Source organism: Catellatospora sp. NPDC049111 (assembly GCF_040648615.1).
GTDB lineage: Bacteria > Actinomycetota > Actinomycetes > Mycobacteriales > Micromonosporaceae > Catellatospora > Catellatospora aurea.
Window position 1 is genome coordinate 168,721 of the sequence record NZ_JBEZEB010000007.1, and the last position, 110,553, is coordinate 279,273.

Genomic DNA, 110,553 nt, shown 5'->3' on the forward strand with positions numbered 1-110,553 from the left:
GACGATCGACACCGTGCTGGCCCACGCCCGCGACGACCGGTTCTTCGGCGACGGGCGCGGCACCGCCTGCGACGTGCTCGATGTGATCCACCCGTTGTGGCTGTGCGGGCGGCAGACCCGCCACCGGCGGACCGAGGTGCAGGCCTGGGCGCGCGACCGGCTCGCCGCGACGCTCACGCGCTGGCACCCCGGCGCGGGATTCGCCTTCAGCCCCGCGCCGACCACCGGCACGGAACACCTGCCGGGCCTGCAGGGCACGGAGATGTGGCTGGCGATCATCTGGCTGCTCGCGGACGTGTTGGGGGAGAGCGGTGCGCTGGGCTACCGCCCGCGCGGGGTCCACCGGCCCGAACCCGCGCCTGAGTCCGGGAGCGATGTCGGTGCCGTGGCCTAGGCTCTGCGGGTGCGGATCCACGAGCTCACCCGCGCCCAGGCGCGCACCATCGCGGTACGCGCCCAGCTGCTCGACCGGCCCCGGCCGCTGTCACTGCTCGACGTCGTACGCCAGCTGACCCTGCTACAGGCCGACCAGACCGCGGCTGTCGCGCCGAACGCGGACCTGGTGCTGTGGTCCCGCCTCGGCTCGGCGTACCGGCCCGCCGACCTGGAGGCCGCGGTCGGCAACCAGTCCCTGCTGGAGGTGCAGGGCATGATCCGGCCCGCGGAAGACCTGGCGCTGTACCGCGCGGACATGGCGGACTGGCCCGGCCGCGGCGAGCTGCTCGACTGGCAGGAGTACCGGCGCGACTGGGTCGAGGCCAACCGCGGCTGCCGGCTGGACATCCTGCGGCGGCTGCGCTCGGACGGCCCGCTGCCGGCGCGCGAGCTGCCGGACACGTGCGAGCTGCGGTGGCCGTCGAGCGGTTGGAGCAACGACCGCAACGTGCTCAAGATGCTGGAGCTGATGGAGGCGCGCGGCGAGGTCTCGGTGGCGGGACGCGACGGCCGCGAGCGCCTGTGGGACCTGGCCGAGCGCATCTTCCCCGACGACCGTGTGGTCCCGGCCGGTGAGGCCGCGCTGATCCGCTCGCAGCGGCGGCTGCGTTCGCTGGGGGTCGCCCGTGCCCGCGGGGCGCAGCAGCCCGCCGAGCCGGTCGACGTGGCCGAGACCGGTGAACCCGCCGTGGTCGAAGGGCTCCGGGGCCGGTGGCGGGTGGATCCGGCACAGCTGGAGGGCTTGGAGCGGCCGTTCGCCGGCCGGGCGGTGCTGCTGTCGCCGCTGGACCGGCTGGTCTTCGACCGCAAGCGCATGGCGGAGCTGTTCGAGTTCGAGTACCAGCTGGAGATGTACAAACCCGCCGCCAAGCGCCGGTGGGGCTACTGGGCCATGCCGATCCTGTACGGAGACCGGCTGGTCGGCAAGCTCGACGCCACCGCCGACCGGCGGGCCGGGGTGCTGCGGGTGGACGCGGTGCACCGGGACGTGCCGTTCACGAAGGCGATGACGGCGGCGGTCGACCGGGAGATCGCGGAGCTGGCGGCCTGGCTGGGGCTGAACCTGGATCTGCCCGGCGACTGACGGGCAGACAGCGGCCGGCGGTCGCTCACCCCCGTTAGCGACCGCCGGCCTTTCACTGTCCGGGTGAACGCCGTCCCCCAACGGCATCTGTCCACCCATCCCCCTGTGCACTTCGCTCGGCGCCACCAACCGGAAACGGATTCCCGGCCGGGCCGGCCCGCTGGGACCCTGGGGCCTTCATCGAGCGTCGCGCCACTGGTGCAAACGTTATGCCGCCTGACCTGCGGTCGTCCAGGGTGCCGCCAAGATTTTTTCACGCAATGTAGTCACATCTCTACGGTGAGTGGCCTGATGGGGTCGGCGAGCGCCCCGGCCGGCGGCACAGGAGTGACCGGTGGGCCCATTGATGCCCGCGTTACCCCCGTGCACCGGATCACGGTGAGGTGAACCCCCGCACAGACCCGGGGGTCGGCCGCATGGTTCGGCGTCACCGGTTCCACGAGGCTCGTGGCGTGGAAAATTCCAGGAGCATCCTCACCTCAGCCGTCGGCGCGATGCGCGGCTGGCACCGCCCGCTGACGGCCAACGCCGCGGCCATGTTCGCCCTGGCCCTGGCGAGTGCCGTGGGTCTGTTCGCCGACGACCGCCTGCTGCTGGGCGAGTCGGTCTGGCTGAAACCCCTGAAGTTCGGCTTCGCCATGGGGGTGTACGGCCTCACGCTGGCCTGGCTGCTCAGCAGGCTGCGCAAGGGCAGGCGCCTCGGCTGGTGGCTGGGCACCGTCTTCGCGGTCGCCGGGCTGCTCGATGTCGGCACGGTCGTCTACGCCGCCGCACACGGCACCGTCAGCCACTTCAACGCCAACGCCGACCCGGTCGCCCGGACCGTGCGGACGGCGTTCAACGTCGGCGTCCTGCCGCTCCTGCTGACCACGCTGGTCATCGCGGTCCTGGTGCTGATCCAGCGCACCGGCGACCGCGCGCTGACCGTCGCGCTGCGGGCCGGGCTAGGACTCGCCGTTGCCGGCATGGTCGTCGCCGTCTGGCTCAGCAACGGGGCCGGGCCCCGTACGGTGGCCGACGCCGACGGCCACCCGGTGTCGATGACCGGCGGCCACGGCATCGGCGACCCCGACGGCAACGGCATGGCCCTCACCCACTGGAGCACGACCGGCGGCGACCTGCGCGTGCCGCACTTCGTCGGCCTGCACGGCATCCAGGTCCTGCTGCTCGTCGCGGCCGTGCTGGGCCTGCTCGCCGCCCGCCGCGGCCGGTTGCGCGACGAACGGATCCGCGCCCGGCTCACGGGCGTCGCCGCCCTCGGTTACACGGGTGTGTTCGCGCTGCTCACCTGGCAGGCCGCGCGGGGCCAGTCGGTGGTCCACCCCGACGGGCAGACGGTGCTGGCTTTCGCGGTGCTGGCGTCGCTCATCGTGGTGGCTGTGCAGGTGGCCGTAAGCCCTCGGTGGTCTGGGGCAGGTCCAGCGGCGGGTCGTCGGCGGACGTCCACGCCGCCACCGGCTCGTCCAGTTCAAGAGCTTCCCCGGTCAGCAGTTCCAGGACGCCGGTGACCGCCAGCACCCGCTGGACCAGGCCGGTGACTCCGACGACGCGGAAGCCGACGCCCGAACTCCGTGCCCGCTCCCGGGCGGTCAGCAGGACGTGCAGCCCGGTCGAGTCCATGAACGTGACCCGGGAGAGGTCGACGACGACCTTCGTGACGCCGGGCTCGTGGATCGTCGCGGACAGCGTGTCCTGCAGTTCGTCGCGGACCGTCAGATCGATCTCGCCGGCAACGGCCACGAGCGCCTCGCCCGGTTCGTGGTCGTGCACGTTGACGTCGGCGGCGCCCACGTCAACTCTCCTCCGTCTCTGAGGGCACCGGCTCCAGCCCGGTCGCCGCCGCGACCTTGGCGACGTCCTGGGGCCCGTAGGCCGTGCGCACGCCCGAAACCGACATGCCGGCCGCCGATGCCAGTTCGCCCAGCGTGTACGGGTGCGGATACACGAACTGGCGACCGTACGCCAGCAGCAGGCGGATCTCCTCGTCGGCGCGCATCCGCCGGGCGTGCGCGTCGGCCAGCGCAGACAGCACCGCGTCGCTGCCGGAGGCCACGAGCGGGTCCGGGACCGCTGCCAGCACGGTCTTCACATCGGCGGTCACCCTGCGGGTACTCACGTGACGACGTTCGCACGATCCTACGATCGCCGCAAGGCTCGACGGTCATCGGAAACCCGGGCGCACTTCGGCGAACCGGTTGAGGAGCAACGACTTGTGAGTGAACCAAGACCGGCTCCGCACCCCGTCCCCGGGCGGCGGTGCGGAGCCGGCGTTGTTCCAGTCAATCCGCCGACCGCTCGATCAGGCCGACTGGGCGGTCACCCGGTAGTTGATCTCGACCTGGTCGTGGGAGTAGATCGGCGTCCGGAACGTCAGCCGCAGCCAGCGGTGCTCGCCGCCGCGCGGGTCGTCGGCGACCTCGATGCGCTCGTCGCACGCTCCGACGTGCACCGCGCCGATGTTGCCGGTGCTGCGGAACCGGCGCACGCTCAGCTCCACCGACAGCGCCGACGGCGGCTGCGGGTACGGCAGGCTGTCCGGCAGGAACACCGAGAACTCCTGGAGGTCCTCCAGGCGCACCGCGCCGCGGAAACCCGCGCGCCTGGCCAGGCATAGGTGTCCGCTGTAGACGGTCGAGCGCACAGGTCGGCTGGTGGTGGGGTCGACGCCGTCGAAGAACAGTCGCGGGCCGGGCACGACGGCGCGCAGCTCCAGGAAGTCCACGCCGGAAGACTATCGGGCGATGCCCAGCGACGCGATGAGGTCCTCGTGCAGCTCGAACCAGACGCGGTGGCACGAGTCGACCTCCATGCCGGTGATCCAGGCCGGATCGTCGGCGGCCCGCGCGAGCGCCTCGGCGAAGCGCTGGTGGTATCCGCGGAACCGGGTCAGGCGCTCGGTAAGCCGTCCTTCGAGCGGGCGCAGCCGCTGCGCGAGTTCGGCGAGCTGCCCGAGCAGGTCGCCGGGCACCGCCTGCTGAGGGCCGTCCATGGATCCGAGCTGCCAGGCCGTGAACGTCCGGGTGGCCTGCGAGTTGAGCGGCAGGAAGTCGTCGTGTATCGCGGCGACGGCGTCGCGGGCGTCGTGGGCGTCGAGCTCGTCGCGCAGTTGGGCCTCATTGTGGCGGCGGCCGGCCTCGGTGAGCGACCAGCCGGTCAGCCCGGCGAACGAGGCGCGGGTGACCCGGCCGTACGCCTCGGCGTCGAGCAGGTCCTCGTGGGTCTGCGCGGCGTCGAGACCGAAGCGGGCGGCTACGGCCTCGGTCCCGGCGAACCCTTTGAGCCGTACGGCATGCAGCACCAGCAGTTCGGCGGGCGACGGGTGGGCCGTCAACGCGCCACCCCGGTGACCGTGCCGAGGGCGCCGTCGACGAGGACCTGCGCTCCGTCCGGCAGCAGCGTCATCGCGTCGGCGGCTCCGACGACGGCGGGGATGCGGCACTCGCGGGCGACGATCGCGGCGTGGCTGAGCAGCCCACCGGTCTCGGTGACGATCGCGGCGGCGAGGTGGAACAGAGGGGTCCAGGCCGGGTCCGTGGTCCGGCAGACGAGCACGTCGCCGGGCCGCAGGCGGCCGAAGTCGTCGACGGAACGCACCAGCCTCGCCGTTCCCAGCGCCCGGCCGGGGCTTGCGGGCACGCCGGTGACCGCGCCGGTCACGAGCCGTCCCCGCCGAGCCGGGCCGCTTCGGCGATCTGCGCCCAGGTCAGTCTCGATGATCGACTCATGTGGCCAGCATCGCCTGGGGCAGAGTGGCTGTCAACAATCCAGGGGAGCACGCGATGCGTCCGCGGCTCGTATCCTCCTGGCATGCATGAGGTCGCCGCGTACCTTCGAGACCTGCCGATGTGGGCGGCGGCGCTGCTGTTCCTGGCAGAGAACGTGCTGATTCTGCTGGTCGGCGTCGGCCTGGGCACGGCCGTGCTGCGGCTGTCGCGTGCGGTGCGGCTGATGCCGGACACGGGGCGCGCCGAGCCGCTGCAGCTGTGGCTGGCCGCCGGCGCGGTCGTGCTCAACACCGGGGTCACCCTGGCCGGGTGGAAGCTGTGGACCCTCGACGTGATCCGGCTCGACCTCGACACGACCTGGTGGATCGCCGTCGACCTGCTGGTGCTGCTGCTCATCATGGACTTCGCGTCGTATGTGGGCCACGCCCTGGCCCACCTGCCGCCGCTCTACCCGCTGGGGCACCGGCTGCACCACCGGTTCGTCGACGCCCGGCCGATCACCCTGTTCGCGCTGCACCCGGGTGAGGTGATCGCCTTCGGGGCGCTGTGGCTGCTGGTGCTCGCCGTGGTGCCGTTCAGCGTGTGGGCGCTGGTGGGCTACACCGTGGTGAACCTGGTCTTCGGCGTCTTCGGCCACCTCGGCGTGGAACCGTTGCCGCTGCGCTGGCGCCGTTCCCGGTTCTTCACGATCGTGGCCACACCGACCATGCACACCATGCACCACTTCAACCCGGCCCGTAACCTCGGCTTCTACACAACGCTGTGGGACCGGCTGTTCCGGACCCTGGACGACGATTACGACCGCCGCCGGACGGGCCTGCCCGCCCGCCCCGCCCGGTGTCCGTGACCTCCCGCCTGTCGTAGGTGATCGGCGCCGTCGTCTTCAGGCCTTCTGCTGCATGCTCGTCCGAGCCGGATTAGCCTGCTTGGCGGCCTTCGGATCCCGTTCACCCTGCTTGGCCCGCACGCCGCTCTCGACGCGGTCGCCGAGATCCTTGTCGACGTTGTGCCAGTACTGGAACGCCCGCTCCAGCACCGGCTCGCTGACTCCGTTGAGCAGGTGCCCGACGATGTTGTCGACCAGCCGGTGCCGGGCGTCGTCGTCGAGCACCTCGCGAACCATCGTCCCGGCCTGGCCCCAGTCGTCGTCGTCCGGGCGCAGGGTGTACGCCGCGCGAACCATCTCGCCGTCGCTGTACCAGAGCCCGCCGTCGTCGGTCAACTCCGGCCGCGCCTGCGGCCCGCCGTAGGAGTTCGGCGCGTACACCGGGTCGCTGACATTGACGACCCGCATCGCGCCATCCTTGGAGTAGCTGTGCACCGGGACCTTGGGCGCGTTGACCGGAATCTGCTTGTAGTTCACGCCCAGCCGGGCCCGGTGCGCGTCGGCGTAGCTGAACCCGCGGGCGAGCAGCATCTTGTCCGGCGACAGCCCCGTCCCGGCGACCAGGTTGTTGGGTTCGAACGCGGCCTGCTCGATCTCGGTGTGATAGTCGGTGACGTTGCGGTTCAGGGTCATCCGGCCGACCTCGTGCAGCGGGTAGTCGCCGTGCGGCCATACCTTGGTCAGGTCGAACGGGTTGAACCGGTAGGTCTTGGCGTCCTCGAACGGCATGATCTGCACGTGCAGGGTCCAGCTCGGGAACTGCCCGGCCGCGATGTGCTCGTACAGATCCCGCTGGTGGTAGTCGGTGTCCGCGGACGCCATCTGGTCGCCCTCGTCCTGGGTGAAGAACTCGATGCCCTGGTCGGTCTTGAAGTGGTACTTGACCCAGAACCGCTCGCCCTGCGCGTTGATCCACATGTAGGTGTGGCTGCCGTAGCCGTTCATGTGCCGCCAGCTGCGCGGGATGCCGCGGTCGCCCATCAGCCAGGTGACCTGGTGCGCCGACTCCGGTGACAGTGTCCAGAAGTCCCACTGCATGTCGTGGTCGCGCAGGTTGTTGTCCGCCCGCCGCTTCTGGGACCGGATGAAATGCTGGAACTTGAGCGGGTCCCGGATGAAGAAGACCGGCGTGTTGTTGCCGACGATGTCCAGGTTGCCCTCGCCGGTGTAGAACTTGACCGCGAACCCCCGCGGGTCGCGCCAAGTGTCAGGGCTGCCGCGCTCGCCCGCGACGGTGGAGAACCGGATGAGCACGTCGGTCTTCGCGCCCGGCTGGAACACCGCCGCCCGGGTGTGGGCGCTGTGGTCCTGGGTCACCTCGAACGTGCCGAACGCCCCACCGCCCTTGGCGTGCGGCTGGCGCTCCGGAATGCGCTCGCGGTTGAAGTTGGCCATCTGCTCCAGCAGGTAGTGATCCTGCAGCAGCAGGGGACCGTTCGGACCCACGGTCAACGAGTGCTCGTCGCTGGCGACCGGGATGCCGGCATCGGTGGTCGTGGGACGCGGGTCTGGTGACGTCATCGGCGCGTTCCTCTCCTCATGGGCCGCCCCCGCCACGCGGTGCGCGAACCTCGTGGCCGGCCCCGTCGAGCCGTCTAGGCGCACGACTGTTCCGGCGATCTTCCTGGCTCTCGCTTACCCATTTTGCCCTGGATGATGCACACTCGCGGCCGCACGACGAATCACCGCCCCGGCCCGCGGTTCATCCGGCGAGCAGGCCGATCGCGATGACGGTCATCGTCACCGCGATAGCCGCGTCGAGCACCCGCCATGTCGCCGACCTGGTAAGCACCGGGGCCAAGCGGCGCGCGCCCGCGCCGAGCGCGGCGAACCAGACGACGCTGGCCGCCGCCGCCCCGGCGGCGAAGAGCCACCGGCTCGGGTCGCGCACGGCGAGGCCGCCGAGCAGCAGCACCGTGTCGAGGTACACGTGGGGGTTGAGGAACGTGAACGCCAGGCAGGTCAGCAGCGTGGCCCGCAGGGGCGCGGCCGCCCCGTCGCGCGGGTCGAGACGGCCGGGCCGCAGCGCGCGCCGGGCCGCCAGCACGGCATATCCGAGCAGGAACGCGGCCCCGCCCCAGCGGATCGCCGCGAGCAGGCCGGGACGATCGGCGACCAGCGAGCCGAGCCCGCCGACCCCGGCCGCGATCAGCAGCGCGTCGGCGGCCGCGCAGGTCACCACGACGGGCAGCACGTGCTCGCGGCGCAGGCCCTGGCGCAGCACGAAGGCGTTCTGGCTGCCGATCGCGACGATCAGCGCCAGCGCGGACGTGAACCCGGCGAGCAGAGAGGTGATCATGTGTCCGACGGTAAGGCCGCCGCCGTCCTCACTCCAGCTAATGTTTCTTACCTAGCATTAGCATCACTGATGTGAGTCTGGACTCGGCACAGCTGGAGACGTTCGCCGCCGTCGTACGCGAGGGCAGCTTCGACGCCGCCGCGCGGGTGCTCAGCGTGACCCCGTCCGCGGTCAGCCAGCGGATCAAGGCGCTGGAGCTGGCCGCCGGGCAGGTCCTGGTCCGCCGGTCCAAGCCGTGCCAGGCCACTGTGGCGGGGGAGCCGCTGTTGCGACTGGCCGGGCAGGTCGCGCTGCTCGAACGCGAGGCGCTCGCCACCGCGCGGGGCGGCCGTGGCGGCGACTGGACCAGGGCCGCGATCGTCGTCAACGCCGACTCGCTGGCGACCTGGTTCATGCCCGCGCTCGCCGCGGTGCCGAACGGGCTCCGGCTGCTGTTCGACATGTACACCGACGACCAGGAGCACACCGCCGAGCTGCTGCGCAGCGGCACCGTGATGGCCGCGGTCACCGCGCAGAACGTGCCCGTGCAGGGGTGCCGGTCGCGGCGGCTGGGCGCGATGCGATACCGGGCCGTCGCCGCGCCGGCCGTGTTCGGCACGTGGTTCGGCGACGGGGTCACCCCCGTGGCGCTGGCGGACGCGCCGATGGTCGTGCTCAACCGCAAGGACCGGCTGCAGCACCGGTTCCTGCGTACGCTCACCCGCCGCGACCTGGACCCGCCGATTCACTACGTGCCGTCGGTGACCGCGTTCGACGAGGCCATCCGGCTCGGGCTGGGCTGGGGCATGGTGCCGGAGCCGGTCGCCGACTCGGACCACTACCGCGAACTGGTGCCCGGCCGCAGGCTCGACGTCCCGCTGTACTGGCAGCACTGGCGGCTGGAGTCGGATGCCCTCGCCGCCCTCACCTCGGCGGTCCAGGCGGCCGCCGCCACCGCCCTGCGCTGACGGGGACGGCCGCGATCGCCGGGCGGCCTTATGCTGATGCGTCCTCGCAGCCATGTCCCGTCAGGAGCGCCATGTCGCCCAAGCAGATGATCGCGCAGCCGTGGGGCATCAGCGTCTCCGGTGCGGCGAGCGTGAAGCGGGCACCGGACCTGGTGCGCGTCAAGCTGCGGGTCTCCCGGGTGGAGCCGGAGCCGCAGGCCTCGTTCGAAGCCGTCGACAAGAAGGTCCGCGCGGTCCGGGAGGTGCTGCGTGGACACGGCGTGCCGGATTCCGCCGTGGACGGCTCACGCCTCGACCTGAAGAGTGCGTGGGAGTGGGGCGACGGCGAGCAGCGCTTCCTGGGCTACCGGTGCAGCGCCTCGTTCTCGGTCTCGACCACGAACCTCGACTCGGTGCAGATGCTGCTCGTCGACCTGGTGCGCGCCGGCGCCTCCGAGATCGACTCGGTGGAGTTCGACGTCAGCGCGAAGAAGCAGCTGCGCGACGAGGCCAGGGCACAGGCGGTCGAGGCGGCACGGGCGAAGGCGGCAGCGTACGCGGCCTCCGCGGGTGTCCAGGTCGGCCCGCTCCTGCACCTGGAAGACGTGGACCTGGACGCGCCCGAGCTGGAGCGCGGCGGCAGCGTGGGTTTCGACGCTGCTGAAGGATCGCTCGCGCCCGGCCACGTGGTCGTGTCGGCTGCGGTGATCATGGGCTTCGCCATAGCGTGATCACGCCCGCGAGCGGTCAGCGGTCCCCGGCTGACGCGGCGTCGAACCAGGCGGCGAGAGTGAGGAATTCGTCGCCCCAGCCGCTGGACAGGGCCACCTCCTGAATGGGGCCGGTCGGGGCGAACAGCACCGACAGCGCGAACGGCACCCGGCCCTCGGCCTGGACTCGGGCGATCAGGTCGTCGATCTCGGCCAGCGCGGCATCGGCGTCCACGAAGGACGACCACGAGAAGTCGTTGTCCGGCTGCGCCAACCAGGCCCGCACCTCACCCAGCACGATCACCAGCGCTGCGACGTCGACTCCCATCCGCCGAGTGTGCCCGCCCCGTCAAGGTCGTTCGACTTGCCCGGCACATGTGGGTATGGCGGGTCAAGATACGCCCATGTGCCGGGCAACTCCGTCGATCATGGTGCGGCGTCGGCCGGGGTGGTGTCGGACCGCGACTTTAAGATGGTCGGCGAGGAGGCCGTCATGATCCGCGAGATCGCCGAGCAGGTCGGCGGGGACATCGCGGTCGGCGGGGCGGCGCTCGGAGCGGTGTTCCTCGAACTCGACCTGGTCGACGGGCTGAGGCTCTACGTGCACCCGGTCGTCCTGGGCCGCGGCCGCCCGCTGTTCCAGCCGTCGGACCGGCGGCACGACCTGCGCCTCCAGCGCACCCGCTCCTTCGGCAACGGCGTCGTCCTGCTGCACTACGAGCGCCGCGACGGGTGACGGGCGGCGCCCCGACGAGGCGCCGCCCGCCGCGGTCAGCAGTACAGGTTGGCACCGGCGGTGGTGCCGAGGATCTGGACGAACTGCTGGTACTTGGTTACCCGGCTCTGGACCTGGGCCGGGTTGCCGCCGTTGCACTCGATGGACCCGTTGATGCTGCGGATCGTCTGACCGAAGCCCGCGCCGTTGACCATGGCGTTGTGCGCGGTCATCGTGCCGGGGCCGTTCTGGGTCATCCAGTACCACAGCCCGGTGCGCCAGGCGACCGACGCGTCCTGCTGCACCAGCCACGGGTTGGTCAGCAGCGGCAGGCCGAGCGCGTCACCGGCGGCCTTGTAGTTGAAGTTCCAGCTCAGCTGGATCGGGCCACGGCCGTAGTAGGCGGCCTGCCCGGCCGGGCAGCCGTAGGGCTGGCCGGCGTCGCAGTAGTGCGGGTAGTTGGCCGTGTTCTGCTCGACGATGTGGACCAGCCCGCCGGTCTCGTGGCTGACGTTGGCCAGGAACGCGGCGGCCTCCTGGCGGCGGACGGTGTCGCTGCCGGTGGTGGCGAAGGACGGGAAGGCGCTCAGCGCGGCGATCAGGCCCTGATAGGTGTAGAAGGAGTTGCGGCCCGGGAACATCTGGTTGAAGGCCGCCTCGGAGACGACGAAGCCGCCCGGGTTGGTCGGCGGGGTCGACGGAGGCGTGCCGCTGCAGGTGTACGGGTCCCAGTACCAGGTGCTGATCGTCGGGTCGTAGCCCGGGTTGTCGTGCTCAGCGATGTAGTACAGCCCGTTGGTGTAGCGCACGATGCTGCCGGTGGTGTACCAGGTGCCCGCTGCCCAGTTGGGGTGGTTGCAGGTGCCGCCGGGCGGGGGTGTGGTGCCGCCGGTGCAGGTGCCCTGGTCGGACCAGACCTCGGCGACGCCGGGCGTCTCGTTCTGGGTCCACCAGCGGGCCAGCCAGTTGCGGCCGTTGTGGGAGGCGGTCATGCCTCCGGTGTAGACGGCCGACGACTGCCACGCGGCCACGCAGTTCGCGGCGGACGCGGACGACGAGGGCAGGATGACGGCGAGCGCGGCGACGACCGCCAGCACTCCGGCCAGCGCCAGGGAACGTTGTCGTGACATGGGGACTCCTCTCCGCGGCGCAGCGCCGGCGGCTCGTGAGGGACCTGGGGGCGAGCGCTCGCGACGAAGAGTATCAATAAAGAAAGCTTCCTAACAGTCATATGCCGTGCCGTTCTGTCCTGGTCGAAACGGGTCCGGCCGGGCGCGATCCGCGAAACCGCCCAAAAACGGCGAAATCGCAGCTACCGTCCATACGGAATGCCGGATCGGGCGGACAGGGAGCACCAGGATGACGCAGATCCCCGGATACACCTACGGCACCGCCGAGGCGGCCCGGTCGCCGGTGACCCTCGACGAGCTGACGCGGCTCAAGGAGAGCGTGCTGTTCGGACCCACCGACGAGGCCGCCCTGCGCCAGGCGGGCGAGGTGCTCGCCGACCAGGTCGAAGACGTGCTCGACGTCTGGTACGGCTTCGTGCTGGCGCACCCGTTCCTGGTGGCCTACTTCTCCACCCCGGACGGGCAGCTCATCGACGACTACCAGCGGCGGGTGCGGGCTCGGTTCGGGCAGTGGATCCTCGACACCTGCAACCGGCCGTACGACCAGGCGTGGCTGGACTACGCCGAGGAGATCGGGCTGCGGCACACCGCCGCGAAGAAGAACACCACCGACGACGCGACGTCCGTGCCACTGATCAACATGCGTTACCTGATCGCCTTCATCGTGCCGATCACCGCGACCATGCGGCCGTTCCTGGCCCGCAAGGGCCACACTCCGGACGAGGTCGAGGCGATGCACCAGGCCTGGTTCAAGGCGGTCACCTTGCAGGCGGCGCTGTGGTGCCGGCCGTACATCGCGGGCGAGGGCTGGTGATAAACGGAGTGCTGCGAACAGGCCCGTGCGGGAGGGTGGTGGTGTGCTGCCGGTTCTCGCTGCTCTCGCCGTCGATCCCGCGCCGCTGACACGTCGGTTGACCGTCGCGGGCACCCGGTTCACCTTCCGGGCACTGCACGCGCAGGACACGGTGGGCCGAACCGGCCGTCGACATGCTCCTCGACCTACCCTGACGCGACCCCTGCGGGACCTGCCCACGTCGGCTGAGGCGGACGGTCGTCGCCGCGGTGCGGCTCAGGCCGGTCGTGGCGTGCTCAGGGCGCGGACCTGCTCGGCCGCGGTGGCGCCCAGGTCGTCACGGATCGCCGCGGCCTGCTCGAAGGCCCGCTCGGCCGCGTCGAGGTCGCCCGCGGTCCGGTGCGCCTGGCCCAGATGGATGAGGATCACCGCCTCCAGCCCCCGGTTGCCCACCGTCCGGTAGATCGCCAGGGCGCGCTGGAAGCCGTCGATCGCCTCGGCGACCAGTCCGCTGTGGTGCAGCGCATGGCCGAGCGAGTCCCAGGCGTCGGCCTCGCTGTTCACGTCGCCCAGCGACTGGCAGACGGCGATCGCCTCCCGGCACGGCTCGATCGCCAGCCGGTGCTCGCCCAGTTGCGTGTACGCCCAGCCGATGTTGTTCAGGGCTCGTGCCTGCCCGAGCTCGTACCCGGCCCGGCGGTACAGGTCGAGCGCCAGCCGGCTGTGGTCGAGCGCCGCCTCGTGCTCGCGCTGCCGGTCGTGCAGCGCGCCGATGTTCAGGTGGATCGCGCCCTGCCCGACCACGTCGCCCAGCTCCCGGTAGATCCGCAGGGCATCGTGGTAGTGCGCCATCGCCTCGTCCGCGCGGCCGGCGGCGTTCAGGCCGCGCCCGACGCCGCGGTGGGTGCGAGCCTGCACGACCCGGTCACCCAGCCGGTACGCCGCGGCCAGGGCGAAATCCTGCGCCTCGCGCCAGTCGTAGTGGTGGCCCTGCCAGTTCAGGTAGGACACCAGGCTCCACGACAGCTGCCAGGTGTGGGTGTCGAAGCCCTCGGCGTGGGCCAGCCGCACCGCGGCCAGTACCGCGTGGTGCTCGGCGTGCAGCCAGGCGACCGCCGTGTCGCGCTCGGTGAACGTGCGCGCGGTGACGCCGTCGGCGGGCCGGTCCAGCGCGACCGCCTCCCGGGCGGGATCGACCAGGACCGCCGCGGCGACGGCGCTGTGCAGGTAGAAGTCGAGCAGCCGCCGCAGTGTCGGCGTGCGCTCGGGCCCGTCGTGGTGCTCGGCCAGCTCGACGGCGAACGCGCGGAGCAGATCGTGCAGGGTGTACCGGCCGGGGTGCGGCACGGCGACGAGGCTGGCCCGGTCGAGCTCGCGCAGCAGTGGACGGACCTGTTCCACCGGGGCTCCGACCAGGGCGGCGGCCGCGTCGTCGCCGATGTCGGGACCGGGGTGCAGGCCGAGCCGCCGCAGCAGCCGCGCCGCCGGGTCGCTGAGGGCACGATAGGACCACGACAGCACCGAGCGGATGTCGGACGCCGCGTCCTCACCGGTGAACGGGGCCAGGCCGTCGCCGCTGGCACGCAGCTGCGCCGCGACCGTGCCGAGCGGCGTACGCGGGTCCTCGGCGGCCCGCGCCGCGGCGATGGACAGCGCCAGCGGCAGGTGGGCGCACCGCGCGACGATGTCGTCGGCCGCACCGGGGGCGTCGGCGATCCGGGCCGGTCCGATGCGGTTGGCGAGCAGCTGCCTGGCCTCGTCGGCGTCGAGCAGGCCGAGGGCGAGGGTTGCCGCGCCGTCGGTGACCGCGAGCCCGGACAGCCGGTTGCGGCTGGTGATCAGGGCCAGCGAACCGGCGGAGGCGGGCAGCAGCGGGCGGACCTGTTCGGCGTCGGCGGCGTTGTCGAGCACCACCAGCATGCGCCGCCCCGCCATCAGGCTGCGGTACAGGCCGACCTGCGCGTCGTGGCTGTTGGGAAGTTCCCGGGCGGGCACCGACAGGCCCTGCAGCAGCTCGCGTACGGCCACCTCGGCGGGCAGTGCCGGCTGCCGCGGGTCGAAGCCGCGCAGGTTGAGGAACAGCTGGCCGTCGGGGAAGCGCCCGGTGACCCCGTGCGCCCAGTGCACGGCCAGTGCGGTCTTGCCGACCCCGGCGGTGCCGGACACGACCACGCTGCGCGGCCCGGACGCGTCGAGCAGGTGGTCGAGGTGTGCCAGGTCGAGCGCGCGTCCGGCGAACCCCGGCACCGGTGCGGGAAGCTGCGCCGGCACGACGTGCCCGGCCGGCGTGGCCGCGGCGGCGACCGCGGACGGCGGCGACGGGTCCAGCGCCGAGTCGCGGCGCAGGATGGCAGCCTCCAGGTCGGTGACCTCACGACCGGGGTCGAGGCCGTGCTCGTCGCGCAGCAGCCGGCGCAGGTCGCGGGCCGTGCCGAGCGCGTCGGCCTGCCGCCCGGCCCGGTACAGGGCGAGCATGAGGCGGCTGACCAGCCGCTCCCGGATGGGGTGGGCGGCGGTCCAGGTGAGCAGCTCGGGGACGAGGTCGGTGTGCCGGCCCAGGGCCAGCTCGACATCGGCGAGCAGCTCGTACGCCAGCGCCTGCTGCTCGTCGAGGTGGGCGCGGGCCGGTTCGGCGTACGCTGCGGTGATGTCGGCCAGCGCGGGTCCGCGCCACAGCTTCAGCGCCTCGCGGGCGTGCCGGGCCGCGCCGGGGAGGTCCGCGCTGTCGGCGGCCGTGCGAGCGGCGGCGACGCCCGCGCTGAACAGGTCGCGGTCGAGCTGCCCCGGGGCCAGTTCGATCAGGTAGCCGGGGGCGCGGCTGATCAGGCAGGTGTCCAGCCCGGCCGGGCGCAGGCCGGCGCGCAGCGCGGAGATCGCCGCGTACACCTGCGCGGGCGCGGTGGACGGCACGGCTCCGCCCCACAGCGCGTCCACGATCTGCTCGGTGGACTGCAGCCGCCCGGCGTGCAGCAGCAGGTAGCCGAGCACGGCCCGGTTGCGCGGCCGGGCGATCGGCACGGTCCCGGACGGCGCGGTGACCGACACCGGCCCGAGGATGCCGAACACCGCCACGTCGTGCCCCGCCCTTCGCGCATAGGAAACGGATAGGTCCTGTAGCAGAGACTGTTCCGTGGCAAGACGATCTCACGACGCGCTGGTCGCGTCGTGGGGCAGGTGCCCGAACGGGACGCCCGGGAAGGTAACGGGGGTGGTCGTCGCGCGGTCCGGGGGCGGACCGTCGTCGATGACCATACGGGCGTCTGACGTGGAGGTCTGTCGCTGACGGTGTGGGCGGGTCCGCGGATCCGCCCGCACCGCGCGGCCGCCACGCCCCGGGGCCTGGTCCTGATGAGCCTGCCGCCGTCAGCGCCCGGCCCGCGCCATCACGCCGAGCGGGTTGGCCAGCAGCTCGGTGAAAGCCAGTTCGGCCGCGCCGAGCAGGGTGGTGTCGTCGCCGAGCCCAGCGGTGGCCAGTCGCACCCGCTCGCGTGACACGGGCAGCACGTGGCGCTCGATCCGGCTGCGGATCTGCGGCTCGGCGCCGAGGTACACGTCGCGCATGATGCCCCCGAAGATCACCATGCCCGGGTTGAACAGGTTGATCAGGTTCGCGACGCCGATGCCGAGCCAGTCGCCGACGTGCCGCACCGCCGCCTGAGCCGCCGGGTCGCCGCGCTCGGCGTCCGCCACCACCGCGCGCACCGCCTCGCGTCCGATCAGGTCGGCCGGCCGTCCGGCCTCGTCGAGCAGGGCCCGCTCGCCGACCTCGGCCTCCAGACAGCCACGCGCGCCGCACGAGCACGGCCGCCCGTCATGCGGATTGACCAGCATGTGGCCGACTTCGCACCCGTACCCGGCTTCGCCGTCGAGGACCTCGCCGCCGACGATGATGCCGCCGCCGACCCCGACGTCACCGTGCAGGTAGACCAGGTTCTGCACGCCGACCCCGGCGCCGCGCTCGTGCTCGGCAAGTGCGCCCAGGTGAGCCTCGTTGCCGACGGCCACGGGCAGGCCCAGGCCCAGCTGCTCGCCGAGTTCGGTGCCGAAGGCCTGGTCGACCCAGCCCAGGTAGGGGCCGTAGCGGACCATGCCGTCGCCGGGGCGGATCATCCCGCAGTACGACGCGCCGACGCCGACGCAGACCGCCCCCGGCGGTGCGGCCTCGTGCAGCTCCCGGCCGAACCTGGCCAGCACGCTCACCACGGCATCGAGGTCGGGGCCGGAGCGCGAGCGGGGTGCGACCCGGCGTTGCTGGACTGTTCCGCCCAGCGACACCCGCGCCGCGACCAGCCGGTCCACCGCGACATCGAAGGCCAGCACGTACACCTGCTGCGCGGCGGGGGTGACGACCAGCGACGGGCGGCCCGAGCGGCCCTCGCCCGCGGGGCGGCGCTCGTGCACCAAGCCGGCGGCGGCCAGCTTCGTGGTCAGCCCCATGATCGTGCTGCGGTTGAGGTTCATCCGCTCGGCCAGCACCGCGCGTGACAGCGGCCCGTCGCGGTGCACGTGCCGCAGGAGCGCGCCGAGGTTCGGCTGCGAAGCCTCCTCGGGAGCGAGGTCGGCCCGCAGCGTCGCAGGACTGGTCGGCATCGGTGAGCACCTTGCGGCTGGTGACGTTGAAGGATCAACGATACGGGACGGAACCTGCCGCAGCCCAGCCTCCGCCACCGGACCATTGACATTCCCATCGATAGCCGTAAAACTCACGCATTGACGAGATTGTTTGCGTGGACGGCGTCACGCGAGCCCCTACCTGATCGAAGGGACCGCTCATGCGCCGTTTCCTGCGCAGGCTGCCGGCGTTCGCCGCCGTGCTCGCCGCCTGCTGCGGTCTGACCCTGCTCACGTCCGCCCCGGCCTACGCCGAGACCAACGGCGGCGTACGCGTCATGCCGCTGGGCGACTCCATCACCGACGGGTTCAACGTGCCCGGCGGCTACCGCATCAACCTCTGGCAGCGCATGGCGGCCGCCGGGCAGACCGTCGACCTGGTCGGCTCCGGCTTCAACGGCCCCGCCGCCCTCGGCGACCACGACCACGAGGGCCACTCCGGCTGGCGCATCGACCAGCTCGACGCCAACATCGTCAACTGGATGCGCGCGTACGCGCCGCGCACCGTCCTGCTGCACATCGGCACCAACGACATCGGCCAGAACTACGACGTCGCCAACGCCCCGGCCCGGCTGTCGGCCCTCATCGACAGGATCCGGCTGCTCGGGCCGCAGACCGAGATCTTCGTCGCACAGGTCATCCCGCGTAGCAACGCCACCGAGGAGGCGCGCTCGCTGACGTTCAACGCCGCGATCCCCGGCATCGTCGCGCAGAAGGGTCCGCGTACCCACCTGGTGGACATGCACGCCGCGCTCACCCTGGCCGACCTGGCCGACGGGCTGCACCCCAACCAGACCGGCTACGACAAGATGGCCGCGAAGTGGCACGCCGCGCTGCAGTCCGTGCCCGGCAGCCTCGCCCCCGTCGCCGTGCCGCCGGTCGGCTCGGCCGCGCTGCTGTCCAACCCGCTGTCCAACCGCTGCCTCGACGACTCCGGCACCGGCACCGCCGGCCCCGGCTCGCAGGTGCACCTGTGGGATTGCCACGGCGCCGCCAACCAGCTCTGGACCCGCACCGCGGCGGGTGAGCTGCGCGTCTACGGCGACCGGTGCCTGGACGTGAACGGCAACGGCACCGCCGACGGCACGAAGATCCAGGTCTGGCCCTGCAACGGCACCGCCGCACAGCGCTTCACGTTCAACGCGAACGGCACCATCGTCGGCGCGGGTTCGGGCAAGTGCGTCGACGCCCGCTCCAGCGGCACCGCCAACGGCACCATCGTGCACCTGTGGACCTGTAACGGCACCGGCGCGCAGCGCTGGTTCACCCGGTGACCCGGGGCGAGGGTGGGCGCGAGCCCACCCTCGCCCTCAGACCGCCGCCTTCAGCCCGGCCAGCACGAAGTCCGCCAGTTCGCGGGCGATCACCTCGGGCGGCTTGGGGCCGTCCGGGCGGAACCAGGTGTGCAGCGAGTTCGTCACCCCGAAGATCGACCAGGAGACCACCTCCGGGGACGCCGCCGGGCTGAACACCCCGTCCTGCTGCGCCTGCCGGATCAGGCCCCGCACCGCCTCCTGGTAGCGCCGCCAGTCGGCCTGCAGCCGCTGGGTCCGCCCGCTGTCCATGGTGGCCAGCTCGCGTGAGACCGCCGCCGACTCCCGCCGCATCGCGGCCGTGCCCACCACGATGTCGTCGATGATCGCCCGCAGCGTCCACTCCGGATCACGGCCCTGCGCCAGGATCGTGTCCAGTGCCGCGAGCCGCTCGCTGAACACCGCCCGGTACATCTCGACGAGCAGGTCCTCCTTGGCGCCGAAGTAGTGGTACAGGCCGCCCTTGGTGACTCCGGCGCGGTCGACGACCTGCTGCACCGAGGTCGCGTCGTAGCCCTGCTCGGCGAACAGGTCGCAGGCCGCGGCCAGGATGCGCGTGCGCACCCCGGCCCCGCCGTCGGCTTTAGAACGCCCCATCCGGGATCTCCATCAGCGCGTTGTCGGTCGCCTCCAGCACCCGCCGGCGCGCGGACAGCTCCGGCAGCACGGTACGCGCGAAGAACCGCGCCACCGCGAGCTTGCCCTGGTAGAAGCCCACGTCGTCGCCGGTCGCGCCGTCCAGGGCGGCCAGCGCGACCGCGGCCTGCCGGACCAGCAGCCAGCCGATCACCAGGTCGCCGACGCTCATCAGCAGTCGCGTGGTGTTCTGGCCGACCTTGTAGACCTCGGTGACGTCGTCGCCGGCGGCCTGCTGCCAGCCGAACATGGTCGCCACCATGCCGCGCACGTCGGCGATCGCCTCGCGCAGCGACTCGCATTCGAGCTTCAGCTCGTCGGTGGACTCGTTGGCGTCGAGGAACTGCTCCATCTCGCCGACGAGCAGGTCGAGCGCGACGGAACGGTCCCGCACGATCTTGCGGAAGAAGAAGTCCTGGCCCTGGATCGCGGTGGTGCCCTCGTACAGGGTGTCGATCTTCGTGTCCCGGATGTACTGCTCCATCGGGTAGTCCTGCAGGTAACCCGAGCCGCCGAGGGTCTGCAGCGACAGCGCCAGCATCTCGTAGGAGCGCTCCGAGCCGACGCCCTTCACGATCGGCAGCAGCAGGTCGTTGACGTTCGCGCCCTGCGCGTGGTCGCGGTCCAGCCAGCCGGCGGTGTACAGGTAGGTGGCGCGTAGGCCCTCGGCGTACGCCTTCTGCAGCATCAGGATGCGCCGCACGTCGGGGTGCCGGTCGATGGTGACCCGCGGTGCGGTCTTGTCCGCCGCGCGGGTCAGGTCCGGGCCCTGCACCCGCTGGCGGGCGTAGTCGAGGGCGTTGAGGTAGCCGGTCGACAGGGTCGCGATCGCCTTCACGCCGACCTGCATCCGCGCCGATTCGATCACCTTGAACATCTGCGCGATGCCGTCGTGCACCTCGCCGACCAGCCAGCCCTGCGCGGGAGTCCCGTGCTGGCCGAAGGTCAGCTCGCAGGTGCTGGAGACCTTCAGGCCCATCTTCTTCTCGACGTTGGTGGCGTACACGCCGTTGCGCTCGCCCAGCTCGCCGGAGGAGTGGTCGAAGTGGAACTTCGGCACCAGGAACATCGACAGGCCCTTGGTGCCCGGCCCGCCCGCGCCGGGCGTGTCCACCGGCCGGGCCAGCACGAAGTGCATGATGTTCTCGCTCAGGTCGTGCTCGCCCGAGGTGATGAACCGCTTGACGCCTTCGAGATGCCAGGAGCCGTCGGCCTGCGGCACGGCCCGGGTGCGGCCCGCACCGACGTCGGAGCCCGCGTCGGGCTCGGTCAGCACCATGGTCGCGCCCCACTGGCGCTCGATCATGATCTCGGCGATGCGCTGCTGCTCGGGCGTGCCCATGCGGTGCAGCAGGCCGCCGAAGCCGGGGCCGCCGCCGTACATGTACACCGGCGCCTGCGCGCCCTGGACCAGCTCGATCAGCGCCCACCACAGGGCGCGCGGCGCGACGACGCCACCGGCCTCGGCGGGCATGTCCAGCCGCCACCACTCGGCGTCCATCCACGCCCGGTACGAGCGGCGGAAGCCGTCCGGCATCGTCACCGAGTGGGTCTGCGGGTCGTAGACGGGCGGGTGACGGTCCACGTCGGCGTACGACGCCGCGATCGGCCCGACCGACAGCCGCTCCACCTCGGCGAGCATGTGCTCGACGGTGTCGGCGTCCAGCTCGGCGAAGCGTCCCGTGCCCAGCTTCTCGCCGAGGGCGAACACCTCGAACAGGTTGAACCGCAGGTCACGAAGGTTGCTCCGGTAGTGGCTCATGCCCACCCTCTCGCCGTGGCGGACCAGCCGCCGTCCAGGCTGCCCATCCAAACGCGCCCGGCTCGCCCCGTCAATACCGACCGGTTGGTATGTAGCTTCTCACCAACCCTACCGACCGGTCGGTCGGATCGCTATGGTGTGCGCACATCGACTGCAACATCACGGACTGACAAGGGGCGAAGCTGTGCGCACAGGTCTGGAAGGTCGTACCGCGCTGGTCACCGGCGCCTCCCGCGGCATCGGCAAGGCCACCGCGGCCGCCCTGGCCGCCGAGGGCTGCAACGTCGTGCTGACTTCCCGGCGGCAGGACGCGCTGGACGCGGTCGCCGAGGAGTTCCGCGCGGCGTACCCGAAGGTCGGCTTCCTGGCCAAGGCCGCGCACGTGGGGGAGAAGGACCAGGCCGACGCCTGCGTCGCCGCCGCCGTCGCCGAGTTCGGCTCCGTCGACGTGCTCGTCAACAACGCCGGCACCAACCCGTACTTCGGCCCCATGGTCGATCTCGACGTCTCCCGCGCCGAGAAGACCGTGCAGGTCAACCAGCTGTCCATCGTGCTGTGGACGCAGGCCGTCTGGCACGCCTCGATGGCCGCCGACGGCGGCGCGATCGTCAACATCGCCTCCGTCGGCGGCCTGGCCACCGAGCTGGGCATCGGCTACTACAACGCGACCAAGGCCGCCGTCATCCACCTGACCCGGCAGTTCGCCGCCGAGCTGGCCCCGAAGGTCCGGGTCAACGGCATCGCGCCCGGCATCGTGCGCACCAAGCTCGCCCAGGCCCTGTGGGAGAACAACGAGGAGCTGATCAACCAGCACACCCCGCTCGGCCGCATCGGCGAACCCGAGGACATCGCCAGCGCCGTGGTCTTCCTGGCCGGCCAGACCTCCTCCTGGATGACCGGCCAGACTCTCGTCGTCGACGGCGGCTCCCTGATCCGCCACTCCTTCACCGCCTGACCGCCCACCGGCAGCCGCCGCGTCCACTTTCCAGGAAACTGCAGCAATCGGACTTCCAGTTCCTGCAGTTTCCTGGAAAGTGCAGCCGAGCGGGGCGGCCGGGCCGGGCTCCCGGTAGCGTGAGGGCATGGCGGCGCAGTGGTGGGTGCTGAACGCGGGTTACGTCGGTGATCGGGTGGCCAGCACGGTCGCATTGCTGCGGGACGGGGACACCATCGTGGTGGTCGACCCGGGCATGGTCGCGGACCGGCAGCGGATCCTCGGGCCGCTGGCCGAGCTGGGCGTCGACCCGGAGTCCGTCACCGATGTGATCTTCAGCCACCACCACCCGGACCACACGATCAACGCGGCCCTGTTCCGCAATGCCCGCTACCACGACCACTGGGCCTACTACGTGGACGATCAGTGGGTCAGCCGGGACGCCGAGGGCTACGCGCTGTCCGACGCCATCCGGCTCATCCGCACCCCCGGGCACACCGCCGAGGACATCACCACACTGGTCGACACCGCCGATGGGCTCGTCGCGTTCACCCACGTGTGGTGGCACGCCGACGGGCCGCCGGAAGACCCGGTCGCCGCCGACGGGGTCGCACTGGCCGCATCCCGCGCCCGGGTGCTCGCCCTGAACCCGGTCCTGATCGTGCCCGGACACGGCCCCGCGTTCACGCCGGACCCGACGACTCCGCGCTGACGCCGTACGGCCCGCCGGTCAAGATCCGTCGACTTGCCTGGCACCTGGGCGTATGCGCGTTCAAGATACGCACAGGTGCCAGGCAAGTCCGATGATCAGGCGGCGGGGTTGCGGTCCTGGTGGCGGTCGTGGTTGCGGGCCAGGCGCAGGCGGATCTGGGCGATGCTGCGGCCGTCGATCTCGGTGACCTCGGCGGTGAAGCCGGGAGCCCTGACCGTCTCACCGGTCTTGGTGGGGATGTGGCCGAGCTTGTCCAGCACCAGGCCAGCGACCGTGGTGTAGTCCATCTCGCCCAGCCGGTTCAGGTCGATGCCCAGGTCCGGCAGGTCGTGCAGCGGGAAGGAACCCGGTACCAGGAACACGTCGTCTGCCTCGCGCACCACCGAGACGATGTCGCGGTCGGTCTCGTCGTAGATCTCGCCGACGACCTCCTCGACGAGGTCCTCCATCGTGATGATGCCGTCGATCGAGCCGTGCTCGTCCACCACCAGGGCGAACTGCTCGCGCTGGTTGCGCAGTTGGCGCATGGCGTCCGACACCGACAGCGTCTCCGGCAGGAAGACCGCGGTGCGGGCGCGCTCGCCGACCGGGCCGCCGCCGCCGAGCAGGTCGCGCAGGTGCACCACGCCGACGACCGAGTCCAGGTCGCCGTCGCCGACCACCGGGGCGCGGCTGTGGCCAGTCTCGGCCAGCACGGCCAGGCCCTCCTCGGCGGACAGGTCCGCGGGCAGGGTGACGACTTCGCGGCGCGGGATCAGGATGTCGCGGATGTCACGCTCGCTGATCTCGAACGCCCCGGAGATGATCTCGCGCTGCTCGGCGGTGAAGCTGCGCTGCGCGACGACCAGGTCGCGGATCTCCTCGGCGGAGATCTCCTCCCGGCCGGCCCGCGGATCGACCCCGGCGATGCGCACGATCATGTCGGTGGCCTTGCCGAGCAGCCACACGAACGGCCGCGACGCGCTGGCCATCCAGTCCAGCGGCCGCGCGGCGACCAGCGCCCAGCCCTCGGCGCGCTGCATGGCGATGCGCTTGGGGGCCAGCTCGCCGAGCACCAGGGTGAGGAAGGTCAGGATCAGGGTGACGATGATGATGGCGACGGGCTCGGCCGCCGAACCCAGGAAGGCGAGCGCCGGCACCAGTGGCTTGGCCAGTGACGTCGCCGCGAAGGCCGAGGCCAGGAAGCCGGCCAGGGTGATGCCGATCTGGATGGTGGCGAGGAACCGGTTGGGGTCCCGGGACAGGCGCGCCAGCACCCTGCCGCCGGAGGAGGAGCGCTCAAGCCGCTGGATCTGCGACTCGCGCAGCGAGATGAGAGCCATCTCGCTGCCGGAAAGCGCTCCGTTGATCAACATCAGGACAAGCACCAGCAGAACCTGGGTGCCGTAGCCGCCCACGGGCGTTCACTCCTCGACATGTTCAAGACAGAACCCACACCGTAGCGGGTCTTCCTGAAGGTTCTGCACAGGGCGGCACGGACAAAGCTCCGTTCATGCTGCACAACGGCATGAACGGAGCCTTGTTCGTGAAATGCGTCAGTCCTGCTTGACCTCGGACTTGTCGCCCGACCACAGCGTGTGGAAGGTGCCCTCGGCGTCCACGCGCTTGTAGGTGTGCGCGCCGAACAGGTCCCGCAGGCCCTGGGTCAGCGCGGCGGGCAGCCGCTCGCGGCGCAGGCCGTCGTAGTAGGCCAGGGACGAGGAGAACACCGGGGCGGGGATGCCCAGCTGCGCGGCGGTGGCCACCACGCGGCGCCAGGCCGGCACGGCCGCCCCGATCGCCTCGGTGAACTCCGGCGCGAACAGCAGGTTCGCGGGCGGGTTCTCGCTGCGGTACGCCTCGGTGATGGTGCGCAGCAGCGCCGCCCGGATGATGCAGCCGCCCCGCCACAGCGACGCGATCGCCGCCAGGTCCAGCTCCCAGCCGTACTCCTTGGCCGCAGACACCAGCATGTCCAGGCCCTGGGCGTAGCTGACCAGCTTGGACGCGTACAGCGCCTGGCGCACGTCCTCGACGAACGTGTCCGGCAGGTCCACCTTGACCTCGTGCCCGGCCAGCAGCTTCTGCGCCGTCGGGCGCTGGGCCGACTGCGACGACAGCGCGCGGGCGAACACCGACTCGCCGATGCCGGTGACCGGCGAGCCCAGCTCCAGGGCCGCCATGACGGTCCAGCCGCCGGTGCCCTTCATGCCCGCGGCGTCGACGACGACGTCGATGAACGGCTTGCCGGTCTTGGCGTCGACGTGGCCGAGCACCTCGGCGGTGATCTCGATGAGGAAGGAGGACAGGTCGCCCTTGTTCCACTCGGCGAAGATCTTCGCCTGCTCGGCCGGCTCCAGGCCCGCGCCGGAGCGCAGCAGGTCGTACGCCTCGCCGATGACCTGCATGTCGGCGTACTCGATGCCGTTGTGGACCATCTTGACGAAGTGGCCGGCGCCGTCGGTGCCGATCCATGAGCAGCACGGTTCGCCGTCCACGTGCGCGGAGATCTTCTCCAGCATGGGCCCGAGCGACTCGTACGACTTCTTCGACCCGCCCGGCATGATCGACGGGCCCTTGAGTGCGCCCTCCTCGCCGCCGGACACGCCGACGCCGACGAAGTGCAGACCCTTCTCGGCCAGCGCGGCCTCGCGGCGGCGGGTGTCGGTGTAGTGGGAGTTGCCCGCGTCGATGATGATGTCGTCCTTGTCGAGCAGCGGCACCAGCTCGGCGATCACGTCGTCGACCGGCTTGCCGGCCTTGACCATGATCAGTACGCGGCGCGGCTTCTCCAGTGCGCCGACCAGCTCGGCCATCGTCTCGGTGGGGACGAAGTCGCCCTCGTCGCCGTGCTCGGCGATCAGCGCGTCGGTGCGGGCGCGGCTGCGGTTGTGCACCGCCACGGTGTAGCCGTTGCGGGCCAGGTTGCGGGCGAGGTTGGCGCCCATCACCGCCAGCCCGGTGACACCGATCTGTGCTGCCATGGTGTGACTCCTGGTCGTGAAAGCTCGATGTTTGCGGCCGCCCCGGTGCGTCCCTTCCACCTCATACCCCATCACGCCGGGCAGGGGTTCGCACGCCCGGGGCGGCGGTGTCCTAGTGATCGAGAAGCCGTGCCGCGGACTCCATCCTCTCCCGAAGACCCGGCCCGGCGAGCGGGTATGGCGCTCTCAGAGTCGGATGCGAGCGGCCACCGGCAGGTGGTCGCTGCCGGTGCGGGGCAGTGACCAGACCCGGGTGACCGTCGAGCCGCGGGCCAGCACGTGGTCGATGCGGGCCAGCGGCGCGGGCGCGGGCCAGCTGAACGCGAAGTCGGACCGGTCCGACGCCAGCTGCGAGGTGACCGGGTCGAGCCCGCGGTCGTCCAGGGTGCCGTTGAGGTCGCCCAGCAGCAGTACGTTCTCCTGCGGCTCGGCGGCCAGCGCCGCGCCGAGCTTTTCGGCGCTGCCGTCGCGCCGGGTCGAGCCGAAGCCGTGCTCCCAGCCCAGGCGCAGCGAGGGCAGGTGGGCGACGTACACCGCGACGTCGCCCTGCGGCAGCCGCACCGTGGCGCGCATGCCGCGGCTCCAGACGTCCACGATCGCGCGCGGCCGGATCTCGACCACCCGCACGTCGGACAGCGGGAACTTCGACCACAGCCCGACCGTGCCCTGCACCGCGGCGTGCGGGTAGGCGGGGGCCAGCGCGGCGGTGTAGGAGGCCATGGCCTGCTCGGTGACCTCCTCCAGGGCGATCAGGTCGGGCGACACCTGCAGCAGGCCCCGGACCGTGCCGGCGGGGTCGGGGTTCTCGTCGCTGACGTTGTGCTGCACCACGGTGAGGTCGTACGGCTCGTCGGCAGCCGGGGCGAGCACCCCGGCGAACAGGCCGAGCCAGGCGGCAACCGGCAGCGGCAGGGTGATCAGGGCGAGCGCCGAGCGGCGCAGCAGCGCGACGCCGAGCAGCGGTGGGACGGCCAGGCCCAGCCAGGGCAGGAACGACTCCAGCAGGCTGCCCAGGTGCCCGAGGGTGTTCGGCACGGCGGAGTGCAGCACCAGCAGGCCGGCGACGAGCACGGACAGCGCCGCCGTCACCAGGCCGGGAAAGCGATGCGCGCGCACCCGGGAGCCCTCCCGGGGGAAGGGCAGCCGTCGGTATGTCGTGACGCCCGTAGCCGGCGCCGTCATGGTGTCCACCAGGGTCAGTCTCGCAGGTGGGCGATGTGGCGCATCTTGTTGGTCGCGTCCAGCGCGGCCACCTTGTACGACTCGGCCAGCGTCGGGTAGTTGAACACCGCCTCGACCAGGTAGTCCACGGTGCCGCCGCAGCCCATCACGGACTGCCCGATGTGGAGCAGCTCGGTCGCGCCGCTGCCGAACACGTGCACGCCGAGCAGCTTGCGGTCCTCGGACGACACCAGGATCTTCAGCATGCCGTGCGAGTCGCCGATGATCTGGCCGCGCGCCAGCTCGCGGTAGCGGGACACGCCCACCTCGAACGGCACCCGCTGGTCGGTCAGCTCGTCCTCGGTGCGGCCCACGTAGCTGATCTCGGGGATGGTGTAGATGCCGATCGGCTGCAACTCCGACATCGGGCCCAGCGGCTGCCCGCAGGCGTGGTGCGCGGCCAGCCGGCCCTGCTCCATCGAGGTCGCGGCCAGCGCGGGGAAGCCGATGATGTCGCCGACGGCGTAGATGTGCGGCACCGCGGTGCGGAAGTGCTCGTCGACGGTGATGCGGCCGCGCTCGTCGGCGGACAGCCCGGCGGCCTCCAGCCCGAGCGAGTCGCCCATGCCCTGCCGCCCGGCCGAGTACATGACGGTGTCGGCGGCGATGGTCTTGCCGCTCTCCAACACCGCGATGGCGCCCTTGGGGTGCTTCTCGACGGCGGCGACGGCCTCGCTGAACCGGAACGTGACGGCCAGGTCCCGCAGGTGGTACTTCAGCGCCTCGACGACCTCCAGGTCGCAGAAGTCGAGCATGCGGCTGCGCCGCTCGACGACGGTGACCTTCGTGCCCAGCGCGGCGAACATCGAGGCGTACTCGATGCCGATGACTCCCGCGCCGACCACGACCATGGAGCGCGGCACGCGGTCGAGTTTGAGGATGCCGTCGGAGTCGATGATGGTCAGGTCGTCGAACTCGACGGTGGCGGGGCGGGCCGGGCGGCTGCCCGCGGCGATGACGATGTGGTCCGCGGTGATCGAGAAGTCGCGGCCGCGTTCGCCGGTGACGTGCACGGTGTGCGGGTCGGTGAACCGGGCCGTGCCGGCGTGCAGCCGTACGCCGTTGCGGGCGAGCTGGCCGCGCACCACGTCGACCTCGCGGCTGATGACGTGTTCGGTGCGGGCGGTCAGGTCCGAGACGGTGATGTCCTCCTTGAGCCGGTAGCTCTGGCCGTAGAGTTCGCGCTGGCTCAGGCCGGTGAGGTAGACCACGGCCTCACGCAGGGTCTTCGACGGGATGGTGCCGGTGTTGACGCTCACCCCGCCGATCATGTCTCCGCGTTCCACCATGGCGACCCGCCGGCCCAGCTTGGCGGCCGCGATGGCGGCCTTCTGCCCGCCGGGCCCGGATCCGATGACGAGGACGTCCACATCACGCATGCCGCATACCTTGGCACGTTCACGTTAACGGCGGGCACCCGCCGAACGGCGATCGTCGCGCCCGCGCCAGGGATCACCCGCCGACCAGGACATTGGTATGGTCGCCGCGTGCGCAGGAGTGTGTCGACGGTCGTGCTCGACCAGTTCCACCATCCGACGCAGGTGATCGTCGGGGGGTTCGCGGCCGCCGCGCTGGCCGGCACGGGCCTGCTGTCGCTGCCCATCGCCACGGAGTCCGGCAAGTCGGCCGACTTCCTGGATGCGCTGTTCACCGCGACCTCGGCGGTGTGCTTGACCGGCCTGGTCCTGGTGGACAGCGAGACGCACTGGTCGGTGGCCGGCGAGCTGATCATCATGGCGCTGATGCAGGCCGGCGGCCTGGGCATCATGACCATGGCGACGCTGTTCGCGGTCGCTCTGTCGGGCCGGATGGGGCTGCGGGCCCGGATGCTGGTGCAGGCGGAGACGAAGACGCTGCAGATGACCGACCTGCGTCGAGTCGTCCGCAACGTGGTGCTGCTCAGCATCGCCGCCGAGATGGTGCTGGCGGTGATCCTGACCGGCCGGTTCATGCTGGGGTACGGCGAGTCGTTCGTGCGCTCGGTCTACCTGGGCGTGTTCCACGCGATCTCGGCCTTCAACAACGCCGGGTTCGCGCTGTGGCCCGACAGCGTGGTCAGGTTCAACACCGATCCGTGGATCTGTGTGACCCTGGCGGTCGGTGTGATCGTCGGCGGGCTGGGCTTCCCGGTGCTGTTCGAGCTGCGCCACTCGTGGCGGCGGCCGAGCCGCTGGTCGGTGCTGACCCGGATGACGCTCATCCTGAGCGCGGTGCTGCTGGTCGGCGGCACCGTCCTGCTGCTGGCCACCGAGGGCCGCAACCCGCGCACGCTGGGCGACATGTCCGGCGCGGACCAGCTGCTCAACGCGTTCTTCGCCGCGGTGATGCCGCGCAGCGGCGGGTTCAACTCCATCGACATCGCGGCGATGTACCCGTCGAGCTGGCTGGCGTACGACGCGCTGATGTTCATCGGCGGCGGCAGCGCGGGCACCGCCGGCGGCATCAAGGTCACCACGTTCGGCCTGCTGGCGTACGTGATCTGGGCGGAGTTGCGCGGCGAGCCGTCGGTCAACGTGGGCCGGCGCCGCATCCCGGAGCAGCTGCACCGGCAGGCGCTCACCATCGCGCTGGTCGGCGTGGGCATCGTGGCGGGTTCGACGTACCTGCTGCTGGTGCTCAACCCGCACCCGCTGGACCAGGTGCTGTTCGAGGTCATCTCGGCGTTCGCGACCGTCGGGGTGTCCACGGGCATCACCGCCGAACTCAACGTGGCCAGCCACGCGCTGCTCGCGGTCCTGATGTTCGTGGGCCGTGTCGGCCCGCTGACCCTGGGCACGGCACTGGCGCTGCGCGCCAAGACCCGCCACTACGAGCTACCCGAGGAGCGTCCCCTTGTCGGCTGAGAACGGCAACGACCCGGTCGTCGTCATCGGACTGGGCAGGTTCGGCAGCTCGCTGGCTCTGGAGCTGATGCGCCGCGGAACCGAGGTGCTCGCCATCGACCATCGGCCCAAGGTCGTGCAGAGTCTCGCGGGCGAGCTGACCCACGTCGTGACCGCCGACGCCACCGACCTGGAGGCGCTGCGCCAGCTCGGCGTGGCCGAGTTCGGCCGGGCGGTGGTCGCCATCGGCTCCGACCTGGAGGCCAGCATCCTGGCGACGTCGCTGCTGGTGGAGCTGGAGGTGGCCGACATCTGGGCGAAGGCCGTCAGCCGCCAGCACGGCCGCATCCTGGAGCGCATCGGAGCCAAGCACATCGTGCTGCCCGAGCACGACATGGGCGAGCGGGTGGCGCACCTGGTGTCGGGCCGGATGCTCGACTACATGGAGATCGACTCGAACTTCGCGCTGGTCAAGACCCGGCCCCCGCACGAGTACGTGGGCGTCGCGCTGGGCGAGACCCGGCTGCGGCGCAAGCACGGGGTGACCATCGTCTGCGTGAAGACGCAGGGCAGCGAGTTCACCTACGCCGACGCGACGACCGTGTTGCAGTACGGCGACATCATCGTGGTCGCCGGGCCGGTGGACCGGGTGGAGCGCTTCGCCGAACTGCCCTGACCGCCCGAGGCGTTTTGATCATCCGGGGACCGGGAACGGGGGAGGATGTAGACAGCGGGCAATCTCGTGCCCGCTCGGTCCCGGGAGGCAGCCCATGACCGCAGACGTCTCGGTCCCCGCGCCGCAGCCGCAGCGCGACGACCCGCACGAGCTGCGCCGGGTGATCACCCGGCCCATGCTGATCTTCTTCATCCTGGGCGACATCCTCGGGGCCGGCATCTACTCGCTGACCGGGCAGGTCGGCGCGGAGGTCGGCGGCGCGATCTGGGCGTCGTTCCTGGTCGCGTTCGTGCTGGCGTTTTTGACCGCGTTCGCGTACATGGAGCTGGTCACGAAGTATCCGCAGGCCGCCGGCGGGGCGCTGTACTGCGACCGGGCGTACCAGATCAAGTTCCTGAGCTTCCTCGTCACCTTCGCGATCATGGCGTCCGGGGTGACCTCGGCGAGCTTCGCCGCCACTCGGGTCGGCGGGCGCTACTTCAGCGGTCTGACCGGGGTGGAGCACCCGCCCACGATCCTCATCGGCACGCTGGCGATCCTGCTGGTCGCGGCCGTGAACTTCTGGGGCGTCGCCGAGTCCATCAAAGTCAACATCGCGATCACCTGCGTCGAGCTGGCCGGCCTGCTGTTCGTCATCGGCGTCGGGGCCAGCGTGCTGGCCCAGGGCTCCGGCGACCCGGCCGCCGCGTTCACCTTCTCCGGGCAGGGCTTCGGCGTCGTCACCGGCATCATGGCGGGCGCGGCGACCGCCTTCTACGCGTTCCTGGGCTTCGAGGACTCGGTGAACCTCGCCGAGGAGACCACCGAACCGTCGAAGGACTTCCCGCCCGCGATGATCACCGGCCTGCTGGGGGCTGCCGTCGTCTACCTGCTCGTCGCGTTCACCGCGGCCATGGTGGTGCCGCTCGACGTGCTCACCACCTCCACCGGCCCGCTGCTCGAGGTCGTCAAGATCGGTGCGCCGGACCTGCCGGTGTCGCAGATCTTCTCCGCCGTGTCCATGGTCGCGGTCTCCAACACCATGCTGATCAACATGCTGATGGCGTCCCGGCTCCTCTACGGCATGGCTCGGCGCGACGTGCTGCCTCGCCCGTTCGCGGTGCTGTCCAACCGGCGTACCCCCTGGATCGCGATCGCCTTCACCACCGCCCTGTCGATCCTGCTCATGGCGACCGTCAGCGACCTGACCGACCTGTCCGACACCACCGTGCTCCTGCTGACCGCCGTCTTCCTGCTGGTCAACATCGCCGCCCTGGTCCTGCGCCGCGACCACGTCCAGCACCGCCACTTCCGCGCACCGACGGTCATCCCGGTGCTGGGCGCGATCGTGTCCGCCGTCTTCCTGCTCCCCTTCGTCCGCGAGTCCGGCATCTACCTTCTCGCCTTCTGGCTCCTCCTCGGCGGCGTAGCCCTCTGGGCCGTGAACCGCCTGGTAGTCCGCCGCCTCCCACCCCGCGACGGCTCCGCCGCCGCCCCACCCCCGTCCTGATCTTGTGTGGGCCGGCGCGCGGCAAGCGCAAGTTTTCCTCAAGGGTGGGTTGGGGGTGTTTCGCGCGGGTGGGGGTGGCCGTCACTGTGGGTGCACCATCCGCACCACGACGTTGACGACGGGAGCTCGCCATGCGGTCCACCCTTGAGCTGCTGCCCGCTGCCGCCGCGTGCGAGCCGGTCGCCCGGCTCGACCGGTCCCGGCTGACGGACGCGTTCGAGCTGGTCTGTCTGGTGCGGGCGACGTCGCTGACGCCGGACGGGGGAGTGCGGGTGGGTCATCCGCGTCGCCCGGCCACGCCGGCCGGGACGGTCGAGTTCAGCGCCGAGCACGCCGCCCGCCGCATGGGGCAGCTGATGCGGGCGCTGGATCTGCCGTACGCCCACGAGACCGCCGAGGCGGGGCTGCGCCGCCGCTACCTGCTGCACCGGGTCAGCGTGCCGGGCGAGCACCGCGCTGCGTACCTGGAGATCGCCGAGGGCGCCTGGCGGCAGGGGCGGGCGGCGGTGCTGAGCACGGCGCCGGTCGGCGGCTCGGCCCCCGCGCACGCCGAGCGGCTGCGCCTGGCCGGCTCCGCGTGGCGGGGCGTGCTGCTGGCCGCGGGCCGTCACATGCGCAAACACATCCTGGGCGTACGCGTCATCGACCAGGACCTGGCCGCGATCCTGGTCCGGGGCGCACACCTGCTCGGGGCGCAGGCCGCCCTGTCCCGCCAGGCGGGCAGCCTGCTGGTCAGCGTCCCCGCCGGCACCGCCCACCGCGTCCTGCACGGCGCGGGCATCCTCCACTGAGCGCGACGTCCGTTGTTGAGGCCTGACGTCCGGTCTGACGGTCCGGGCGCGCCCGCCATCGAGTGCCGTGCCGACCCGCCTCCCGGTGGATCTGGTGCTTGATCCGTTTTTGTGGACGCTGGACGCCCCTATAGGGGCACCTGGCGTCCACAAAAACAGATCAAGGACTGCGCCATCCGGCGAACCAGCGAGTGCGCGACCGGCGGGCATCCGAGCGCGGGCTCAGCTGTCGGCATAAAGCGGGCGAGGCTGAGAATGTCAGGCTAGCCTGACGGAATGACCACGCCTGACGAGCTCGAACGCGAGCACACCCTCCAGACGGCCGTCACCCGCTACAACGACCTGCGCATGCGCGAGGCGCTCGGCGAGGTCGGCCTCACGGTCGACGAATCGCTGCAGGCGCTGGCGCTCGGGGAGCTGATCATCCGCAAGGCCGGATACGGCCGGCAACTGTCGGTACGCGGCGCGCGCAGTGCCGGGGCCTCCTGGGCGCAGATCGGCGCCGCGCTGGGCATGACGCGCCAATCGGCCTGGGAGGCGCACACCCGCTGGATCAACGACCAGGCCGAGCAGTTCCGCACCACCGGTGTCGCGGGCTTCGACGCCGAGCAGGAGGCGCAGGCCCGAGACCTGGCCGGCGACGGCGACTGATTCCGGCCCGCCGGTCCAGGGTGCGTAGGTGCGCTCGCTTCGGGGTGCGGCGCGCGTCGGGTAGGTTCTGCGCCGTGGTCCGTCTGCGAGTGCCGTCGGCTGCCGCGCTGGTCGTGGCGGTCCTGCTCGGCATGGGCGCGTGCACCGAGCCCGCACCGGAACCGGTGCACCTGGACATCGCGACCGGCAGCCGCACCGGGGTCTACTACGTCTTCGGGGAGGCGTACAAGACGATCATCGACCGGGAGCTGCCGCACGTGCGGGCCAACGTCCTGGTGACCACGGCCTCGGCGGAGAACGTGCGGCTCGTCGGCAGCGGGCAGGTGCAGCTCGGCTTCACCCAGGCAGACATCCTGCCCACCACCGGCAACCAGGTGCGGGCCGTGGCGCGCGTCTACGACGACCTGCTGCACCTGGTGGTACGCGGCGACGGCCCAGTGCGCCGCCTGGCCGACCTGCGCGGCCGCACCGTCTCGGTCGGCGCGCCCGGCTCCGGCACCGCGATCACCGCGAACCGCCTGCTGGACGTCGCCGACCTGTCCGGCGACCAGGTGAAGATCAGCCAGCTAGGCCTGGACGCCTCCGCGCAGGCGCTGGCAACCGGCGAGATCGACGCGTTCTTCTTCTCCGGCGGCCCGCCCGTCAAGGCCATCGAGCAGCTGGTCGACGCGATGCCGATCCGGCTCGTCGAACTCGGCGAGTGGACCGAGCCGCTGCGGGTGCGATACAGCGAGGTCTACGTCAGCCGCGACATCCCGTCCTCGGTCTACGGGCTGGACCCGATCAGCACCGTCGCCGATCCGAACTACCTCGTGGTCGGCGCGGACATGCCCGACGACCTGGTCTACGAGCTGACCCGGCTGCTCATGCAGTACCGCGACGAGCTGGGGGTCGCCCACCCGGCCGCCGGACGCCTCAACCCGCAATCGGCCATCGCGACCGCCCCACTACCCCTGCACCCCGGTGCGGCCCGCTACTACCAATCAATCAAACCCTGACCCGCCCCGCGCCCTGCGGGGGGCTGGGCGGGCGGGCTGGCTGCCGGTCAGTGGTCGGCCGGTGCTGTGTCGGCTTGTTCGACCTGGTGGATGAGCTGTTTGAGGTGGGAGATCTCGGCGCGTAGGGCAGTCTGGCCGGCGGCGGTGAGGGTGACCCAGGTGCGGGGGCGCTTGCCCTCGTAGCCTTTCTCGATCCGGATCAGCTCGGCCTTCTCCAGCACGGTCAGGTGCTGTCCGAGGTTGCCTGCCGTCAGCTGCAGGGTCTCGCGCAGGAAGCCGAACTCCACCTGGCGGGCCTGGTGCGTGATGGCCATGATGCCCAGCCGGACGCGCTGGTGGACGACGTCGTCGAGGCCGTTGGCCGGATGCTCGGTCATCACGCCTTGGCCTCGGTCGCCGGCCGGAACAGGGCGAAGACGGCGGACCCGAGCAGCAGCACCGCCGCCGGGACGAGCAGCTGCGGCAGGAAGAACCACCGCGACGACGACTGGATGACCTGACCGCCCATGATCGCCACGATAGCCAGCAGCACGACACTGTACGCCAGCAGTGCCCGGTGGCGCTCGACCCACGCGAGCACCAGCAGCGCCAGCCCGATCACGGCCACGGGGCTGGCTAGCCCGTTGACCAGCCACGCCGCGGGTCCGACCTCGATGTCGGCGGCCGAGGTCGGGTCGGCGGGCATAGGAATGAGTGGGTGGAACGTGAGCCAGGTCGACACGGCCGTCATCAGCACGGCCAGCGCGACGCCGACGACGACGTAGGGACGGATCGGGCTGCCCACGCCGCGCCGCCGGGACTGCCTGACGTAGAAGCCCGCGATCACCGCGTAGGCGACGGTGAGCGCGACGGTCCAGTACGCGAGTTCGGCCGGGTTGGGCGCGGGGCAGACCATGTGGTCCGCGTCGGATCGGCAGGCGCTGAAGACGTCCCAATAGGGAGCGTATCGATACACGGGAATCGCGAGGAGTGTGACCATCGCGAGGACCAGCAGTGGAAACCAGGTCCCGCGCTGGGCGACACGGACCTGGCGCGTCAGGTCGCGCACCGACGCCAGCAGCTCGTGTGGACTGTTCGCCTGAGGGGCGGACTCGTGTGTCATGCAGTCAGCTTTGCATTACAGACCAATCCGCGCAAGAGAGTGTGCGGCGAGATTTCGGTGTGACCGTCTAACATCTGCCGATGCGCCGCATCACTGCCGAGCTCGTCGCCCGGCGCACCGATCTGAGGATCGGCTGGGACCTGCGACCGGGCTCGCTGGGGCCCGGTCCCCAATACCGTATGGCCGGCGGTCGGGTCGAGGCCCTGGATCACCGCTTGGACACGATCGCGGCAGCTGATGCCCCAGCCGGCAGGCTGCTCAACGCCTCGTCCGATCTGGCCACGGTGGTCATGGCCGGCGACCGTGACCTGACGATCCGTCGTGACGGTGTGGACGTACACCTGCCGGCACGCGGCGCTGATTCCGCGACGTTGCTGCGGGACGGCAGCCTCCTGGTGACCGCGCCGCCCGACGACCTCCCGGTGGGGCGGGCCGTCCAGAAATTCGGCCTCGACGGCTGCCCCCGGGTGCTGCTGATCAGCCCAGCGGGCACGGTCGTTGACGAAGCTCCGTTGCCGACCGCCGATCCCGAGATGGTCGCGCTGGCCCATCCGCACGACGGCTCGGTGCTCCTGGATGCGGGCGAGGGCCAGGACGGTAGTTCCGTCTTCCGCGTCCGGGCGGACGGCGACAGGGTGAGCGTCGAGCGCATTCTGGACAACGTGGTGACCGCCGCCTTCAGCCCGTCGGGAAGCCGGCTGCTGCTGATGCCGCATCCGAGCTTCGGTGCATCGGTCCGCGTCGTGTCCTGGCCGGATCTGACGCTGCTGCACGAACTCACCACAGAGGTGCTCGGCGAGGACGAGCGCTTCGACGTGTACGGGTGCTTCCTGTCCGAGTCCCGGGTCGTGCTGTCGGTGTTCGAGGCGCCGCCGCTGGTGTGCACGGCCGAGCTGCGCCCGGAGGGGCGGATCGTCCTGCCGCCTGAGTACGAGGCCGCCACCCCCGTGACGTTGTTCGGGTACCCGGAGCACACGATCGGACTCGACCTCATCCTGTCGAACGGCACCTGGGCATCGACGGTCTGGCGCGTGCCGTAACCGGCGGGCCGGGCCGGCTGCCGGGACGTACGAGCTAGGCGGCGGTGTCCAGGCCGGGCAGCCACACCCGGGCGTCGAGGCCGCGCTGGCCGGCGTGGGTCATCGCGAGCTTGCCGCCGGACGCGTCGACGAGCACGGCCGCGATGGTCAGGCCCAGGCCGGAGCCGTCGATGTTCTGCGCGTCCGGGGCCCGCCAGAAGCGTTCCGTGGCCTGGTCGAGCTGGGCGTCGGTCATGCCGGGGCCGTCGTCGCGCACGTGCACCGCGATCCCGTCGTCGGCGGTGCGGACCTCCACCTCGACCCGGCCGCCCGGTCCGCTGAACTTGACGGCGTTGTCGATCAGCGCGTCCAGGGTCTGGTCGAGCGCGGTCGGCACGACGTGCACCAGCGCCACCGGTAGCCCGACGGTCAGCGTGAGGGTGGTGCCGTGGTGGCGGGCCAGCGGCTCCCACGCCGCGACCCGCGCCTGCGCGACCGCGACGGCGTCGATGGTGACGAGCTGGTGCCGGCCGCGTTCGGCGCGGGCCAGGGTGAGCAGCCCGTCGAGCACCGTCGCCAGCCGGTCGGTCTCCTCCAGGGCGAGCCGGTGCTCGCTGCGGCCGTCGTCGTCGGCCAGGCTCGGTCCGAGTTCCTCGACGCGCAGCCGCAGTGCGGTGAGCGGGTTGCGGAGCTGGTGGCTGGCGTGGGCGACGAAGGCGCGTTGACGGTCCATGGCGTCGGCGACGGCTCCCGCCATGTCGTTGAAGCTGCGGGTGAGCCGCCGCAGCTCCGGCGGGCCGGCCTGGGCGGAGATCCGGGTGTTGCCGTCGCCGGCGGCGACCTCGTGTGTCATCGCGTCGAGCACGGTGACCGGGCGCAGCACCCAGTTGGCCAGGCTGCGCGCGGTGAGCACGCAGGCCAGCGCGGCGAGCAGGCCGATGCCGCCCAGGGCGAGCCACCAGAAGGTCACCGCGTCGCGGACCCGGTCGGCCGGCGACACGATGATCACCATGCCGAGGACCTCGCCGTTGTCGTTGACCGGCACGGCGACCACGATCGGATCGCCGGTCCAGGGCAGCACCGACTCGGCCGAGCTGTACTGCTGCCCGGCCAGCGCGGCGCGTACGGCCGCCTCGCCCCGGCCGGGTTCGAGGTGGTAGCTCACCGAGCGGACGAAGGTGTGCCGGTCGCGGTCCAGCACGGCCGCGCCGATGCCGTACAGCTCGTCGTAGCGGGCCAGTTCGTCGCGGACGGTGCCGACGGTGTCGGTGCGCAGGCCGGGCCGGGCCAGGGCGGCGAAGCGGGTGGCGTCGGCCAGCCGGTCGGCGCGGACCAGGTCGGACTCGCGGCTGGCCAGGGTGAGCGCGAGCGGGATCTCCAGGGCGAGCAGGACCAGCGTCATCAGCAGCAGGTAGCTGGCGGCCAGGCGTTGGCGCACGGCTACTCGCCGCGCAGCCGGTAGCCGACGCCGCGCACCGATTCGATGAGCCGCGGGTCGCCGAGCTTGCCACGCAGGGAGCCGACGTGCACCTCGACGGTGTGCCGGGCGACCCAGGTGGTCTGCCAGGCGTCGAGCAGGATGCGGTCGCGGGTGATGACCAGTCCGGGGTGGCGGGCCAGCGACAGCAGGATGTCGAACTCCTTGCGAGTCAGCGCGACGTCGTTGCCGTCGACGGTGACGGCGCGGGCGGGCACGTCGATGCGGATCCGCCCGGCGACGATGACCATCAGTTCGGGGGAGGCGTACGCGGCCCGGCGCAGCACCGCCTCGATGCGCGCCTGCAGTTCGACCATGGAGAAGGGCTTGACCACGTAGTCGTCCGCGCCGACGCGCAGCCCGACCACCCGGTCGCGCTCCTCGCCGCGGGCGGTGACCGCGATGATGCCCAGCTGGGGGCTGCGCGCGCGCAGGGTGCGGCACACGTCGAGGCCGTCGCCGTCGGGCAGGGACAGGTCGAGCAGCACCAGGTCGCAGGGGGCGGCGGACAGGGCCGCGGCGGCGGTGGCGGCGTGCTCGACGTCGTACCCGCGGCGGGTCAGCGCGGCGCTCATCGCGGTGGCGACCCGCAGATCGTCCTCGACCAGCAGGATGCGCAACCTGACCTCCCCTCCACGCCCGTGTGGCCTTCGATGATGCGTCACCGCCGCACCTGGCCGCCAGCGGGGCCGGTCCGCATCGATTGATGCCTTGACTTGGATCAGTGGCGGTGGTTGACTCGCATTGTATTTAAGAAAGTTTCCTAAACATTCGTGCGCCTGTCCGGCCGGGGGAGAAGGCCGCCGGGCGCAGGTCGTCGCCGGTCCGTCGGTGGGGCGAGGCGACGGCCGTCCCCGGCGATCGTCGCGCGCCGTGCCGCCACGACGACCGCCGGGCGTGCCGGGCGTCCGGGCGGAGCATGGTGTGTCATGCGCCCGGGCGCCCGGGGCGTACGGTTTGCCGGTGACACAGAACCCCATCAGGTACGCGGTCGTAGGGCGCGGCTGGCGTGCGCAGTTCTTCTTCAAACTCGCCGAGCTGATGCCCGAGCGGTTCGCGGTGACCGGCGTGATGACCCGCTCCGTCGATGCCGCCGCCGAGGTGGCCGGGCGCTGGCGGCTGCCCGTCACCCAGGACCTCGGCGACCTGCTGCGCACCGACCCGGAGTACGTCATCACCTCGGTGCCGTGGGGCGTGAACCCCGGGCTGGTCGAGACGCTGGTGGAGCGCGGCCTGCCGGTCCTGTCGGAGACCCCGCCCGCCCCGGACCTCGACGGGCTGCGCAAGCTCTGGGCGCAGGTCGGCCAGGCCGAGAAGGTCCAGGTCGCCGAGCAATACCTGCTGCTGCCCGACCACGCGGCACGGCTGGCGGTGCTGCGTTCCGGCGTCATCGGCGAGCGCACCTCGGCCCAGGTGTCGTCCACGCACGGCTACCACGCGGTGTCGATGCTGCGGGGCATGCTCGACGTCGGCATGGGCCCGGCGAGCGTGCACGCCCGCACGTTCACCGCGCCGCTGGCCGACCCGATGAGCCCGGCCGGCTGGCGCGACGACGCCACCCCGAAGCCCGCCGTGAACACGCTGGCCACCATCGACTTCGGGGGCCGGAGCGGCCTGTACGACTTCACCGACAACCAGTGGTGGAACCAGCTGCGCACCCGGCGCATCCTGGTCCGCGGCAGCCTCGGCGAGCTGGTCGACGACCGCGTGGTGCGCCTGCAAGGAACCAGGACCGTGCTGGAGTCGGAGCTGCGCCGCCGCCAGACCGGCCGCGACCTCAACCTCGAAGGCTTCGACCTGGACCACATCAGCTTCGACGGCTCCGTGGTCTACACCAACCCCTACGCGGGCGTACGGCTGTCCGACGAGGAGATCGCCATCGCGACCATCCTGGAGGCGACCGGCCGGTGGGCGCGCGGCGAGGCAGAGCCGCCCTACCCGCTGGCCCAGGCCTGCCAGGACCACCTGATCAGCCTCGCCATCGACGAATCCGCCCGCACCGGCCAGACCGTCTCCGTCGGCGTCGAACCCTGGCAGTGACCACCGCGCCCGGGTTTGCTGCAGTTTCGTGGAAAGTGCAGCAAACCCGGGGCGCGGAACGTGCGGTTTCCTCGAAACTGCAGCGACCGGCGGAGTCAGGCCGGGAACTTCTCCCCGGTGAGGTGGGCGCAGGCGGCCAGCAGGCGGTCCTGGGCGGCGATGTCGTAGGCGGCGGCGTTGGCGCGCAGGTCCTGGCGGCGCTTGAGGTAGCGGCCGCTGAAGCCGACCTCGGCCTCGTCGGCGGTGGCGAGCCACACCTGCGTCTCGGCTCCGTCGGCGAGTTCGTCGGGGGCGTTCGGGCCGCCCATCCTGGTCTTGATCCACCCCGGGTCGACGGCGTTGCTCAGCACCGCAGGGAACAGCCGCGCCACCGCGAACGCCAGCAGCACGTCGTGCAGCTTCGAGTCGCTGTATGCCTGCATGCCGTTCCACGCCTTGTCGGCGAACTGCAGGTCGTCGAAGTCGGCCCGGCCGGCCGCCTCCAGCCCCGAGGTCAGGTAGACCAGCCGCTGCGGTAGCGGCATCAGCGCCGTCAGCAGGTACGGGGCGAGCACGTTGACGGCGAAGGTGCGCTCGACGCCGTCCTCGGTGAGTTCGCGCCGGGCGGCCGAGCCCACCCCCACGTTGTGGATCACCGCGTCGAACGGTCCGTGCGCGGTCGCCGCCGCGGCCAGTGAGCGGGTCTGCGCCAGTGACGACACGTCGCCGACGAGCACCGCGGCCGCTCCCGGCACCGCGTCACGGGTCTGAGCGGCACGCTGCTCGTTGCGGGCGTGCAGCACCACCCGGTGCCCGAGGGCGAGCAGTTCGCGCGCCGTGTGCAGGCCGATGCCGTCTGCTGAGCCGGTGACCAGAACGCTGCTCATGCGGGTGCCTCTCCGGTGGTGGATCTCCGTGGCCAACCCTACGCCGGAGCGCCGCCGGCGGCGAATCGCACTCCTTGCGCGGGAGGTCGGGATCATGGCTGTCCGGATCGGATGCGAATGGTAACGAACGTAATTCGCATTGGTCCACAGACGTCACTCCAATGACTGCCAACTTCCGACACATCGGTAACGTTTCCGCTGGCCGTCGCTACATTTGCCTTCACTTCCACTGATGAGGGAACGCCATGCGCATTCTGCACATCATCGCCACGCCCCGTGGTTCCGAATCCCATTCGCTTCGGGTTTCCGAGGCATTTCTGAATGGCGTTCGCGAGCAGTCCGGTGACGTCACCGTCGACGTCGTCGACCTGTACCAGCATGACCTGCCGGCGATGGCGGGTGACAACATCGAGGCGAAGTACACGCTGATGGTGGGCCGCCCGATCGACCGGAGCCATGCGGAGTCGTGGGCGCAGATCGAGTCCCTGATCGAGCACTTCGTCTCCGCCGACGCGTATCTGATCACCGCGCCGATGTGGAACTTCGGCGTACCGTACGCGCTGAAGTACTACATCGACTGCCTCGTGCAGCCCGGATACCTGTTCCGGTACGACGAGACGGGCCAGGTCGTGCCGATGGTCAACGGCAAGCGCATGGTCTGCGTGACCTCCCGCGGCGCGGACTACTCGGCGGGCTCCTACCTGCACTCTTACGACTTCCAGGAGCCGTACCTGCGGGCGATCTTCGGGTTCGTCGGCATCACCGACCTGCGGTTCATCCACGCCCAGCCGATGGACATCACCCCGCACCAGCGCGAGGCGGCGCTGACCGGGGCCGTCGCGCAGGCCCGCGACCTGGGCCGGGAATTCCTGTCACCGGCCGTCGGCGCACCGGCCTGACCTGACCTGCCGTCCCGGGGACCCGTGCTTGCGGCCGGGTCCCCGGGACGGCCCGCTAGACGCGGGTGAAGCGCACGGCGTCGGCGACGACGTAGCCGGTGCCGGTGGTCCACCGGCTCACCCCGACCTTGTCGCCGTCACCGGCGGCGAGGGTGAAGACGCCCAGTGAGATCCACTGGCCGCCGTTGACCCGCTGGTCGACGGTCACCGACTGGTTTCCCGAGGTGGTGGCCACGATGAACGGGGTCGCGCTGTTGTAGCCGGCGTTGGCGGGATACCAGATCGCGACCTCGTACGACGCGGTCTGCGGGATGTTCACTCGGAACCAGGCCGGGTCGCTGGCCGCGACCGGGTCGGCGAAGCGGTAGTCGGCGCCGTAGCGCTGGGCGGAGAACGCCGAGGTGCCCCAGTTCGCACTGGCGGTGAACCCGCCGGCGGTGGCGTTGTCCACGATGGCGCTCCACGACGTCGGCGGCGGCTCCTCCGAAACGGTCGTCGACACGTCGAGGTAGTTGCGGTCGATGTTGATCTGCACCCCGCCCCAGGTCTCCAGCACCTCCCCGGCGTACTGGTGCAGCCGCCGGTGGTTGGTGTAGTAGGCGTCGTCGCAGTACTGGCCGCCGTCGGTGTCGGCCACGCCGTTCCACCAAGCGATCCAGAGGTGGTCCAGGCGCGTGTAGCGGGTGTCGTGGTAGGCGCTGCAGACGTCGGTGATGCCGGATGAGCCGCTGGAGTACATGCCGGACAGGTAGCCGCGCACGTGCAGCTGCTGCGTCCACCCGGACAGGAACGACAGCACGGCGTCCTTGCACGAGGCGTTCGACGGATAGTGCTCGACGTCGTTGTAGATCGCGCTGCCGGCGGGGATGCCCAGCGCCTGGGCGGCGCTGACCGCGCTGTTCGCGGCAGTCGCGCCCTGCGACCGTGCGGTGGCGGGGTCGGCGGACATCTTCGGCAGCCGGGTGCCGCACGGGGCCTGGCGGCCGAGTTCGATCGGGATCAGCCGCCAGCCGTTGTTGGTCTGGTTGGTCACCCAGTTCGCGGTCAGGTTGGGCTGCGAACAGGACCGGCTAGCGCCGCTGATGTAGACGCCGACGGCCCGGTAGGGCGAGCTGTTGCGCCACGCGTTCATGGTCGACTGGGACGGGGCGGCGCAGGTGTCGAAGCCCTTGCCGGTGTACACGCCCGGCTGCGGCCCGGGTGCCGCCAGGGGTGCGGCGGCGGTGGCGGTCCTGGTGGACGCCGCTGCGGCGAGCAGGCTGTCGGCGGCGGGCTTGGCGTCGCGGCCCAGCTTCGCCGAGCCGAGGACGCGGCGCACGGCGTCCTCGGTGTCGGGCGTGTGCGCGGCGGTGACCAGCACGCCCGCGCCGCGTACGGCGACCTGGATCGCGTCGTCGCGGGACGCGGCGCCGACCGCGACCGCCGTGCCCGGCGCGGTGACGGCGGTCTGCGGGGTGAGGCGGGCCGCCGAGACGTCGTCGAGCGGTTCGATGATCAGGGCCGCGGTGCGCCCGACCAGGTCGGCGGGGCAGGTCGACTGGTCGCCGGGGTGTCCGAGGTAGACCGTCGGCCGGTCGAACCGCACGCATGCCGTCGGATCGGCGCTCAGGTCGACGACCTGCCACGAGGCCGGAACGGTGACGCGGTATCCGTGGTAGCCGACGGTCCGGCCGCCCTCGGCGACGACGTCCGCGGGCTTGGCCCACGCCGCCGCGCCCGCCAGAGACGAACCGGTGACCGCGATGGACATCGCGACCAGAACGGCTGGACCTGCTAGGACCTTTCTCATGCGAGCCTCCGGGGGTATGAAGGAATTTTCAGCTGATACATCGATGTGTGGAGAATTCCTACCACGTATTCATGACTGCCGCTAGGTCGGGCGCATGGCGGAGGCGTGTCGAAGCGGCGAAGTTTGACATGCAGCCAATCGGCTGCCTATGGTCGAAACATGCAGCCGGACGGCTGCATGTGAGGATGGCGATGGACGACGTGTTCAAGGCGCTGGCGGACCCGAGCCGCCGCGCCCTGCTGGACAGCCTCAACGCCCGCAACGGGCAGACCCTGCGTGAGCTGTGCGCGGGGCTGGACATGGCCCGGCAGTCGGTGAGCAAGCACCTGGCGGTGCTGGCGGAGGCCAACCTCGTCACCACCGTGTGGCGGGGCAGGGAGAAGCTGCACTTCCTCAACGCCGAGCCGATCAACGCCATCGCCGACCGCTGGATCGACCGCTACCACCGCGGGCGGGTGCACGCCCTCGCGGACTTGAAGACGGCATTGGAGCAACAGGACATGGACGAGTTCGTCTACACCACGTACATCCGGACCACGCCGCAGAAGCTGTGGCAGGCGATCACCGACCCGGCGTTCACCAGCCGGTACTGGCAGGTCACCTTCGACACCGACTGGCAGGTCGGCTCGACGATGACCTGGGAGCGACTCGGCGTGGTCATGGCCGACCCGGCGCAGGTGGTGCTGGAGGCGGACCCCTACCGGCGGCTGGCCTACACCTTCCACACCTTCACGCCCGAGTTCGCCAAGTCCGTCGACATGGACGAGGACCTGCGGCAGCAGCTCGCGGCCGAGCGGCGCTCGAAGGTCAGCTTCGACCTGGAGCAGGTCGGCGACCTCGTCAAGCTCACCGTCGTGCACGACGGCTTCGCGCCCGGTAGCGCGCTGCCCGGCATGGTCAGCGAGGGCTGGCCGCACCTGCTGTCGGACCTGAAGACCCTGCTGGAGACCGGCCGGACGATGGCCGAAGCGGCGGCCTAGGCCGGGGCGAAGGCCCTGTCGGAGAGCGCGTCGAGGCGCTCCACGGTTCACCGAGGACATGGGCCGCGTGATCGCTGATGAGCGGACAGCGGGGCTCGTGCGGGTGGGCTACCGTACGGGCGGTGATTGATACCCCACTCGTCGCCGACGCCCCGGCGAGCCTGCCGGAACGGGACCGGCCGCTGGTGATCGCGCACGCCAGGCAGGGGCGGGCGCACCCCGATCCGGCCGTGGCGGCGGTGGCGGTGGCGCACGTGCGCCGGCTGAACCGGCGCGACCGGGCCGTCCGGCAGTTACTCCTCGGGGTGGGCGCGGTCTCGTTCTTCGGCAGCGTCCTGGCGGTGACGATCGCCGGAGGCGAGGTCAGGGACGCGCCCTGGTGGATCCTGCTGGTGTTCCTCCCGGCGGTGCCCGGCGCGCTGATCGGCGCCGAGGTGTGGGAGCCCGGCGAGCGGCGTCGCAGACTGCGGCCCCTGCTGGAGACACCGAACCTGCGGATGCTGCTCGAACGCGCCGAGCCGTGCCCGGCGACGCCGGTGACGATCGGGCGCTACCGCGGGCTGCGCGCGTGGTGGCCGGTCCTGGTGCCGTCCGTCGCCGCGGTCGGCTGGTTGACCTGGCGCAATCTGCACGTGCCGGCCAAGCCCCTGGACGGTCTGGCGGCCATCGCCATCGGGCTGATCGCCTGGGCCCTGATCCTGCTGCTGGTCGCGGTCGGCTGGCTCGTGCAGCGGTGGCGTGGCGCGCCTGCCGAGTCGTCCGACGCGGCGACGCCGATCACCGTCGACGAGTCGGGCCTGCGCTTCCGGGCACTGCCGGACGTGGTCGCGTGGTCCGAGGTGAGCGCCGTCGATCTGCTCGGGCCGTCCCCCGCCGAGCCGGAGACGCCGATGGCGGTGCGCTGGTCACTGCACGGCCGCGATCCGATCGTCATCAAGGCTGACGACATGGCCCAGCCACCGGAGACCGCCATTCGCGCCACCTGGGCGTACCGTCCTGACCTGCGGTGGAGGCCCGTGGACGAGGGCTGAGCCCGGCCACGCCGGGATCAGCGCCGTCGTGGCGGCGACGTCTGCAGCCACTCGCCGATCAGGTCGGCGATGACGGCCGCGGCGGTGTCGTTGAGGTGGATGTGGTCGGTCAGCAGGGTCAGGCCGTTGGCCGCGGAGATGTCGTTCCAGGACCGGCGCAGCACCAGGTGCTGGAACGTGGTCCGGATCGCCAGGCCGAGCCTGCCCTCGTACGGCGGCGGCCGGTGCCCCGGTGGCAGCAGCGCGGTCAGCCGCTCGTACAGCGGCAGGCACGGCACGCCGCGCCCCTCCGCGACCTCGCGCAGCACCGCGTTGTACTCGCGTATCCGCTGGTTCATCGTGCTCGCCAGGTCCTCGCCCAGCGGCGGCAGGTCGAGCACGGCCAGCCGCGCCGAGGTGCCGTTCTGCAGCCGGTCGAGGATCGCGTCCACGTTCTCCCGGTACCACTGCAGGTCCGGCGTGCGGGGGAGGCGCTGCTGCCTGCGGTAGTGCCGGGCCCAGCGCGCGTCGTAGGTGGCGTTGACGTCGTTCGTGCCGACGAGCAGGGTGACCGCGTCGGGTCGGCACGCGATGACCTCGTCCAGGCGGCGGCGTACGTTCCAGGCGAGGTTGCCGTCCACGCCCGCGTTGACGAACCGGTAGCCGGCCGGGCCGAGCCGGTCGTGCAACAGGCTGACGTAGTCGCCGCTGGCCAGGCCGCGGGTGATGCTGTCGCCCGCGCACACGACCTCCATGGGCGCTCCGGCGGGGCGGTGGACGAACGGCGCGCCGTTCGGGGCGACGGGCGTGGCACGGCGCTTCACCCAGGACATGAGACCCACGGCGGCCTGCCTTCTCACGGCTGCCGGGCCCGTCCCGGCGGTGGTCCATGAACGTTAACAAGCCGCCGGCCTGCTCCCACGTCTTCATTGACATGACTACATGCGACGGCTAGCGTTCGGCGCTACTGGCAGCAAACCTTGCAGGTTGGAGAGACCGTGCGCCGCCTCCTCCAGCTGGCCGTGCTGGCCTGCGCCGCGGTGTCCGTCCCGGTGGGCGGCGCGTCCGCCGCCGGCGTGAACCTGGTCGCCAACCCGGGATTCGAGGACGCCCGACACGGCGACCACTCCGTGGTGTGGGCGTGGGCCTGAGCTCGGTGACGACTCCGTCGGCGGTGGTCGACGGGCTCACGCCCGGCGCGGCGTACACCTTCCACGTCACCGCGGTGAACACGGCTGGTGAGTCCGCGCCGGGCGCGCCGGTGTCGGCCACCACGGCCCCGCCGTACGCCGAGGCGCCGCCGCCGACCCGGATGCTCGTCGGGACCCCGCAGGCCTACCAGGTGTTCCTGGCGTGGGAGGCGGTCATGGCGGCCACCGACGGCTATCGCGTCTACCGCGACGGCGTCCTGATCGGGTGGTCCTACGGACCCGCCTTAACCGTCACCGGCCTGCGGCACGGCACGCTCTACACGTTCGAGGTGACCTCGCTCAACTCCGCGGGCGAGTCCGTCAGGTCGCAGCCGGTCCAGGTGATGACCTGGCCGGTGCCGTAGCGGCCGGTCAGGAGGCCCCCGCCGCGTCCCGCCCGCGCGCGGCCGCTGCGCTGGCGAGCCGGCCGCGGAACGGCTCCGTCGCGCCGGGGCCGGCGACGAAGCCGATGTCCAGGTCGGACAGCGGCGTGCCGGTGGCCCGGTCCACCAGGACCGGCTCCACCTCGCGGCCGGTGGCCCGGTCCACCAGCACGAGGCTGCGGTCGCCGGGGGCCAGGTCCTGGTTGCCCCAGGCGTACAGGGCCACGATGACCGGGCGCAGGGCGCGCCCGGCCTCCGTGAGCACGTACTCGTAGCGCGGCGGGCGGTCCCGGTAGCGCCGGCGCTCCAGGAGGCCGGCGTCGACCAGGGACTTCAGGCGGCGGGTCAGCATGTTCGGGGCGATGGCGAGGCTGCGTTCGAACTCGTCGAACCGGGTGAAGCCGTCGAACGCGTCGCGCATGATCAGAATGCTCCACCACTCACCCACGTGCTCCAGGCTGCGCGCGATCGGGCACTCCAGGTCCTCGAAGCTGGTCCGCCGCATGAGATCACGCTACCGGGATCGCCGGGGCGTCGACGGCGCTCGCGTCGCCGCCGCGGATGCCGGCCAGGTTCCAGGCGATCAGCTCGTGCGGGGTGCCCAGGCGCACGGCGCTGACCTCCTCCAGGCGGGCGAACTGGGCCGGGGTCAGGGCCACGTCCAGGGCGCCCAGGTAGTCGTCGAGCTGGGCGAGGCTGCGCGGACCGATGATCGGCACGTACGCGGTCGCGGCGCGGGCGCCCTTCTCCCGCATCCAGGCGACGGCCACCTGCGAGGCGGGTGCTCCCAGCTCGGCGGCGACGTCGAGGACGGCGTCGACCACGGCGGTCTTCTGCGCGCTGTCCTCGGTGTGCACGAGGATCTTCAGGTCGGACAGCCGCCCGTCGTCGCCCTTGCGGTACTTGCCGGTGAGCAGGCCGCCGCCGAGCGGACCCCACATCGCCGCGCCCAGTCCCAGCGACTGCGCCATCGGCAGCAGCTCGCGTTCGGCGGTGCGGTCGACCAGGCTGTACTCGACCTGGATGCCCACGATCGCGGCCCAGCCGCGCAGCTCGGTCAGCGTCACCGCGCGCGACACCCGCCAGGCGGGGAAGTTCGACAACGCGCCGTAGCGGATCTTGCCGGCGCTGACGAGGTCGTCGAAGCCGCGCAGGATCTCCTCGATCGGGGTGAGGTCGTCGGGGGCGTGCGCCCAGAGGATGTCGAGGTAGTCGGTGCCCAGCCGCCTCAGGCTGGCTTCCACCGCTTGGAACAGGTGCTTGCGGCTGTTTCCGGTGTTGGTCACGTCGCGCGGCCCGACACCGTTGTTGCCGTACTTGCCCGCCACCACGAAGCGGTCGCGCTCGGCGCCCATGAACTCGCCGAGCAGCTCCTCGGCCTGGCCGGCCTGGTAGTTGTCGGCGGTGTCGAGCAGCGTGCCGCCCGCCTCGGCGAACCGGTCGAACATCTTGCGCGCCTCGGCGGGTTCGGCTCCCGCGCCCCAGCGGGTGCCGAAGTTGCCGGTGCCGAGTCCGTACTCGGAGACGCGCAGGCCGTTGTTGCGGCCGAAGGTGGTGTAACGCATGGGTGGTCAGCTCCAGGTCGAGTTACTTGCATCGTGCAAGTAACTCAACCGAGCCCGATGGTTTCCGCATTCCGGCAGGTGGCAAGGCGTGAGCCAAACCACCTGCCGGCATACGGGGCCGCTACCTGGTGCCGCGCTGCGCGTTCAGATCGCCGAGCAGGCGGTCCGGGTCGGCGCCGACGATCGGCGTGAACAGGCTCGTGCCCAGCCTGCGCACCGTGCGCTGGTAGCCCACGATGCGCCAGAAGCCGTAGAAGCGCCCGGCCGTCTCGCGCTCCTGCGCGCGCTTGTCCTCGCCCGGGTCTCGAGGCGTGACACACAGCATCCACACGCCGCCGGAGCGCTGCACGGCCAGCGCCTTCACGCGCGGCCAGGGCAGGTGCAGGGCGGGCTGCAGGATGCCGTTCGGCCGCAGGAACAGGCCGTGGTCGTCCGCGCCCAGCAGCGGCGAGCGCGCCTTGGCCGCCTCGTCGAGGCACGTCACCACGTAGTGCAGGGCGACCACGGCGAGCAGCACGACCGTCACCAGCCACGACCGGATCGCGATCAGGGACAGGACGGCCGCGACCGGCAGGTGCACGGTCAGCAGCTTGCGCCGGGTCAGCTGCAGGGCGTACGCGAGCCGGTTGCTGCGCAGCAGGACGGGCAGGTCATCGGGTACGCGCACGTGCAGGCTGGGCGTATGCAGGGTGCCGTGGCGATCGGTCGAGGAGCTCATCAGCGCGCGACGCTAGCAGGCCCGTGCCAGCAGCATGCCGCGCGGCGTCTGCTCGCCGGGCTGCGCCTTGCGGCTGGCCTGCGCGAACACGTCGAAGCCGGCCTCGGTGACGAACCGCGCCATGCGCTCGACCGGCCGGAAGTGGTAGTTCAGCGTGAACGTGTGCCCGAACGCCTCGGTGCGCAGGCGCTGCTCGTCGAGGTTCTGGAAGATCAGCAGCAGGTGACCGCCGTCGGCGAGCGCGCGCCGGAATCCGGCGAGCACCGCGGGCAGCTCGTCGTCCGGAATGTGGATCACGGAATACTGCGAGCTGATCCCGGCGAGCGAGCCGTCGGCGACGTCCAGGGCCGTCATGGTGCCCTCGTCGAAGCGCAGCTTCGGGAACCGGCCGCGGGCCAGGGCGAGCATGCCGGGGGACAGATCGATGCCGCGCACCTCCAGGCCCAGTCCTGCCAGATGCGCCGTGCCGGGTCCGGTGCCGCAGCCGACGTCCAGGGTCGGACCGCCGCCACCGGCCAGCACGAGATCGGCGTAGGCGGCCATCATCGCCCGCTCGATCGGGATGCCCGCCAGCTCCTCCTTGAACTGCTCGTCGTAGGCGACGGCGATGGTGTCGTACGCGTCACGGGTGTCGTGGAGGAACGAAGGCTCAGTCATAACCGCCCACCCTAAGCACCCCACCCCGAAACGAAGGAAGGGCACCTTCTACACCGACGTCCGTTAAAAAGGTGCCCTTCCTTGCTTTTCAGGTGCGGTGGAGGATGGTGGTGCAGGTCAGGGTATGGGGTGCCGGGTTCGAGGTCGGCGGTCAATCGGTCTGTGTGGGCGGCTCCGCCTCGTCGGAACGGGCCGGCTGTGCCAGGTCGAGGGCCAGCGCCCAGAGTCGGTCGGCCGCGGCCGCCGTCTGCTCCGCCGTCGTCTCCGGGCCGAACACGGCCCGCTCGTCCTCGACGGCCTTCCGGAACCGCCCGGCGGGCTCGGGGGCGAGCACCAGGTAACGGGAGTTCCGGTGGGCCAGCCGCCGAACCACGAAGCCAGGAGCCGCCATGACCGTGACGAGCAGGCCGACGGTGATGACGGCGATGCCGAGCACCAGGTCACCGGTCTGGATCAGGCGACCTCCACCGGCACACGCGACCGCACCGACGGCCAGGATGACGAAGCTGAACTTCCAAATGCCGGACAGGAATTCGCCGGTCTCCGATTCGATCGGCACCCGCCCGGCGACGCCTGTGGCACCGGCGGTGTCGGGCGACCTGCTGACGATGGCGCCGCCGTCCTCCCGGTCGTGCACCTGCAGGTCGCTTATCAGGTCAAACAGCACATCGCCCGCCTCTCCGCCGGCTCAAAGACTAAGCGCCCCGGCAGTGGTAGGCAGGGCGACAAACAGGACCGCCGGGCGGACCCGCGAGCGAGCGGAACGCACGATCCGGGTCCGGGCGGTGATCCGTTTGCCGGTGGGGCGGATACGATGCGCCGCATGACGCAGACGGCCCGCGTGCCGCGCCCCCGCCAGGCGCTCGCCGAACCCGCCCCGCCGTCCGAGCCGGCCGCCGGGATTCCCGACGTCGTGCGACGCCGGCTGTCGCCGCTGGCGCTGGACCCGTACGCCTGGCCGGCGGCGCTGTTCGTCACCTTGCTGGCGGGCCTGCTGCGCCTGAACAACCTGGCCAGCCCGCCCGGCAAGATGTTCGACGAGACGTACTACGCCACCGATGCCCATTGGCTGTGGGAGAAGGGCTTCGAGTGGAACGAGAAGGAGAACACGACCGGCTACGTCGTGCACCCTCCGCTCGGCAAATGGATCATCGGGCTCGGTGAGCAGGTCTTCGGCTACAACGAACTCGGCTGGCGCATCTCCGCCGCCGTGTTCGGCACGATCTCGGTGCTGATGCTCACCCGCATCGCGATGCGGATGTTCGGCTCGGTCGTCCTCGGCTGCGCCGCCGGCCTGCTGATGGCCTTCGACGGCATGCACTTCGTGCTGTCCCGGGTCGCGATGCTCGACATCTTCCTGATGTTCTTCGTCCTGGCCGCGTTCGGCGCGCTGGTGCTCGACCGCGACCAGCGCCGCGCCCGCTGGCTGCGCTTCGTGGCCGGTGGCGGCGATCCGACGGCCAAGGGGCGGTCCAGCCGCCCGCCGAGGGCGGTGCCCTGGTGGCGGCTGGCCGCGGCGGTGCTGTTCGGATGCGCGCTCGCCGTGAAATGGTCGGCGCTGGCGTTCGCGCCGGTGTTCGTGCTGCTGGTGCTGTGGTGGGAGGTCGGCGCGCGGCGCAGCGCAGGGGTGCGCCACCCGATCCGCGACACGATCCTCGACGAGACCGGCTGGATTCTGGCCGGGCTGCCGCTGACCGCGGGTGTGTACCTGGCGAGCTGGGCGGGCTGGCTGTCCACCGACGGCGGCTACGCCCGGCACTGGCTGCGCGACAGCGGCCAGGACGAGCCGCCGTTCTGGGGCGCGCTGCGCAACCTGGCGCAGTACCACGAGCTCGCGTACGGGTCGCACCAGGCGATCACCGAGGCGCACAGCTACCAGTCGGTGGGCGAGTGGGCCCCGATCCAGTGGCTGCTGCTGGGCCGCCCCGTGCTGTTCTACCGCAGCGACGCCCCGCTGTGCGGTGCCGACAAGTGCAACGCCGACGTGCTGCTGCTCGGCACACCGCTGCTGTGGTGGGCGTTCATTCCCGCGCTGCTGGCCGCGATCTGGTTCGGCATCGCCCGCCGCGACTGGCGGGCCGGGGCCGTGCTGGCGATGACCGCCGCGGCGCTGGTGCCGTGGTTCTTCTTCCCGGCCCGCACGATGTTCTACTTCTACGCCCTGCCGGCCGAGCCGTTCCTGATCCTGGCCGTGGTGTTCGTGCTGGGCGCGGCTATGACCCCGCCGCCGGGCCGGCCGCCGAACCCGGACCGGCAGCTGTTCGGCGCGGTCATGGCCGGAACGTTCGTGCTGCTGGTCGCGGTCGTGTTCGCGTACTACCACCCGCTGTACACGGGCGGTTCGCTGCCGTACGAGGACTGGAGCCGGCGCATCCTGCTCGGCAACCTGTGGATCTGATCAGTACTTCTCCATCAGCGCCCGGACGTTGAGCACGTACTGCGGGTTCGGGTACCACACCTCGTCGCCGTCGTTGATCTCCTTGTCGACGGCGCCCTGCCCGAAGTTGTACGCCGCGATGACCGCGTTGAGCAGGCACCACTCCTTGCTGTCGGCGACGTTCGGGTCGCGGCGGCAGTCGTCCTCGCGCAGCGTGTAGTCCGGCGTGCAGGCCGGGGCCGGCGACACCGCCGGGTCCGGCTCCTCGCAGCCGATGCCGTACTTCATCGCGAAGTACCGGATCAGCCACTGCAGGTACGCCGAGCCGAGCATCGTGTTGCCTCGGAGCGTGTTCACGTTCTCATCGAGGGTGAACGGGGAATCGTCGTTGAGCCACGTCGCGGTGCTCGGCATCACCTGCATGGTGCCGATGCCGCCGTCGCAGGCGATGATGGCCGACTGCCAGCCGCTCTCCTGCTCCGCTACCGCTTTGATCAGCTTCGCCGGCAGGGTGACCTGCGAGACGGTCCAGAACTTGCGGGCGGCTGCGGCCTCCAGCGCCGCCTCGACGTCGGCCTTGGGCGCGTTCGTGCCCTGGTAGGTCGGCTTGCAGCCCGGCGGCGGTGACGACGGTTTCGGCGCGGGCGGCGGTGCGCCGGGCAGGGTCACCTTCGTCGGGCTCGGCTTGGGCTTGGGCTTCGGCTTGGGAGACTTCGACGGCGACGGCTTGACCGACGGCGACGGCGACGGGCTCGGCGAGGCATCCGGCGACTCGTCCAGCTCGGACGGGTCACCGGTCTCGAACACCACGCTGGGCCGCGGCTCGGCGGCGGCACCCGGATCGTCGCCGCGGTTCAGCACCACCACCGCGGTGGCCAGCACTGCGGCGACGACGGTGAAGGTGCCGACGACGGCATGCGTACGCGTGAAGCGCATTGGTTCTCCTCCCCAGGGATCCCAAGGCGGCCGAGCGTAGCGCAACCGGTGGTGGGGCGGGTGCCCGCGCCAGCGCGTGCCCCGAGCGCGCTCGCCCGCGGAGGACTACGCTCAGCGTGTGGCCAGGTATTTCGACGTGCACCCGGACAACCCGCAGGCCCGCTCCATCCGCCAGGTCGTCGACATCGTGCGTGAGGGCGGGCTGATCGCCTACCCGACCGACTCGTGCTTCGCCTTCGGCTGCAAGCTGGGCGACAAGAACGGGCTCGACCGCATCCGCGACATCCGCAAGCTCGACGAACGGCACCACTTCACGCTGGTGTGCCGCGACTTCGCCCAGCTCGGCCAGTTCGTGAAGATAGACAACTCGGTGTTCCGGCTGATCAAGGCGTCGACCCCGGGAAGCTACACGTTCATCCTTCCCGCGCTGCGCGAGGTGCCGCGCCGCATGCTGCACCCCAAGAAGCACACCGTCGGCGTACGCATCCCCGACCACCCGGTGGCCCAGGCCCTGCTGGCCGAACTCGGAGAGCCGCTGGTCTCCAGCACCCTGCTGCTGCCCGGCGACACCGAGCCGATGACCCAGGGCTGGGAGATCAAGGAGCGCCTCGACCACCAGATCGACGCGGTCATCGACTCCGGCGACTGCGGCACCGAACCCACCACCGTCGTCGACTTCTCCGAAGGCGAACCGGAGATCCTGCGCGTGGGCGCCGGTGACCCCAGCCGCTTCGAGTGACGGCTACCCGCTCCACCGCATGATCACCGGCGCGGTGGGATCGTTCGTGTCCAGCACGACGTCCGCCCGCCGCAGCGGGTCCGCCTCTGCCCGGTACAACTCCTGACCGGGCAGGTAGCGGCACCGGTAACGCTCCTCGACGGCCTCGACCGAGCCGAAGACCGGCAGGTCCCGCACGCGCGCCCGCGTCAACGCCACCTCGGGATCGGCGTGCAGGTAGACCGACATGTCCCAGAAGTCGCGCAACTCGGGCCGCAGCAGGAACACGCCGTCGAACAGCAGCACGGCACCGGCGGCCGCCTGCTGCGGTGCGACGTTCACGGCCTGGTCGCACCGGTAGTCGAACACCGCAGGCCGGTACCGGCCGTCCCCGTCCGGTCCGAGCGGCCGCAGCACCCCGTCGACGATCGCCTCGTGATCGAACGAATCGAGGTAGAAGCCCTCCGGCGACAGCGGTCCGCGCCGTCTCCGGACCGCCTCCGGGTGGTGGAACCGGTCGATGCCCAGCCGGATCACCTGCCGTCGCGGACCGATCAGGGCGGCGAGATCATCGGCCAGGGTCGTCTTGCCCGCCGCGTCCGGCCCGTCGATCGCCACCCGCAGACAATGTGGTTCCCCACGTTCGAACAGCGCGTCCGCGAGCGCGGTGAGCACCTCGGCACGCGTCGGCGACATGGCAACGACCCTACTGCGGCGGGGCTGCTCAGCGCAGGGTCAGCGGGGTTTCGGACTCGACGCGGGACAGCTTCTCCGGGTTGCGGACGTAGTAGATGCCGGTGACGAGGCCATCCTCGATCCGCAGCGCGGCGACGCCGTCGAGCTCGCCGTCGAGGCGGAACAGCAGCGCCGGGTTGCCGTTGACCACGGCCGGTTCGGTGGTGAGCGTGCCGCCCACCTTCTGCATGCTCCCGACGAACAGTCGGACGGCCTTGTCGGCTCCGACGACCGGCTGCAGCGCGGCCAGCTTGCGACCGCCGCCGTCACTGACCACGACGACATCCGGCGCGAGCACACCGAGCAGGGCCTGCAGATCACTGGTCTCGACCGCGTGCTGGAACGCCTCCAGCGCGGCCCGCCGCTCGCCGGGGGAGACCACCGCGCGGGGGCGGCGGGCGTCGACGTGCTGCCGCGCGCGGTGCGCGATCTGGCGCACGGCCGCCGGGCTCTTGTCGACGGCCGCGGCGATCTCGTCGTAGTCGACGTCGAACGCCTCGCGCAGCACGAACACGGCACGCTCGGTCGGCGTGAGGGTCTCCAGGACGAGCATCAACGCCATCGACACGCTCTCGGCCAGCTCGACGTCCTCGGCCGTGTCGGGTGCGGTGAGCAGCGGCTCGGGCAGCCACGGGCCGACGTAGGCCTCCCGGCGCCGCTGCAGGGTGCGCAGCCGGTTGAGCGACTGCCGGGTGGTGATCCGGATCAGGTAGGCGCGCTGGTCGCGTACCTGATCCAGATCGACCTTGACCCAGCGCAGCCAGGTCTCCTGCAGCACGTCCTCCGCGTCGGCCGCCGACCCGAGGATCTCGTAGGCGACGGTGAACAGCAGGTTCCGGTGGGCGACGAAAGCCTCGGTGGCCGGGTCGCCGGCATGCTCGCTCATCAGGCGTCCTCCTCAGGCCGTCCGGCCGGGTGCGGCCTCGCCGGCCCTGGCGGGCAGCGACTTGCGGCGAGCCCGGTCCTTGAACCACAGGTTGAGCATGCCGGGGTGGCGTGCCTCCTGCGACAGCTGCCAGACGGTGCTCTTGCACACGCCCTCCTTGAGCATCGCCAACGGCCGCCCGTTCAGCAGGAACGCCTTCGTCACGGAGTCGTCGCGCCGGGCGTACTGGACGATTCCCGCGCGGCGGCCCAGGCTGATGCACTGGCCGAAGAACCCGACGTTGAAGTCGGCGGGCCGCTTGCCGGCGATCCGGGCCAGCACCGTCTCGCCGGCCTGCGGGCCGATCTGCATCGCGGACTGGCAGCTCATCCGCACCGGCAGGTCCGACGGCGCCGCCGAGTCCCCGGCCGCGACGATCCGTGGGTCGTCCACGCTGGTGAGCGTCTCGTCGGTGAGCAGGCGCCCCAGCGCGTCCGTGCTCAGCCCGCTGCGGGCGGCCAGGTCGGGGACGGCGAATCCCGCGGTCCAGATGGTCACCGCACTGGGCAGCTCACGACGGTCGGCGAGCCGGACCGCGTCCCGCGTCACCGCGGTCACCGTCGTGCCGCCGCCTTCCAGCACCGTGACACCGAGCTCGGCGAGCCGCTCGGCGACCGCGCGCCGGGCGTGCGGGTGCAGGTAGGCCCCGAGTGTCCTGCCGCATACGAGCGTGACCTTGCGGCCCTGCTCCGCCAGCTCGGAGGCGGTCTCGATGCCGGTCGACCCGCCGCCCACCACCGTCAGCGCGGCCGTTGCCGGCGCGGCGTCGACGACCGGCCGCAGCCGCAGCGCGTCCTCCAGGGTGGAGATCGGGTAGGCGTGCTCGGCCGCGCCGGGCACGCTCGGTTCGCCGCTGCCGCTGCCCACGGCGTAGATCAGGTAGTCGTAGGCGAGGATGCCGCCGCTCGCCGTGGTCACGCGGCGGCCCGGCGCGTCGATCAGAGTCACGGTGTCGACCACGAACCGGACGCCGCGCGCCAGGATCCGCTGGTAGTCGACGAGCGCGTCGTCCGACCCGCCGACGAGCTGATGCAGGCGGATGCGCTCGACGAACTGGGCACGTGGGTTGATCAGGGTCACTGTCACGCCCTCGCGCTTGGTCAGGCGGTTGGCCGCCATCACGCCCGCGTATCCGCCGCCGATCACGACGACCTCGGTGTTCCTGGCCATGGGGTTCTCCTTCGTCTCCAAGGTGCGGCCTCAAGACACCGCGCGTCCGGCGGTTTGTGACGTTCGGTGAGTCAGATCACTCGCTGAGCGACGGATGGGCCTCGGATCAGGCTGGATGCACGGTGTCACCGGGGCGGCATGACAAAGCCGATCATGGGTCTTACGCTCTGCCGCATGACGACTTCGGACGGGCGGGCCCCGGTGGGCTCCGGAATCCTTCGCCACGCGCCGCGCGAGCAGCAGTGGGAGCCTGCCGTCGGTGGTGACCAGGAGACCGCTGAGGCGATCGACCGCCACATCGAGGCCCACTTCGGCCCCATCGCGTACGTGTGGCACGAGATGGTCTCCGACCTGGTGCACGTGGATGTGCACGTGGTCGAGCCGACTCCGGACCGTCCCTTTTACACCCTGATCACCTCGGGTATGAGCGAACTGCCGATGGCCGCGCCCGAGGGCTACAGCCGGTACGCCGAGTTGATGATCTCGTTGCCCGCCGACTGGCCGATGACCGGCGAAGCCTTCCGTGACGAGGCCGCGTACTGGCCGGTCAGGCTGCTGAAGATGGCGGCGCGGCTGCCGCACGAGTACCGCACCTGGCTCGGGCCGTGGCACTCCATCCCCAACGGGCACCCGGCCGAGCCGTACTCGGCCGGCACTCCTTTCGCCGGGGTGCTGATCGCGCCGATGATCCGCTGTGCGGAGGAGGCGAACACCATCGTGACCACGAGCGGCAAGGAGATCTCGCTGCTGGCGCTGGTGCCGCTGCACCCGGCTGAGATGGACCTCAAGGTCACCGGCGGCACCGACGCGCTGCTCGACGCCTTCAGCCGGATCGACGTGAGCGAGGTGTTCGACCCGGCCCGCCCCAGCAGCGTGTGAAGACCGGTAGGCTCCACTTTCGGAGTGGTTTGCGTAAGTTCTTCCATCGGCAGGGAGGAAGGATGACCACCCACTATGTTGACCAGGACGTCTTCAGGTCGGTTCTGCAGGAGGACATCGACTGGCAGCCGTTTCCCGGATTCCCGCCCGCGGCCCGCTTGGCCGTGATGGTGGGCAGGCCGCCGGAACCAGGACCATACGTGGTCCGGGTCAGGCTGCCCGCAGGGGAGAGGCTGATGCCGCACCGGCATCACGAGGACCGCGTCTACACGGTCATCTCCGGCGTCTTCTACATCGGCCGAGGTGAAGTGTTCGACGAGACCAAGCTCCAGGCCTATCCGCCGGGAGCCGTCATCGTGCTGCCCGGCGGAACCGCCCACTTCCACTGGGCGAAGTCCGGCGAATACGTGACCCAGGTGACCGCGACCGGTCCGATCTCCCTGGAGTACGTGGACCCACGCGACGATCCGCGCCGGACCTGAGTCACCGTCCCGCGGCGTCGTCGCTGCTCAGCGGCTTGGCGAACCAGTGCCGGGCGTACGGGTTGTCGTTGTAGGCGGGGATCTCGTGGTAGCCCGAGCTGCGGTAGAGCTGGATCGCCTCGGTGAGGCTGTCGTTGGTGTCCAGCCGCACCAGGTCGGCCCCGGCGTCCGCTGCCCGGCGCTCCAGTTCGCGCACGATCCGTCGGCCCAGGCCGAGCCCGCGTACAGACGGCGACACCCACACCCGCTTGATCTCGGCGGGCTCGCCGGGCAGCAGGCGCAGCCCGCCGCAGCCCACCGGTTCGCCCGACAGCGTCGCGACCAGGAACAGCCCGGTGGGCGGCACGAGCTCGTCGTCGCCGGCTCCCGGGTCGAAGCCGCTCTCGAACCGCTGCGCCAGCTCGCGCGCGTACGCCCGCAGGCACGCCCGCGCGGCCGGTTCACCGGGAGGGCAGACCCGCAGCTCCACCAGTGAGGCCATGAGCAGCCGTTCGACCTCGGTCATCGCGGCGGCCAGGCGGGTGCGCTGGCTGTCGCTGAGGGGCTCCAGGATCGACCAGGCCAGCTCGTCCGACAGCTGGTCGAGCACGTCCCACTCGGTCCGGCCCGCGGTGGTCAGCCGTGCGACGCGCACCCGGCCGTCCCCCGGGGCGGAGGTCACCGTGATCAGGCCGTCGCCTTCAAGGGTGCGCAGCAGTCGGCTCAGATGTCCGGCGTCGAGGCCGAGTCGGGTGCGCAGGGCGGCGATCTCGGCTCCGGCGGGCCCGATCTCCCAGAGCAGGCGTGCCTGCGCCAACGGCCGGTCGCGGGTCAGATAGCCGTCGTCCAGTGCGCCGACGCGCTGCGTGACGGTCCGGTTGAAGCGGCGGACGGTGTCCACCAGGTGCTGGCCCATACACCTGACTTTAGTCAAGCAATATGGCATACGCCAGGCTGGCCGCCGTCAGGCCGCCCATCGCGCGCGCAGCACACCGTCTGCGTCGGGGAGCACGGCCGCCAGCAGCGGCCGGCGCTCGTCGGCGTAACAGGAGACGGCGAGCACCCCGTCGGAGTCGCCCACCACCGCCATGGGATCGTCCTCGTCCGCGTACACGTACCGGCTGTGGATCTTCCCGTGCTGATCACTCCAGACCAGCTCGGTGAGCCCGTCGGGCAGGTCGGCGAGCGCCGCCCCGGCGTCGGGGGACAGGTCGGGCCAGATCGACAGCCGCGCTCGCGGGGCCAGCCCAGAGCGGATCGAGGCCAGGCCGACGGCGGTGACCCGATGCCAGCGGGACGCGTTGTGGACGTGGCCTTCCTCCAGCAGCACCACCGCCGGCTCGACGCCGAAGTTGACGACGCCGGCCACTGCGGGCTCCCGGATCGCGACCTCGGTCACCCCGGAGTCCTTCGCGAACGCGGCCGCCACCGCCAGGTACGCGGCCTCGACCGGCCGATGATCGCTGCGGACGTCTTCGTCGCCGACGTAGTAACCGCGCTCGTCGCGATCGGCCGGGTCGTACTTCGTCACCTGATGGACGTAAGGCAGGCTGGCGGTCACCAGGTGCTCGTTCTCACGGGCGCGACTGTACCGGCCCGACCGGGCGACGGAACCGCCTTTTCCGGCGCCGTCGCCCGTGAACCGGTCAGGCCGTGGCGGCCTTCTTGCGGGCCGTGCGGATCCAGCCGTACGCGGTGTGCCGGGGCACGTCGTAGTGGTCGGCGATGACGCTCGCGCTGTCGCCGGCCTGGCGCAGCACCTGCTCGAAGTCCTCGGGTAGCTTGCGGTAGCTGCGGCTGCCCGCGCTCGGGCGGCCGCTGTCCGGGGTGGACGAGGCCGCCTTCTTCGCGGTCGCCTTCGCCGGGGACGCCTTCTTGTCCCGTACGGCTGCCGCGGCGCTGCGCGCGGATGGCTTGGCCCGCACCGCCTTCGCCGCACTCGCCTTGGCCGGCTTCGCCGCACCGGCCTTGGGCGCGGCGGACTTGCCCGCGTCGGCCTTGGCGGTCTTCACGACGGCGGCCTTCGCCGGAGCGGTCTTCGCCGTGCCGGGCGTGGCCGGGGCAGCCTTGGCCACGGCACGCTTACGAGCGTTCGGCTTCGCAGCGACGGACTCGACCGCAGCAGGGGCCTGCGTCGTCGGCTCGCCGGGGGCCGACGCGGGCACGGCCGCAGTGCTCGGGGCCGGCTTGACCGGTGCGACAGCCGGGGTGCTCCCCGTCGTCGCCGCGAGCACCGCGGTGACGAGCTGGTTCAGGTCGAGCACGGGCAGGTCGCCGGGCACCAGGCTGCCGCCCGAGCCGGGGGACAGGCGCAGCTCGCGGACGGTGGCCGTCACGCCGTCGAGGTCCAGCCGGACCGTCGTGACGGCCTGTGCGGGGTCGTCAGGCGTGATGGTGACGGTATATGTGGTCATGCGTGCGGCCTCCATGCCTGACGCCGCCGGCGTGCGTCCCCGTCGCGCGCGTCGGCTCTGGCCGTGAGAATTGTTCGCGCCAAGGTACTGCACGAACGGCATACCGCAAAATCACTTGGGACGTCAATGCACCGCTGCCTGGTATTCCGATACCAGGATTAGAATCAGTGCCATGGTGCGTACCCCATTGACCGAGGACGAGCGCCGGCGCGGGCTCGCCCTGGGCCGCACGCTGCAGCAGGCCCGCGGCAATCGGAGCGCGGCCGAGGTCGCCCTGCTGGCCGGCATCTCCCTCGACACGCTTCGCAAGATCGAGCAGGGCGTCATCGCCACACCCGCGTTCTTCACCGTCGCTGCCCTGGCCAACGTGCTCGACCTCGACCTCAATACGCTGGCCGCGGAACTCGCCCTGCCCGTATGAGAACTGAATGACGGGCGAGCGGGCACGCGGCTCGGCTCCGTTCTCGATTCCCGCAGACCACATCTGCTTCATCGCCGCGGTCAATCCGCGAGATGTGGCCGCCGGCTACCTCGACGGCTGGATCGACGCGGCGGGCGCTAAACGCCTGGTGTTCCTGCGCCGCTGCGACCTGCGGCGCGAAGCGGGAGAGTTCGTCCTGCTCGACAACTGGGAGGCGGGCTCGCCCGAGTTCGACGAGCTGGCCGGACTCATCGTCGCGGACTGGGGTGACGACCCCGAGTTCTGGTGGTACGCGGCCGTCAGCTGGGCGTTCACCATGCCCGACGGCGAGCGGGACCGGATGCTGAGGGTGCTCGCCGACACGTACGCCGACGACCGGCTCGCCCTGGTGGCCGCCGATCCGGACGGCTGCGGGAGCGCGTGGATTGCCGAGGGCCGGGAGACCTACCTGCTCGCCCGTGCCCGCAGCGGCGAGGGCTTGAACTGGGACGACTCTTCCGCGTTGATGGGCACCGACCGGCCGGAGGAGATCGACGAGGCGCTGTTGCGGGGCGAGGAGATGCTCGGGGTGGCCGTGATCGGGCTGTCGCTGACTCATCCCGACGCCCGGCAGATCCTGCCGCGCATCGCCGACGTGCTCGAAGCCGCCATGGCAGCCGGTGACCGTGAACTGTGCCGCCAGGCCGTGCTGTCACTCGGGCACACCGGCCGGTTGCACGGCGTCACCGACGCCCGCTGCCTGGAACTGCTGCGGCGGCAGCCGCGCGGCAACACCGCCGACGACGACCTGTGGAGCTTCGTACCGCATCGCGAACTGCCCTGGTGGTTGTGGCGGCACCACCTGCCGCGGATCTTGCGGTGGTACCTGTGGCGGCGCTGGGTCTATCGGTTCGAGGACCTCGTCGAGTGGACGCGGGCTACTCTCCGCCGCGAATGAACACCAACTTGTGGGCAGGGTGGGGTGGTGAAGGAACGGGCCTCACCGGGATCGCCGGTGAGGCCCGCCAGTGGTGAGGGTTACGCGTTCACCAGGACCCGCTCCGGTTCGGCGGCCATGGTCACCGCCTGCGCCGGCGGCTGGTGCTGCCGGACCCGGCGGGGCAGCAGGAACGCCAGTCCGAACGCGAGAGCCGTCAGCGCGATCGTCACCAGGGTCACCCGCTGCGAGGCGTGCAGGAACGCGGCCGCCTGCCCGGTGACCCCGGCCGCGGTGAAGAACACCGTGCCCAGCGCGGCCACGCCCAGCGACGAGCCGAGCTGCTGGATCGACTCCAGGATGCCCGAGGCCGAACCGACCTCGTGGTCGGCGATGTCGCCCATGATGACGTCGAACAGCGGCACGAAGATCATGCCCATGCCCAGGCCGTACGCGAACAGCGGCAGCGCCAGGCTCCAACCCCCGATGCCCGTGCCGTGCACGGAGAACATCGCGTAGAGCAGGATCAGGCCCACGGTCATCAGGGCCAGGCCCAGGTGCAGGATGCGGCGGCCGAGTTTCGCCATGGCACCGGCGCTGAAGCCCGAACCGAGGAACGCCCCGATCGCCCACGCCGACATGGTCACGCTCGCCCGCACCGGGCTGTAACCGAGGCCGAGCTGCAGGAACAGCCCGACAGCGAGGGAGAAGCCGACGATCGCGCCGAAGAACACCAGCACGAACAGCGTGCCGGAGGTGTACGAGCGCTTCGCGAACACGCTCAGCTCGACCAGCGGCGTACGCCCGGATGCCTTGCGGCGGCGCTGGTAGGCGGCGAACGCGCCGAGCACCACGACCGAAGCCGCCAGCATGGCCCAGGTCCATGCGGGCCAGCCGTGCTCACGTCCCTGCATCAGCGGGAAGACCAGCAGGAACATGCCCGCCGCGGCGAGCAGCGCGCCGAGGGTGTCCAGCCGCCGGGCCCGTGCCGGGCTGATCCCCGCCGGCAGTGTACGCAAGCCCGCGATCAGCGCGAACAGTCCGAGCGGCAGGTTGATGGCGAACACCATGCGCCAGCCCGTGCCGAACACGTCGGCGTCGACGAGCACCCCGGACACCACCGGCCCGAGGATCGTGGACAGGCCGATGGCCGGGCCGAACACCCCGAACGCCTTGCCGATGTCGGCAGGTCCGAACAGGTCGCGGATCAGGCCGAAGCCCTGCGGGATCATGACCGCGCCGAACAGGCCCTGCACGACCCGTGCGCCGATCAGCGACTCCGGCGACCAGGCGGCCGCGCACAGCGCCGACGCGGCGACGAAGCCGACGACGCCGATCAGCAACACCCGGCGGCGGCCGAACATGTCGCCGAGCCGCCCGCCGACCAGCAGGCCGACGGCCATGGCCAGGGTGTATCCGGCGGCGATCCACTGCAGGTCGCCGTAGCTGCCGTGCAGGTCGTTGAGGATCGCCGGGGCGGCGACGTTGACCACGGTCGAGTCGAGCAGGTTCATGAGGGTCGCGGCGAGGATCGCCATGAGGCCGAGCCAGCGGCGGCCGTTGCTGATGTTCTTCATGCCGATGACCCTGCCAGGCTATTAGGAACAGTTCGTTCCTAATAGCCTGGCATTATCGAGAACATGTTGGAGACATCCGCGCGCCTGCTGAAAATGCTGTCGCTCCTACAGACCCCTAGGGAGTGGAGCGGCACCGAACTCGCCGGCCGCCTCGACGTCAGCACCCGGACCGTGCGCAACGACGTGGAGCGGCTGCGCAACCTCGGCTATCCCGTGCACGCGACCCGCGGGGCGGTGGGCGGCTACCGCCTCGGCGCGGGGGCGAACCTGCCGCCGCTGCTGCTCGACGACGAGGAGGCGGTCGCCGTCGCGGTCGGACTGCGTACGGCGGCGGCGGGGTCGATCGCGGGGGTGGAGGACACGTCGCTGCGGGCGCTGGCCAAGGTGGAGCAGGTGCTGCCGGTGCGGCTGCGGCGACGGGTCAACGCGCTGCAGACGTACACGGTGGCGGTTCCGGCGCGGCGGCGCGGACCGGAGGTCGACCCGCAGGTGCTGACCACGCTCGCCGCGGCGTGCCGGGACCACGAGCGGGTCCGGTTCGACTACCGCGCCCACGACGGCAGCGCGACGCTGCGCGACGTCGAGCCGTACCGGCTGGTCAACTGGGGTCGCAAGTGGTATCTCGTCGCCTACGACGTGCAGCGCGGCGACTGGCGCACGTTCCGCGTCGACCGGATCGAGCCGCGGGTGCCCGGCGGGCCGCGGTTCGCGCCGCGCCCGCTGCCCGCCGAGGACCTCGCCGCGTACGTGTCCCGGGGTGTGTCCACCGCGACCTGGCACTACCGGGCGAGGATCGTCGTGCACGCGCCGGCGGAGGTGATCGCGCAGCGGCTGCCCGCCACGGCCGGCTCGGTCGAGGTGATCGACGAGCACACCTGCGCGGTGACCACCGGCGCGGACACCGCCGAGTCGATGGCGATGTGGATCGGCCTGCTCGACGCCGACTTCACGGTCCAGGACGCCCCCGAGCTGTCCGAGGCGCTGCGCCGGCTCGCCGACCGCTACCGCCGGGCGGCCGGCTGATGTGCTTACTTATGGTAAGTGACTAACCCGGGGTTTGCCCGCGACGGGTGTCGACGGCCAGGCTGGGGGAGCGCCGTGATCACTGCGGCGTCACCCCTGGCGAATGAGACGTGCGATGACGAGACAACGAACGATGGACAACCCCCTGCTGGCCGAGCTGCAGGCGATCCACGACATGGTGCGCCGTGACCTGGCCGTGGTGCGGCGGCTGGCCGACCAGGCCGCGGCCGGAGCGCCGGCCGCCGCGCTCCAGAAGGGCGTACGCGGGCTGCAGAGCAACGGCGCGCTGTTCCAGCTGAAGGTCAACTGCCTGAGCTACTGCCAGTTCGTGCACCACCATCACCACCTCGAATCGGCGATGCTGTTCCCGGCGGTACGCAAGGCCGCGCCGCACCTGCGCCAGACCGTCGACCGGCTGGAGTCCGACCACCGCGTGGTCTCCGACCTGCTCGACCAGGTCGAGGGGGCAGCTCGCGCGTTGGGCGGCGGCGACGCGGAGATCCGCGCGAAGCTGGTGGAAGCGCTGCGCACGCTCTCCGACCACCTGCTCGAACACCTGGCGTTCGAGGAGGACGCGCTGGAACCCGTGCTCAAGACCTGGAAGAGGTGGCCTTTCCATGGCTGACGGACTGCGGTTCGGGCTCGCGGTCACCCCGTCGGCGGGCGACGTCGCCGGTATGACCGCGCTGGCGCAGGCCGCCGACGAGGCGGGGCTGGACCTGATCGCCGTGCAGGACCACCCGTACCAGCCGGGGCACCTGGACACCATGGCGGCGCTGACCCACCTCGGCGCGCGTACCAGCCGGGTGCGGCTGCTCACCGACGTCGCCGACATGGCGCTGCGGCCCGTGCCGATGCTGGCCAAGGCCGCCGCGTCGCTCGACGTGCTGACCGGCGGCCGGTTCGAGCTGGGCGTCGGCTCCGGCGGCTTCCCGGACGCGGTCGCGGCGATGGGCGGCAACGCGGTACGCGGCGGCGCGGCCGTCGAGTTCACCGCCGAAGCGCTGCGGCTGCTGCGGGCGGCGCTCGACGCCGACGGGCCGATCGCGATGGACGGCCGCCACCACCGCGTCGGCGGATACGAGCCCGGACCGGCGACACCGCACCGGGTGCCGGTGTGGCTGGGCGCGCAGGGCCCGCGGATGCTCGGCCTGATCGGCGAGCTGGCCGATGGGTGGATCAGCCCGTTGAACGTGTACGTGCCGCCCGGCGAAGTCCCGGCCAAGCAGAAGCTGATCGACCAGGCGGCCGCGCGGGCCGGCCGGGACCCGGGCGAGGTGCGCCGCCTCTACAACGTGCTCGGGATGATCGGCGGTTCCCAGCATGGCAAGGGCCTGTTCGGCGACGCCGAGACCTGGGCGCAGACGCTGGCCGGATGGGCCGACGGGCTGCGCTTCGACACCTTCGTGTTCTGGCCCGTCATGTCGGAACTCGACCAGCTGCGGCGGTTCGCGCACGAGGTCGTGCCCCGGGTGCGCGAACTCACCGCCTGAACGGGGCGTCGGCGGCACGGCCCCGCCCGGCCGTGCCGCCGACGGGCTCATGAGGCGGGGATGACCGCGCCGTCGTAGGTGGACTCGATGAACTTCTTGATCTCCGGCGAGGCCAGCACCTGGGCCAGCCGCTGGATACGCGGGTCGTTCTCGTGGCCCTGCTTGACCACCAGCAGATTCGCGTACGGGTTGTCCTTCGCGGCCTCCAGTGCCAGCGTGTCGGTGGCCGGCTTGAGTCCGGCCTGCAGTGCGAAGTTGCCGTTGATCACGGCAAGGTCCACGTCGTCCAGCGAGCGCGGCAGTTGCGCCGCCTCCAGCGCGGTGATCTTCAGCTGCTTCGGGTTGGCGGCGATGTCGCGCTCGGTGGCCTTGACCCCCGCGCCCTCCTTCAGCGTGATCAGGCCCTGCCCGGCCAGCAGTGCGAGCGCGCGCCCGCCGTTGGTGGCGTCGGCGGGGATCGCCACGTCGGCGCCCTGCGGCAGGTCCGCGATGGACTTCACCTTCTTGGAGTACGCCCCCAGCGGCTCGATGTGCACCGGCACGACCGCGACCAGGTGCACGGGGTTGCTGGCGGCGAAGTCGTCGAGGTAGGCCTGGTGTTGGAAGTAGTTGGCGTCCAACTCGCCGCTCTCGGTGGCCAGGTTCGGTTGTACGTAGTCGTCGAACTCCTTGACCTGCAGTTTCAGGTCGGGGACGAGTCTGGCGGCCTCGGCGAGGATCTGGGCGTGCGGGGCCGAGCTGGCGCCGACGACCAGGGCGTCGGCGGGCTTGTCGGCGGCCGGGGTGCCGCACGCGGCGAGGGCGAGTCCGGCGAGCAGGGCGAGGGGCGCGGCAACGAGGGCGCGGCGGTTCATGAGTGTTCTCCTTGGATGTGGTGGCCCGGCCCGCGGTGGGTCCGGCGTGCGTCGGGGTGGGGGTTTCCAGCGACGGTGGCCTATCTCGTCGAAAAAACGAGCCCGGAATTCGATGAGATAGGCCGACGTCTACGTGAGGCGGAGCGCGGCGGTCAGCGGCGGTCGAGGCGGCGGGCCAGGCGGTCGCCGGTGAGCTGGACGAGTTGGACCAGGGCGACGAGGACGGCGACGGTGGCGAGCATGACGTCGGTCTCGAAGCGCTGGTAGCCGTAGCGGATGGCGAGGTAGCCGAGGCCGCCGCCGCCGATCACGCCGGCCATGGCCGAGTAGCCGACGAGCGCGACCGCGGTCACGGTCAGCCCGCGGACCAGTGCCGGCAGCGCCTCCGGGAGCAGCACCCGGGCGACGATCTGCGCCCGCGTCGCGCCGAACGCGTGCCCGGCCTCGGTCAGGCCGGGGTCGACGTCGCGCAGCGCGCCCTCGACGAGCCGGGCGAAGAACGGGATCGCGCCGACGGTCAGCGGCACCACCGCGGCGGCCGTGCCTATCGAGGTGCCCAGCAGGGCGCGGGTGAGCGGGATGACCGCGATCATCAAGATGACGAACGGCACCGACCGTCCGATGTTCACGATCGCGCCGAGCATCGGCCGCAGCGGCGCGGGGCCGTACCCGAGCAGCACGCCCAGCGGCAGCCCGGCGAGCACGGTGATCAGCGTGGCCAGGCCGACCATGTGCAGGGTCTCGCCGGTGGCCGGCAGCAGCAGGTCGATCATCAGCGCACCGCCTGGGCCAGGGCCGACAGGGCGGATTCCGGCTGCCCGAGCAGCCCCGCGACGGGTCCGGACTCGACCAGGCGGCCCGCTTCGAGCACCCCGGCCCGGTCGCAGATCCGCTGGACGACGCCCAGGTCGTGCGTGATCAGCAGGATGGTCAGCCCGAGCCGCCGGTTGAGGTCGCGCAGCAACTGCAGGATCTCGACCGTGGTGTACGGGTCGAGCGCGCTGGTCGCCTCGTCGCACAGCAGCACGGGCGGGTCGGTGGCCAGCGCCCGCGCGATGGCGACCCGCTGGCGCTGCCCGCCCGACAGCCGGGAGGGGTGCTCGCCCGCCCGGTCGGCGAGGCCCACCAGGTCGAGCAGCTCGCGGACCCGTCCGGCCCGTGATACCCCGGCCAGCTCCAGCGGCAACGCCACGTTTCCGGCGACGGTGCGTGCGGACAGCAGGTGGAACTGCTGGAAGATCATGCCGATGCGGCGGCGCGCGGCGCGCAGCTCCCGCGGAGCGAGCGCGGTCAGCTCCTGCCCGGCCACCCGCACGGTGCCGCTGTCGGGGCGTTCGAGCAGGTTGACGGCGCGCAGCAGAGTGCTCTTGCCCGCGCCGCTGCGGCCGACGACGCCGTACACCTCACCGGGGGCGACGTGCAGGTCGACGCCGTCGAGCGCGGTCACTCCGCCGGGATAGGTTTTTCGCAAACGGTGCAATTCGATCATCGCTGGGTACGGCTCTTCCCGGGAAATGATTACGCAGGGTGAGATCCGGCCGTGACGGGACGGCCGGAAAGAACCGCGGGTCGACGCCGGACGGGCGTGGACGCGGTAGGCGAGCGGAGACTCACGGGGCAGGTGCGGTCGCGACGGCAACGGTCGCGGGAGTGCTCGCTTCGGGGCGCGAGCGGACGATGGCCCTCGTCAGCGACACATTCGACACGTACGACGCGGGGCGCCGGCGGCCATCAGGGCCGGGCGCGCAAACAGCCGCGAAGACGTGGACATGCCCCAGAGCCTAGAGCGACGCTCGCGTCGAGCGCTACCCAGCGTGACGTAGGCAACCGCCCTGGACGGCGTACGGCATCCGCACGGGGGTTGTCCTGCCGCTGATGGCCATCAGTGCGTCGATCGTCGTCGACGCACTCGCGTCAGGCGGCTCTGTCGACAAGCGAGGCGAGCGGCCGGGGCAACGTGCCGCGGTTCATCGCCGCCTCGGTGAGCAGGCGCGCGTACCGCAGGTTCCGGCGTGACCCGGCGCGCAGGAACCGCCACATCTGCCGCTCGGTGTCCTGGCCTCGCCAGGCTGGCTGGCTCTGCAGCGAGCGGAACGACCCCAGGTCGCCCTGCGAGTCGAACAACGCCTCGACCTGCGCCGGGCCGATGGCCCGAATCAGCTCCTGTTCGAGGTCGTCGACACAGACCTCGAACCCGAGCCCGGCCATGTCAGCGCGGGTACGCGGCGAACCGACCCCGGCGGCCACCAGTGCGCGCCGGAAGATCTCCTCCTCGCGCACGTCGCACAGGCCCGACAGCCGCACCTGGGCGGCCAACGGGCCCAGCTCGGTCAGGAAACGTCCGATCGCATGCGCTCCACCGATCGGCACGATCACGACGCGCTCCGCTTCGAGATCCCGCCCCCGACCCGCTGCGGCCGTCTCCAGCGCGATCCGGTCGCTGAGACCTTCCACGAGGATCAGTGCCACCGCGCCGTCGATCTTCGCCTGTGCGTCGGCCAACGCCCGGGTCGTGGCGTCAGGGCCGCTGTCGTACCCGTCGAGCGCCCTGCGGGCCAGCTCGCGGCGTTTGGCGAGATCCATGGTGGGCTCCGTGATGGTCGGGCGGATCGGCAGCCTCTCTTGGCGATAGGCGAGTCTGGGCCGGTGGATGAGGCCCATCGTCGTCGAGGCGAATGGCAGCGACAACCGATTAACCGGGCAGTGCCCGCGCCTTCCTGTGCTGCGGTCCGGCATACGGTCAAATTCTTTCTCGGGCACCGATGAGTTTGCGTCGCTCGACCCGTCAGGGCAGGTGTAGACCCATCCGCGAGACTGAGGAGAGCACCATGAGCACCACCGAGCAGACCGGCGACACGTCAGGCGTCGGCGCGTACGCCGAGGTGAACGGCATCAACCTCTACTACGAGATCCACGGCTCCGGGCGGCCGATGATCCTGCTGCACGGCGGGCTCGGCTCGGGGGAGATGTTCGGGCCGATCCTGCCCGCGCTCGCCGACCACCACCAGGTCATCGCCGTCGACCTGCAGGGCCACGGCCGCACCGCGGACATCGACCGCCCGCTCGAGGTGCCGCTGATGGCCGACGACATCGCCGCGCTCATCGACCGCCTCGGGCTCGACCGCCCGGACGTCGTCGGTTTCTCCCTCGGCGGCGGCGTCGCCCTGCTGACCGCGATCCGGCACCCCGGCAAGGTCGGCCGCGTGGTCTCCGCCTCGGCGAACATCCGTCGCAGCGCGATCTACCCCGAGATGCTCGGGCAGCAGGGCCAGGTGAACGCGGCCGCCGCCGAGTTCATGAAGGACACCCCGATGTACGAGCTGTACCAGCGGGTCGCGCCGCGCCCGCAGGACTTCCCGCGGCTGCTCGACAAGATCGGGGAGGCGATGCAGAAGGACTTCGACTACACCGACGAGGTACGCGGTCTGCAGGTGCCGACGCTGATCGTCGCCGCCGACGCCGACATGGCCCCGCCGAGCCACTTCGTCGAGATCTTCAGCCTGCTCGACGGCGGGCAGCGCGACGGCGGCTGGATGGGCGACGGCCGGCCCAAGGGCGGCCACGCGCTGGCCATCCTGCCCGGCCTGACCCACTACAACATCGTCGACTCGCCCCTGTTCGCGTCGGCCGCCCTCGCGTTCCTCGACCAGCAGGACTGAACCGCGGCAATGCCGGCCGGCATCCGGTCGGCGAGCCCGCGGCGTCCGAGCAGCCGCAGGCTCGCCGACCGGCCGGTCCGCAGGGACTCTCAGTCGTTGGTGCCGCCGGTCCGGAATCGAACCTCGCGGGTCACCGTCGCCCGGGGGCACCGCCGCTGCCATTCGGCGCGGATCTCTTCGGCTGCCTCGGCGGACGTGGAACTGCGCGCCCGGCTGCGGTACCAGCCACGCCTGCCGCTCAACTGCAGCAACAGCACTGCGTCGCTCGTGCGGGGGTCGTTCGGGTAATCGGGGTCGTAGGCGGGATACGTGCAGATCAGTTCGACGCGGGCGACGTCGTCGAGGACGACCTGCACCACACGGCGGGTGACCATGCGGATGTCGAGCGTCGGAACAGGACCCTCGGACAGCCGGATCTCGAGGAACCTCGTACGGTCCCAAACCAGGTAGGCGGCACCGATCACCACGACCAGCGCGGCGCAGCCGGCCACGAAGTAGCCGAGCATGCGCTCGCCGCACACCACCGCCAGCACGCCCACGGCTCCGATCGCGATGGTGATCGCGGCTCGCCGGGTCCAGACAAGCCAGTTCCGGCCCTGGTCGGTGGCTTGCCACAGCAGCCCGTCGGTGATCGTCATGTGTCAATGGTGGCGAATCCGGGTGGCGCCTGCCAGACGCGAACCCCATCGGTGCGGATCGCGGCAGGCGCCGCGGATGGCGAGGCAGGTCGCCGGGTTGATCCGCACCTGCCGGTCCTTGTTACCTTCCGGCATCCGCTCCCGTCATATCGGCGACGGCCAAGAACACTCGGCCGCAGCAAAGACTGGAGACAAGGATGCTGACGAACATCATGTACGTGACGGTGCGCGTCACCGATCAGGACCGCGCGCTGAAGTTCTACACAGAAGGGCTCGGCCTGCAGAAACGTGTCGATTTTCCGGGACCGGAGGGACGTTTCCTGACCGTGGGCGTCGGCGACGGCCCCGTGGAGATCATCCTCTGGTCGCCCGGGGAGGTCGGCAAGCAGCCGGCCGGCGGCCTGGCATCGCTCTTCCTCGAGTCGGACGATCTCAGGAAGGACGTCGCGATGTTTCGCGGGCGGGGCGTGACGTTCGACCGGCCCGAACCGGAGGACTACCGTTCCTACTGACTGTGCATGAGTTGCACAGGCTCAGTCGTGTGCTCCGAACGGTGTTGAGCACACTGGTCGCCCGCGTTCGGGTCGCAGTCCGGTGACGGGCATCGTGTGCGCGGTCCGGGAATGCGGTGGCGGGGTCCCTCACACCCAGCAACGCTTGGCCTGGCCTGGACGCTCCGATGCCCCACGCGATCGCTCTGGTCGGGTGGGGGCGGTGACGTCCGTCGCCGGGCCTTGTGTCCTTGGGCGCGTCTTGCGATCACGATGCTCGCGGCGTCGTGACGGGTGATCTTCCTGGTGGGGGTGTCGAGGGGCTGCTGCCAGTGTTCGGCGCCCCATTTGGAGGTGTAGGCGGGGTCGACGGCCACGATGGCGATGCCGGTCTGGTCGGCCATCGAGGTGAGCCTGGCCCGTAGCCGGCCGGTCGGGAACCGTGAGATGAGCCGGCGGAACCGCTTCCTGCGGCCGTGTTTCTCACGGGTCTTCTCGGCAGCGAAGTCGAGGTCTTCGACCGCGATGGCTTTCACGCCGCAGGTTTTGGCCCAGTGCAGCAGCCGGGTGAGGGCGTGGCGGATCTGCGCGTCGCGGTGGTCGGCGGTGCCGGACAGGTCGTAGCCGAACCGGCGCGGTGCACCGACCGGGTTGCCGTGCACGTCCAGGCGCCAGGCGGCCAGGTGGTCGTCGTTGGCGTCCACGCCGACACACCCCGCGGCCAGGGCAGCCGCAAGACCGATCGCGGGTGCGGGCGTGTACTGCCAGCACGCGGTCAAATACCAGCGCTCCCGCCGTGGGTCGAAACTGATCCGCTATGCCACGGCGCGGTCGGCGGCGACCCGGTCGGCCCACTGCTGCCCGCGGTGGGCGAAGCCGACGTCGCAGGCGAACAGGTAGCGGCCGTGCGCGGCGTTGGCCAGATCGGCCAGGGGCGCGGGCAGCTTGATCGACAGCCGGCCGTCGTCGGTGACGCGGATCGTCTCGTTGCCGAACCGTTTACCGGACTCGCCGTCGGCGGCAAGGAACCAGCGCGCGGCCTGCCAACGCTGCCGCCACTGCTCCTGCGTCAGCTGCGCCTGATCGAGGTGGTGCCGGGTGTTGAGCAGGCGACGGCCGCCACGGACCACCCGGACCCGGCCGCTGTCGAAGTCCGCCAGCGCCGCCGCGTGCCGGGCGGTCAGGCACGCCAGGCGTCGTGATTTGGCGTGCCATTCCCGCCGCGACCGGTACCCGCCCGGAGCGCGTTTCGATCCCTTCTGCCCCACCGGCAGGCACAGGCGGTGGGCCAGCATGTCGATACCGGCCTGCAAACCCTGCACATGCGCGGCCAGACCACGGCGCGCCAGCGCCCACTGATCGTGGGTGGACTTGGTGATCGACCCGGCCCACCGCGACGACGACAGGCCCGTCAACCCCCGCTTGCGCTGCGCCCACCGACCATTGTCGTGGCCAAGCCCGTCAGCACAACGCTGCTTGAGATCACCAGCGGCCAGAGAACCCAGATGTTCACCCACCGCAGCCAGCACATACTCGTCCTCGACGCGCAAGCCCTTGAGGCGGGTGCGGATCGCCACCCCGGACGGGCCGGACACCACGAACGGCGCGGCCATCGACCGCAGGTCAGCCGTGCTCGCCGGAAGGTGCAGGCGGCTGAGCGTCCGAGCACCGTCGCGCGGGAGCAGCGGGAGGTCGCCGATGCCTTCCGTGCGGCGGTGGCTGGCGGCGATTTCGAGGCGTTGCTGCGGGTGCTCGACCCGGACGTGCAGCTGACCGTCGACATTCCGGGTGAGGCGGTCGTCACCATCGGCGCCACCAGGGTCGCGGCCGGAGCGCGGACGGTCGCCGGCACGGTCGTACGCCAGCGCCCGGTGCTGCTGAACGGCCGCCCCGGTTACGTCGCCTGGCAGGCGGACGGAACCCTGCTCTCATCTCGTTCACGGTCACCGACGGCCGGATCACCGCCATCGCGATCGTGGCTGACCCCGCGAGGCTCGCCTCGATGCGGCTTCCGGATCCGACATGAGCCGGCGAGAACCCCGCGATCGACGAACCCGGTGGCAGGATGAACCGATGAGCGCCAAGGGATCGCCATGAGGATGTCGCCACTGGTGTTCAGGCTGTTTCATCGCGTCCGCGGGTTTTACTGGCGGGTTGCCAAGCCGACCACGTACGGCGTGAAGGTGCTGATCGTTCATGCCGCCGACGCCGAGCGGGTGCTCCTCGTCCGGCACAGCTACGGCGACCGGTCGCTGTGGAGTCTGCCTGGTGGCGGATACCGACCGGCCCGGGAGACCCCGGAGCAGGCGGCCCGGCGTGAGTGCGTCGAGGAGTTGGGCGTCGAGCTGGATCCGTCGGCCCTGGTCTTGGCGGAACACCTGACCGCCAACGGGGGTAGGCAGGGCCACCTCAAGATTGTCCGCGTGTACACGAGCTCGGACGGCATACGCCCGAACGGCGAGATTTCCGAAGCCCGGTGGACGACCCTCGATCTCGCGGACCTGCCGGATGACCCGCCGGTCTCCAAATGGGTGCATTCTGCGTTGAAAGCACACGCACAAGCCCGGCATGACGGCGGCATGTAGCGTCCGCCGCGAGGCGGTTCGGCCTGCCGCTTCGGTACCTCCGTACCGTTGATCAAGGGTTGTAAGCTCGTTTACAGTCCCCGCGTGAACGGGATCATGAGTGTCAACTCGGGCATCGTCGGCGTGAGCGTGCGCGAGTACAAGAACTTGCGCGACGTGTGGCTGGCGTGGGGCCAGGGGCTCGCCATCTTCGGTGCCAACGGCTCGGGCAAGACGAACCTGCTGGAATGCCTGGCCCTCCTGCTCGGCACGGTCGAGAGCGTGTCGCTCGCGCGGCCGCGGCTGCATGTACCGGCGGCAGGCGCCCTGGCCGTGATGGTGCGCGCCCTTGCGTCCGACCTACCCGCCAATCCCGGCAACGATGTTCTGTGGGCAGAGCACCCCGAGTTGGCGGAGGTCGTCCAGAACGTCGGGGACGCACAGCCCGCGTTGGTCCGCTGGGCCGGCGACGGACGGTGGTGGCGTTCACTGGGCGTCACCGAAGGCGCGTCCTTCCACGAGGGCATCAGTCAGGCCGGTTTGCCGGATCAGCTGACGGCACTCCTCATCGACCAGTCCGCAACGCCGGTGATCATGTACGGCCTGGAGGGTATCGACCTCGACACCGACGTGGATACCAATGTCCGCAGGGTGCCCCGACGGGTCCGCCGCCGGTTCAGCCGCACCCTGATGGTCGAGGAGGTGCCCGAGTCGGTTGCGGCGCTGGCCGACACCCTGCCGGACACCTTCGCGCCGCTGCGTCGGGCACTCGCGGAGCCGGACGGCCGTATCGGCGGATGGATGCCGCTGATGGAGCTCCCGCCCACCGATCACGCCCCGGCTGAGCTGCAGTGGCTGCCCCGACCGAGAACCGACAGCGAGATCGACGAAGATGTGAACCAGGCCTTCGGGATCGCCTTCGAGCCGACGGTCGGTCTGCTGAATGTCATGGAGCGGCGGCTGCCCGTCGCCACCGCTCCCGGTGCGCTCGACTGTTACTGGTGGCTGCACGGAGTCGGGCGGCAGAATGCGATGGCCGAGCTGAACGCCACTGCGCCGGGGGTCGCGGTCGTGCCCGTCCATCCCGAAGGCACTCGCATGACGGAGCTCGAGGACCTGGCCAACTTCCGCATCGAGGTCGCCGGCGCCGGAGCGGTCGGCCGGGTGGGGATGGGCGAAGGCCCCGTCCTCGACCAGCTCTCCGCAGGTCAGCGACGGTGGGCCGATGAGGCGCTGGCGGCGATGGCACTGCAGTACGACTCCCTCGTGCTGCGGACGAGTCTGTGGGCCCTCGTCGTCGGCATGCTCGACGAGGACGCGCTCATGGACGCCGCCCTGTCTGCCGCGAAGGTCTTCGACACCGAGGTCGCGAAGAAGGGCTTCTGGACCAGCAAGGCCATCGACGCGACCCTCCAGGCCCTGGACCCGTGGCAGGCCGCGCTGACCCTGGCCAGGCGGCAGCCCCAGGTCTCGCCGACCGGGGAACACACGCGGGAGGACGTGGAGGCGATCGAGGCACACGTCCGGCTGGCGTTCCTGCTCCACGAAGCCCGGCCCCGCCGTATCGTGCGGGTCTTCGACGAGCCGGAGGCCCATCTGCATCCGGCAGCTCAGCGCGCCGCGGCCGCGGCCCTGCAGACCCTGAACGACCAGGGTGCCGACGTCGTGATCGCATCACACAGCCCGGTCTTCCTGGATCTGCCCGGCTGGACGCGGGTGCACGTGTCAGCTGTGAACGGCCGCGCGCGCGTGGAGACCATCGGGTCGCGCGCCGTCACGGCACAGAGCGCCCTCGCCAAACAGCTCGGCGTGAACCGTGGTGAGCTGCTCGCGGGTATCAGCGGCCTGCTCTTCGTCGAAGGCGACCACGACCGGCTGGTACTGGAGCGCCTCTACGGTGACGAGCTGAAGGCCGCCGGTCTCGCGGTGATCCGGATGTTCGGCACCGACAACCTGCTGGCCGTCGCGGAACTCGACTTTCTGGACCGGTACGTCGACGTGCCGGTCTTCGTCCTGGTCGACAACGCGAAGGTGCAGCGGGTGCACACCGGGCGGATGGAGACCGACGAGGAGCGGAAGCTCCTGGCCCTTTCGAGGAACTCCCGCCAGCGCGGACGCAAGCACCGAGCCGTCGGTCTGGACCGTCCCGACATCACCGCGTATCTCAACGAGACGGCTGTCCGGGCTGTGTATCCGGGCTTCGCCGGGTGGCGGACGGTGCTGGACTCGTTCCGCAAGCGAAAGTCACGTCCGAAGTTCAAGGTGTGGTTGAAGGAGAACTTCGGGGTGGAACTCGGTTCGAAGAACGCGATCGACGAGGTCCTTCGGGTCATGGTCCGCGACGGTCTGCCGCCCGCCGGCGATCTCGGGCACAAGATGAAGAGCGTCATTGCCGACGCCATGGGTGCGAGTGCTGCCCGACCCTGACGGCTGCCGGGCGGCGAGGTCGGCACCGAACGCCACGAGCCGGTAGAGCTGCCTAAACGTCAGCGCGCATTTGGCGTTCCCGAAAATACGTGCATATGCTCGTAATGTGCGGGCCGGAAGCTCCGGGTAATGCCCGGCGGCCCGCTCGAGATCAAGTGTGACCGGGGACAACGAAAGGCCAACCATGATCAAGATCAATGCTCGTCGATTGACCGCGGCCGCCGGGCTGGCCGTCGGCCTGCTCGCCGTGGGCTCGCTGGCCTCCGTTGCCGCCTTCGCCGGCGACGACGCGCCCGACTCGCGGCATGACACAGAGATCTTCCAGCTGGTCGCCAAGCAGACCCAGGCCGAAGCCATCGACCATGGCAAGAAAGGGCTAAGCCTCGGTGACGAGCGCACCGTCTTCGAGGACGTGTATCGCGACGGCAAGAAGATCGGCGACCACAGCGTCGTCTGCACGTACGTCCACCTCGCCCCGGACGCTCTGCAGTGCGTGGGCACGTTCTCCCTGCCCGACGGCCAGATCAACGCCCAGGCGCTGCTGCACCTGCCCGCGGGTCCCTCGATCGACATCCCGATCAACGGCGGCAGCGGCGCCTACGGCACCGCTCACGGCTACGTCCACACGGTTCCCGCCGGTGAAACCGAAAGGCACCTAACCTTCCATGTCACCCGCTGAATGTCGGCCTCGACGTCGAATCGTGTCATGGGAGAAACGGCAAATCCGGCACACGTCAGTCATTTAATGCCGTTCTGACCGAATCGAGGTTAAGGTCGACTTCAGGTCTCGGAGGGCGGATCTGTGACGCACAAACGCTGGTTCGTGCGGCTCCGCGCGCGAAACGGTGGGGCGGGTCTGTGGTGGGGCCTCGTCGTGGTGCTGTTCATGGGGCTGGTCGTGGAGGCCGTCCGCGAACTCTCCCGCGGCGACCAGCCGTCGCATCTGCCGGTCGTCGACGACTGGCTCAGCGCGGGGCTCATCCTGGTCTCGAGCGTGATGTGCGCCTGGGGTGCGCGTCGCAGGCCCGCCGGCCGGGCCCGTGCGGCGTGGTGGTGCTTCGCGGCGGCGCTGCTGTTGTTCGCCCTCGCCGTCATCGCCGAGCGTGTCATGTACACCGTCAGCGATGACGTGCCCTCCCCGAACCCCACCGACCTGCTCTACCTCAGCACGTATCCGCTGTTCATGGCGGGCCTCGTGTTCATGGTCCAGGCCCGGGTGCTGGACGTTCCCTGGCAGCGGTGGCTAGACGGCTTCGTCCTCGTCCTCATCGTGGTGACCCCGGGGGTGCTGCTGCTTATCGGACCCGTGGTGGAGAGCGCGCCGATCGACCCGCTGGGCAAGATCGTCACCGTCGCCTACCCGCTCGGCGACGTGCTGCTGCTCGGCGCGCTGCTCGGCACCCTGCCGCTGATGTCCTGGCGACTGGTCGGCAGCTGGCCGTGGGTGGGCGCCGGGCTGGTCTGCCTGACCGTCGCCGACGCCGCCTACAGCCTCAACTCGGCCGACGTCATGGCCCACAACGCACCCTACGACTTCCTCTGGAGCGCGGGCGCACTCGCGTTCGGGGTCGGCGCCACCCAGCTGCCGTCGCCGGCCCGACCGTCGCGGGAGATCACCGGCTGGCCCGCGATCGCGTTGCCGCTGGGGGCCTCGCTGTTCGCCGTGGCCACCCAGATCTACGGCTACTTCCGGCCGCTGCCGGACGGCGAACGGCTGCTGACCATCGCGGTCCTCATCATCGGCATCGCCCAGATCATCGTGTCCCGACCCCGCCCCGAACCCGAACAGGATGCGACCGGCCCCCGATCAGGCGGTTGAAGCCGGGGCGGCGTGGTGCGGCGACCGCCGGGTCCCGGTTCGGACGGTTCCCTCGTCCGCGCTGGGGTTCAGTTGCTCGGTGGAGGGGGAGCGACCTGGGCGACGAGGAACCTCGGGGCCATCTCGCAGTAGCTGTCGGTGATCAGTTCGGCGATCTCGGTCCAGTCGGTGTGGTCACCGAGGACGACGGCGGCGACGTTGGCGCCCCATGGGGCGCGGAAGAACGGGAAGCCGCGGGTGGTCAGGCTGAGCAGGTCGTCGACGGGTGCGCGAAACGTCATCACGGTCGGCGCCTCGCCGGCGGCCGACTGCCTGGCGTAGACCGGGAAGCGGTCCGGATCCGGCGTGTAGACGTGGGCGACCGTCCGTGTGCGGATCCGCCAGCGCACGCCGATCCAGGCCGGTTCCTCGTACATGTCGGGCAGCCGCCGGCAGATCGGTCGCAGCCGGTCCAGGATCTCCGGTGGCACGTCTCCAAGGCCTGACATGGGCCCGACGATAACGGGTGCCAGTGACATTCGTGGACCGGCCCGGCGAAGGGCCGGGTGCGCGGTTCGCACCCGGCCCTTCGATCAGGTCTATTCGATGAAGACCTTGACGGAGTCGGCGAGGCCGTCGTTCCGGTTGACGGCGACGAAGAATTCGCTCCCCACGTGGGTGATGTCTTCGATCTCATCGGTCAGGTTGTTCCCCGGCACGCCGATGTCGCTCTCGACGTCGCCTCCCGACCAGTTGTACTGGTACACCCAGTTCCATCCGGTTGCGGGCGTCGAGGTGTTGATCGACTTACTGTTCCAGATGTAGTTCTCGGAGCAGTCGATGCCCTGGTCGGAACGATTGTCGTGACTGGTCAAGTTGCTCTTCACCAGCATCCAGCCACTGGTGAGCGCGCCGGAACCGGGATGGGTCCACAGGCTGCCCAGCCGTCGGGCAGCGTATTTGCCCGCTCCGCCCGCTGCCGTCGCGCTGTAGCAGAGGCCGCTGATGTTGCCGATCGGCAGCCGTACTTCCGCGGTGGTGCCGATGGATCCGTCGGCGTTCAGGCGCACGATCGTCACCTTGTCGCTCAAGAACGCGGACTGGCTTCCCTGGGTGGCGATCAGGGCAGGGCCTTGGCCGAGGTAGTTCGCGTTGTAGGCGAGATCGTTGCCGTGGCCGAGGGTGGGTATGGAGGTCGGCGCCCCTGCGCAGGTCCAGCTGGCACCGTCCCAGGCCGAGCCGTCGCGCAACCACCTGGACAGGACCGGTTCGGCACCGGCCGCCTTGGTGAAGACGATGTAGAGCTGGCCTCCTGGCCCCGCCACCATGCCCTGAAGCACCGTGCGACCTGCCTTGCAGGCACTGCTGTTCGGGATGTTCAGTCGTTCTGCCCCGCTCCTGTCCGTGGCGGCGTAGGCGGTTGCGGTCGGCGCGATGGCGATGGCGATGGCGATCGAGAGTGCAAGCGCGGACGCGACGCTTACCAGCTTTCTCACAACGGGTCTCCTTTAGGGATAAGGAGAGCGAAGCATATCCATCAGTGCGAACCTACGCCTCCGGCGCGTTCATGATGAGCACGGGATATTCCGCTGCCGGGCCTGCGACCGTAGGCGGTCGTCGGCGAGGTCAGCTGGGAGCCGTACGGTCTCGCAGTCGGCGACCGCGCCCAGCCACGCCGCGGCCTGGTGCGGGTCAGGGCTGGTGAGGCCGTAGAGGTCGGTGACGGCGCGGGCGGCGGCGACCCAGTCCCCGTCGCGCAGAGCGGTGCAGGCGCGGGCGGCCGCGTAGTCCCACCAGGCCTGCCGTTCGGCGGGTGCCTGCGGCCAGCCGGTCTCGAAGCGGGTCAGCCGCCGGTACGCCGCGTCGCAAACGCTGCGCAGCCACGCCTGTTCGGTCGCCGACACCTGCGCACCGGCGGCCGCGATGGCCAGTGGCCGCCGCCATGACGTGGGCAGCAGATCCGCATCGACGGCGCGTAGCGCCCGCACCACGACGTCGCGTTTCGTGTCGTCGTCGGCCTCGTCGAGGTGGCGGGCGGCCCAGCCGAGCCGGGCGAACACGTCGGCGTCGGGCAACGGCACCCACGTGTCGAGTTCGCTGAACGCGTGGGCGAGGTCGGCGTGGGCCCCGGCGGCGCCGAGCGCGACGGCCTGCCGTACGCCGATGGTCTGCCCGCGGGTCAGCAGCCCGGCGGCGGGGGTCAGCTGGACCCGCTGGTGCGGGGCCGACCGGGGATGGAATCCCTGGTCAGGGCCCCAGCACCAGCGGTCGGGCCGCGCGGCATGGGGGATCAGCCGGCCGAGCGGGCCCGTCGACGACACCGGCGCACAGCGGTGGGCTACACAGTCACCGGTCAGCTGGTTCGTCGATCCGGTCATGGGGTCACCTCTATCGGGACGGGGCGGCGGCGAAGGGGATCTTCGGTAGTTCACGGGCCGGGTCGCCGGCCGGGTGGGTCCACAGGCCGCGGTCGCGCAGGATCGGCAGCACGCCCTCGCCGAACCAGTACGCCTCTTCGACGTGCGGGTGTCCGGAGAGGATGAATTCGCTGATGCCGAGGTCGGCGTACTCGGCGATGCGGTCGGCGATCTCGGTGTGGCTGCCGACCAGGGCCGTGCCCGCGCCGCCGCGGACCAGGCCGACGCCCGCCCACAGGTTCGGTGCGATCTGCAGGTCGTCGCGTTTGCCGCCGTGCAGGGCGAGCATGCGTTTCTGCCCTTCGGATTCGCTGCGGGCGAGTCCGGCCTGCACCGCGGCGATGTCGTCGTCGCTGATGCCGTCGAGCAGTTTGCGGGCCTGGGCCCAGGCTTCGTCGGCGGTGTCGCGGGCGATGACGTGCAGCCGGATGCCGTAGCGCAGCTCGCGGCCTTCGTCGGCGGCGAGCTTGCGGATCCAGTCGAGCTTGCCGGCGACCTGGGCGGGCGGTTCGCCCCAGGTGAGGTAGACGTCGGCGTGCTTGGCGGCGACGGGGCCGGCGGCCTTGGAGGAGCCGCCGAAGTAGACGGGCGGCACCGGGTCGGGGACCCGGGGCAGGGTCGCGCCTTCGACGCGGTGGTGCTCGCCGGTGAAGTCGACGCTGCCGCCGCGCCACAGGGATCGGGTGACGTGCAGGAACTCGTCGGCGCGGGCGTAGCGGGCGTCCTTGTCGAGCCAGTCGCCGTAGGCCCGCTGCTCGTGGCTCTCGCCGCCGACGACGACGTTGAGCAGGAGCCTGCCGTCGGAGTGGCGCTGGAAGGTGGCGGCCATCTGCGCGGCCAGGGTCGGTGACAGCAGGCCGGGGCGGAACGCGACGAGGAACTTCAGGCGTTCGGTGACCTCGGTGAGCATGGCGGTGGTCAGCCACGCGTCCTCGCACCAGCCGCCGGTCGGGGTGAGCGCGCCGACGAAGCCCAGCTGCTCGGCGGTGCGGGCGATCTGGCCGAGGTAGGCCAAGGTCGCCGGGCGTGCGCCGCCGGCCACGCCCGCGGGCAGGCCGTGGCCGCCGCCGACGATGAACCGGCTGTCGCCGTACGTGGGCAGGAACCAGTGGAAGGTGAGGCTCATGTGCGGTCTCCGTGCTGTTCAGGCGGGTCGCGGTCCGGTGTGGAGCGGCCGTGATCGGATGCTGGCATGTGCAGGTGGGCGGGCACAATCCATCGAACGAATAATTCATATTAAATCTATGGGATATACCGAATAACTATGTGATCTGGGCCACAGTTCTCTGGACCGCCTTGCCGTCGCGCTCCTACGGTCCCAAGCCATGAAGCGGAGTCCGGGCCCTGATGGTCGTCAGGTGGACAGGCCGGCCGGCTGAGGAGGAACCCATGCCCTCGATCCTCGCGATCTCCGGATCGCCCTCGCCCACCTCGAAGACCGCGCGCGTGCTGCGGCACGTCACCGACAACCTGCCCGGCTCCGGCGCGTACGAGGTGAGCCACCTCGCGGTGCGGGACCTGCCCGCCGAGGCGCTCGTCGGCGCGGACGTGCGCCACCCGGCGATCCTGGCGGTCGCCTCGGCGATCGCCGCCGCCGACGGCGTCATCGTCGCGACGCCGGTGTACAAGGCCGCCTACAGCGGCATCCTCAAGTCGCTGCTGGACCTGCTGCCGCAGTACGCGCTGGCGGGAAAAGTGGTCCTGCCGCTGGCCACCGGCGGCACTCCGGCGCACGTGCTGGCCATCGACTACGCGCTGCGGCCGGTGCTGTCGAGCATGGGCGCGACGCACATCGTGGCCGGCTGCTTCATCCACGACAAGACCATCGTCGACACCGACGCAGGGGGCGTCCTGCTCGACGCCACCGGGCAGGCGTTCCTGGACTCCGCCGTCACCGGCTTCACCGACGCCCTGGCCGTGCGCTCCCTGCAGGCCGCGTAGCGTCATCCCACCGCGGTAATGACTCGCCGTGCCGAAGGCCACATGCCATGGTGGAGGTGCGGGCGTGCACCCTCGGTTGCCCCACGAAGGTGAGGGCGTCCGCACCGCCCCTCACCCCCTGGAGCGTGATGTCAGCGCAGTCGGCGTCCCCGCGATACCCGGCCCCGAAATCGACTATCGATCCCGATCAGAGCAGGTCCTGGCTGCGGCGCGCGCTGCCGGTGGTGCTGGCGCACCGGTGGCTGCTGCTGACCTCGCTCAGTCTGTCGCTGGTCGGCCTGCTGGTGCAGGTGCAGATCCCGAACGTGATGCGGCTGGGCATCGACGACGCGCTGATCGCGCGCACCGCGAGCCTCACCGGCTACGTGTGGTGGCTGGCCGGGCTCGCGGTGGCGTCCGGCGTGGTCAACTACCTGGCCCGCCGATACCTGCTGCGCACCGCGTACGAGATCGAGTACGACCTGCGCAACATCATGTACTCGCACCTGATCCGGATGCCGTTCGGCTTCTACGACCGGGTGCAGACCGGTGAGCTGATGTCGCGGTCCAGTTCGGACATCCGTGCCGTGCAGATGTACCTGGCGTTCGGGCCGTCGATCCTGGTGCAGTGCCTGATCGCGGTGTTCGCGTTCGCGCTGATGGTGTCGATCGACCCGCTGCTGGCCGTCGTCGCGATGGCCACGATGCCGGTGATCGCGCTGCTGGGCGTGTGGATGCGCAAGGCGATCTTCCCGGTGTCGTGGCTGATCCAGTCGCGGCTGGCGCAGGTGGCCACGGTCGTCGACGAGAACATCAACGGGGTGCGCATCGTCAAGGCGTTCGCCGGTGAGCAGCGGCAGGTGACGCTGCTGGCGTCGGCCGCCGACCGGGTGCGCTGGGCGTACCGGCGGGACGCGTGGATCCGCAGCCGCTGGTCGCCGACGCTGGAGAACCTGCCGCGGCTCGGCCTGGCCCTGGTGCTGCTGTGCGGCGGCTGGATGGTGATCGAGGGCCGGACGTCGGTCGGCGCGATCGTCGCGTTCAACTCGTATGTGCTGATGCTGCAGCCGCCGTTTCGCATGCTCGGCATGATGATCATGATGGGTCAGCGGGCCGCCGCCTCCGCCCAGCGCATCTACGAGGTCCTCGACACCCGCAGCGATATCACCGAACAGGCCGACCCGCTGCGTACCCGGATCCGGGGCGAGGTCGAGTTCGACGGTGTCGAGTTCGCGTACCCCGACGGCACGGTCGCGCTGCGGGGGCTGGACCTGCGCATCCCTGCCGGGACGACGGTCGCCGTGGTCGGGCGCACCGGCTCGGGCAAGTCCACGGTGGGGCGGCTGCTGGCCCGCTACTACGACACGACCGGCGGCGCCGTCCGCGTGGACGGCCGGGACGTGCGCGAATACGCCCTGGACAGCCTGCGCGACCAGATCGGCATCGTGCCCGACGAGCCGTTCCTGTTCTCGCTGTCCATCCGCGACAACATCGCCTTCGGCCGGCCGGACGCGGACCTGGCCGACGTCGTGGCCGCCGCCGAGGCGGCCGAAGCCGACGGCTTCGTGCGGGCGCTGCCCGACGGCTACGACACGGTGATCGGCGAACGCGGGTACACCCTGTCGGGCGGGCAGCGCCAGCGGGTCGCCATCGCCCGCGCGCTGCTGGTCAACCCGCCGGTGCTGGTCCTCGACGACGCGACGAGCGCGGTGGACGTGCACGTCGAGCAGCGCATCCATGCCGCACTGCGCGACCTGCTGCAGAACCGGACCACGATCATCGTCGCGCACCGGTTGTCCACCATCGCCCTGGCCGACACGGTCGTGCTGGTCGACGACGGCCGCGTCGCCGCCCAGGGCACCCACGAGGAGCTGCTGGTGGGGGAGCCACGCTACCAAGACGTGCTGGCGACCATGCACAGCCAGGCCGCCGAGGTGGACGAGCAGGTGGCGGCGTGAGAGAGCGCAGCCGACGAATCAACGGGCTCGGACATGCAGCCGACGGGCGCAGCGAGGAGAAGGCATGAGCATGTTCGGGGGTGGGTTCGGCGGGCCCGGAGGGGGACCGGGCAGCGGCCCGATCGGCGGGCTCAGCGCCGTCGGGGCCGGTCGCGGCACCCGGCGCACCGGGGACACGCTGCCGTTCGCCGGGGTGCCCGACGAACTGGCCGCAGGAGTGCGCCGCCTGGAGGAGAGCGAGCCCGACCACGGGCTGCCCGCTGACCGCTTCGGCCACCGTCCGCCCGGCGGGCCGTCGTTGAGCCTGCTGTCGCTGCTGAACCGGCGACGCGGTGTGTTCCTGGCGGTGTGTGCGACCATCCTGGCGGAGACGCTGCTCCTGCAGGCGGGGCCACTGCTGGTGCAGGTCGGCATCGACCACGGCATCGTCGCCCGCGACCTGCCGGTGCTGCTGTGGTCGGCAGGCGCGTTCACGGCCGCGGTGCTGGCCGGCTGGGCCACCACGACTGCCCGCATGCGCCAGACCGGCGCGCTGGCCGCCGACGCCATGCGCGACCTGCGGGTACGCGTCTTCGCGCACCTGCAGCGGCTGTCCATGGACTACTACACCAACGAGAAGGCCGGGGTCATCATGACCCGGATGTCGTCGGACATCGAGTCGCTGCAGCAGTTGCTCCAGGAGGGGCTGGCCCAGTTCGCGGTGCAGGGGCTGACCATGGTCGTGGTGACCGCGGTGCTGTTCCACTACGACGCCGGGCTGGCCGCGATCACCCTGCTGCTGGTCGTCCCGGCGCTGTTCGCGGCGTCGGTGTGGTTCCGGCGGGCCTCCGACACCGGATACGCCCGTCAGCGTGACGCCATCGCGGCGATGTTCACCGACCTGGCGGAGAGCCTGCACGGCGTGCGGGTGGTCACCGCGTACCACCGCGAGGACCGCAACATCGCCCAGCACCGCGCCGTGGTCGGCCGCTACCGCGACGCCAACGACTTCACCGGCCACATCAGCGCGATCTACGGCCCGGGGACCTCGGTCATCGGCCTGGTCGGCATGGCGCTGCTGCTGCTCATCGGCGGACGGATGGTGCTGCGCGGGGAGCTGAGCATCGGCGAGCTGACCGCGTTCGTGCTCTACCTCAACGCGTTCTTCGCCCCGGTGCAGCAGCTGGTCCAGCTGTACACGAACTACCAGCAGAGCCGGGCCGCCGTGGTGAAGTTGCGCGGGCTGCTCGGGCAGGCGCCCACGGTGCCCGAGCGCGCGGATCCGGTCGAGCTGCCGCCCGTCACCGGCGGGATCGTGTTCGAGCGGGTCGTGTTCGGGTACGACCCCGCGCGTCCCGTGCTGCGGGGGGTGGACCTGCGCATCGAGGCGGGGGAGACCATCGCCTGTGTCGGGCCGACCGGCGCGGGCAAGTCGACCCTGGCGAAGCTGGTCACCCGGCTGCACGACCCGGACTCCGGGCGGGTCCTGATCGACGGTCACGACCTTCGTGACGTCAGCCTGGTCTCGCTGCGCCGCCAGATCGGAGTGGTGCCGCAGGAGCCGTTCATGTTCGCCGGCTCGATCCGGGACAACGTCGCGTTCGCCAGGCCGGAGGCGACCGAGGCCGAGATCTGGGCTGCCATCGACGCGGTCGGTCTGCGTGACCTGGTCGAGCGCACCGATGCCGGGCTGGACGCGCCGCTGCACGAGCGCGGCCAGTCGGTGTCGTCAGGCCAGCGGCAGCTGCTGGCCCTGGCTCGGGCGTTCCTGGCCCAGCCGCGCGTGGTGGTGCTCGACGAGGCGACCTCGAACCTGGACCTGCGCTCGGAGCTGCGCGTGGAGCAGGCCCTGGACCGGCTGCTCGAAGGCCGGACTGCCCTGCTCATCGCGCACCGGCTGTCCACGGCGATGCGGGCCGACCGGATCGTGGTGCTCGACGAGTCGGGTGTCGTCGAGATCGGATCGCATGCCGAGCTGCTGGCCGCCGAAGGCCGGTACGCGGACATGTTCGCGACCTGGTCGCGGCAGCACTGAGATTATTCCTATAATTCCCATAGGAGATAGTGACTTAACGTCTTCGCGCTGCTAGCGTCGGGATATGAGCGCACAGCGATGTCGACGGTGACGCCCATCGCCACCGTCACCCCCGCCCGAGAGGCACTCCCATGACGCTCACCGCCCTGCCCCCGACCGTCTCCGACGACCACCTGCCCGACACCGCCGTCGCCGGCGTCGAACTGCACCGCTACCTCGGCCTGCTGCGCCGCCACGCCACCACGGTCGCCGTGGTGACCGCCCCGGGTCAGCACGGCGGCCCGCCGGTCGGGTTCACCGCCACCTCGTTCACCTCCGTATCGCTGCGGCCCCAGCTGGTGTCGTTCTGCCTCGACCGCGACTCCTCCAGCTGGCCCACCGTCGCCCAGGCCCGCCACGTCGCCATCCACCTGCTCGCCGACGGGCAGGAGGAACTGGCCCGCACCTTTGCCGCGCGCGGCGTCGACCGCTTCGCCGACGCGAGCCTGTGGCGGCACGGCCCCTACGGCACACCGCTGCTGCACGGCGTGCTCGCCCTGCTGATCTGCGAGGTCGTGCAGCGGATTCCCGCCGGTGACCACGCGATCGTGCTCGGCCGCCCGGTCAGCGCCGAACACCGGCCCGGCGAGCCGCTGCTGCACCACATGGGCGGGTATACGGCACTGGCCCACTGACCGGACGGCCGTCGTCGCTTGTGGATAATGTGCCGGGACCGTAGCGCAGAAGTCGTCGCGCCCGCCTGCACAGCGGGAGGACGCCGGTGCGAATCCGGCCGGCCCCACACCTCGGTTGCGCGGCCGCCCTGGCACGCATACGCCTGGGGCCTATGTGTGCCAGGGCGGCGGTTCGAGCGCACCGGCGGCGATGAGCGCACGCGACTCGGCGTCGTTGCGGTATCGCAGCGGGACGACCGCCAGCGGGAGCTGCTCGCCGGTCTCGGCACGCCTCGCCCTGATCGGCCTCACCAGCGGCCGGGGACCGGGCCCGCGGCTGATCCACTCCGGCAACGGCACATCGACGTCGCCGAACGGATGGCCGACAGTCACGATGACGTTCGCAGGATCAGGGCCGTCTGCTTCCACACGGGCTAATGTAGTGCTCCGTTCCTTCGCGCGGGCTCGTCGAGGCGCAGGATCGTTTCCTCGATCTCCGCGTTCCGCGCGTTGGCGAACGCGACCTCCGTGTCGGTGATGGTGAATCCTGCCTTCTGCAGCACCTTGAGCGATCCGGTGTTGTCACTGGCGGCGCGGGCGAACAGCGGCCGCACCGGATTCAACTCCAGGAGCAGGGCGAGCGCTCGACTGGCGATGCCCTGCCCCCAGAAGGATCTGTCGATCCAGTAAGTCACCTCGGTGTCGCCCTCGATGACGAAGCTGGCGACGCTGCCGACAAGCCGACCGTCAAGCGTGACGGCGCGATTGGTGGTCTCGGGCGACGCCCTGATCTTCGCCATGTGGGCGTCGAACGCGATGCGGTCGTCGGGATCCTTGGCGGTGAAAGCGGCCATCCGGACCGACTCCGGATCTCGCATCAGCTCGAACAGGGCATCGAGGTCGGAGTCCTCGATCGGCCGCAGCGCCACCTCACCCATCAGCATCTCCCCACCTGGTCCAAAACCGTTTCAGCGGGGCTGAACATACCAGCGGCGTGAGACAGATCGAGCAGGATCATCCCGTCACCGACCCGGTGCCGGCGGGGTGGGTGGGAGCGTGTGCGTGTACCCACCAGGCGAGCGGAAGCGCGATGAGCGCCACCGCCTGGATCGCGAGCAACGCCGCGACGATGCCGAAACGGTCTGCGACGAGGCCGGCTCCCAGGGCGACGAGCCCGTAGAGCACGCTGCCGAGCAGCGACGCGAGCGAACCCATCGTCGCGCGTTCCCGGTCGGTGAACTCGCGCTGCAGCAGCGTCTGCTGAGCGATCGTTGACATGCCGTACGCCGGTGAACCCAGCAGCACGGGCGAGAACACCGTAGGCTTGACCAGCGCCACGAGGTTCGCCACGTTGTCGAACAGCTCACCGGACAGCAGCGTGCGGGCCGCGCCCACCCGGCCGATCACCCGACCACTGACGCGGAAGCCCACGAAGGCCACGCCATGGCCGAAGGTGCGCCACAGGCCCAGCGCCCACAGCGGCCACAGCCCCGCCACGAACACCGGCGACAACTGGGCCGCGCTTTCGCCGCTGAAACGGAGTGCCGACACCAGAGTCATCCGGCGGAGCACCGCATTTCGGCGGACGCCGCGCAAGGCCGCTCGGAGATGCGCCAGCACGTTCGATTCCAGCGGGCCGCGCATCCACGGCTCCCGGACCAGCGAGGCGACGAGAACGCACAGCAGCTGCGGCACCACCGACAGCACGACCACCGTGCGCAGCGACCACGCGCCGGCGACCACGCCGCCTATGGGCGCCGCCAGTGCGAGCGCGATCTGGAACATCGAGTTCACCCGGCCGGAGTGCTGGGGGAACTCGTCCTCCCGGCCGGCGGTGAGCAACGTGTCGTAGAGCAGAGCCTCGTTGTTGCCGCTCCACAGTGCGGTCGCCAGTCCCTCCAGCACGACGGCTGCCACGAGGAGGCCGTAACCCCAAGCGGCGGCATACCCGAGATGGGCGGTCACCATGACGACCGCGCCGGCGATCATCGTGCCGCGTCGGCCGAGGCGGTCGGAGAGCACTCCGGTAGGGACTTCGAAGGCTGCCGAAGACAGCTTCTTCACCGCCAGGAGGCTGGCGGCAGCGGTGAACGAGCCGGTGACCTGCGCGAAGTAGATGACCATGATCGGCCCGTACATGCGGAAGTCGCCGAAGAAGTTGAACCAGCTCAGCAGACGGACATTGCGGTCGACGGTCTGATCGGCGGAGTCCGCGGCAGGCGGAGCCGACGTTGGCCGTGGAGACCTCTCACCGCGCGGGGCGGCGATCAGTCGTTCGGCCAGGGCACGTGCACGGAGCAGCGAAGAGTGACGAATGGGCACAGCAGAACTCCCGGGAAGGCGAATGGAGACGCCGAACAGCGCCTAGGGCCGGTGACAGGTGTCACCTCGCCCCGGCGACCGGGATGTGTGCCGACTTTGCCGCTACACGTGCGGCGTCACAAGCCTGCGACCGCGGTCACCCAGGGGCGATCGGAAGCTCCGGCCATCGTCTTCGACATCACGACTCCTCACATCCCTGGCGGATGGGATTCCGCAAGATCTGCACCCTAGCGAGCGAAGGACCTGCGTGTCACGGACATATCGGAGGGTGGCCGCTTCCCGAGGAGCTGGGCGCAACGCACTGACATCCACGGTTCACGCCGTGACGCCCAGCCTCTCCAGCAGGTGCCGCCGCAGCCCACCGAAGCCGGGGTCGTCGGGCGTACGCGGGTGGGTGAGGGGAACGGGGGCGTCCTCGACGAGCCGGCCGCCTTCGAGGACCAGGGTGCGGTCGGCCAGCAGCAGCGCCTCGTCCACGTCGTGGGTGACCAGCAGTGCCGCGAAGCCGTGCTGTTCGCGCAGCCGGATGAACAGCTCCTGCATACGCAGCCGGGTCAGCGCGTCCAGGGCCCCGAACGGCTCGTCGAGCAGCAGCAGCTCCGGCTCGCGTACCAGCGCGCGGGCGACCGCGACCCGTTGCGCCTGGCCGCCGGACAGCTCCGCGGGCCAGGCGGTGTCGCGGTCGGGTAGGCCGACCTCCGCCAGCGCCGCCCCCGCCCGCGCACGCACGTCCGGGCCGGTCAGCCCGAGGGAGACGTTGTCGATGACCCGTTTCCATGGCAGCAGCCGGTGCTCCTGGAACACCACCGCCTGGTGCGGCGGCCGCCGCACGATGCCGCTCGCGTCGGGGTCGAGTCCGGCGAGGATGCGCAGCAGGGTGCTCTTGCCCGATCCGCTGCCGCCGAGCAGCGCCACCACCTCTCCGGGCGCGATGGTCAGGTCGACGCCGTCGAGCACGACGGTCGCGCCGAACGAGCGCCGTACGTCGCCGGCCGTCAGCACCGTTGTCAGGTCGCCTTCAGTCCGCGTCGCCATGACAGCGTCCTCCTCTCCGCGATGCGCAGCAGCAGGTCCGACAGCAGTCCCAGCAGCGCGTACACCAGCAGGCCGAGCAGCACCACGTCGGTCTGGGCGAACTCGCGCGCCTCCATCATCAGGAAGCCGATGCCGGTCTGCGCGTTGACCTGCTCGCCGACGACCAGGCTGAGCCAGGCCGCGCCGATGGCCAGGCGCAGCCCGAGGAACAGCGACGGCAGCGCGCCGGGCAGCACCACGTGCCGCAGCCGCGCGAGGTGGCCGAGGCCGCAGGTGCGGGCCGCTTCGACGAGGCGTTCGTCGATGTCGCGGATACCGGCGTAGGTGTTGAAGTAGATCGGGAAGAAGCTGCCCAGCGCGACCAGCGTGATCTTCAGTTCCTCGCCGATGCCGACCCAGATGATCAGCAGCGGGACCAGTCCCAGGTGCGGCAGCATCCGGGCCATCTGCACGGGCGGGTCGACCAGGTCGTCGCCGACGCGCAGCAGGCCCGCGAGCGCGCCGAGCAGCAGTGCCAGACCGCCGCCGAGGGCCAGCCCGATCGCCGCGCGCTGCAGGGAGTCCAGCAGGTGTACGGCGAGGGTGCCGTCGCCGGCCAGCCGCCAGCCGGTTTGCAGCACCTCACTCGGCGCGGGCAGCTTCTCCGGCGGAAGCAGTCCGGTCCGCGCTGCGCTCTCCCAGGCGGCCAGCAGCACGACCGGGCTCACCAGGCGCAGCACCCGGCGACCGGAGCGCGGCCGGGCAGCCCGGCCCGGTGCCGCTGTTTCGACCGGTGTGGTGCGGACGACGGCCGGGGCCGCCGTCCGCGGTGCGGCTGTCATCGCAGCGCCTCGGCGAAGCGGCTGTCGATGCGGGACTTGATGTCGATCTTCTCGGGGATCAGCTGGAGTGCGGCGAAGCCGTCGGCGATGGCCTGCAGCTCGTCGCCGATCTCCGGGGTGACGGCGGCGAGCGGCTGGGCGCTGCGCTCCAGGGCGCGGGTGGTCACGTCGAGTGGGATCTTCAGCTCCGGCGCGAGGATCGCGGCGCGTTCGGCCGGGTTGGCGATGCCCCAGTCGGTGACCGTGCGGTACTGCTTCAGGAACTCACCGAGCTGGTCGGTCTTCTGCTCCAGGGCGGTCGGGTCGACGAGCAGGTATTCGCGGTTGCTCGCCAGCCCGGTGGCGTCCTCCAGGACGACGACGCCGGGCTGCTCGGCCAGGGCGAAGTAGGGGTCCCAGATGATCCAGGCGTCGACCTGGTCGCCGTCGAAGGCCGGTCGTGCCTCGGCGGGCTTGAGGTACTTGACGTCGATGTCGGTGATTTTGAGCTGGTACTTCTCGAGCAGCTTCACCAGCAGCCAGTTGACATTGGAGCCCTTGTTCAGCGCGACCTTCTTGCCCTTGAGGTCGGCGAAGGTCTTGAACCCCTTGGCCTGCTTGACGAGCACGGCCTCGCCCTTGGGGACCGGTGCGGAGGTGCCGATGATCTTAAATTCGATCTTCCCGGCGGCGGCGAAGATCGGCGGCGCCTCGCCGGTCTGTCCGATGTCGATCGCCTTGCCCTTGAGGCCTTCGGTGAGGGCGGGCCCGCTCTCGAACAGCGACCAGGTGGCCTTGGGGTCGGCGGCGTTGCGCGCCTTGACCAGGCTGAGCCCGCCGAAGCGCTGGTAGCCGATGCGCAGCGGCTGCCCGGCGGCGGCCGGTTCGTCGCCGCCGCACGCCGACAGCAGGGTCGCGGACAGGGGTGCCGCGGCGAGCGCGGCCAGCAGCGAGCGGCGGGAAAGTCCAGGGTGGGCGTGCATGGGTGTCTCCTGAAGGGTGGGAGCCGTGTCTCGTCGCCGATGACGGGGGAGCGTGCCCGGTCGCGCGGAATGCCGTCGGCCGCCCGCACGCGGTGGCAAAAGGCTATCAACCCCATAGGATTTATGGGAATAGTGCCTGACCTGCGGTGCGGCGATACGACTTCGATTATCCAGGGCCGAACACCGCCCGTGCGCAGGAAATGAAGGCCCGAGCGGGTCCACGCCGGGGTGCGGCTTCTGGCACGATCACGGCATGGCCGAGCATGACCTCGTGGTTCGGGCCGTGTGCGGCGTCGTGGTCCAGGACGACACCGGCCGGGTGCTGCTCATGTGCCGGGCCGGTGAGGACACGTGGGGTCTGCCCGGCGGAGGCGTGGAATCCGGCGAGACCTGGGAGCAGGCCGCGCTACGCGAATGTCGCGAAGAGACCGGCTGGGACGTCACCCTGCACGGCCTGCTCGGCCTCTACAGCGATCCCGCCACGCAGATCCACCGGTACCCCAGCGGGAAGAGGGCGCACTTCGTCGGGGCGGTCTTCCTCGGCTCACCCGTGCGGTTGGCCGGCACGCCCGACGGCGAGGGCACCCGGCTGGGGTGGTTCGCGCTCGACGAGCTGCCGGGCCCGCTGTTCGCCCCGGACGTCCCCGTGCTGCGCGATGCCGCCCGCAGCCAGGGCCGACCGTTCATCCAATGAGGCCGTGGGCCCGACGCGGACCGGTCACCAGCGCTGGCGGCGCGGGGCGGCGTCACGATCGCGGTCACGGCGAGCGCTGACCCGCTTGCCCTTGATCGTCGCGTGGCGCAGCGCTTGGATCACGTCGTCGGCCGCGTCCGCCGGCACCTCGACCAGCGAGAACCGGTCGGCGATCTCGATCGCGCCGATGTCGCGCCCCGGCAGCCCCGCCTCACCGGCGATCGCACCCACCAGATCCTGCGGGCGTACGCCGTTGCGCCGCCCCAGGCCGATGAACAGCTTGACCGCGCCCGCCGCGGGCCCGCGCGAGCCGCCGCGGCGACCCTCGCCCTGGCCGGGACGCTCGCGCCGCTCGACGGGCTCGGCGATGTCGGGGATGACCTCGTCGTCGGGGGCGTTGCCCATGGCCTCGTGCGCGACCTTCACCGCGGCGAGGGCCACCTCGACGATGTCGTACTCGTCGGCCAGGCTCTCCACGACGACCCGGAACCGGTCGAGATCGTCCTCAAGGAGGCTCTCGTGCACCGCCGCGCGGGTCATCTCCAGCCGCCGGGCGTGCAGGTCCGCGACGCTGGGAATCTTCTCCATGGTGATGCGCTGGCGGGTGACCCGCTCGATCGCCTTGAGCATGCGGTGCTCGCGCGGCTCGGCCAGGGTCACCGCGACGCCCTCGCGACCGGCCCGGCCGACACGGCCGATGCGGTGCACGTACGCCTCGGGAGCCGACGGCACGTCGTAGTTGATCACGTGGGTGAGCTGCTCGATGTCCAGACCGCGGGCGGCCACGTCGGTGGCGACCAGCAGGTCCGCGGTGCCCGCGCGCAGCCGGCCCATCACCCGGTCGCGCTGCTCCTGGCTCATACCGCCGTGCAGCGCCTCGGCCCGGTAACCGCGGCCGTTCATGGTCTCGGTGAGCTGGTCGACCTCTTCGCGGGTGCGGCAGAAGACGATCGCGGCTGTGGGCGCCTCGACGTCGAGGACCCGGCCGAGCGCGGCGGGCTTGTGGGCGCGGGCCACCACGTACGCGCTCTGGCGCACCTTCGGCGACTCGCCCGGCGCCGGGGCGGCACGGCCCATCTGGATCCGGGCCGCGTCGCGCAGGTAGCGCTTGACCAGACCCTCCACCCGCGACGGCATGGTCGCCGAGAACAGCACCGTCTGCCGGTTGTCGGGGGTCTCCTGCAGGATCGCCTCGATGTCCTCGGCGAAGCCCATGTCGAGCATCTCGTCGGCCTCGTCCAGCACGACCGTGCGCAGGTCGGCCAGCTGCAGCGTGCCCCGGCCGATGTGGTCCAGCGCCCGGCCGGGCGTGGCCACCACGATGTCGACGCCGCGGCGCAGGGTCTGCAACTGGCGGCCGATGGGCTGCCCACCGTAGATCGGCAGCACGCGCACGCCGAGGTCGCGGCCGTAGCGGTGCACGGCCTCGGAGACCTGCACGGCCAGCTCGCGGGTCGGCACCAGGACCAGCGCGGTCGGGTCGACACGGGTGCGGCCGTCGGCGCTGTCGGCCCACTGCTGCAGCAGCGGCAGGGCGAACGCGGCGGTCTTGCCGGTGCCGGTGGCGGCCTGCCCCAGCAGGTCACGGCCGGTCAGCAGCGGTCCGATGGCCTCGCGCTGGATCGGCGTCGGCTCCTCGTAGCCCAGCGCCGAGAGCGCCTTCGTCAACTCGGGCCGCAGGCCGAGGTCGGCGAAGGTGACGGTCTCCTCGGACGTGGCCGCTGAGGGCTCCTGGCTCATGGTCCGCCTTCTGCTCGACAATTCCGGGTCATCGGTACGCTACCCGGGCAGAACTGTCACCCTGGACGGTACCCTGCGATCGCGCCCTCGGAGGCGTGTGCTGCGCAGATCGCCGAACCGGCGCATCGTGTCGCGTTCCGGCGGCCAGACCGCCGGTGAGCTGGCCGATCAGCCGGCGAGTGCCGCGGCGATCAGGGCGACCAGCGGGGTCAGGCCCTGGATGACGGCGGCGCGAGCCATCCGGCGGTCGGTGGTGATCAGCACCACGGCCGCGCCGAGCATGCTGGCGCAGCTGAACAGCGCCACGGCCGCGCCCGCGGTGGCGTGCCCGGTGTGCGCGGCGACCACGCCGCCCAGCGCCCCGAGCGCCAGGAACAGGTTGTAGAAACCCTGGTTGAACGCCCACGGCCGGACCGCGTCGAGGTCCGCGGGCCGGACCCGGAACCGGCCGTGCACCTGCGGCCGCCGGAACAGCACGCTTTCCATCGTGAAGATGAGCACATGCAGCAGACCTGCGAGCACCGCGAACACCTGAGCCGTCACGTTCATGGACGCGATTGTCGCTCACGTGCCCCGGGGTCGGGTCAGCCGGTCGGGCGAGGATGCCGGGTCCGGGTCGCGGCCAGGTAAGCGAGGATCAGTGCGGCGGCGAGCACGACGAGGCTGAGACCGAGCGTGTTGACGCCCCACGTGCCCAGGACCACGCCGATGATCGCGGGGAAGACCGAGCCGCCCAGGCCCGCGCCCGCCATCTGCAGGCCGATGGTCCGGTCGGCGTGCGCGGCCCCGACCCGCTCTGCGGTGAGCAGCGTGAACAGTGGGAACACCGCCGCGGCGGCGAAACCGATCACCATGAACCCGAACGCGGCCAGCCAGCCCGGTCCGGGGATCGCGACGAGCACCGCCCCGGCCGCCATGCCGCCGATCGACCACACGACGGTCCGGCCCGGCATGAACCGGTGCGCCGCGAACCCCTGCAGCACCCGGCCGACGAACAGGCTGCCCCAGTACAGCGAAACGCATACGCCCGCGACCGCGTCGCTCATGCCGCGGCCCTCGGTGAGCAGCTGGTACGCGAACAGGCCCGCCGCGACCTCCAGCGCCACGTACACCGCGATGGTGAGCACGCTGAACCAGACCGCGGGCAGCTTGAACGTGTCCCGGGCCCGGATCGGGCCGGCGTGGGTCTCGTGCGCGGCGTGTTCGGGCGCCGGCCGTTGCGCCCACTGCCGGACGGTCAGCACGAACGCCACGGCGAGCAGCGCCTGGCCGGTCGCGACGACGAGGTAGCCGGGCCGCCAGGCGTCGCCGTACTGGATGGCCGCCGTCATGATCAGCGGGCCCATCGCGACACCCAGCCCGAAGAAGGCGTGCAACCAGTTCATGTGCCGGGGGCCGAACGCCGACGCGGCGTACGCGTTGAGGCCGGCGTCGATCGCGCCGCCCGCGAAACCGGCGCACAGCGCGGCGGCCATGGTGAACGCGAACGCGGGAGACAGGGCGTACCCGAACAGCGCCAGGCTGGCCAGCGCGGTGCTGCCCGCCAGCAGCCGCCCGACGCCGAGTTTCGACAGCACGAACCCGGCCGTGACGCTGGAGACCAGGTAGCCGCAGGTCGAGGGAATCAGCAGCAGGCCGATGGTCTCCCGGGGGACGTTCAGGTCGGCGCTCATCGACGGCCAGGCGACGCCGAGCAGGCCGTCGGGCAGCCCGAGGCTGATGAACGCGAAGTAGGACAGGGCGAGCACGGACATGCGGATCGGGGTCCCGGGAGAACTCACTTCGCGATCATGCCTGATGTGCTGTACGCACGTTCGCCGGGCGGCAGGCGGATCGCGGACCGGGACAGCGTTGCGGGTCGTCGGCCGCGGTCGTCGATCATGTGGATGAGCTGTGAAGACCGGTTACCGGTGCCGCTGCGGTGCCGGTACCGTCCCGGCGTGCCAACCGATCGTGCGACCCTCCCACGCGTTCCCATCTGGGCCGTCGCGACCGCGCTCGTGCTCGCGGTCCTGCTCGGCTGCTGCCCGCCGGCCAGGCCCTGGACGTGGTTCGACCGGCAGTACCCGCACGCCGACGGGTTCTTCCACATCTCCCGAGGCGACGACGACCTGGAGGAGGACCTGCTTCCGATCTACGGCGTCGACCTGCCCTGCGGCGTGGCCGACCTGCGGTACGGCAACCTCCAGGAACCGATCAACAAGCTCTACCTGCGGTTCACTGCGCCGACGTCATGTCTGGACGAATTTCGCGTCAAGTACGGCCTGCTGCCGGACGACTGGGAGGATCCGTTGTCCCCGGAGGAGTACGAATGGGAGATCAGCAGCGCGGCGAAGGCCCATTGGGGCGAGTACGACGAGAACAGACTGTTCCTGTACGTGGAGGACACGCACTCTCTGCCGATCGCGTACCTGGTGCTGGAGCGGTGGGGAGTGCCGAAGGACAGCGCCGTGAGGTAGACGATGAGTGGCCGGGCGCTGCGGGCCTTCACCTCGCGGTCGTCACGCCGTAATAGGGTGGGCGGGTGGTGGACGACGACGCGGATGCGGTCGCGGCCTCGTTGCAGGCGTGGCTGGCCGATGTCTCCTTCACCGATCGTGACGCCGACCAGGTCACCGAACTGCTGACCGAGGCCGTGCTGGCGTGGGGGACCGCCCAGGAGTGGCGGGTCTACCGCCGCGCCCGCAGCGTGGTGAAGCTGCCGCCGCCGTACGAGGACCGGCACTCCTGGGTGGATGTGGGGGTCGCCAGGTCGGGCCTGCCGCCGATCGTGGTGGAGATCGACCAGTCCGAGCGCAGGCGGACCCTGGAGAAACTCGCCGCCGAGGCGGCCGAGGGCCGGGTCGCGGTGTGGCTGCGCTGGGGGACCGGGCCGTTCGCCGTGCCCGCGCTCCCGGTCCGGCTGGCGACCTGCCAGGTGAGCAGCCGCAAGGACGCGTCCGGTCGGCGGCTGTTCTCGGCCCCCGTGGCGGTCCGCCCGGCTCCGTCGCACAGCGGCGCCGCGGTCGGCGAGGCCGACCAGGGCGATCTCTTCGCCGGCTGAGTCACCACGAAACCGCTGGTCGATGGCGGTTTGCCGGTCTACGGTTCAGCGAACGGCAGCGGACACGGCTCCGGTGTGACGTGGGACTCATCGAACGCATGCGTCCGGGTCGAGGGGTCAGACGTCATTGGTGCGCTCCGAACGGAGCGTGTCGATGGCGGAGGGAATCAGAGATGGAACACACGAGGGCGCGGTGGATCGCGCGATGCTCGCTGGGCGTCGTGCTGCTGGGAGTCGCCGCCGGGTGCGCGAAGCCGCCGGCGCAGAGCGGCGCGGTGGACCCTCAGGACGCCGGCATGGCGGGCGCGTCGGCGTCGGCGACGCCGTCGCCGTCGCCCACGGCTTCGGCCGTCGTGCCGAGCAGGCCCGCGGCGTCGCCGCCGCGCGGCGGTGTCCCGGGTCGGGACCAGGCGATCCTGCTGCAGGCGGTCGACCGGATCGAGGACCCGGTGCTGACCGTGACCGCGAGCGGCCGGATCGGCACGTATCCCGGCGGCGCGGACACCGGCGAGCGCGAGCAGTTCGCGCTGGTGCCGCTGTCGCCGGGCGCGACGGTGTACCTGCTGAAGACGGCGCGGCTGCGGGTGGGCGGCGAGCCGGTGTGCGCGGGCATCGAGGCCGGTGTCCTGCACGCCGTGGCGTGCGACGCGGCGGCCGGGGCGCAGAAGGTCACGCTGGTGGCGCGGGGCGCGGACGCATCCGGCGCGGCGACGTTCGAGGTGGTCGTCGGGGGATACCGGGTGGAGGTCGGCAAGGAAGGCAAGGTGTCGCTCGTGAAGGCGGGCAGCGCCGCCGCGAAGACCCGGTTCCGGTTCGTTCCGGCCGGCCCGGTCGGCCAGTGGCCGTAGTGGTGGGGTGCTGATGTCCGACGTCGACGAGTTCGACGCCTTCTACGCCGCGACGTCGTGGCGGGTGCTCGGGCAGCTGTGGACGATGACCGGCAGCCGGGCCGAGGCCGAGGACGCGGTGGCGGAGGCGTACGCCCGGGCGTGGCAGCGATGGCGGCAGGTGCGGGACTGCGACAGTCCGGAGGCGTGGGTGCGCCGCACGGCGTCGCGGATCGCGATCAGCGCGTGGCGCAAGGCCGTCAACCGGCTGCGCGCCCACCATCGCGCCACGCCCGACCAGGACGTGGCGGGTCTCGGGCCGGATCATGTCGCGCTGGTCCACGCGCTGCGGCAGATCCCCGCCGACCAGCGGCGGGCGATCGTCCTGCACCACCTGGTCGGGTTGAGCGTGGCCGAGGTCGCTGAGGAGGTCGGCGCGCCGGTGGGCACGGTCAAGGCCAGGCTGCTGCGGGGCAGGCGGGCGCTGGCGGGCTGGCTGGACGAGCTGCCGAACCCGGATCGCACGGAGACGACCACACGGAAGGAGAACGGCAATGGCTGAGCGCGACGAGTCGGGCCTGGACCGGCACCTGGCCGTGCTCGGCGAACACGGTGCCCGGATCGGGCGGCTGGGCACGCCCGAGCAGGCCCGCCGCCGGGGTGAGCGGCGGCGGCGCAACGGCCGGCTGGCGGCCGCCGCGAGCGGCCTGGCCGTGGTCGCGGTGTTCGCCGGAGTGTACGCGACGCAGAGCGGCTCCGGCACGGAGCCCGAGCCGGTGGCGAGCGCACCCGTGTCGGCCTCGCCGACACCTTCCCCGTCACCGTCGGTGGTCGTGCCGAAAATCGACCCGTCCGCGGTGCCCGGAGCCGGCGTGCCGACCCAGGATCAGGCGGTGTGGCTGCAGGCGACGACGACCGGCGGATACCCGCTGCTGACGGCGCTGCCGGACGGGACCTTGGCGGCGACGGGGGAGGGCGCCGCGACCGACAGGGCGCTGTTCGCGCTCGTCCCGCTCTCTCCCGGCGCCAAGCAGTACCACCTCAAGACCGGCAAGGCCTGGGCCGGGGGCGAACAGGGCTGCGCGGTGCGCGACGGCGACCGGCTGGCCATCGTCGCCTGCGACGCCGCGGACGAGCAGCAGCGCGTCGTCCTGAACGGACGGACCACGCCGTACGAGGTGGTGCTCGGCGGCCGGGCGCTGAAGCTGACCGGTTCGAGCGTGACCGCGGTCGCGGCCGGGCAGGGCACGCCGCTGACCTTCATCATGCGAGGTCAGGCCGACGGTCCGGTCGGCTGATCCTTAAATATTCGCTTAAGGGAACTAGCACCACATACCGTACGACCAGTGGGCTCCTACCCTGGCCGGTGCCGTCCAGGGCCCGACCGCCCGGATGGAGCCCCCATGACCGCCACGACCCGGCCCGAAACGGCACCGCCGACAGCGGAACCAGCCGAACACGCCCCGACCGAACCCGCCGCCCGCTCGGCGCTGTACGCCGGGTTCGGGCCGCTGCTGCGCCGGCTGCACTTCTACTCCGGCGTGCTCGTCGCTCCGTTCCTGCTGGTGGTGGCGTTGACCGGCCTGGCGTACGCGTTCACCCCCCAGTTCGACCAGATCGCCTACCACGACCAGTTGCACGTCCAGGCCGTCGGCGGCGACCGGGTGGCGCTGTCCCAACAGGTCGCCGCCGCGCGGCAGCTGGTTCCCGGCGGCGACCTGGTGGCCGTGCACCCGGCCGCCGAACCCGACGCCACCACGAAGGTGGAGTTCGCGCCGGCCGAACTCGGCGACAAGCAGCGCACGGTGTACGTCGACCCGTACACCGGCCAGGTCCGCGGTGTGCTCACCACCTGGTTCGGGGCCACGCCCGTGACCACCTGGCTGGACAACATGCACGCCAACCTCAACCTCGGCGAACCCGGCAGCGTCTATTCCGAACTGGCCGCGTCCTGGCTGTGGGTGCTGGTCCTCGGCGGCGTCGTGCTGTGGTGGCGGCACCAGCGCGGCCGTCGCAGTGCCCGCCGGCTGCTGCTGGCCGAACGAGCCGCCAAGGGCGTACGCCGCACCCGGTCCCTGCACGCCGCCACCGGCCTGTGGCTCGCCGCCTTCCTGCTCGTCCTGTCCGCCACCGGCCTGACCTGGTCCCACTACGCCGGAGCCAACTTCAGCTCGCTGCGCTCGACGCTGAACTCCGACTCGATCCCGCTGCGGACCGCCCTGGACGGGACGGCGTCGCCGGACACCGGAGCCCACCACGGCGGCGGCACCGGCGACACCGGCGGAGCCGACCTGGACGCGATCGCCGCCGCGGCCACGCGGGCCGGGCTGGCCGGACCGACGACGATCACCCCCGGCGCGGCCGGCCAGGCGTGGACCGTCGAGCAGACCGACAACACGTGGCCGCTGCGCAAGGACAAGATCGCCGTACACCCGGCCACCGGGCAGGTCGTCGACACCGTGCGCTGGGCAGACCAGCCGCTGCTGTCCCAACTCACCACCGTCGGCATCCAGCTCCACATGGGCGTGCTGTTCGGCCTGGTCAACCAGATCGCCCTGGCGCTGATCGCCGTCGGCCTGAGCACCGTCATCGTCTGGGGATACCGCATGTGGTGGCGTCGCCGGCCCACCCGCGACCCGGGGCGGCTGCGGCTCGGCGCGCCACCGGCCCGTGGCGCCTGGCGGCAACTGCCCGTGCCCGCGCTCGTGCTCGCGATGGCGGCCGCCGCCGCCGTCGGATGGGCGATCCCGCTGCTCGGCTGGCCCCTGCTCGGGTTCCTCGTGGTCGACGCGGTCGCGGGACGCTACAGAAGGTCACGGGGCGCTGACCGGTAGCGGGCTTGTGGGATCGGGTGGGGGTGACTAGCGTTGCCCGCGTCTTACATGCGACATAGGTGAAACCCGGACGGGGCGGGCCACCGTTGCCTACCGACGGAGTGTGCACGCGTGCAGTACCGGCCCCAGGTGTCCCGCGAAGGTGATCAGTACCGCGGACGTCGCCGGGTGCGGCAACCCTCGCGCCGCCGCTACGCCGCAGTCCTGGCCACCGCGCTGGCAGGTGCGGGCGTCGTCGCCCTGGGGTCGGGTGCGGCACTCGACGACGCCAAGGCCGAGGCCGGTCTCGCCGGCGTCGACCTGACCTCCGACGAAGCGCGTGAGCTGGTCGCCAACCGGGCCGACCGGGCCGACCGCCCGCTGAGCACCTCGATCGCCCAGGCGCCCGACGCCTGGGTGCTGCCCATGCGCAACTACAACCTCACCTCCCGATTCGGCATGCGCTGGGGCAGGCTGCACCAGGGCCTGGACCTGGCCGGCCTGCCCGAGGGCACGCCGTTCGCGGCGGTGCACAGCGGCACTGTGGTGCAGGCGGGCTGGAACGGCGGTTACGGCAACTCGGTGATCATCGACCACGGCAACGGGGTGCGCACCCTCTACGGCCACTCCAGCAAGGTGCTGGTCAAGGTCGGCCAGCAGGTCAAGGCCGGCGACATCATCGCCCGGCTCGGCAACACCGGACACTCCTTCGGCACCCACCTGCACCTGGAGGTGCACGTGAACGGCGTCGCGCAGAACCCGCTCACCTGGTTCAAGACGCGCGGCGTCGACTACGACCTGGAGATCGAGCAGATCTACGGCGGCTGACCCGCCGGACTCGGCGCGCCGCCGCGCGTGTCAGGCGCTGATCGGATACCTCTGAGGGGTGTCCCAGCAGCTCAGCGCTCCCACGTCCCGCCCCTTGCGCCGCCGGGCGCTGCTCGCCGCCGGTGCCGCGGCAGGTCTGGCCGGCCTGGTCCCTTCCCGGGCACGGGCAGCCGGGCCAGGGTTGCGCTGGACCGCCGGCGACCACCACGTGCACACCAAGTACAGCGGCAGTCCCGACGCGCCCTACCGCGTCGAGCAGCACGTGCGGGCAGCCGCCGGCTACGGGCTCGGCTGGCTCGTGATCACCGACCACCCCGGCCCGGCGCACGCCCGCCATGGGCTGGCCCGGTCGGCGGCCGATCTCGCGGTGCTGCGCGAGCGCTACCCGCACCTGCGTCTGTTCCAGGGCATCGAATGGCGGGTGCCGGGAGCCGAACACGCGACGCTGTTCACCGCGCCCGGTCGGCACGAAGCCGCGCTGCTCGCGGACTTCGAGTCCCGCTTCGACGCCGAGCTGGCAGGCCACGGGTCCGGTCCCGACGGGCACACGGCCGCCGTCGAGGCGCTGCGCCGGCTGGGCGCGCAGGTCGACGCCGGGGACACCCCGATGGCGTTGTGCATCCTCAACCATCCCAGCCGGTCCGGCGCGTACAGCCCCGCCGAGCTGCGGCGGCTGCGCGACGCGCACCCGCTGGTGATCGGGATGGAGGGCGCGCCCGGCGGGCAGGCCAACGGGATACCCGCCGACGACGGGGGAGTCGGCGGCGACCGCGGCGGGTACGGGCGGCGGCCGACGCGGACCTCGTACGCCGGCTACCCGGCGGCGGCGAACCGGACCCTGGGCGGCTTCGACTGGATGACCGCGACCGTCGGCGGGATGTGGGATGCGATGCTCGCCGAGGGCCTGCCCTGGTGGATCACGGCCAGCTCCGACGCGCACAAGGTGTACGGGCAGCGCTGGCGCTCCGGCGGCGGCCCCACCGAGGACGGCTCCTACCCGGACCCGGTGCTCGACGACAGCCCCGGCCCGGCCGGCGGACTGTGGCCGGGCCAGTACAGCCGCACCCACGTCGGCGTCGGCGGCGACGGCGCGCTCGCGGTGATGCGGGGGCTGCGCGACGGCAGGGTCTGGGTCGACCACGGCCATCTGCTAGACGCGGTGGATGTCGAGGTCGGCCCGCAGCGGGCGACCCTCGGCGAGGTCGCCGTCGTCTCCCGCGGCGACAGCGTGGAGCTGCGGGCCACGATCACCCCGGCGTCGGCCGACAACCCCAACGGAGACCGGCCCCGCCTGCGCCGCGTCGACGTCATCGCCGGTCCGGTCACGGGCCCGGCCGAGCCGCAGACGCAGACCGCGCCGCAGACCCGGGTCGTGGCGTCGTTCGACGCCGATCGCGGGCCGGTGCGGCTGGTCCACCGGTTCGCCGACGTGCGGCGGCCGTTCTACGTCAGGCTGCGCGGCACCGACGGCAAGCACAGCGCGCCCGGTTCGATCGAGCCGAGGCCCGACCCGACCGGCGACGCCGACCCCTGGCAGGACCTGTGGTTCTACACCAACCCGGTGTTCGTCGCCGTCACGGGCTGACACCGCGGCGCGGAGCACCACAGAACAGTTCGGCCCCACCGTCGTTGTCCCGGGTGGGACCGCGTGGCGGCCCCGACGACACCACCGCGCGGGGGTCTGACATGAACGACGGCGACGGGCGCAGACGCGCCGCGGGTGAGCTGGAGAGCCAGGTGATGAGCGTCCTGTGGGCGGCGGGCCGGTCCATGACCCCGGCCGAGGTGCAGACCCGGCTGGACCCGGCTCCCGCGTACAACACCGTGCAGACGATCCTGATCCGGCTCGTGGACAAGCAGCTCGTACGCCGCAATCGGGCAGGCAGAGCACACGCCTACGAACCCGTGCGCAGCGAGGCCGACGCCGCCGCCGCGCAGCTTCGCGCCACGCTCAGCGGCGTCGGCGACCGCCAGCTGACCCTGCGGCGCTTCGCCGAGACCCTCGACGACAACGAAGCGCAGGCGCTGCGCCGACTGCTGTCCGACCTGCGCCCGGAGCCCAGGTGAGGACCTGGGTCTACCTTCCGCTGCTGCTGTCGGCGCTGCTGCCGTACGTGGCGCGACTCGTGGCCGTCCGGGCCGCGCCGGCGGCCGCCGTCCGCGCCGTCACCGCCGCCGCCGCGGCGGCCGCCGGCGGGTTCGTGTGCTGCCTGGCACTGCTGGCCTTGACACTGTTCGACGACCTGCCGCCGCTGTGGCGGTTCGACGACCGCCCGGAACTCGGGCTGCCCAAACCGGTGCCGGGCTGGATCGCGTTGTTCGCTGCCCTGGTGCTGCTCACCGGCGTGGTGCGACTGATCCGCGACGTGCGCACACGGCGCAGGGTGCTACGGGAACTGCGGGAGGCGGGCAACCCGAACGCCGGACTGGTGGTGGCCGACTGGGCGGAGCCCTTCGCCGTCGCGGTGCCGGGCAGACCCGGGCACATCCTGGTCACCTCCGGGATGCTGCGGATCCTGACCCTCGGCGAGCAGCGGGTGCTGTTCGCCCACGAGAACGCGCACCTGCGCCGCCGTCACCACCGCTGGGTGACCGTCGCGAGCTGCTCGGCGGCGCTGAATCCGCTGCTGCACCCGATGGCGGTGCTGGTCGCCCGCCTGGTGGAGCGGTGGGCCGACGAGGAGGCCGCGGCGGTGGTCGGTGACCGGCGGCTGGTCGCGCAGGCGGTTGCGAAGGCGTCGCTGGCGGGTCGGCGTACGCAGCCGGCCCCGGCGATGGGGATGAGCGGCTCCGGTGCGGTCGAACGGGTGATGGCGATGCAGTCCCCGCGTCAGCCGAATCGCTGGCAGGCGCTCGCGGGCGTGACTGCGGTGTGTCTGCTGCTGCTGGCGGCCACGGCGGCGGCCGCCGTCGAGTTCGCCGAGGTGGCCCGCGCCTGGCTCGGAATGATCGTCTAGCGTCGGACCCGTCAATGGCAGGCGGCCGAGCCGGCGTCGGTGTACGCCGCACCGGGCTGGCCGACGAACTGCCACCGGTAGGCGTCGGGGGCGAGGTCCAGTTTGAGCACGCCGTACGTCCTGTCGTCGCGGGTCTCGGAGTTCGCGGCGACCTGCGTGCCGAACCGGTAGAGGCTCGCGCCGCCGGTGCCGACGACGAACTGGCGGATGCCCCGGCCGTCGTCGCGGTTTCCGGCGGGGTCCTGGGGCGCGAAGCGCTCGTAGTTGTGGTTGTGCGCGGTCAGGACCAGTTCGGTGCCGTGCTCGTAGAGGATCCGGTACAGCGGGCGCATCCGCTCCTCGGCGGCGTGTTTGCCGCCGGAGGTGAACAGCGGGTGGTGCCACATCGCGACGGTGCAGCGGGCGGGCTGAGCGGCGAGGGTCTGTTCGAGCCACTCGGCCTGCGGCGAGCCGGATCCGCAGGCGACCTGGTCGCACTGGCTGTTGAGGACCACCACCAGCCAGCCGGCGAGGCGGTAGCTGTACCAGCCCTCGCCGTGCCTGCCGGCGTCCGCGCCGAAGTAGTCGTAGTAGGCCTTGCCGTCGGCTTTGCGCAGGTCATGGTTGCCGAGCACGGGCCGGGTGCGCTCGCGGTGGCGGCCCCAGTGCGGGTCGTAGCAGCGGCGGAACTGCCTGGCGGAACCGTCCATGTAGGCGTTGTCGCCGAGGGTGAAGACGGTGCCGGGGATGTCGTCGAGCAGCTTGGCCGTGATCTCGTCGCCGCCACCGGTGCAGCTGGCGATGTCACCCGCGCCGACCAGCACCGGAGGACCGTCGCCACGGGCACCACCGAACGCGACGACTGTTCCGGCCGCCAGCAGCGCGACGACCAGCGAGGCGCGTCCGGCGGCGACGCCGAGCACGCCGGAGGGGCCGAACGCGCGAAGCGCACGGGAGATGGCGACCCGCTTGCTGTCGGCGGCGAGGCGCCACCGGTCGGCAGCAGGCGTTCCGTTGATCAGTGAACCCACTCAGAGATGATTAAACAGGGCGAAAGGAGCTGAACTCCGACACGCCGTAGGTGTTGTGGGCTCATGCCATCCAGCGGCTGCCAAACCGACAGTGGCCTTGATTTGCCATGATTGGCGACGTGACACCGTTGGAGTGGGACAGTCTGCCGGAGTTCGAACAGGATCTGCTCGTCTGTGCGACCGAGGCGTGGGGCATCCTGCCGTACGCGACGGACCAGCACAGAGGCATCGGCGACCCACGCGCTGAAGCCGCGGCCGCGGCCCGGATGGTCCTGGAACTCGTGGACCGCGGCTGGATCACCGTCCACCGGATCGTCCCCGATGCCGCCGGAGTGGGCGCCGCCTACGGACCGGCCATCACGCAGCAGCTCGACGCCCTGCTCGCCGATCCCGACACCTGGGACGACCCGGACGGCGTCAGCTGGAACGGAGAGCTGGCGGTCGCGCTGACCCCCGCCGGGCGTTCCGCGATCGCCCGGTGAGGTCGCATCGCGGTCGCGGAATCCACCCGACGTCCGCCTAGGCCTTTCGGGCGATCAGCTGCACCTCCTGGAACTGCCGCTTGTCCTCGGGCTGGGGTTCGCGCACCATCCGGCCCACCTCGGCCAGCCCGGCCTTGCGCAGCAGCGCGGCGAGGTGGTCGGGCCACCACCGGTAGGCCGGCGCGACGGAGTGATCGAAGATCTGCGTCGGGTGGGACGGGTCGTCGCTGGCCGAGAAGCCGATCAGAAGGTGGCCGCCGGGTGCCAGCACCCGATGGAACTCGTCCAGGATGGCGGGGACCTCGTGCGGCGGCGTGTGAATGATGGACCAGCGCGACACCACGCCGTTGAGGGTGCCGTCCGCGATGTCCAACGCGGCCATCGAGCCCACGTCGAACCGCAGGTCCGGGTAGGTCTGCCGAGCCAGCGTGATCATCACCGGAGAGAGGTCGATCCCTACCGCGGCCAATCCCAGCTCGTGCAGGAGGGCGGTGATGTAGCCGGGACCGCATCCCAGGTCGGCGACCCTGGTGTCCCCGCTCATGCGTACGAACCCGGCGAAGGCGGCCAGGATCGCGCTGTCCAGGGGCCTGTCCTGCAGCGAGTTGAACAGCTGCGCGTAGGCGACGGCAGCAGCGTCGTAACCGTCTCGGGTGGCGGTGAGGGCATCGTTTTCGACCATGTGTACGACACTAGTGCCGGGCCCGGACCGGGGTGGTCCCGTCCCACACGCCCGGACCGCCGATCAGGTCGGCCGTGCCAGAATCGTTCGTGCGCAACGAGCAACGCCTGCCGACCAGGACGCCCGAATCGCGGGCCTTCGCCGAGCGCGTACAGCTGGTCATGGGTCTGACCGCGCGCCTGAACCTGCTGCCGTTCGACGACCTGGACGCGCGCAGGGCGGTGCTCACCGAGATCTTCGGCGGGCCCGTGCCGGACTCGCTGTCGATCCTGCCCCCGTTCTACTGCGACTACGGGCTCGGGGCGTCGTTCGGGGAGCGCGTCTTCATCAACCAGGGCTGCTACTTCCTCGATTTCGGGGGCATCACCATCGGCGATCGTGTCCTGATCGGACCGGGCGTCACGCTGAGCACGGCCGGGCACCCGGTCGAGGTCGACGAACGCTTCGACTACATCACCCATGCGCCGATCGTCATCGAGGACGACGTGTGGATCGGGGCCGCGGCCACGGTCACGCCCGGCGTGACGATCGGGCGCGGCTCGGTCGTCGGCGCGGGTGCGGTCGTCGCGAAGGACGTGCCGGGGCTGAGCGTCGTGACGGCGACGAGCATCGTCGAGCGCAAGCGTCTGCGGACACCGTCGGCGAGCCCGCCCCGGTAGCATTCGCGCCGTGCGAACCCTGGTGCAGTACACCGACGCGCTGTCCGCGGCGGCCAAGACGCTGGATCTCAGGGCGTACGACGAAGCGCTGAGCGGCATCATCAACGTCGGGGCGTCCGCGCCGCGCGAGCAGGTCGACGCCGCGCTGGAACGCATCCGGCCGCTGGTCGAGACGATGCCGTTGAGCCTCGGGGCGATGCTCGCCCGGGTCGCGGCCAACCTGTGCCTGCACGGCAGCGACGTCACCGTGCTGCTGCCCGTGTTCGTCGAACGGGCCTGCCATGCGATGGACAACACGTTCGTGTTCAACATGTCCTGGGACCAGCTCATCGGCCGGCCGGTGCCGAGGCCCGCGCGCGAGCACGAGGCCGTCCCGGACATGCAGCGCTTCGTCGATGTGGCGTGCCGCCGCGGCGTGGCCAAGGATCAGGCGATCGAGCTGGCCGAGGCCTGGGCGTTCGTGGGCGCCTGGGTGCAGCCGGTGCTGTTCCTGGCGCAGTACCGGCCGGTCCGGGCGGCGCTCCCGCAGCGCGAGCGCCTCACCGAGCTGGTCGGGGTGGCCCGGCGCTTCGTCGAGCAGGCGCACTTCCTGCACGGGTTGCTGCACGTGCTCGACGACGAGCCGCTGATCGTGCTGCACCGCGAGACCGGCCGGGGCTTCCGGCTGCGGCTGACCGGTGTCGGCGACCACCGGCAGCTGCACACCCTGCTGGCCGGGCTGCTGATCGGGCCGGAGTCGCCGGGTCGGCTGCCCGGCCGGCGGCCCTCCGACAGTGAACTCCTCGCGGCTTCCTTCGGCGAGGCGATCGAGCTGGACGAACCCATGACGGGCACGATCATCCTGAACGACGCCGCCGGTGAGAGGGTGTGGAACGGCATTCCCGCCGACATCGCCGCCGTCGACGGGGTGCGGGTGGTGGTCATCGACCCGCCGACCGTGGAACGCAGCTGGAAGACCGCCCGCGTCTACCCGTACCTGGAACCCGGGATCGAGGTCGAGGGCGAGCTGCCCGCACCGGAGGCCGCCGCCTGGCTGAGCCGCTGCGCTCTGCCCGCGCGGGTCGGCTGAGGGTGAAGGCACCGGCCGCCGGGCGAGCCGGCGGCCGGTGTGCTCATGCGGGCAGTTGGGCGAGCTGGAGCTCGACGGCCGATTTGACGTCGATTGCCAGGGCCTCAGTCGACTTCTGGTCCAGACCATAGATGTTGATGACGACAGCCACACTTCCGCGCCCGAAGTACATGGAGCAATGCACCTTCTTGTCCGCGCTGTTGATGAAGCAGGCGGCTGTGGCGCGGTAGGCGGTCGACTTCATGTCGAGGTCCCGGATCGCGGTCTTGGTGTGGGTGACTTTGTCCTCACGGTATGACTTGCAATTCGCCAGTAGGGATTCGGCCTTGGCAACGACGTCCTCGGCCTTCTCCTTCGGCAGCACGAGGACTTCCTGACCGACGACCCGGAAGTTCTCGGCGGACGGATCCGCGGCGAGGATCCAGGACCGGACGTGGGTCAGGGCATCGTCCGCATCGGCCTTGGAAGAGGCGGGACGTTCGCCGCATGCGGTCACGATGCCGGCGGGGAAGCCCTTCCACCAGTGGTCGTCGACCGCGCGTTCTTGCCGGCCGGGCTGCTTCACCACCGAGAGCAGGAGCTCATCGGTGATCATTGCCGTTTCCATGAGCTGGTAGGGGCTGAAGGAGGGCGTCGGAGACGGGGCGGCGGCCGTGGGGGAGACCGACGGCGCCGAGGACCCGGCTGGTGCGTCCGGTGCGGCAGCACTGCAGCCGCCTGCGAACATGACGGCGGCGACGGCCAGTGGTACGAGGCGTTTCAAGGTTGTACTCCTGTGATCCGTGAGGGATGCCGCACCTTACCGGTTGCGCCGTCCCCCTACGGTCCCAGGCCGAGCCACCTGCGCGGTCCCGCCGCCAGAGCCGGCGAGCGCCCGGTGCCACGGCTCCGAGCCGCAGGCGAATCCTCAGCCGGTCGACTCGTTGGCGGCGTGGTGGTCGCGGATCACCTTGCGCAGCGCGGGCAATGCGGGGCCTGCCTGCCGGGTGAGGGACTCCAGACGTTTGGCCTGCTGGCGCACCTGGGCACGGCTGATGGCGATGCGGATCTCACCGGTCGCGGCCAGCGCGGTCAGTGCGGCGTCGACCGGATCGGCGGTGCCCCCGTGGAGGGCGTGGCTGACGGTGGAGCGCAGCCGGGCCACCGTACGGTGCTCGTGGATCTTGACCCTGGTGGCGGGAAAGATGCCGAGGA

Annotated in this window: 117 protein-coding genes, 1 tRNA gene and 2 pseudogenes (2 of these 120 cut by a window edge); 59 read left to right on the plus strand and 61 right to left on the minus strand. The window is 71.2% G+C overall.

Annotated features, from left to right (window positions below):
* The 3 genes from AB0B66_RS13165 to AB0B66_RS13175 form a co-directional block, all read left to right on the plus strand.
* Nucleotides 1-394, plus strand: the 3' end of a protein-coding gene (locus AB0B66_RS13165) for an acyltransferase (RefSeq protein WP_360527696.1). It extends 1,223 nt beyond the left edge of the window; 394 of the gene's 1,617 nt are visible here — the last part of the coding sequence; its start codon lies off the left edge, out of view; it ends in the stop codon at nt 392-394.
* A gap of 9 nt (nt 395-403) precedes the next feature.
* Nucleotides 404-1,519, plus strand: a complete 1,116-nt coding sequence (locus tag AB0B66_RS13170; protein ID WP_360527699.1) for a crosslink repair DNA glycosylase YcaQ family protein — start codon at nt 404-406, stop codon at nt 1,517-1,519.
* A 494-nt stretch (nt 1,520-2,013) separates the two neighbouring features.
* Nucleotides 2,014-3,027, plus strand: a complete 1,014-nt coding sequence (locus AB0B66_RS13175; protein WP_360528246.1) for a hypothetical protein — start codon at nt 2,014-2,016, stop codon at nt 3,025-3,027.
* Between the two features lie 34 nt (nt 3,028-3,061).
* Here AB0B66_RS13175 and AB0B66_RS13180 read toward each other — a convergent pair.
* From AB0B66_RS13180 to AB0B66_RS13200, 5 genes and pseudogenes are all read right to left on the minus strand, one after another.
* Nucleotides 3,062-3,310 (minus strand): annotated as a pseudogene (locus tag AB0B66_RS13180) (STAS domain-containing protein); the annotation flags it as partial.
* A 1-nt stretch (nt 3,311) separates the two neighbouring features.
* Nucleotides 3,312-3,635: a hypothetical protein gene (locus tag AB0B66_RS13185; protein ID WP_360527702.1), complete on the minus strand. Its 324-nt coding sequence runs from the start codon at nt 3,633-3,635 to the stop codon at nt 3,312-3,314.
* Nucleotides 3,636-3,818: 183 nt separating this feature from the next.
* On the minus strand, nt 3,819-4,241 hold the full coding sequence (locus AB0B66_RS13190; protein WP_360527705.1) for a hypothetical protein: 423 nt from the start codon (nt 4,239-4,241) through the stop codon (nt 3,819-3,821).
* A 9-nt stretch (nt 4,242-4,250) separates the two neighbouring features.
* On the minus strand, nt 4,251-4,850 hold the full coding sequence (locus AB0B66_RS13195; RefSeq protein WP_360527708.1) for a transcriptional regulator: 600 nt from the start codon (nt 4,848-4,850) through the stop codon (nt 4,251-4,253).
* A complete protein-coding gene (locus AB0B66_RS13200) occupies nt 4,847-5,176 on the minus strand; it encodes a PEP-utilizing enzyme (protein ID WP_360527711.1) in 330 nt (109 codons plus the stop codon). Before AB0B66_RS13200 ends, AB0B66_RS13195 begins: the two co-directional genes overlap by 4 nt.
* A gap of 150 nt (nt 5,177-5,326) precedes the next feature.
* Between AB0B66_RS13200 and AB0B66_RS13205 the strand changes: the two genes are divergently transcribed.
* Complete coding sequence (locus AB0B66_RS13205; RefSeq protein WP_360527714.1) at nt 5,327-6,091, plus strand: sterol desaturase family protein; 765 nt, start codon at nt 5,327-5,329, stop codon at nt 6,089-6,091.
* Between the two features lie 36 nt (nt 6,092-6,127).
* On the opposite strand, the gene AB0B66_RS13210 is transcribed toward AB0B66_RS13205, so the two are convergent.
* A complete protein-coding gene (locus AB0B66_RS13210; protein WP_360527717.1) occupies nt 6,128-7,651 on the minus strand; it encodes a catalase in 1,524 nt (507 codons plus the stop codon).
* 181 nt (nt 7,652-7,832) lie between these two features.
* On the minus strand, nt 7,833-8,429 hold the full coding sequence (locus AB0B66_RS13215; protein ID WP_360527720.1) for a LysE/ArgO family amino acid transporter: 597 nt from the start codon (nt 8,427-8,429) through the stop codon (nt 7,833-7,835).
* Between the two features lie 77 nt (nt 8,430-8,506).
* On the opposite strand from AB0B66_RS13215, the gene AB0B66_RS13220 reads away from it, so the two are divergent.
* Nucleotides 8,507-9,376 carry a LysR family transcriptional regulator ArgP gene (locus tag AB0B66_RS13220; RefSeq protein ID WP_360528249.1) on the plus strand — a complete coding sequence of 290 codons (870 nt, stop codon included), beginning with the start codon at nt 8,507-8,509 and terminating at the stop codon, nt 9,374-9,376.
* Nucleotides 9,377-9,447: 71 nt separating this feature from the next.
* The gene (locus AB0B66_RS13225; RefSeq protein WP_360527723.1) at nt 9,448-10,086 is read left to right on the plus strand and encodes an SIMPL domain-containing protein; all 639 of its coding nucleotides are present in this window, start codon (nt 9,448-9,450) and stop codon (nt 10,084-10,086) included.
* Nucleotides 10,087-10,102: 16 nt separating this feature from the next.
* Here the strand turns inward: AB0B66_RS13225 and AB0B66_RS13230 are convergent, their stop codons facing one another.
* Nucleotides 10,103-10,393, minus strand: coding sequence for a hypothetical protein (locus AB0B66_RS13230; RefSeq protein WP_360527726.1), 291 nt, complete (start codon nt 10,391-10,393; stop codon nt 10,103-10,105).
* Nucleotides 10,394-10,558: 165 nt separating this feature from the next.
* Here AB0B66_RS13230 and AB0B66_RS13235 point away from each other — a divergent pair, with 165 nt between their 5' ends.
* Complete coding sequence (locus tag AB0B66_RS13235) at nt 10,559-10,801, plus strand: dihydrofolate reductase family protein (RefSeq protein ID WP_360527729.1); 243 nt, start codon at nt 10,559-10,561, stop codon at nt 10,799-10,801.
* Between the two features lie 35 nt (nt 10,802-10,836).
* On the opposite strand, the gene AB0B66_RS13240 is transcribed toward AB0B66_RS13235, so the two are convergent.
* Nucleotides 10,837-11,910, minus strand: coding sequence for a glycoside hydrolase family 19 protein (locus AB0B66_RS13240; protein WP_360527732.1), 1,074 nt, complete (start codon nt 11,908-11,910; stop codon nt 10,837-10,839).
* A gap of 229 nt (nt 11,911-12,139) precedes the next feature.
* Here AB0B66_RS13240 and AB0B66_RS13245 point away from each other — a divergent pair, with 229 nt between their 5' ends.
* The gene (locus tag AB0B66_RS13245) at nt 12,140-12,724 is read left to right on the plus strand and encodes a protoglobin domain-containing protein (protein ID WP_360527734.1); all 585 of its coding nucleotides are present in this window, start codon (nt 12,140-12,142) and stop codon (nt 12,722-12,724) included.
* Nucleotides 12,725-12,979: 255 nt separating this feature from the next.
* Here the strand turns inward: AB0B66_RS13245 and AB0B66_RS13250 are convergent, their stop codons facing one another.
* On the minus strand, nt 12,980-15,775 hold the full coding sequence (locus AB0B66_RS13250; protein ID WP_360527737.1) for a BTAD domain-containing putative transcriptional regulator: 2,796 nt from the start codon (nt 15,773-15,775) through the stop codon (nt 12,980-12,982).
* A 291-nt stretch (nt 15,776-16,066) separates the two neighbouring features.
* Nucleotides 16,067-17,293 carry an ROK family transcriptional regulator gene (locus AB0B66_RS13255; RefSeq protein WP_360527740.1) on the minus strand — a complete coding sequence of 409 codons (1,227 nt, stop codon included), beginning with the start codon at nt 17,291-17,293 and terminating at the stop codon, nt 16,067-16,069.
* A 182-nt stretch (nt 17,294-17,475) separates the two neighbouring features.
* Here AB0B66_RS13255 and AB0B66_RS13260 point away from each other — a divergent pair, with 182 nt between their 5' ends.
* Nucleotides 17,476-18,588, plus strand: coding sequence for a ricin-type beta-trefoil lectin domain protein (locus AB0B66_RS13260; RefSeq protein ID WP_360527743.1), 1,113 nt, complete (start codon nt 17,476-17,478; stop codon nt 18,586-18,588).
* 36 nt (nt 18,589-18,624) lie between these two features.
* Here AB0B66_RS13260 and AB0B66_RS13265 read toward each other — a convergent pair whose 3' ends face one another.
* Together AB0B66_RS13265 and AB0B66_RS13270 are read right to left on the minus strand one after the other, a co-directional pair.
* The gene (locus AB0B66_RS13265) at nt 18,625-19,224 is read right to left on the minus strand and encodes a TetR/AcrR family transcriptional regulator (protein ID WP_360527746.1); all 600 of its coding nucleotides are present in this window, start codon (nt 19,222-19,224) and stop codon (nt 18,625-18,627) included.
* The gene (locus tag AB0B66_RS13270; RefSeq protein ID WP_360527749.1) at nt 19,211-21,025 is read right to left on the minus strand and encodes an acyl-CoA dehydrogenase; all 1,815 of its coding nucleotides are present in this window, start codon (nt 21,023-21,025) and stop codon (nt 19,211-19,213) included. The genes AB0B66_RS13265 and AB0B66_RS13270 overlap by 14 nt, the downstream gene beginning before the upstream one ends.
* A 184-nt stretch (nt 21,026-21,209) precedes the next feature.
* Between AB0B66_RS13270 and AB0B66_RS13275 the strand changes: the two genes are divergently transcribed.
* Nucleotides 21,210-21,980: an SDR family oxidoreductase gene (locus AB0B66_RS13275; RefSeq protein WP_360527752.1), complete on the plus strand. Its 771-nt coding sequence runs from the start codon at nt 21,210-21,212 to the stop codon at nt 21,978-21,980.
* Between the two features lie 127 nt (nt 21,981-22,107).
* Nucleotides 22,108-22,671 carry an MBL fold metallo-hydrolase gene (locus AB0B66_RS13280; protein WP_360527755.1) on the plus strand — a complete coding sequence of 188 codons (564 nt, stop codon included), beginning with the start codon at nt 22,108-22,110 and terminating at the stop codon, nt 22,669-22,671.
* A gap of 95 nt (nt 22,672-22,766) precedes the next feature.
* On the opposite strand, the gene AB0B66_RS13285 is transcribed toward AB0B66_RS13280, so the two are convergent.
* The 4 genes from AB0B66_RS13285 to sthA all read right to left on the minus strand — a co-directional run bounded on the left by AB0B66_RS13285 (nt 22,767) and on the right by sthA (nt 28,234).
* Nucleotides 22,767-24,068 (minus strand): hemolysin family protein, encoded by a 1,302-nt coding sequence (locus tag AB0B66_RS13285; protein ID WP_360527758.1) that lies wholly within the window; start codon nt 24,066-24,068, stop codon nt 22,767-22,769.
* A 138-nt stretch (nt 24,069-24,206) separates the two neighbouring features.
* On the minus strand, nt 24,207-25,634 hold the full coding sequence (gene gndA, locus AB0B66_RS13290; protein ID WP_360527761.1) for an NADP-dependent phosphogluconate dehydrogenase: 1,428 nt from the start codon (nt 25,632-25,634) through the stop codon (nt 24,207-24,209).
* A 186-nt stretch (nt 25,635-25,820) separates the two neighbouring features.
* Complete coding sequence (locus tag AB0B66_RS13295; RefSeq protein WP_360528252.1) at nt 25,821-26,816, minus strand: endonuclease/exonuclease/phosphatase family protein; 996 nt, start codon at nt 26,814-26,816, stop codon at nt 25,821-25,823.
* A 14-nt stretch (nt 26,817-26,830) separates the two neighbouring features.
* The gene (gene sthA / locus AB0B66_RS13300) at nt 26,831-28,234 is read right to left on the minus strand and encodes a Si-specific NAD(P)(+) transhydrogenase (protein WP_360527764.1); all 1,404 of its coding nucleotides are present in this window, start codon (nt 28,232-28,234) and stop codon (nt 26,831-26,833) included.
* Nucleotides 28,235-28,342: 108 nt separating this feature from the next.
* On the opposite strand from sthA, the gene AB0B66_RS13305 reads away from it, so the two are divergent.
* The 6 genes from AB0B66_RS13305 (at nt 28,343) to AB0B66_RS13330 (ending at nt 34,282) form a co-directional block, all read left to right on the plus strand.
* Nucleotides 28,343-29,698 carry a potassium transporter TrkG gene (locus AB0B66_RS13305; RefSeq protein ID WP_360527767.1) on the plus strand — a complete coding sequence of 452 codons (1,356 nt, stop codon included), beginning with the start codon at nt 28,343-28,345 and terminating at the stop codon, nt 29,696-29,698.
* Complete coding sequence (locus AB0B66_RS13310; protein WP_360527770.1) at nt 29,688-30,353, plus strand: TrkA family potassium uptake protein; 666 nt, start codon at nt 29,688-29,690, stop codon at nt 30,351-30,353. The genes AB0B66_RS13305 and AB0B66_RS13310 overlap by 11 nt, the downstream gene beginning before the upstream one ends.
* Nucleotides 30,354-30,447: 94 nt before the next feature.
* Entirely contained in the window at nt 30,448-31,842 is a 1,395-nt protein-coding gene (locus AB0B66_RS13315; RefSeq protein WP_360527772.1) for an APC family permease, read from the plus strand.
* 131 nt (nt 31,843-31,973) lie between these two features.
* The gene (locus tag AB0B66_RS13320; RefSeq protein WP_360527775.1) at nt 31,974-32,633 is read left to right on the plus strand and encodes a hypothetical protein; all 660 of its coding nucleotides are present in this window, start codon (nt 31,974-31,976) and stop codon (nt 32,631-32,633) included.
* A 276-nt stretch (nt 32,634-32,909) separates the two neighbouring features.
* Nucleotides 32,910-33,284, plus strand: a complete 375-nt coding sequence (locus tag AB0B66_RS13325) for a hypothetical protein (RefSeq protein ID WP_360527778.1) — start codon at nt 32,910-32,912, stop codon at nt 33,282-33,284.
* A gap of 74 nt (nt 33,285-33,358) precedes the next feature.
* Nucleotides 33,359-34,282, plus strand: coding sequence for a TAXI family TRAP transporter solute-binding subunit (locus tag AB0B66_RS13330; RefSeq protein ID WP_360527781.1), 924 nt, complete (start codon nt 33,359-33,361; stop codon nt 34,280-34,282).
* Between the two features lie 47 nt (nt 34,283-34,329).
* Here the strand turns inward: AB0B66_RS13330 and AB0B66_RS13335 are convergent, their stop codons facing one another.
* Together AB0B66_RS13335 and AB0B66_RS13340 are read right to left on the minus strand one after the other, a co-directional pair.
* Entirely contained in the window at nt 34,330-34,659 is a 330-nt protein-coding gene (locus AB0B66_RS13335; protein WP_360527783.1) for a transcriptional regulator, read from the minus strand.
* Nucleotides 34,659-35,384: a hypothetical protein gene (locus AB0B66_RS13340; RefSeq protein WP_360527786.1), complete on the minus strand. Its 726-nt coding sequence runs from the start codon at nt 35,382-35,384 to the stop codon at nt 34,659-34,661. Before AB0B66_RS13340 ends, AB0B66_RS13335 begins: the two co-directional genes overlap by 1 nt.
* Nucleotides 35,385-35,464: 80 nt before the next feature.
* On the opposite strand from AB0B66_RS13340, the gene AB0B66_RS13345 reads away from it, so the two are divergent.
* Nucleotides 35,465-36,424, plus strand: coding sequence for a hypothetical protein (locus AB0B66_RS13345; protein ID WP_360527789.1), 960 nt, complete (start codon nt 35,465-35,467; stop codon nt 36,422-36,424).
* A gap of 34 nt (nt 36,425-36,458) precedes the next feature.
* Here the strand turns inward: AB0B66_RS13345 and AB0B66_RS13350 are convergent, their stop codons facing one another.
* A complete protein-coding gene (locus tag AB0B66_RS13350; protein WP_360527792.1) occupies nt 36,459-37,841 on the minus strand; it encodes a HAMP domain-containing sensor histidine kinase in 1,383 nt (460 codons plus the stop codon).
* Between the two features lie 2 nt (nt 37,842-37,843).
* Complete coding sequence (locus AB0B66_RS13355) at nt 37,844-38,500, minus strand: response regulator transcription factor (protein ID WP_360527795.1); 657 nt, start codon at nt 38,498-38,500, stop codon at nt 37,844-37,846.
* Between the two features lie 343 nt (nt 38,501-38,843).
* On the opposite strand from AB0B66_RS13355, the gene AB0B66_RS13360 reads away from it, so the two are divergent.
* The gene (locus AB0B66_RS13360) at nt 38,844-39,920 is read left to right on the plus strand and encodes a Gfo/Idh/MocA family oxidoreductase (protein ID WP_360527798.1); all 1,077 of its coding nucleotides are present in this window, start codon (nt 38,844-38,846) and stop codon (nt 39,918-39,920) included.
* 95 nt (nt 39,921-40,015) lie between these two features.
* Here AB0B66_RS13360 and AB0B66_RS13365 read toward each other — a convergent pair whose 3' ends face one another.
* Entirely contained in the window at nt 40,016-40,786 is a 771-nt protein-coding gene (locus tag AB0B66_RS13365) for an SDR family NAD(P)-dependent oxidoreductase (RefSeq protein ID WP_360527800.1), read from the minus strand.
* Between the two features lie 245 nt (nt 40,787-41,031).
* Here AB0B66_RS13365 and AB0B66_RS13370 point away from each other — a divergent pair, with 245 nt between their 5' ends.
* The gene (locus AB0B66_RS13370) at nt 41,032-41,685 is read left to right on the plus strand and encodes an NAD(P)H-dependent oxidoreductase (protein ID WP_360527803.1); all 654 of its coding nucleotides are present in this window, start codon (nt 41,032-41,034) and stop codon (nt 41,683-41,685) included.
* 55 nt (nt 41,686-41,740) lie between these two features.
* Here AB0B66_RS13370 and AB0B66_RS13375 read toward each other — a convergent pair.
* Nucleotides 41,741-42,892 (minus strand): annotated as a pseudogene (locus AB0B66_RS13375) (glycoside hydrolase domain-containing protein); the annotation flags it as partial.
* 773 nt (nt 42,893-43,665) lie between these two features.
* On the opposite strand from AB0B66_RS13375, the gene AB0B66_RS13380 reads away from it, so the two are divergent.
* Complete coding sequence (locus tag AB0B66_RS13380; protein ID WP_360527806.1) at nt 43,666-44,454, plus strand: metalloregulator ArsR/SmtB family transcription factor; 789 nt, start codon at nt 43,666-43,668, stop codon at nt 44,452-44,454.
* Between the two features lie 122 nt (nt 44,455-44,576).
* Entirely contained in the window at nt 44,577-45,485 is a 909-nt protein-coding gene (locus AB0B66_RS13385; protein ID WP_360527809.1) for a hypothetical protein, read from the plus strand.
* A 17-nt stretch (nt 45,486-45,502) separates the two neighbouring features.
* Here the strand turns inward: AB0B66_RS13385 and AB0B66_RS13390 are convergent, their stop codons facing one another.
* Complete coding sequence (locus AB0B66_RS13390; RefSeq protein WP_360527812.1) at nt 45,503-46,288, minus strand: SGNH/GDSL hydrolase family protein; 786 nt, start codon at nt 46,286-46,288, stop codon at nt 45,503-45,505.
* 174 nt (nt 46,289-46,462) lie between these two features.
* Here AB0B66_RS13390 and AB0B66_RS13395 point away from each other — a divergent pair, with 174 nt between their 5' ends.
* On the plus strand, nt 46,463-46,615 hold the full coding sequence (locus tag AB0B66_RS13395; protein ID WP_360527815.1) for a hypothetical protein: 153 nt from the start codon (nt 46,463-46,465) through the stop codon (nt 46,613-46,615).
* Nucleotides 46,606-47,019: a fibronectin type III domain-containing protein gene (locus tag AB0B66_RS13400; protein ID WP_360527818.1), complete on the plus strand. Its 414-nt coding sequence runs from the start codon at nt 46,606-46,608 to the stop codon at nt 47,017-47,019. Before AB0B66_RS13395 ends, AB0B66_RS13400 begins: the two co-directional genes overlap by 10 nt.
* A 7-nt stretch (nt 47,020-47,026) precedes the next feature.
* Here AB0B66_RS13400 and AB0B66_RS13405 read toward each other — a convergent pair whose 3' ends face one another.
* From AB0B66_RS13405 to AB0B66_RS13425, 5 genes are all read right to left on the minus strand, one after another.
* Entirely contained in the window at nt 47,027-47,542 is a 516-nt protein-coding gene (locus AB0B66_RS13405) for a helix-turn-helix domain-containing protein (RefSeq protein ID WP_360527821.1), read from the minus strand.
* 4 nt (nt 47,543-47,546) lie between these two features.
* Nucleotides 47,547-48,602, minus strand: coding sequence for an aldo/keto reductase (locus tag AB0B66_RS13410; RefSeq protein WP_360527824.1), 1,056 nt, complete (start codon nt 48,600-48,602; stop codon nt 47,547-47,549).
* A gap of 121 nt (nt 48,603-48,723) precedes the next feature.
* Complete coding sequence (locus tag AB0B66_RS13415; protein WP_360527827.1) at nt 48,724-49,320, minus strand: hypothetical protein; 597 nt, start codon at nt 49,318-49,320, stop codon at nt 48,724-48,726.
* A gap of 12 nt (nt 49,321-49,332) precedes the next feature.
* Complete coding sequence (locus AB0B66_RS13420; RefSeq protein ID WP_360527830.1) at nt 49,333-49,977, minus strand: class I SAM-dependent methyltransferase; 645 nt, start codon at nt 49,975-49,977, stop codon at nt 49,333-49,335.
* Nucleotides 49,978-50,128: 151 nt separating this feature from the next.
* Entirely contained in the window at nt 50,129-50,644 is a 516-nt protein-coding gene (locus AB0B66_RS13425; RefSeq protein ID WP_360527832.1) for a hypothetical protein, read from the minus strand.
* A gap of 156 nt (nt 50,645-50,800) precedes the next feature.
* On the opposite strand from AB0B66_RS13425, the gene AB0B66_RS13430 reads away from it, so the two are divergent.
* Nucleotides 50,801-52,375, plus strand: coding sequence for a phospholipid carrier-dependent glycosyltransferase (locus tag AB0B66_RS13430; RefSeq protein WP_360527835.1), 1,575 nt, complete (start codon nt 50,801-50,803; stop codon nt 52,373-52,375).
* Here AB0B66_RS13430 and AB0B66_RS13435 read toward each other — a convergent pair whose 3' ends face one another.
* Entirely contained in the window at nt 52,376-53,290 is a 915-nt protein-coding gene (locus tag AB0B66_RS13435) for a lytic transglycosylase domain-containing protein (protein ID WP_360527837.1), read from the minus strand.
* A 118-nt stretch (nt 53,291-53,408) separates the two neighbouring features.
* Here AB0B66_RS13435 and AB0B66_RS13440 point away from each other — a divergent pair, with 118 nt between their 5' ends.
* Complete coding sequence (locus AB0B66_RS13440) at nt 53,409-54,029, plus strand: L-threonylcarbamoyladenylate synthase (RefSeq protein ID WP_360527841.1); 621 nt, start codon at nt 53,409-53,411, stop codon at nt 54,027-54,029.
* Between the two features lie 3 nt (nt 54,030-54,032).
* Here the strand turns inward: AB0B66_RS13440 and AB0B66_RS13445 are convergent, their stop codons facing one another.
* From AB0B66_RS13445 to AB0B66_RS13455, 3 genes are read right to left on the minus strand one after another with little or no spacing between them, the layout of a single operon-like run.
* Nucleotides 54,033-54,704, minus strand: coding sequence for a uridylate kinase (locus AB0B66_RS13445; protein ID WP_360527844.1), 672 nt, complete (start codon nt 54,702-54,704; stop codon nt 54,033-54,035).
* A 28-nt stretch (nt 54,705-54,732) separates the two neighbouring features.
* Nucleotides 54,733-55,629 carry an RNA polymerase sigma-70 factor gene (locus AB0B66_RS13450; protein ID WP_360527847.1) on the minus strand — a complete coding sequence of 299 codons (897 nt, stop codon included), beginning with the start codon at nt 55,627-55,629 and terminating at the stop codon, nt 54,733-54,735.
* A gap of 12 nt (nt 55,630-55,641) precedes the next feature.
* Entirely contained in the window at nt 55,642-56,838 is a 1,197-nt protein-coding gene (locus tag AB0B66_RS13455; RefSeq protein ID WP_360527850.1) for an FAD-dependent oxidoreductase, read from the minus strand.
* 174 nt (nt 56,839-57,012) lie between these two features.
* Between AB0B66_RS13455 and AB0B66_RS13460 the strand changes: the two genes are divergently transcribed.
* The gene (locus AB0B66_RS13460) at nt 57,013-57,717 is read left to right on the plus strand and encodes a suppressor of fused domain protein (protein ID WP_360527853.1); all 705 of its coding nucleotides are present in this window, start codon (nt 57,013-57,015) and stop codon (nt 57,715-57,717) included.
* 62 nt (nt 57,718-57,779) lie between these two features.
* Nucleotides 57,780-58,199 (plus strand): cupin domain-containing protein, encoded by a 420-nt coding sequence (locus AB0B66_RS13465; RefSeq protein ID WP_360527856.1) that lies wholly within the window; start codon nt 57,780-57,782, stop codon nt 58,197-58,199.
* Nucleotide 58,200: 1 nt separating this feature from the next.
* Here the strand turns inward: AB0B66_RS13465 and AB0B66_RS13470 are convergent, their stop codons facing one another.
* The 3 genes from AB0B66_RS13470 to AB0B66_RS13480 form a co-directional block, all read right to left on the minus strand.
* Nucleotides 58,201-59,094: a bifunctional helix-turn-helix transcriptional regulator/GNAT family N-acetyltransferase gene (locus AB0B66_RS13470; RefSeq protein ID WP_360527859.1), complete on the minus strand. Its 894-nt coding sequence runs from the start codon at nt 59,092-59,094 to the stop codon at nt 58,201-58,203.
* A gap of 48 nt (nt 59,095-59,142) precedes the next feature.
* Nucleotides 59,143-59,739, minus strand: coding sequence for a hypothetical protein (locus AB0B66_RS13475; protein ID WP_360527862.1), 597 nt, complete (start codon nt 59,737-59,739; stop codon nt 59,143-59,145).
* Nucleotides 59,740-59,824: 85 nt separating this feature from the next.
* Nucleotides 59,825-60,592, minus strand: a complete 768-nt coding sequence (locus tag AB0B66_RS13480; RefSeq protein ID WP_360527865.1) for a hypothetical protein — start codon at nt 60,590-60,592, stop codon at nt 59,825-59,827.
* 172 nt (nt 60,593-60,764) lie between these two features.
* Here AB0B66_RS13480 and AB0B66_RS13485 point away from each other — a divergent pair, with 172 nt between their 5' ends.
* Entirely contained in the window at nt 60,765-61,013 is a 249-nt protein-coding gene (locus AB0B66_RS13485; RefSeq protein ID WP_203688363.1) for a helix-turn-helix transcriptional regulator, read from the plus strand.
* A 7-nt stretch (nt 61,014-61,020) separates the two neighbouring features.
* Nucleotides 61,021-61,950: a hypothetical protein gene (locus tag AB0B66_RS13490; RefSeq protein WP_360527868.1), complete on the plus strand. Its 930-nt coding sequence runs from the start codon at nt 61,021-61,023 to the stop codon at nt 61,948-61,950.
* An 80-nt stretch (nt 61,951-62,030) separates the two neighbouring features.
* On the opposite strand, the gene AB0B66_RS13495 is transcribed toward AB0B66_RS13490, so the two are convergent.
* Complete coding sequence (locus tag AB0B66_RS13495; protein ID WP_360527871.1) at nt 62,031-63,506, minus strand: MFS transporter; 1,476 nt, start codon at nt 63,504-63,506, stop codon at nt 62,031-62,033.
* 63 nt (nt 63,507-63,569) lie between these two features.
* Here AB0B66_RS13495 and AB0B66_RS13500 point away from each other — a divergent pair, with 63 nt between their 5' ends.
* From AB0B66_RS13500 to AB0B66_RS13510, 3 genes are all read left to right on the plus strand, one after another.
* Nucleotides 63,570-64,529, plus strand: a complete 960-nt coding sequence (locus tag AB0B66_RS13500) for a YafY family protein (protein WP_360527874.1) — start codon at nt 63,570-63,572, stop codon at nt 64,527-64,529.
* A 115-nt stretch (nt 64,530-64,644) separates the two neighbouring features.
* Entirely contained in the window at nt 64,645-65,154 is a 510-nt protein-coding gene (locus AB0B66_RS13505; RefSeq protein WP_360527877.1) for a hemerythrin domain-containing protein, read from the plus strand.
* Nucleotides 65,147-66,022, plus strand: a complete 876-nt coding sequence (locus AB0B66_RS13510) for an LLM class flavin-dependent oxidoreductase (RefSeq protein ID WP_360527880.1) — start codon at nt 65,147-65,149, stop codon at nt 66,020-66,022. Before AB0B66_RS13505 ends, AB0B66_RS13510 begins: the two co-directional genes overlap by 8 nt.
* 47 nt (nt 66,023-66,069) lie before the next feature.
* On the opposite strand, the gene AB0B66_RS13515 is transcribed toward AB0B66_RS13510, so the two are convergent.
* The 4 genes from AB0B66_RS13515 to AB0B66_RS13530 form a co-directional block, all read right to left on the minus strand.
* Nucleotides 66,070-66,876 carry a MetQ/NlpA family ABC transporter substrate-binding protein gene (locus tag AB0B66_RS13515; protein ID WP_360527883.1) on the minus strand — a complete coding sequence of 269 codons (807 nt, stop codon included), beginning with the start codon at nt 66,874-66,876 and terminating at the stop codon, nt 66,070-66,072.
* Between the two features lie 152 nt (nt 66,877-67,028).
* Nucleotides 67,029-67,649, minus strand: coding sequence for a methionine ABC transporter permease (locus tag AB0B66_RS13520; RefSeq protein ID WP_360527886.1), 621 nt, complete (start codon nt 67,647-67,649; stop codon nt 67,029-67,031).
* Complete coding sequence (locus AB0B66_RS13525; protein ID WP_360527889.1) at nt 67,649-68,323, minus strand: methionine ABC transporter ATP-binding protein; 675 nt, start codon at nt 68,321-68,323, stop codon at nt 67,649-67,651. Before AB0B66_RS13525 ends, AB0B66_RS13520 begins: the two co-directional genes overlap by 1 nt.
* A gap of 467 nt (nt 68,324-68,790) precedes the next feature.
* Nucleotides 68,791-69,636, minus strand: a complete 846-nt coding sequence (locus AB0B66_RS13530; RefSeq protein ID WP_360527892.1) for a TOPRIM nucleotidyl transferase/hydrolase domain-containing protein — start codon at nt 69,634-69,636, stop codon at nt 68,791-68,793.
* 68 nt (nt 69,637-69,704) lie between these two features.
* Here AB0B66_RS13530 and AB0B66_RS13535 point away from each other — a divergent pair, with 68 nt between their 5' ends.
* A complete protein-coding gene (locus AB0B66_RS13535) occupies nt 69,705-70,535 on the plus strand; it encodes an alpha/beta hydrolase (RefSeq protein WP_360527895.1) in 831 nt (276 codons plus the stop codon).
* Nucleotides 70,536-70,624: 89 nt separating this feature from the next.
* Here AB0B66_RS13535 and AB0B66_RS13540 read toward each other — a convergent pair whose 3' ends face one another.
* Nucleotides 70,625-71,173, minus strand: coding sequence for a hypothetical protein (locus tag AB0B66_RS13540; RefSeq protein ID WP_360527898.1), 549 nt, complete (start codon nt 71,171-71,173; stop codon nt 70,625-70,627).
* Between the two features lie 197 nt (nt 71,174-71,370).
* On the opposite strand from AB0B66_RS13540, the gene AB0B66_RS13545 reads away from it, so the two are divergent.
* Nucleotides 71,371-71,685 (plus strand): VOC family protein, encoded by a 315-nt coding sequence (locus AB0B66_RS13545; RefSeq protein ID WP_360527901.1) that lies wholly within the window; start codon nt 71,371-71,373, stop codon nt 71,683-71,685.
* Here AB0B66_RS13545 and AB0B66_RS13550 read toward each other — a convergent pair.
* A complete protein-coding gene (locus AB0B66_RS13550; protein ID WP_360527904.1) occupies nt 71,679-72,368 on the minus strand; it encodes an IS200/IS605 family accessory protein TnpB-related protein in 690 nt (229 codons plus the stop codon). The genes AB0B66_RS13545 and AB0B66_RS13550 overlap by 7 nt on opposite strands.
* A 111-nt stretch (nt 72,369-72,479) precedes the next feature.
* The gene (locus AB0B66_RS13555) at nt 72,480-73,277 is read right to left on the minus strand and encodes a hypothetical protein (RefSeq protein WP_360527907.1); all 798 of its coding nucleotides are present in this window, start codon (nt 73,275-73,277) and stop codon (nt 72,480-72,482) included.
* A gap of 102 nt (nt 73,278-73,379) precedes the next feature.
* Between AB0B66_RS13555 and AB0B66_RS13560 the strand changes: the two genes are divergently transcribed.
* From AB0B66_RS13560 to AB0B66_RS13580, 5 genes are all read left to right on the plus strand, one after another.
* On the plus strand, nt 73,380-73,733 hold the full coding sequence (locus tag AB0B66_RS13560; RefSeq protein ID WP_360527909.1) for a hypothetical protein: 354 nt from the start codon (nt 73,380-73,382) through the stop codon (nt 73,731-73,733).
* A gap of 30 nt (nt 73,734-73,763) precedes the next feature.
* On the plus strand, nt 73,764-74,249 hold the full coding sequence (locus tag AB0B66_RS13565) for an NUDIX domain-containing protein (RefSeq protein ID WP_360527912.1): 486 nt from the start codon (nt 73,764-73,766) through the stop codon (nt 74,247-74,249).
* An 84-nt stretch (nt 74,250-74,333) separates the two neighbouring features.
* Nucleotides 74,334-76,655, plus strand: a complete 2,322-nt coding sequence (locus tag AB0B66_RS13570; RefSeq protein WP_360527915.1) for an AAA family ATPase — start codon at nt 74,334-74,336, stop codon at nt 76,653-76,655.
* Nucleotides 76,656-76,812: 157 nt separating this feature from the next.
* A complete protein-coding gene (locus AB0B66_RS13575; protein WP_360527918.1) occupies nt 76,813-77,334 on the plus strand; it encodes a hypothetical protein in 522 nt (173 codons plus the stop codon).
* A 123-nt stretch (nt 77,335-77,457) separates the two neighbouring features.
* Nucleotides 77,458-78,474, plus strand: coding sequence for a hypothetical protein (locus tag AB0B66_RS13580; RefSeq protein WP_360527921.1), 1,017 nt, complete (start codon nt 77,458-77,460; stop codon nt 78,472-78,474).
* Between the two features lie 68 nt (nt 78,475-78,542).
* On the opposite strand, the gene AB0B66_RS13585 is transcribed toward AB0B66_RS13580, so the two are convergent.
* From AB0B66_RS13585 to AB0B66_RS13600, 4 genes are all read right to left on the minus strand, one after another.
* Nucleotides 78,543-78,962, minus strand: a complete 420-nt coding sequence (locus AB0B66_RS13585) for an MmcQ/YjbR family DNA-binding protein (protein WP_360527924.1) — start codon at nt 78,960-78,962, stop codon at nt 78,543-78,545.
* Between the two features lie 90 nt (nt 78,963-79,052).
* Nucleotides 79,053-79,949 (minus strand): hypothetical protein, encoded by an 897-nt coding sequence (locus AB0B66_RS13590; RefSeq protein ID WP_360527927.1) that lies wholly within the window; start codon nt 79,947-79,949, stop codon nt 79,053-79,055.
* Nucleotides 79,950-80,018: 69 nt separating this feature from the next.
* Entirely contained in the window at nt 80,019-80,831 is an 813-nt protein-coding gene (locus AB0B66_RS13595) for a hypothetical protein (RefSeq protein WP_360527930.1), read from the minus strand.
* A 10-nt stretch (nt 80,832-80,841) separates the two neighbouring features.
* Complete coding sequence (locus AB0B66_RS13600) at nt 80,842-81,996, minus strand: LLM class flavin-dependent oxidoreductase (RefSeq protein ID WP_360527933.1); 1,155 nt, start codon at nt 81,994-81,996, stop codon at nt 80,842-80,844.
* 263 nt (nt 81,997-82,259) lie between these two features.
* Here AB0B66_RS13600 and ssuE point away from each other — a divergent pair, with 263 nt between their 5' ends.
* From ssuE to AB0B66_RS13625, 5 genes are all read left to right on the plus strand, one after another.
* Nucleotides 82,260-82,811, plus strand: a complete 552-nt coding sequence (ssuE, locus tag AB0B66_RS13605; protein WP_360527936.1) for an NADPH-dependent FMN reductase — start codon at nt 82,260-82,262, stop codon at nt 82,809-82,811.
* 128 nt (nt 82,812-82,939) lie between these two features.
* Entirely contained in the window at nt 82,940-84,748 is a 1,809-nt protein-coding gene (locus AB0B66_RS13610) for an ABC transporter ATP-binding protein (protein ID WP_360527939.1), read from the plus strand.
* Between the two features lie 64 nt (nt 84,749-84,812).
* On the plus strand, nt 84,813-86,762 hold the full coding sequence (locus AB0B66_RS13615) for an ABC transporter ATP-binding protein (RefSeq protein ID WP_360527942.1): 1,950 nt from the start codon (nt 84,813-84,815) through the stop codon (nt 86,760-86,762).
* Nucleotides 86,763-86,893: 131 nt separating this feature from the next.
* Complete coding sequence (locus AB0B66_RS13620) at nt 86,894-87,436, plus strand: flavin reductase family protein (protein ID WP_360527945.1); 543 nt, start codon at nt 86,894-86,896, stop codon at nt 87,434-87,436.
* A 34-nt stretch (nt 87,437-87,470) separates the two neighbouring features.
* A tRNA-Cys gene (locus AB0B66_RS13625) sits at nt 87,471-87,543 on the plus strand.
* Between the two features lie 43 nt (nt 87,544-87,586).
* Here the strand turns inward: AB0B66_RS13625 and AB0B66_RS13630 are convergent.
* The 6 genes from AB0B66_RS13630 to AB0B66_RS13655 form a co-directional block, all read right to left on the minus strand.
* Nucleotides 87,587-87,844, minus strand: a complete 258-nt coding sequence (locus AB0B66_RS13630) for a hypothetical protein (protein WP_360527948.1) — start codon at nt 87,842-87,844, stop codon at nt 87,587-87,589.
* A 5-nt stretch (nt 87,845-87,849) separates the two neighbouring features.
* Nucleotides 87,850-88,359, minus strand: coding sequence for a GNAT family N-acetyltransferase (locus AB0B66_RS13635; protein WP_360527951.1), 510 nt, complete (start codon nt 88,357-88,359; stop codon nt 87,850-87,852).
* Nucleotides 88,360-88,429: 70 nt separating this feature from the next.
* Nucleotides 88,430-89,737: an MFS transporter gene (locus AB0B66_RS13640; protein ID WP_360527954.1), complete on the minus strand. Its 1,308-nt coding sequence runs from the start codon at nt 89,735-89,737 to the stop codon at nt 88,430-88,432.
* Between the two features lie 315 nt (nt 89,738-90,052).
* Nucleotides 90,053-90,772, minus strand: coding sequence for an ABC transporter ATP-binding protein (locus AB0B66_RS13645; protein WP_360527957.1), 720 nt, complete (start codon nt 90,770-90,772; stop codon nt 90,053-90,055).
* Nucleotides 90,745-91,593, minus strand: coding sequence for an ABC transporter permease (locus AB0B66_RS13650; protein WP_360527960.1), 849 nt, complete (start codon nt 91,591-91,593; stop codon nt 90,745-90,747). The genes AB0B66_RS13645 and AB0B66_RS13650 overlap by 28 nt, the downstream gene beginning before the upstream one ends.
* Nucleotides 91,590-92,555 carry an aliphatic sulfonate ABC transporter substrate-binding protein gene (locus tag AB0B66_RS13655; protein ID WP_360527963.1) on the minus strand — a complete coding sequence of 322 codons (966 nt, stop codon included), beginning with the start codon at nt 92,553-92,555 and terminating at the stop codon, nt 91,590-91,592. Before AB0B66_RS13655 ends, AB0B66_RS13650 begins: the two co-directional genes overlap by 4 nt.
* A gap of 253 nt (nt 92,556-92,808) precedes the next feature.
* Here AB0B66_RS13655 and AB0B66_RS13660 point away from each other — a divergent pair, with 253 nt between their 5' ends.
* Nucleotides 92,809-93,249 carry an NUDIX domain-containing protein gene (locus AB0B66_RS13660; RefSeq protein ID WP_360527966.1) on the plus strand — a complete coding sequence of 147 codons (441 nt, stop codon included), beginning with the start codon at nt 92,809-92,811 and terminating at the stop codon, nt 93,247-93,249.
* A gap of 24 nt (nt 93,250-93,273) precedes the next feature.
* Here AB0B66_RS13660 and AB0B66_RS13665 read toward each other — a convergent pair whose 3' ends face one another.
* From AB0B66_RS13665 to AB0B66_RS13675, 3 genes are all read right to left on the minus strand, one after another.
* Nucleotides 93,274-94,989 carry a DEAD/DEAH box helicase gene (locus AB0B66_RS13665; protein ID WP_360527968.1) on the minus strand — a complete coding sequence of 572 codons (1,716 nt, stop codon included), beginning with the start codon at nt 94,987-94,989 and terminating at the stop codon, nt 93,274-93,276.
* A 168-nt stretch (nt 94,990-95,157) separates the two neighbouring features.
* On the minus strand, nt 95,158-95,538 hold the full coding sequence (locus AB0B66_RS13670) for a DUF1304 domain-containing protein (protein ID WP_360527971.1): 381 nt from the start codon (nt 95,536-95,538) through the stop codon (nt 95,158-95,160).
* 35 nt (nt 95,539-95,573) lie between these two features.
* A complete protein-coding gene (locus tag AB0B66_RS13675) occupies nt 95,574-96,770 on the minus strand; it encodes an MFS transporter (protein ID WP_360527975.1) in 1,197 nt (398 codons plus the stop codon).
* 159 nt (nt 96,771-96,929) lie between these two features.
* Here AB0B66_RS13675 and AB0B66_RS13680 point away from each other — a divergent pair, with 159 nt between their 5' ends.
* The 10 genes from AB0B66_RS13680 to AB0B66_RS13725 all read left to right on the plus strand — a co-directional run bounded on the left by AB0B66_RS13680 (nt 96,930) and on the right by AB0B66_RS13725 (nt 105,457).
* Entirely contained in the window at nt 96,930-97,448 is a 519-nt protein-coding gene (locus AB0B66_RS13680) for a hypothetical protein (RefSeq protein WP_360527978.1), read from the plus strand.
* A gap of 65 nt (nt 97,449-97,513) precedes the next feature.
* Complete coding sequence (locus tag AB0B66_RS13685; protein WP_360527981.1) at nt 97,514-98,032, plus strand: hypothetical protein; 519 nt, start codon at nt 97,514-97,516, stop codon at nt 98,030-98,032.
* A 173-nt stretch (nt 98,033-98,205) separates the two neighbouring features.
* On the plus strand, nt 98,206-98,880 hold the full coding sequence (locus AB0B66_RS13690; RefSeq protein WP_360527984.1) for a hypothetical protein: 675 nt from the start codon (nt 98,206-98,208) through the stop codon (nt 98,878-98,880).
* Nucleotides 98,881-98,893: 13 nt separating this feature from the next.
* A complete protein-coding gene (locus AB0B66_RS13695; protein ID WP_360527987.1) occupies nt 98,894-99,421 on the plus strand; it encodes a SigE family RNA polymerase sigma factor in 528 nt (175 codons plus the stop codon).
* Complete coding sequence (locus tag AB0B66_RS13700) at nt 99,414-100,157, plus strand: hypothetical protein (RefSeq protein WP_360527990.1); 744 nt, start codon at nt 99,414-99,416, stop codon at nt 100,155-100,157. The genes AB0B66_RS13695 and AB0B66_RS13700 overlap by 8 nt, the downstream gene beginning before the upstream one ends.
* 105 nt (nt 100,158-100,262) lie before the next feature.
* Nucleotides 100,263-101,693: a PepSY-associated TM helix domain-containing protein gene (locus AB0B66_RS13705; RefSeq protein ID WP_360527993.1), complete on the plus strand. Its 1,431-nt coding sequence runs from the start codon at nt 100,263-100,265 to the stop codon at nt 101,691-101,693.
* A 111-nt stretch (nt 101,694-101,804) separates the two neighbouring features.
* Nucleotides 101,805-102,500: a M23 family metallopeptidase gene (locus AB0B66_RS13710; RefSeq protein WP_360527996.1), complete on the plus strand. Its 696-nt coding sequence runs from the start codon at nt 101,805-101,807 to the stop codon at nt 102,498-102,500.
* Between the two features lie 58 nt (nt 102,501-102,558).
* Entirely contained in the window at nt 102,559-104,085 is a 1,527-nt protein-coding gene (locus tag AB0B66_RS13715; protein WP_360527999.1) for a histidinol-phosphatase, read from the plus strand.
* A 101-nt stretch (nt 104,086-104,186) separates the two neighbouring features.
* A complete protein-coding gene (locus AB0B66_RS13720) occupies nt 104,187-104,567 on the plus strand; it encodes a BlaI/MecI/CopY family transcriptional regulator (protein ID WP_360528002.1) in 381 nt (126 codons plus the stop codon).
* Nucleotides 104,564-105,457 (plus strand): M56 family metallopeptidase, encoded by an 894-nt coding sequence (locus AB0B66_RS13725; RefSeq protein WP_360528005.1) that lies wholly within the window; start codon nt 104,564-104,566, stop codon nt 105,455-105,457. The genes AB0B66_RS13720 and AB0B66_RS13725 overlap by 4 nt, the downstream gene beginning before the upstream one ends.
* A gap of 11 nt (nt 105,458-105,468) precedes the next feature.
* Here the strand turns inward: AB0B66_RS13725 and AB0B66_RS13730 are convergent, their stop codons facing one another.
* Complete coding sequence (locus AB0B66_RS13730) at nt 105,469-106,467, minus strand: metallophosphoesterase (RefSeq protein ID WP_360528008.1); 999 nt, start codon at nt 106,465-106,467, stop codon at nt 105,469-105,471.
* Nucleotides 106,468-106,586: 119 nt separating this feature from the next.
* Between AB0B66_RS13730 and AB0B66_RS13735 the strand changes: the two genes are divergently transcribed.
* Nucleotides 106,587-106,949, plus strand: coding sequence for a hypothetical protein (locus AB0B66_RS13735; protein ID WP_360528011.1), 363 nt, complete (start codon nt 106,587-106,589; stop codon nt 106,947-106,949).
* Nucleotides 106,950-106,986: 37 nt separating this feature from the next.
* On the opposite strand, the gene AB0B66_RS13740 is transcribed toward AB0B66_RS13735, so the two are convergent.
* Complete coding sequence (locus tag AB0B66_RS13740) at nt 106,987-107,631, minus strand: methyltransferase domain-containing protein (RefSeq protein ID WP_360528014.1); 645 nt, start codon at nt 107,629-107,631, stop codon at nt 106,987-106,989.
* Nucleotides 107,632-107,705: 74 nt separating this feature from the next.
* On the opposite strand from AB0B66_RS13740, the gene AB0B66_RS13745 reads away from it, so the two are divergent.
* Together AB0B66_RS13745 and AB0B66_RS13750 are read left to right on the plus strand one after the other, a co-directional pair.
* Nucleotides 107,706-108,290: a sugar O-acetyltransferase gene (locus AB0B66_RS13745; protein WP_360528017.1), complete on the plus strand. Its 585-nt coding sequence runs from the start codon at nt 107,706-107,708 to the stop codon at nt 108,288-108,290.
* A gap of 10 nt (nt 108,291-108,300) precedes the next feature.
* Complete coding sequence (locus AB0B66_RS13750) at nt 108,301-109,359, plus strand: hypothetical protein (RefSeq protein WP_360528020.1); 1,059 nt, start codon at nt 108,301-108,303, stop codon at nt 109,357-109,359.
* 43 nt (nt 109,360-109,402) lie between these two features.
* Here the strand turns inward: AB0B66_RS13750 and AB0B66_RS13755 are convergent, their stop codons facing one another.
* A complete protein-coding gene (locus AB0B66_RS13755) occupies nt 109,403-110,122 on the minus strand; it encodes a hypothetical protein (protein WP_360528023.1) in 720 nt (239 codons plus the stop codon).
* Between the two features lie 144 nt (nt 110,123-110,266).
* Nucleotides 110,267-110,553: the 3' portion of a GPP34 family phosphoprotein gene (locus AB0B66_RS13760; protein ID WP_360528026.1), read on the minus strand. 334 nt of this gene lie beyond the right edge of the window; 287 of the gene's 621 nt are visible here — the last part of the coding sequence; its start codon lies off the right edge, out of view; it ends in the stop codon at nt 110,267-110,269.

Bases quoted from the DNA above. Each gene is read 5' to 3' on its own strand.
- AB0B66_RS13700 (WP_360527990.1), top strand. From the start codon at position 99,414: ATGGCTGAGCGCGACGAGTCGGGCCTGGACCGGCACCTGGCCGTGCTC.
- AB0B66_RS13455 (WP_360527850.1), bottom strand. From the start codon at position 56,838: ATGGCCAGGAACACCGAGGTCGTCGTGATCGGCGGCGGATACGCGGGC.
- AB0B66_RS13565 (WP_360527912.1), top strand. From the start codon at position 73,764: ATGTCGCCACTGGTGTTCAGGCTGTTTCATCGCGTCCGCGGGTTTTAC.
- AB0B66_RS13465 (WP_360527856.1), top strand. From the start codon at position 57,780: ATGACCACCCACTATGTTGACCAGGACGTCTTCAGGTCGGTTCTGCAG.
- AB0B66_RS13460 (WP_360527853.1), top strand. From the start codon at position 57,013: ATGACGACTTCGGACGGGCGGGCCCCGGTGGGCTCCGGAATCCTTCGC.
- AB0B66_RS13595 (WP_360527930.1), bottom strand. From the start codon at position 80,831: ATGACCGGATCGACGAACCAGCTGACCGGTGACTGTGTAGCCCACCGC.
- AB0B66_RS13670 (WP_360527971.1), bottom strand. From the start codon at position 95,538: ATGAACGTGACGGCTCAGGTGTTCGCGGTGCTCGCAGGTCTGCTGCAT.
- AB0B66_RS13500 (WP_360527874.1), top strand. From the start codon at position 63,570: ATGTTGGAGACATCCGCGCGCCTGCTGAAAATGCTGTCGCTCCTACAG.
- ssuE (WP_360527936.1), top strand. From the start codon at position 82,260: ATGCCCTCGATCCTCGCGATCTCCGGATCGCCCTCGCCCACCTCGAAG.
- AB0B66_RS13660 (WP_360527966.1), top strand. From the start codon at position 92,809: ATGGCCGAGCATGACCTCGTGGTTCGGGCCGTGTGCGGCGTCGTGGTC.
- sthA (WP_360527764.1), bottom strand. From the start codon at position 28,234: ATGCGTGATGTGGACGTCCTCGTCATCGGATCCGGGCCCGGCGGGCAG.
- AB0B66_RS13740 (WP_360528014.1), bottom strand. From the start codon at position 107,631: ATGGTCGAAAACGATGCCCTCACCGCCACCCGAGACGGTTACGACGCT.
- AB0B66_RS13255 (WP_360527740.1), bottom strand. From the start codon at position 17,293: ATGCCGACCAGTCCTGCGACGCTGCGGGCCGACCTCGCTCCCGAGGAG.
- AB0B66_RS13405 (WP_360527821.1), bottom strand. From the start codon at position 47,542: ATGCGGCGGACCAGCTTCGAGGACCTGGAGTGCCCGATCGCGCGCAGC.
- AB0B66_RS13520 (WP_360527886.1), bottom strand. From the start codon at position 67,649: ATGATCGACCTGCTGCTGCCGGCCACCGGCGAGACCCTGCACATGGTC.
- AB0B66_RS13175 (WP_360528246.1), top strand. From the start codon at position 2,014: ATGCGCGGCTGGCACCGCCCGCTGACGGCCAACGCCGCGGCCATGTTC.
- AB0B66_RS13210 (WP_360527717.1), bottom strand. From the start codon at position 7,651: ATGACGTCACCAGACCCGCGTCCCACGACCACCGATGCCGGCATCCCG.
- AB0B66_RS13445 (WP_360527844.1), bottom strand. From the start codon at position 54,704: ATGTCGCCGACGCGTGCCGAGGTGCTCACCGCGCTCGCGGACGCGCTG.
- AB0B66_RS13345 (WP_360527789.1), top strand. From the start codon at position 35,465: ATGCGCCGCATCACTGCCGAGCTCGTCGCCCGGCGCACCGATCTGAGG.
- AB0B66_RS13645 (WP_360527957.1), bottom strand. From the start codon at position 90,772: ATGGCGACGCGGACTGAAGGCGACCTGACAACGGTGCTGACGGCCGGC.
- AB0B66_RS13655 (WP_360527963.1), bottom strand. From the start codon at position 92,555: ATGCACGCCCACCCTGGACTTTCCCGCCGCTCGCTGCTGGCCGCGCTC.
- AB0B66_RS13510 (WP_360527880.1), top strand. From the start codon at position 65,147: ATGGCTGACGGACTGCGGTTCGGGCTCGCGGTCACCCCGTCGGCGGGC.
- AB0B66_RS13435 (WP_360527837.1), bottom strand. From the start codon at position 53,290: ATGCGCTTCACGCGTACGCATGCCGTCGTCGGCACCTTCACCGTCGTC.
- AB0B66_RS13450 (WP_360527847.1), bottom strand. From the start codon at position 55,629: ATGAGCGAGCATGCCGGCGACCCGGCCACCGAGGCTTTCGTCGCCCAC.
- AB0B66_RS13480 (WP_360527865.1), bottom strand. From the start codon at position 60,592: ATGACCACATATACCGTCACCATCACGCCTGACGACCCCGCACAGGCC.
- AB0B66_RS13205 (WP_360527714.1), top strand. From the start codon at position 5,327: ATGCATGAGGTCGCCGCGTACCTTCGAGACCTGCCGATGTGGGCGGCG.
- AB0B66_RS13540 (WP_360527898.1), bottom strand. From the start codon at position 71,173: ATGACGATCACCGACGGGCTGCTGTGGCAAGCCACCGACCAGGGCCGG.
- AB0B66_RS13635 (WP_360527951.1), bottom strand. From the start codon at position 88,359: ATGCTGATGGGTGAGGTGGCGCTGCGGCCGATCGAGGACTCCGACCTC.
- AB0B66_RS13495 (WP_360527871.1), bottom strand. From the start codon at position 63,506: ATGAAGAACATCAGCAACGGCCGCCGCTGGCTCGGCCTCATGGCGATC.
- AB0B66_RS13585 (WP_360527924.1), bottom strand. From the start codon at position 78,962: ATGTCAGGCCTTGGAGACGTGCCACCGGAGATCCTGGACCGGCTGCGA.
- AB0B66_RS13555 (WP_360527907.1), bottom strand. From the start codon at position 73,277: ATGGCCGCGCCGTTCGTGGTGTCCGGCCCGTCCGGGGTGGCGATCCGC.
- AB0B66_RS13270 (WP_360527749.1), bottom strand. From the start codon at position 21,025: ATGAGCCACTACCGGAGCAACCTTCGTGACCTGCGGTTCAACCTGTTC.
- AB0B66_RS13720 (WP_360528002.1), top strand. From the start codon at position 104,187: ATGAACGACGGCGACGGGCGCAGACGCGCCGCGGGTGAGCTGGAGAGC.
- AB0B66_RS13410 (WP_360527824.1), bottom strand. From the start codon at position 48,602: ATGCGTTACACCACCTTCGGCCGCAACAACGGCCTGCGCGTCTCCGAG.
- AB0B66_RS13365 (WP_360527800.1), bottom strand. From the start codon at position 40,786: ATGAGCAGCGTTCTGGTCACCGGCTCAGCAGACGGCATCGGCCTGCAC.
- AB0B66_RS13340 (WP_360527786.1), bottom strand. From the start codon at position 35,384: ATGACACACGAGTCCGCCCCTCAGGCGAACAGTCCACACGAGCTGCTG.
- AB0B66_RS13215 (WP_360527720.1), bottom strand. From the start codon at position 8,429: ATGATCACCTCTCTGCTCGCCGGGTTCACGTCCGCGCTGGCGCTGATC.
- AB0B66_RS13265 (WP_360527746.1), bottom strand. From the start codon at position 19,224: ATGGGGCGTTCTAAAGCCGACGGCGGGGCCGGGGTGCGCACGCGCATC.
- AB0B66_RS13420 (WP_360527830.1), bottom strand. From the start codon at position 49,977: ATGACTGAGCCTTCGTTCCTCCACGACACCCGTGACGCGTACGACACC.
- AB0B66_RS13315 (WP_360527772.1), top strand. From the start codon at position 30,448: ATGACCGCAGACGTCTCGGTCCCCGCGCCGCAGCCGCAGCGCGACGAC.
- AB0B66_RS13470 (WP_360527859.1), bottom strand. From the start codon at position 59,094: ATGGGCCAGCACCTGGTGGACACCGTCCGCCGCTTCAACCGGACCGTC.
- AB0B66_RS13650 (WP_360527960.1), bottom strand. From the start codon at position 91,593: ATGACAGCCGCACCGCGGACGGCGGCCCCGGCCGTCGTCCGCACCACA.
- AB0B66_RS13485 (WP_203688363.1), top strand. From the start codon at position 60,765: ATGGTGCGTACCCCATTGACCGAGGACGAGCGCCGGCGCGGGCTCGCC.
- AB0B66_RS13665 (WP_360527968.1), bottom strand. From the start codon at position 94,989: ATGAGCCAGGAGCCCTCAGCGGCCACGTCCGAGGAGACCGTCACCTTC.
- AB0B66_RS13260 (WP_360527743.1), top strand. From the start codon at position 17,476: ATGCGCCGTTTCCTGCGCAGGCTGCCGGCGTTCGCCGCCGTGCTCGCC.
- AB0B66_RS13245 (WP_360527734.1), top strand. From the start codon at position 12,140: ATGACGCAGATCCCCGGATACACCTACGGCACCGCCGAGGCGGCCCGG.
- AB0B66_RS13505 (WP_360527877.1), top strand. From the start codon at position 64,645: ATGACGAGACAACGAACGATGGACAACCCCCTGCTGGCCGAGCTGCAG.
- AB0B66_RS13615 (WP_360527942.1), top strand. From the start codon at position 84,813: ATGAGCATGTTCGGGGGTGGGTTCGGCGGGCCCGGAGGGGGACCGGGC.
- AB0B66_RS13230 (WP_360527726.1), bottom strand. From the start codon at position 10,393: ATGGGAGTCGACGTCGCAGCGCTGGTGATCGTGCTGGGTGAGGTGCGG.
- AB0B66_RS13335 (WP_360527783.1), bottom strand. From the start codon at position 34,659: ATGACCGAGCATCCGGCCAACGGCCTCGACGACGTCGTCCACCAGCGC.
- AB0B66_RS13320 (WP_360527775.1), top strand. From the start codon at position 31,974: ATGCGGTCCACCCTTGAGCTGCTGCCCGCTGCCGCCGCGTGCGAGCCG.
- AB0B66_RS13690 (WP_360527984.1), top strand. From the start codon at position 98,206: ATGGAACACACGAGGGCGCGGTGGATCGCGCGATGCTCGCTGGGCGTC.
- AB0B66_RS13705 (WP_360527993.1), top strand. From the start codon at position 100,263: ATGACCGCCACGACCCGGCCCGAAACGGCACCGCCGACAGCGGAACCA.
- AB0B66_RS13370 (WP_360527803.1), top strand. From the start codon at position 41,032: ATGCGCATTCTGCACATCATCGCCACGCCCCGTGGTTCCGAATCCCAT.
- AB0B66_RS13235 (WP_360527729.1), top strand. From the start codon at position 10,559: ATGATCCGCGAGATCGCCGAGCAGGTCGGCGGGGACATCGCGGTCGGC.
- AB0B66_RS13610 (WP_360527939.1), top strand. From the start codon at position 82,940: ATGTCAGCGCAGTCGGCGTCCCCGCGATACCCGGCCCCGAAATCGACT.
- AB0B66_RS13240 (WP_360527732.1), bottom strand. From the start codon at position 11,910: ATGTCACGACAACGTTCCCTGGCGCTGGCCGGAGTGCTGGCGGTCGTC.
- AB0B66_RS13490 (WP_360527868.1), top strand. From the start codon at position 61,021: ATGACGGGCGAGCGGGCACGCGGCTCGGCTCCGTTCTCGATTCCCGCA.
- gndA (WP_360527761.1), bottom strand. From the start codon at position 25,634: ATGGCAGCACAGATCGGTGTCACCGGGCTGGCGGTGATGGGCGCCAAC.
- AB0B66_RS13295 (WP_360528252.1), bottom strand. From the start codon at position 26,816: ATGACGGCGCCGGCTACGGGCGTCACGACATACCGACGGCTGCCCTTC.
- AB0B66_RS13415 (WP_360527827.1), bottom strand. From the start codon at position 49,320: ATGAGCTCCTCGACCGATCGCCACGGCACCCTGCATACGCCCAGCCTG.
- AB0B66_RS13600 (WP_360527933.1), bottom strand. From the start codon at position 81,996: ATGAGCCTCACCTTCCACTGGTTCCTGCCCACGTACGGCGACAGCCGG.
- AB0B66_RS13620 (WP_360527945.1), top strand. From the start codon at position 86,894: ATGACGCTCACCGCCCTGCCCCCGACCGTCTCCGACGACCACCTGCCC.
- AB0B66_RS13280 (WP_360527755.1), top strand. From the start codon at position 22,108: ATGGCGGCGCAGTGGTGGGTGCTGAACGCGGGTTACGTCGGTGATCGG.
- AB0B66_RS13225 (WP_360527723.1), top strand. From the start codon at position 9,448: ATGTCGCCCAAGCAGATGATCGCGCAGCCGTGGGGCATCAGCGTCTCC.
- AB0B66_RS13695 (WP_360527987.1), top strand. From the start codon at position 98,894: ATGTCCGACGTCGACGAGTTCGACGCCTTCTACGCCGCGACGTCGTGG.
- AB0B66_RS13380 (WP_360527806.1), top strand. From the start codon at position 43,666: ATGGACGACGTGTTCAAGGCGCTGGCGGACCCGAGCCGCCGCGCCCTG.
- AB0B66_RS13535 (WP_360527895.1), top strand. From the start codon at position 69,705: ATGAGCACCACCGAGCAGACCGGCGACACGTCAGGCGTCGGCGCGTAC.
- AB0B66_RS13325 (WP_360527778.1), top strand. From the start codon at position 32,910: ATGACCACGCCTGACGAGCTCGAACGCGAGCACACCCTCCAGACGGCC.
- AB0B66_RS13430 (WP_360527835.1), top strand. From the start codon at position 50,801: ATGACGCAGACGGCCCGCGTGCCGCGCCCCCGCCAGGCGCTCGCCGAA.
- AB0B66_RS13545 (WP_360527901.1), top strand. From the start codon at position 71,371: ATGCTGACGAACATCATGTACGTGACGGTGCGCGTCACCGATCAGGAC.
- AB0B66_RS13515 (WP_360527883.1), bottom strand. From the start codon at position 66,876: ATGAACCGCCGCGCCCTCGTTGCCGCGCCCCTCGCCCTGCTCGCCGGA.